We start from the raw sequence: 85989 nt of genomic DNA on the forward strand, positions 1-85989 counted from the left end.
CGACGCCGCTGCCGCCGCAGCCGCCCGTGCCCGCCCCCGCCGCGCCTGCGGCGAACGACGCGGCCCCGGCCGCCGCGCCCGCGGCAGCCGCCGAGACCGCGGCACCGGCCACCCCGAAGCAGCCGTTCCTGCGGCGCACGTGGGTCAAGACCACCGGCGCCGCGGTCGCCGCCGTCCTGCTCCTCGGCGGCGGCTTCGGCGCCGGGTGGGCCGTCGCGAGCACGCAGCCGCACTCCGGCCCCGCCGGCTGGAGCCAGAACGGCGACATGCCCGGATTCCCCGGCGACGACTCGGACCGCCAGGGCGGCGGACCGGGCGGCGGGTTCCCCGACGGCGGCCCCGGTGGCGACCGCGGCCAGGGCGGCGACCAGCGCGGCCCGCGCTCGGACTCCGACTCCGGGTCGGGCTCCGACTCCGACTCCGGTTCCGACTCCGCCTCCGGCACGGGTTCCAGCGGCTCCTGACCCGCGCCGATTCCCCCGAAGGAGCCCGACATGGCGACGATCGCACCCGCACCGGCCGCGCAGCCCCGACCGTTCCTGCCGACGGGCGCCCGGCGCGCCGCCGCCTGGAATGCGGGTGCGATCGTCGTCGTCTGGCTGACGAGCCTGTTCGTCGTCGCCCTGTGGGTCTCAGGCGGCGGCGTGGACGCGATGCTCGCCGGCGGCGGCGAGGCGCTCACGGCCGCCGGTCGCCTGTTCGGTCTCGTCGCGGCGAACCTGATGCTGTACCAAGTGCTCCTGATGGCGCGCGTGCCGCTGTTCGAACGCGGCTTCGGCCATGACGCACTGACCCGGGCCCATCGGCTCGCGGGCTTCTGGTCGTTCTGGCTGATGCTCGCCCACATCGTGCTGATCGTCGCGGGGTACGCCGCCGTCGCGCGGCTCAACCCCTTCGTGCAGCTGTGGGAGTTCGTGTGGGACTACCCGGGCGTCCTGCTCGCCGCCGCCGGAACACTGCTGCTCATCGGGGTCACGATCACGTCCATCCGTCGCGCGCGCCGCCGCCTGCGCTATGAGTCGTGGCATCTGCTGCATCTGTACGCGTATGTCGGCGTGGGCATCGCGCTCCCCCACCAGCTGTGGGCAGGCGCGGACTTCACGGCGACGCCGTGGGCGGCTGCTTACTGGTGGGCGCTGTGGGCGCTCGCGGCCGCCGCGGTCGTGGTGTTCCGCCTCGCCCTGCCGCTCGCCCGCTCATGGCGCCACGATCTGCGCGTCGCGGCCGTGACGGAGGACGGCGCGGAGGGCGTGACCGTGCGCGTGCGCGGACGCCGTGCGACGGCGCCCTCGGCGCGCGGGGGGCAGTTCTTCGTGTGGCGATTCGTCGACGGCCCCGGCTGGACGCGCGGCCACCCGTTCTCGCTCTCGGGCGCACCCGGCGACGGCGAGCTGCAGCTCTCGGCGCGCGTCGTCGGCGACGGCAGCGCACGGCTCGCGACGCTCCGCCCCGGCACGCGCGTCCTCGTCGAAGGACCGTACGGGCATCTCACCGGCGGCCAGCGCCGCGGCGCCAAGCTGCTGCTGATGGGCGCCGGCGCGGGCGTCGCGCCGCTCGTGTCGCTGCTCGAGTCCGAGCCGTACGCCGCCGGCGAAGCGACCCTCGTGACGCGCGACTCCACGCCGGGGGCCGCGCTCCGCCGCGACGCCGTGCGGCAGCTCGTCGGCACGCGTGGCGTGCGCCACGTGCCCCTCGACGGGCCGCGCGCGGGCGCCGGAGCGCCGTGGCTGCCGGAATCGCACGCCGCATGGAGCGGCCCGGCGGCGATCCGGTTCCTCGCGCCCGACCTCGACGCGTACGACGTGTTCGTCTGCGGGCCGCCGGCGTGGATGGCCGCGGTCGTCCACGACCTCCGTGCGGCCGGAGTCCCGGCCGCCCGCATCCACACCGAATCGTTCGACCTGTGAGACATCGTCCGACCCGCGCGAGAAGAGACCAGGAGCCTGCGATGAAGAAGATCGTCTACGCCGTGCTCGCCACGGTCAGCGGCCTGGTGCTGCTGTTCAGCTACCGCACGTCCCACGTCGAGCAGATGACGCCCGTCGCGGCCGACACGTCATCGTCCGGTTCCGCGAGCACGGGCACCTCGGGTTCGGCGACCCCCGGGGCGACCGACTCGGGCAGCACGGATTCGGGCACGACCGACTCGGGCGCCGCGGACTCGGGCAGCACGGGTTCGGGCGCCACCGGCTCCGGTGCCGCCGATGCCGGCTCGGGTGCGGCATCCGCGTCTTCTTCGGGACTGGTCGACGGCACCTACACCGGCAGCGCGGCCGACACGCGCTTCGGGCCGGTGCAGGTGCAGATCACGGTGTCGGGCGGAGCGATCACCGACGTGCAGGTGCCCGAGTACCCGTCGACGAATCCGCGCGATCGCCAGATCAACACGCGGGCGCTGCCCACGCTGATCGCCGAGACGACGCAGGCCCAGTCCGCCGACATCGACATGGTCTCGGGCGCGACATACACCAGCGAGGGCTATCTCACGTCTCTGCAGAGTGCGCTGGACCAGGCCCGCTCATGAGCCGGCCACCCCGCCTCGTCGAGGTCGCCGAGATCATGGGCACGGCGATCAGCATCCATGTGGTCGGCGATCCGGACCGCACGGCGTTCGAGGCCGCCGTGGCCGCGTGCTTCGATGAGCTGCGATTCGTCGACCGGGTGTTCTCGCCGTACCGGGACGACTCCGACGTGCTGCGGATCGCGCGCGGCGAGCTGGCGATGACGGATGCCTCACCCTGGGTCGCCGAGGTCGCCGAGGCGTGTGCGCGGGCCGAGGCCGACACCGGCGGGCTTTTCACCGCCTGGTGGGCGGGGGTGTTCGACCCGACGGGATTCGTCAAAGGCTGGTCGGTCGAGCGCGCGGCGCACCGGCACCTCGCACCCCTGCTCACGGAGCGCGGGGTTCTCGCGGCGGGGATCAACGCGGGCGGCGACCTTCAGCTGCTCACCGCTCCCGCCGCGGACTGGGTGTGGAACGTCGCCATCGTCGATCCCGCCGACCGCTCGCGCGTGCTCGCCACACTGCCGGTGCGCGACGGCGCCGTCGCCACCTCAGGCACGGCCGAGCGCGGCGCGCACATCGTGGACCCGCGGTCGGGCACGCCGGCGACCGGTGTCGTGTCGGCGACGGTCGCGGTCGCCGGCCTGGCCCACGCCGACGTGTGGGCCACCGCGGCCGTCGTGGCCGGGCCCGACGACCTCTCGTGGATCTCGCGCGCCGGTCGCTCCACCGGCCTGCTCGTCGACGACACCGGCCGCATCCGCCGCTGGCTGGACGGCGTCGAGGTGCAGGTGCGCGCGAGCATCGCCGGCTGACTCAGGCGGTGCGCCATCGCGCCTCCTCCACATCGGAGCCGGCAGACGGGCTGTCCACGGTTCGGGGATCAGCCCGGCCATAGGCGCGATGCGACGCCTAGTTTCAACGCATGCGCTCACCTTCGCTGCGACACGTCGTCCACCTTCGACTCACACTCGGCGACCATGATCCCGCCGTCTGGCGCGAGGTCGCAGTCGACCGGGAGGCCACGCTCGGCGAGCTGCACCAGCTGGTCGTCGCCGTTCTGGGCGGCCCTCGGTGCGACCGTCACGTCTTCACGGCGGGCGTCGCCGGCCCGTCGCGAACGCACCCGACAAGGCGCTGGGGAGACCGGTGGACGATGATCGACCTCCGGGACCCCACGGTGATCGACGATCGGACCGCGCGGATCGGAGTGACGCTCGAGCGCAACGGCGCATTGGTCCTCCGCCATACGTGCACAGGCGGCTGGGCGGTACTCATCACACCGGGAATCGATGACGTCGTACCGGCGACCGAGCCGCCGTGCCGTGTGCTCGCGGGCGGAGGCCGCGCGCCGCTGCCGTGTTCGAAAGGCGACTATGAGCACGCGGTGATCGTGGCTGCGCTCGGTAACCCCGCTCACCCCGACCATGAGGCGTTCCGCGATCACGCCGCGTGGCTGAGGGGGCCGTGGGCCGATGCGGGATCAGACTCGTCGGACGGTGAGGATGGGTCGGACGACGGGTGCGGCCCTTGGCCGGCCGACGTCGAGGTCTCTGCCTCCGGGCCATCGGGTCCGACGCTCCCCTTCGTGGTGCGGCTCCCCTCCTCCGCACAGGCGGGCGCCCGAAGGCGCGTCGCCCTCGCGGGACTCGGCCTGCCGAGTGTGGTGACATCGGCCGAGACGGAGGACTTCGTGCGCGTGTTCCGCTGGTTCCTTCTGCATGCCGGGGCTGATGGCATTCCGCTGCAGGCGGGCGCGATCGAGCCGTCCTTCCTGACGGATGCGGCCGCCGTCCTCGATGTCGACGAAACCCGGCTGCACGAGGTGCTCGTCGCCGCGAAACGCTTGCAGCTCGTGTACTCACGGCGGGGCCGGCTGCGCGCGAAGAAGCAGCTCCTCGTGTCGGCAGCCACGGCGCCCACCCTCTGGTCTTCGCTCGCGAAGGCTCTGCGAGACGAGCGGACGACGTCGGGCGCTGCTCGCGACCTCCTGCTCCTGTCGATCGCGGACGGCAGCTTCGGATCCGATACCGGCATGCGTGAGATCGCCCACGCGTATGCGTTGATCTCGGCCGTGTCCGCCGCGACGCGGCCCCCGTACTGGCACGAGGACCGGTACACCGACTGCGCCTCACGGTGCGAGTGCGCGGCGTCGGGCACCGGCTCGTGGCACGATCTCGTCACGGAGTCGGTGCGGCGAGCGTCCGACGCAGCGCGTGCGGACGGCGCTGAGCCGGTGCTGTCGAGTCTCGACCACTACGAGAGCGGGGTTCCGCAGGACTGGCTGGACGGCTACGACGTGCGGTGGGGTCCCCTGGACCCGCGGCCGGCGAAGGCCGATCCTGTCGACCGGCACCAGGCCGATCTGGCCCGGCTCCTCGACGAGGTCAGCCCGATGATCGAGGTCCTCGTCGCGTTCGGACTGACGCAGCAGAGCGACGGGTCGTGGATCATCCCGCCGACCCTGCGCGAGTTCGCGCGCGCGACGCTCGCAGCGTCGCTCGGTGATCCGAGAACTGATGGTACGGCTATGTACGATTACGTACAATCGGATACATGGTGACGATCAGCGCAAGCACCGCCCGACAGACACTCCCGGCCCAGCTTGATCGCGTCGCACATGGCGAAGAGGTCGCGATCACCCGCCATGGACGCGTGGTCGCGGTGCTCGTCAACCCGGACGCGCTGCGCGCACGACGAGCACCGCGCGCGTGGGAACGCGCTGACGAACTCGGATCCCGGCTGGACGCCGCACGCACGGAAGAACTGCGCACGGCCGCCATCGACTCCTCGCGATCTGAAGCGCTCATCGACGAGGTGCGCGCTTCGAGGTCGGGTCGGTGACGGCCGCCACCGCGTTCGACGCAGATGTGCTGATCTATGCGGCGAGCGATGGCCATCCGCTGGGTCGTCCCGTGCTGCGCCTGCTGCTCGATGAGAAAGCTGCTCGCGTCGGCTCGGTGCTGCTGCTCACTGAGGTGCTGGCGAAGCCTCTCCGCGACGATCCGGGCTCCGACGAGGTCGCCGCACTGCTCAGCGTGCTCAGCCGGCTGGATCTGCGTCCACTCGACGAGCCGACCGCGCGGCTGGCGCTCGTCCTGGCGACGGAGCATGGCCTGCGAGCTGCCGATGCCGCGCATCTCGCGACAGCGATCGCCGCGGGCGCCGACAGATTCGTGACGAACAATCGGAAGGACTTTCCGCCTTCGATCTCCGAGATCGAGATCGTGTACCCCGTGGACCTCGATCCGCGCGGCTGACTCAGGCGGTGCGGAGGATCTTCACCATCGCCTTGCCGCGCGCCAGTTCGTCGACGAGCTTGTCCATGTAGCGGATCTTCTGCATGAGCGGATCCTCGATCTGCTCCACGCGCATGCCGCAGATCACCCCGGTGATGAGCGACGCGTTCGGGTTGAGCTCGGCGTCGTCGAAGAAGTCCTCGAGCGTCGTCTGCTCGTCGAGGTGCTGTTTCAGGTCGGCGTCGTCGAAGCCGGTGAGCCACTCGATCACCTCGTCCAGCTCGGCGGTCGTGCGCCCCTTCTTCTCCACCTTCGTGACGTACAGCGGGTACACGGACGCGAACGGCAGCGAGTAGATCCGGTGCATGTCCTCAGGGTAGCTCCGGGTGCCGGCATCCGGTCACGGGACGATCGCCGCGGCGTTTGCCCCACGCGATGCGCGACCGCGCGGCGTTGTCGAGCGGGGCCGCCACGAGCTGCAGCATCGTCGCCTCGGGCGTCTGCACCGGGAAGCCGCTGCCGAACACCCAGCCACCGGGCTCTTCGCCCCATGTGTCGCCCACGAACGTCGGGCCGTTCACATGCCACAGGTCCAGCAGGACGTGCCCGGGCAGCTTGTCAGCATCCATTCCGGACCAGTCCGACAGTATCGACCCGGTGCGCGCTAGGCTGACCCGCACCGTCGGCGCGGCCGGCGGCAGATCGGAGTCGAAGCTGATGACCGGAGCCGTACCCGCGACCGGGAACGACGTCACCACCCTCACGTCCGACGCCGGCCGCTGCGTGCCGCTGTGGGCATGCGGACTCATCGGCCTCGGCGCCTTCCTCGTCGGACTGCTCCCCTGGCTCGCCACCGGCATGAGGCTGCCGCTGCAGAACCTGTGGGCGGCCTCTCCGGGCCCCGACGCGATGCCGGTCGCGCTGCTGCCGTTCAGTCAGTACTACCTGACCGACCTGTTCGCGCTGATCGTGGTGGGCTCCGTGGTCGCGGGAATCGTCGCGCGGGCGCTGCGGCCACGACTCGCGCGCGGCGGTATCGCCGTGCTCGGCGGCGCGGTGCTGCTGGCCCAGATCGTGGCGATCGCCCAGTCCGCCGCCCTCGTGAGCGCCGGGCTGCAGCAGCGGTCCGAGTCCGCGCTGTACCTCGGCGCCCTCGTCGCGGTGTGCGTCCTGTCGCTCCTGCTCGGTGCGGGAGCGCTGGCGCTCATCGCTCTCGCGCCCCGCGGCGGCGCGCTCATCGGGCTGACGATCGGAGCCCTCGCGGCCACGTCGTGGCTGGGCGGCTTCCTCCGGCCGCTCCTGCTCACGGGGCCGGACTGGCTGATCGGCATCGCGTCCGCACTCCAGTGGGTGGCGCCCGTGCTCGTCGGGGTGTCGATCGCGTGGGCAGGCGTGAACACCGTGGGCCGCGTGCTGGCCGCGGTCGTGAGCCTTGTGCTGCTGTGGATCGTCCCGGCGGGGATGACGGGCGTCTCGGCAGCGGCCGGCTCGCGCGTACTCGCACACGACGTGCGCGGCATGATCGACTACGCCGTCGGCGTGTTCCAGATGGCGCTGTTCATGCCCGAGCTCGCGCTGCGCCCGATCCTCGTCGCGATCGTGGTCGCCGCCCTCGGCCTGCTGCTGCGGTGGGCGGTGACCCGGTCACACCGCTCGACCGAGCCCGAGCCCGTGCCCTCGTCCGAGCCCGATCACACGCCCACGCCGACCGGCGAGCCGACGATCTGACGCACCCGCGCCGCACGACAGGCAGCGTCGGCCGCCCATGACAGGATGCCTGCATGCCTGATGCCCTCACGCCCGCCCAGCTCGATCGCGCCGTGGGCGCCGTCCTGGCATCGGCCGCCGGCGACGCACTCGGCTCGCAGTACGAGTTCGGCCCGTCGCTCCCTGACGACACGCCGGTGGTCTTCGGCCGCGGGCACTTCGGCCACGAGGTCGGCGAGTGGACCGACGACACGAGCATGGCCGTTCCCCTCCTCGAAGCCCTGTCGCGGCACGAGGCGCTCGAAGATCCGGCCACCCTCTCGGGAGTCGTCGCCCGCTGGCTGGACTGGTCGAAGACCTCGCTCGACGTGGGCGCGCAGACCCGCCACGTGTTCGGGCTGCTCGCCGGGCAGACGTCGGCGGATGCCGCGACCTCCGCCGCGCGCGCCGTCCACGAGGCCACCGGCCGCAGCGGCGGCAACGGCTCGCTGATGCGCACCGGCCCGGTCGCGCTCGGGTATGTCGGGCGATCCCCCGCCGAACTGGCCGCCGCCGCGGGACGCGTCGCGCGCCTGACGCACTGGGAGGACGACAACCTGGACGCCTGCGCGCTGTGGTGCCTCGCGATCCGGCACGCGATCCTCACGGGTGAGCCGGACGTCCGCGCCGGGCTGGAGCGGATCCCCACCGAGCGGCGGGCCCGCTGGGCGCAGCTCATCGACGAGGCACTGGTGCCGGGTCGTCATCCCCGCGACTTCGCGCAGGGCAACGGCTGGGTGGTGCTCGCCTTCCAGGCGGCGCTGTGCGCGGTCGCCGGCGCCGCATCGCTGGTCGACGCCCTCGAACGCGCCGTGCGCGGCGGCCTGGACACCGACACCGTCGCCGCGATCGCGGGAGCCCTCGCCGGTGCGGTGTGGGGTGCGTCGGCGCTCCCCGAGGACTGGCGTGCGATCCTGCACGGCTGGCCGGGGATCGGCGCCGACGAGCTCGAGCGCCTGGCCCGCGCCGCCGTCACGGTGTCCGTGCCGTGAGGAGCATGCCTGCCGCGACCCTCGACACGTCGGCGTTGACGGGGCCGGTCGATCGGGACGCCCTCGCCGCATACCGCGAGACCCTGCCCGCCGAGATCCGGGGAACCCTGCGCGCGATCTGGTGGCCCGCCGTCACGCTGACCGCGTCGTCGCTGTTCCTCGCCGGGATCTTCGCGTGGCTGCTGCTGGGCACCGGCGAGGTGTCGACCGACGATGCCGTCGTCGCGGCCGGCGCGCTGGTCGTCGCCGTCGGGGTGATCGTCGTGACGGGCAGCACCGTCGCCGCGGATCTGCGTCGCCGCAGCGGTCGGCGTCAGTACCGGCTGTCACGCTTCGCCGCGGCCAACCGGCTGACCTACGCCCCCGTCGACCGCGACCTCGACCTGCCGGAGATGATCTTCGACGCCCGCGACGGGCAGGTGGCCTGGGACGTGGTGAGGGATGCCGGCGGCCTCGCCGTCGGCAACCAGACGTTCACGACCGGCAGTGGCAAGGACCGCCGCACCCATCGCTGGGGGTTCGCGTCGGTGCGCCTGGGCACCACCCTGCCGCATCTCGTGCTCGACGCGACGAGCAATGACTCGCTGCGGGTCTCGAACCTCCCGGTGTCGCTCGACGCTGCCCAGCGCGTGAGCCTGGAAGGCGACTTCGACAGTCACTTCTCGCTGTATGCGCCGGTCGGCTATGAACGCGACGCCCTGTATCTGTTCACGCCCGACGTGATGGCCCGGTTCATCGACCACGCAGCGGCCCTCGACGTCGAGATCGTCGACGACCGGCTGCTGCTGTACGCGCGCCGCGATCTGTCGACCCTCGACCCCGAGGTGTGGGAGTGGCTGTTCGCGACGCTCGAGGCCCTCACCACGCAGGTCGCGCAGTGGCAGCGCTGGCGCGACGACCGGCTCGGCGAGACGCATGTGGTGCGCGATGCGACGGACTCCGCCCGCATCGTCCGCCCACCGCGTGGCGTCGCGGCGCCCGGTCGCCGTCTCACCGAGCGGGTGCACTGGATCTGGCTGGTGCTGGGGCTGGCCCTCGCGGGGTTCGGGCTGTTCTCGCTGCTCGACGACGCCTTCGGGCTCATCCCCTGACACGACGAGTCGTTACGGCTGCACGTCGTCGTGCGTGACGATGCGACTGAGTTCGACGCCTCCGCCCGGCAGGACCCAGTAGTGGATGCGGCGCGCCTGCGCCGTCCTCTGCTCGATGTACGCCCGCCAGCACTTGGCGCCGTCGCTCGCGCGCACAGTGGGCGGGTCGCCGGCGCCGTCGCCGGTGCGCAGCAGGTGCGCCTCCCGGCCCGGGATCTCACGGATGCGGCCGGTCGCGGCATCCACCGCGGCTCTCATCGCCTTGTCGAACTGGCCGTCGTCCAGCGCAGTGAGCGAGTCCGCGAACCGGGGCCCGACGACGTAGTCGCCGAGCGGTCGGTCGGCGCGCTCGGCGGGTTCGACGCGGTCGACCCAGGCGAAGTAGATCTCGTGGCGCACCCACGCCTCGTCGGTGCTCCAGCGGCTGCGGCGGGCCGCACGGTCGTCGGAGGGGGTCGGCGGGACCGCCACAGCCTTGCGAGCCGAGCGCAGCGCCTGCGTGCTGGCGCGCTGCTGCTCCTTGAGCTCGCGCACCCGCAGCTCCAGCTCGGCGCGGCCGACCAGCGCATCCTTCAGCCGGGCCTCGGCCGCCGTGGCGCGCGCACGCAGGCGGTTCGCGGCGGAATCGTCCGCGCCCGCCTCGGCGAGGCGCGCCTTGAGCACCGAGATCTCGGCGCGCGCGGTGTCGAGCGCCCGCTGCGTCGAGCGCAGGGCCGACCCGTGTGCCCCCGGGCGCTCGGCGGCCGCCACGTGCTCGTCGGCCGATTCGACGGCCGCCCCGGAGTGCGGCATCGCGGGCCGCATCCCGGGACCGGGAACCGGACGGGACGTTGCGGTGGCTGCCCCCGCCCCGGGCGCCGCTCCGGCCGCGGTCTCGGCGGCCGGCGCCGCGGCGGCCTCACCCTCCGGTGCAGAAGGCTCCGGCGGCACGGCCTCCGCCGCCACGACCTCCCGTGCCGCAGCGGCGGGCACCGCCCCCGGGACCGGGGCGCGCCGCTCCAGGGCCGCGAGCTCGCCGTGCGTGTCGGCGTCCTCCGGCGGCAGCGCCCGGCCGGCTTCGAGCCACGGACGCCCGCCGGTCGTCAACGCGAGCGGCGCCACGATCGGCTCGTCGTCATCGACGTCGTACAGGCTCAGGTGGATGGTGCCGTCCGAGAGGTGCAGCACGCGCACGGCGACGACGTCCCCTTCGGCCAGCAGCAGGTCCACGGTGTCGAGCGGGTTCTTCGAGACGTCGTCGCGGCGCACCGTGAACTCCACGGCGGGGTGCAGCAGCACGGTCGCGCGCGCCGCGGTGACCTTCGTGACGAACGCGAGGGTCACGCTGTGGTGCGGGAACGCCGCCATCAGCGCGGCAAGCTCGGGCTCGGGCTCGGTGACCAGCAGCCGGTGATCGTCGAGATCGAGCATGCCGGCGACGCGCTGGCCGCGGTGCAGCACCCAGTCCAACGGGAACGGCGGATACGTCAGTTCGCGCGAGATCGTCGCGGGGCCGTGGCCGTCGGTGGCGACGAGGGCGCGCTCGTCTCCGGCGAACCCCTGCACGACACCGGTCACCGCGACCCGGCGCGACGCCGGTTTGCGGGCGAACAGCTGCGCGGCGTTCGCGTGGGTGAGCACGTCGCCGACGAGCGCCGTGGCGGCACGCGGACCCGGAAAGCGCAGCGGCGAGCGCCGCCAGTCCGGGTCGGCGCCGAAGTCGACGGGGTAGGAGCGCCCCGCTCCGCCGTACACCTGCGCGCGGTCGGGAAGGTGCGCCGCGAGGGTGCGGGTGAGGTCGCCGGTGTGGATCAGCACGAGGTCGGCCACGCCGAGGGTGCCCGACTCCACGTCGTGCACGTCGATCACGAACCCGTCGGTCGCGGGATCGGTCGACAGCACGACGAGCGGCTTGTCCCTCGCGCCGAGGATGCGGCCGGCCAGGGCGGCGGCCTCTGCGGTGGTGCGAACGTGCTCGGCCACGCGCCCTCCTCGGCGTCCCAGGGATTCCGAACCTACCGGTCCCGCCGACGGCCGCGGGTCAGCGACCTGCCGCCGGGAGCAGCGGTCTCAGCGCCTCGCCGAGCACGCCCGACAGATCGGCGCTGATCGCCGCGGTGAGGTGATGCGAGTCGCGGTACACGAGGGTGTTGCCGAGGATCGGCGGGCACCGCTCGGCATCGCACAGGTAGCCGTTCAGGTCCAGCAGCGGGATGCCGCGCGCCGCGGTCGCGCGGACCTCCGCGGCCCGCGCGTCACCCGCGAGAGCGACCGACCGCGGCTGCCCGCACGCATCGGCGTCCGAGAGGTGCGCCGACAGGCACGGCGCCGGATCCTCGCGCAGATCCGGAGTGTCGGCGATCACCGCGGTCGGCGCGTGCAGGGCGTCGAGGGTGCGTCCGTAGGCGGCATCCCAGGCCTTCTCGTCGTCGGCGACGCCCGGCGCGACCTCGGCGCCGGTGTAGGTGGCCATCACCACCAGCGCGGGCGGGTCGGCGTTGAGGTGCTCGATCACGGCGTCCCGCCACTGCGCGCACTGCGGGTACGGCGCGCCGCGGCGCAGGGTCTCGATGTCGGCGGCCGGGCACGAGCTCTTGGTCTGCACCTCGATCGAGTACCCGGCGGCCTTCGCGAACCGCTGCAGCGCGGGGAACCACTGCGCCGCGTGCGAGTCGCCGAACAGCACGATACGCGGTGCGCCGGGGTCGCCGTAGCGGCAGCCGCGGGCGTCGGTGGCGGCGATGCCGCGCATGCAGCCGTCGTCGTACACCGCCGGAAGGCTCTCGCGCGCATCGCGCAGGTCGGGCGCCAGGTTGTCGGGCACGAAGTCGGTGCCGCTGGGCAGCTGGGTGATGACGGTGCCCGATGCGGCGCGCTCGTCGTGCAGCGTGCGCGTGTCGACGACGGCGTAGGCGGCGCTCGCGACGCCCAGGCAGGCGAGCGAGCCGGCCACCGCGCCGACGAGCGTGACCCGCGCCCGGCGTCGCGTGAGCACCGGTGCCCGTCGCACCGGATCCTCGACGCCGCGGTACAGCAGCCAGGCCGCCGGCACGCACGCCAGCGCGATGAGCAGCGTCGCCCACAGCGGCACCGGCCCCGGCACGAGGGCGCCCGGCAGCACGAGCGCCGGCCAGTGGAGCAGGTACAGCGAGTACGAGATCGTGCCGATCAGCACCATGCCCTTCGTCGACAGCATGCGTGTGGGCCCGCGGCGGGTCGCGCCGGCCGCGATGACGGCCGCCGTGCCCAGCACCGGCAGGGCAGCGGCCACACCCGGGAACGTCGTCTCCGACGAGAAGAGCAGAATGGATGCCGCCACCCCCGCGATCCCCGTCCATCCGACGATCGGCGCCCATCTCTCGCCCATGATGCGTCGCCGCTGCTGCAGCAGCACGGCGGTGAGGCCCCCGACGCCGAGCTCCCATGCGCGCGCCGGCAGCGAGAAGAACGCCCATGGCTGCGCCGTGAACGTGAGCCACACGCAGGCGGCGAACGATGCCGCGACGATCCCGATCAGCACGCCGAGCAGCGCGCGTCGCGACCGCACCGCGACCCAGATGAGGGCCAGCAGCGCCGGCCACACCAGGTAGAACTGCTCCTCGACGCCGAGCGACCAGTAGTGCTGGAAGAGCGAAGGATTGGAGGATTCGGCCAGGTAGTCCGAGTCGGCGAGCGCGAAGAAGTAGTTCGGCACGTACAGCGCCGTCGCGACGGCGGCGGCCCACACGTCCTTCATGAGCAGCGGCGGGTACCAGATGATCGCGGCCGCCACGGTGAGCAGCAGCACGACGAACGCAGCGGGCAGGATGCGGCGGGCCCGGCGCGCGTAGAACTGGCCGAACCTCACCCGGCCGTGCGCGCGGAGCTGCTCCAGCAGGTGCGAGGTGATGAGGAAGCCCGAGATCACGAAGAAGACGTCGACGCCGACGTAGCCGCCGGGGAGGAACGGCACACCCGCGTGATAGAGCAGGACGGACCCGACCGCGATCGCACGCAGTCCCTGGATATCGGCGCGAAAACCCGAGTGGTCGGGCTGGGCGCGGGCTCGGTCCACCACCCGAGCGACTCTAGGCGCGGTCGTCCGGGGCGGACACCCCCTTGACGGACGGCACGGCCGTCACGTATCCGGGTCTAGGCCGAACGCAGCCAGAGCACCGCGATGAGGGCGGCGAGCGCGATGAGCACCAGCACGGCGACCGCGATACCGGCCCACCCCATCGCGGCGAACACGAACCCGAGCGCCCACCCGAACAGGCTCGACCCGGCGTAGTACCCCAGGTAGTACAGCGACGACGCCTGGGCCCGCGCGTCGGCGACGCTGGCGACCGGGGCCCAGCCCGAAGCGACGGCATGTGCCGCGAAGAATCCCGCCGTGAACACCAGCAGCCCCACGAGGATCACCGGCACCGACGGCGGCAGCGTGAGGGCCGCACCGGCCGACATCACGACGATCGACGCCACGAGCACCGGGAATCGCCCGAACCGCGTCGCCAGCGCGCCGGCCACCGGCGAGGCCACCGTTCCGGCCAGGTACGCGAGGAACAGCAGGCTGACGGCCCAGTGCGGCATCGAGTACGGCGGCGCGGTCAACGCGAAGCCGAGGTAGTTGTAGAGCGCGACGAACCCGCCCATGAGCAGGAACCCCTGCGCGTACAGCGCGAGCTGCCGCCGCGACCGCAGGTTCTCGGCCAGGCGGTGCGCGAGCGAGGGCCCCCGGTGCGGGCGGTGCCGCAGCGCCACGAACCCGCGCGCCCGCGGCACGAGCACGAGGAAGGCGACAGCCGACAGCGCGCACACCACCGCGACCGCGAGCACACCTGCCTCCCAGCCCGCGACATCCCCGATCGGACCCGCGATCAGTCGTCCTGCCAGCCCGCCGATCGTCGTGCCCGCGATGTAGCTGCCCGCCGCGGCGGCGGTGTGGGCGGGATCCACTTCTTCGCTGAGGTACGCGAGCGCGATCGCGGGCACCGCACCGAGCCCGACGCCCTCGAGCAGGCGCAGCACCAGCAGCGCGCCGATGTCGGGGCTGAACGGCGCGAGCAGCCCGAACACCGTCGCGACGAGGATGCCGGCGGCCATCGCCGGCACGCGGCCCACCCGATCGGCGACCGCCGACCACGGGATCACTGTCGCCGCCAGCCCGAGCGTCGTCATCGAGACGGCGAGCGCCGCCGTCGCGGGCGGCACGGCGAACTCCTGCGCGATCAGCGGCAGCACCGCCTGCGGCGAGTACAGCTGCGCGAACGTCGCGATGCCGGCGAAGAACAGCCCCGCGATGAGTCGCCGGTACGCCCGGTCGCCGGGCAGATGCCCTGTGAACGTGACGGCCGACATCGCCTTCGAGCGTACGCCCGCGCAAGCCCGGGCGCGTCGCGACTAGAGTCGTGGAGGCCGCGCGGGTCGCGGCATCCACCCCTCTTCCCCCTCTGCGGCGCATCGGCGCGCACCCGACAGGAGTCCCCGTGTCCGCCGCCACCGCCGAACCCGCCGACCGCTACCGCATCACCCCGACCGTGCTCCAGGCGCTGCGCAGCCCGCGGCTGCTGACGCGCGAGGTGCTCGCGGGCCTGGTCACCGCGCTCGCGCTGATCCCCGAGGCGATCGCGTTCTCGGTCGTCGCCGGCGTCGACCCGCGGGTCGGCCTGTTCTCGTCGTTCGTGCTCGCCGTGGTGATCGCCTTCACCGGCGGGCGCCCGGCGATGATCACGGCGGCCGCGGGCGCCGTGGCCCTCGTCATCGCGCCCGTCGCGCGCGAGTACGGCTCGGACTACCTCATCGTGACGATCGCCCTGGCGGGCCTCATCCAGGTGCTGTTCGCCGTTCTCGGCGTCGCGCGCCTGCTGCGCTTCATCCCTCGCAGCGTCATGGTCGGGTTCGTCAACGCGCTGGCGATCCTCATCTTCCTGTCGCAGGTGCCGCAGCTGATCGACGTGCCGTGGGCGGTGTACGTGCTGGTCGCGGCGGGCCTGGGCATCCTGTTCGTGTGGCCGCACATCACCCGGGCCGTCCCCGCACCGCTCATCGCGATCGTGCTGCTGACGACAGCCGTCGTCGTGTTCGGGCTGTCGGTGCCGAACGTGGCCGATCAGGGCGAACTGCCCCGGAGCCTGCCCGAGCTGCTCCTCCCGCAGGTGCCCCTGACCTGGGAGACGCTGCAGATCGTCGCCCCGTTCGCGTTCGCCGCCGCGCTCGTGGGTCTGCTGGAGTCGCTCATGACCGCCAAGCTCGTGGACGACCTCACCGACACGCACTCGCGCAAGACCCGCGAGGCGTGGGGCCTCGGCGTCGCCAACGTCGTGTCGGCGTTCTTCGGCGGCACCGGCGGGTGCGCGATGATCGGCCAGACGATGATCAACGTCAAGACCTCGGGCGGCCGCACGCGCATCTCGACGTTCCTCGCCGGCGTCTGGGTGCTGGTGCTCGTCGTGGCCCTCGGCGACATCGTGGGGCTCATCCCGATGGCGGCGCTCGTGGCCGTCATGATCGTGGTGTCGGCGATGACCTTCGACTGGCACAGCATCCGCCCGTCGACGCTGCGTCGCATGCCGCTCAGCGAGACGGCCGTCATGCTCGTCACCGTCGTCGCGACGGTGTGGACCCACAACCTCGCCGTGGGCGTGATCCTCGGGGTGCTGGCCGCGATGGTGCTGTTCGCCCGGCGGGTCGCACACTTCACGACAGTGACCCGAACGCTCGACGGCGACACCGCCCGCTACCGCGTCGACGGCGAGCTGTTCTTCGCGTCGAGCAACGACCTCACCACACAGTTCGCCTACGCGGCCGACCCGGCGCACGTCGTGATCGACCTCTCACGCACACACGTGTGGGACGCCTCGACTGTCGCTGCCCTCGACGCGATCGTCACGAAGTACGCGCAGCGCGGCATCGCTGTCGAGCTCGAGGGCATGTCGGATGCCGCAGCAGCGTTCCATGGGCGACTGAGTGGCGAGCTCGGCTCGGCCTGAACGCCAGAACTCACAGCGCGCTCCCAGTCTCGCGGGACCAAAACCACCCGGGCATCCGTTCTTCTTCATGACGCCGCAGCCAGCCGCGTCGAACCAGGAGGAATCGTGAGCAACGACTACCGCAAGACCCCCGAGGCCCTCAGCCGCCTCACCCCCGCGCAGTATCGCGTGACGCAGGACGACGGCACCGAGCCGGCGTTCCGCAACGAGTACTGGAACAACCACGAGGCCGGCATCTACGTCGACGTCGTTTCGGGTCAGCCCCTCTTCTCGTCTGCCGACAAGTACGACAGCGGAACCGGATGGCCGAGCTTCACCCGCCCCATCGAGCCCGACGCGGTGACCACCAAGAAGGACCGGTCCTTGTTCATGCCCCGCACCGAGGTGCGCTCGGCGGGCGCCGACAGTCACCTCGGTCACGTCTTCCCGGACGGCCCACGGGATGCCGGAGGCCTGAGATACTGCATGAACTCGGCCGCACTGCGCTTCGTGCCCGTCGCATCGCTCGACGACGAGGGCTACGGCGACTACCTCGACCGCTTCGACACACTCAGCGACCCGAATCCCGAGAACCAGGAGAACGCATCATGACCAGCGGACCCTTCGACACCGGAGAGATCACCCGCACCCCCGGCACCGAGACGGCTGTCCTCGCCGGCGGCTGTTTCTGGGGCATGGAGGACCTCATCCGTCGCCAGCCCGGCGTGAAGTCGACCCGCGTCGGCTACACCGGCGGCGAGAACGCCCACGCGACGTACCAGCGCCACCCCGGCCACGCCGAGGCTGTCGAGATCGTCTTCGACCCCGCCGAGACGTCTTATCGCGACATCCTGGCGTTCTTCTTCCAGATCCACGACCCGTCGACGAAGAACCGTCAGGGCAACGACATCGGCACGAGCTACCGCTCGGCGATCTTCCCGCTCTCCCCCGAGCAGGCCGAGGTCGCCCGCGACACCATCGCCGACGTCGACGCCTCAGGGCTGTGGCCCGGCAAGGCCGTCACCACGATCGAGTCCGAGGGCCCGTTCTGGGAGGCCGAGCCGGAGCACCAGGACTACCTGATCCGCTACCCCAACGGGTACACGTGCCACTTCCCGCGCGCCGGCTGGGTCCTGCCCAAGCGCGCCGACGCGACGGCGTAGCACCGGACGACGAGAGGATGCCGCGGCCCGCCGGGTCGCGGCATCCTCTCGTTCCGGGCACGACGCGCAGGCGCCCGTCCAGCTCGCTGTGATACGGTTGCGGTCGCCCGATCGGGCCGCCGCGTCGATCTCCTCTGCCTCATTGCGGAGACCAGAGCGCTCGACGCCTCACCGCCACCGCGGTCGCATCCTTCCTCCGACTCCCGCGAACGACCACGTCCTCGTCTCGTCCGCGCACCCACACGTTTTGACACTCATTCACCCTGCATCCGTATCCCTTCATCCTCCGCTCGACTGGCGCCAGGCCGACCACGACGTCTTCGTCGCCACGTCGGCCGGCGAGTACGCCGGCTTCGTCCACATCGTCGCCGGCGGCTTCGAGGCGCACAGTGCCCGCGGCGAGCGCCTCGGCGTGTTCGCCGACCGCACCGCCGCCGCGCACGCCGTGGCGGCATCCATCACCCGCACTCCGCGCTCCCGTACGCGCGGTGTGCCCCACCTGCGCCCGCTCCGCACACGTCGGAGCGGCACCCCGGGCCGCACACGCGGTCCACAGAACAAAAGGAAAGACACGATGGCCACTGGCACCGTGAAATGGTTCAACTCCGAGAAGGGCTACGGCTTCATCGCACCCGATGACGGCTCGGCCGATCTCTTCGCACACTTCAGCGCGATCACCGGCAGCGGCTTCAAGGAGCTGCGCGAGGACCAGAAGGTGGAATTCGACGCCGAGCAGGGCCCCAAGGGCATGCAGGCGGCCAACATCCGCCCGCTCTGATCTCCCGTCGGCCGGGGCGCCACTGTGCCCCGGCCGACGATCACCTGGCAAGGTCCGGTGTATTCCGGCCGCGACATACCGGTGCACGTAGCCTGGCACCAGCGATCGGCATCCGCCCTTGGCTTTCACGGCCAACGCGGTCCCGATCGAATCCACAGGTGCACCCATCTCTTCCACCGCCCTCGAGCCTCGGCTCGGCCCCGTCCGTCAGACCTACGCCGGGACGACGGAGTTCCCGCCCCTCACCCGCGCCTACACCGACGTCGCGCAGGTCATCCGCGAGACGGGCCTGATGCGCCGCGCACCGTGGTTCTATGCGGTCGTCGGCCTCGCCATCGCCCTGGCCTTCGGCGGAGCGATCACCGGCTTCGTCCTTCTCGGCCACAGCTGGTTCCAGCTGCTCATCGCCGCCGCCCTCGGCGTGCTGTTCACCCAGGTCGCCTTCCTCTCGCACGAGGCGGCGCACCGGCAGATCCTCACGTCGGGACCGGCGAACGACAGGCTCGCACGACTGCTCGGCAACGGCGTCGTCGGCATGAGCTACTCGTGGTGGGCGAACAAGCACACGCGTCACCACGCCAATCCGAACCGCGTAGGCAAGGACCCCGATATCGAGGTCGACACGATCTCGTTCCTCGACGTCGACGCCGCGCAGGCGCGCGGGCTGCAGCGCCTCATCACCCGACGTCAGGGCTGGCTGTTCTTCCCGCTGCTCACGCTCGAAGGCCTCAACCTGCACTTCCTCGCCTTCCGGCACCTGTTCGGCCGCGCACCGGTGAAGGGCCGCTTCGTCGAGCTGGGGCTGCTCGCCGCACGGTTCGCCCTGGTGTGGACGCCCGTCTTCGTGTTCCTCCCGCTCGGGATGGCCTTCGCCTTCCTGGGGGTGCAGCTGGCCGTCTTCGGCGTGTACATGGGTGCGTCCTTCGCCCCCAACCACAAGGGGATGGCCGTCATCGCCCCCGACGCCAAGCTCGACTTCTTCAGCAAGCAGGTGCGGACCTCGCGCAACATCTCCGGCGGCTGGTGGGCGACCTGGCTCATGGGCGGCCTGAACTACCAGATCGAGCACCACCTGTTCCCGAGCATGGCGCGCCCGCACCTCGCCCGCGCGCGTGCGATCGTGATCGACCATTGCCGCACGCTGGAAGTCCCCTACGCCGAGACGTCGCTGTGGCGCTCGTACGGCATCGTCATCGACTACCTCAACCGGGTGGGCCTCGCGGCGCGAGATCCGTTCGACTGCCCGGTCGTGGCCACCTACCGGAAGGCCTGAACCGGTCGGGCGCGGCATCCGCGATCCTCAGTTGATGATCGTGCTGAAGGCGAGCACGATGATCAGCGCGTTGAGGAAGAAGCTGGTCGTGGTGTGCCACACCACGCTCCAGCGCATGCGCGTGGTCATGACCTGGACGTCCGAGACCGAGAAGTTCGTGGCGTTGGTGAACGCGAAGTAGACGAAGTCGGCCAGGCGCGGGGTGCCGCTGCCGGGGAAGACCAGCGGCGGCACGACCGCCCGCCGGTAGCGGCGCTCGTAGATGCGGGCGAACCCCCAGTGGTACAGCGCCCACGACAGCAGCATCGCGAACACGGCCACCGGCTCCACCCACCCGGCCCAGTCGGGGTCGTCGCGCAGCAGCAGGATCTCGGTGGCCGCGATGATGCCGACGAGGCTCGCGAGGAACGTCGCGCTCACCGTGACGGCGTTGACGACGGGATGCAGATCGACCCGTGCGACCCAGCGCGGCGCCGCGTCGTGCGGCCGTCGGACGGTCACCGCCACCGCGATCACCGAGGCGAGCCAGTACAGCGCGCCCAGCGCGGACCACCCCGCGAGGGCGAGGACGGTCCCGGCATCGTCGTCGGCGAAGAAGACCACCAGGCCGAGCCAGATGAGGGCGAGCTGCACCAGCAGGTCCACGACCCGCACGATCACCGCCCAGACCACATGCACCCCCGCTCCGAGCTCCTGGCTGACACCGTAGCGGGTCGGGTGTCTCCGGTGCGGGCGCTACTCCCCCGGACGCCGCAGGAATCCCGAGAACAGCGTGTGCAGCAGCGGCAGGATGGACAGGATCATCAGCACGGTGCCGATCGTGAGGTCCTGCGAGCGCAGCACGGCGCCGCTGATCAGCAGGCCCGCGAACAGCACGGCCGACACCGCTCGGCGGCCCATGCGCTCGAGCTTGCGCAGCTTCTGGTCGAGTTTGGGCACGTCGGCGACGAGCTTGCCGTCGACGATCTGCGACACCATCTCGTCGAGCCGCTTCGGCAGCCGCGCCACGACCCCGGCGACCGACACGGCCTCGCGCGCGAAGCCCTGCACGACGTTGCCGCTCTGATCCCGCAGCAGCTGGTCGGCGTACGGCTCGACGGCGTCCCACACGTTGAACGCCGGGTCGAGGGCGCTGCACACGCCGCTGGTGAGCGAGATGGCCCGCACGATGAGCAGGAAGTTCTCGGGCAGCTGGAACGGCAGCGATCGCACCACATCGCCGAACTCGGTGGCGAACGCCTGGAACTCGCGCGGATCGACCTTCTGCAGCTCGGCGAACCCCATGCCGCCGAACCGGGCGAACAGCGCCGTCATCGCCCGCTCGAGCTCGCCGGTATCGGCTGAGGGCAGCAGGGCGCCGACGTCGCGGATGCTCGCGACCATCCTCTTGCTGTCGCGCGCGGCGACCGCGATGATCAGCTGCTGCAGGCCGGTGCGCAGCGTCGCCGGCACCTCGCCCATCATCCCGAAGTCGACGAACGTCAGCGTCCACGGGCGGGCGCCGGGCGTCGCATCAGGGCCGGCGGGCGTGACGAAGATGTTGCCCGGATGCGGGTCGGCGTGGAAGTACCCGTCGATGAAGAGCTGGTCGAACATGACGTTCGCGAACTCTTTCGCGACCGCGGCCGGGTCGATGCCCGCCGCCCGCAGCCCGTCGACGTCGGTGATCTTGATCGCGGTGACATCGGCGAGCACCAGCACGCGCCGCGTGGTCCGCTCCCAGGCCACCTCGGGCACCGTGACGCGCTCGTCGCCCGCGAAGTTCTCGGCGAAGCGCGCCGCGTTGCGCGCCTCGAGCAGGTAGTCGATCTCGTCCCGGCTCGTGCTCGCGAACTCCTCGACCAGCGCGGGCAGATCGACGTGGTCGTGGATGACGCGGACGCGGCTGAGCCACGTCGCGACCCGCCGCAGCGCCGCGAGGTCGACGTCGACGATCGCGTCGATGCCCGGCCGCTGCACCTTCACGACGACGTCTGTGAAGCCGGTGTCGGCGGCATCCTGCGGGTTCAGTCGGGCGCGGTGGGCCTGACCGAGGGATGCCGCGGCCACCGGAACCTCGTCGACCCCCGCGAACGCCTGCTCGAGCGGGACCCCGAGCTCGGCCTCGGCGAGCGCGCGGATCGCGGGGAACGCCACCGGCGGCACCTCGTCCTGCAGGCCCTCCAGCTCGGTGGTGATCTCGGGCGGCAGCACGTCCAGCCGCGACGACAGGAACTGGCCGACCTTGATCATGAGTCCGCCGAGCGACACCGCGAGGACGTGGAAGTTCTTGGCGATGTGCTCCAGGCGCTTCGGCCGGTTGCGCGCCGCGAGGGCGCTCAGCCCGAAGCGCGGGAGGACGAGCTCGAACCACCACGCCTGCACCATGTAGCGCGAGGCGAACCGCAGGATCCGCCGATAGCGGGCGCGCGTGCCACCGGCGTCTGCCATCGGTCTCCTGTCAGTCCTGAGCGAGAATGGAGTAGAGCCTACGCCGCGCCTCGTCGAGCACGTCGACGGCCTGTGCGACCTGCTCCGGTGTACCGCCGCGGGCGACCTGCGCGGCTGCCTGCGCGAGCTTGGCGCCCGCCTTCGGCAGCGCGGTGGCGCGTCCGGCCTCAGCCGTGCCGAACGCCTCCCACGGTGCGGTGCGGTCCTCGCCCGCGGCGACCTCGGCGCGGCCCGCATCGGTCAGCGCATAGGTCTTCTTGCCACCTGACTCCTCCGCGACCACGAGACCCTCGTCGGCCAGCAGCTGCAGCGTGGGATAGACCGAGCCGGGGCTCGGCTTCCAGGCGCCGCCGCTGCGCTCCTCGATCTCGTGGATGATCTGGTAGCCGTGCATGGGCTGCTCGGCGAGCACCGCGAGCACGGCCGCCCGCACGTCGCCGCGGCCCACGCGGGGCGAGAAGCGCTGCTCGAAGGCCTCGCGCAGCTGGTCCATCGCCTCGAAGAGCCCGCCGGGCAGACTCTGCCCCGCCTGGTTCCGGTGACGGGGCCCGAATCCTGGATACGTACCGCTCATGACGACCTCCTGACGAGTGCCTGCCGATACCCCGACGATACATAGCGATATATCGGCAGACAAGGCTCCGGTCAGATTTGGTTGCCTGAGGCAATTATCGGCGTAGACTCGGATCATGGATGCCGCACCCCGCGCCGACCTGCTCGCTTCGCTGACGCGCCTCATGTCGCGCTGGTCGTCGAGCACGGTGCAGGCGCGCATCGCAAGCGGCGTGGGAGTGGCCCTCGACCCCACCGAGATCCGTGCGATCTACACGCTCGGACTCCACGGCGGCGCCGCGCGCCCGAGCGCGCTCGCCGACGAGCTCAACGTCACGCGCCCCACGATGTCGAAGCTCATCACGCGACTCCTCGCCGACGATCTGGTCACTCGCGCCGCACACCCCGACGACGGACGGGCGACCACCGTGGCCTTCACCGCGCGCGGCGAGGACGCGTACCGCCGGCTGGTCACGGCGGGGCACGTCATGGTCGACCACGTGCTCGACGACTGGACCCCGGCCGAGGTCGACGCCTTCGGCGCGCTGCTGCGCCGCTTCGTCGACGGACTCCTCACCGAGTCCCCCGGCCCCGAGACTCCCGCGGATCCCGCGCGAGAAGACCCCGCCGCACACCCGCGGCCCACCGCGACGGCGACCCCGTCGCCGTCAGAAGGAGACTGAAATGCCCCGCACGTACGTCGTGACAGGTTCCGCGTCCGGCATCGGAGCCGCCACCGCCGCGCTGCTGCGCAGCCGTGGCGAGAACGTCGTCGGCATCGACCTGCAGGCTGCCGAGATCGAAGCCGACCTGTCCACCCCCGAAGGGCGGGCGGATGCCGCGGCCCAGGCGATCGCGAAGACCGGCGGCGTGATCGACGGCGTGATCGCGTGCGCCGGCATCTCGGCGCCGATCGGCAAGACGATGTCGATCAACTTCTTCGGCGTGGCCGAGCTGCTGACCGGCCTGCTGCCGGCACTGCGCGCGTCCGAGGCGCCCCGCGCGGCCGTCGTGTCGTCCATGGCCTCGCTGCAGCCCGTCGACACCGCGCTCGTCGAGGCGGCGCTGTCGGGCGACGAGCCGGCGGCCGTCGCCCGCGGCGAGGAGCTCGCCGCCCAGGGACCCGAGGTCGGCTACCTCAACTACCCGTCCTCCAAGCGCGCGCTGTCGCGGTGGGTGCGCCGCGCCTCGATCTCGACGGACTGGGCCGGTTCCGGCATCCCCCTCAACGCCGTCGCCCCCGGCACCGTCATCACCCCGATGACCGCCGGTCTTCTCGCCACGCCCGAGGGCGCGGCCATGGTCGACGCCGCCGTGCCGATGCCGCTCAACCACCACCAGCCCGCGTCGTCGATCGCCGAGCTGCTGGTGTGGCTGACGAGCCCGGCGAACACGCACATGGCGGGCCAGACGATCTACTGCGACGGCGGCGCCGACGCCACGCTGCGCGGCGACGACATCTGGTCGTGGAACGACCCGGTGTGATCGGCGCCCTGCGCCGAGACGAGTGGATGCCGCGGCCACGGGCCGCGGCATCCCTCTTCGTCATTCCGGGGAGGGTCGGCCGTAGGCCTCCAGCAGCCGCAGCCACACCTCGCTGATCGTCGGGTACGACGGCACCGCGTGCCACAGCCGTTCGATCGGCACCTCACCGACGATCGCGATCGTGGCCGAGTGCAGCAGCTCCCCGACGTCCTGCCCGACGAAGGTGGCGCCCACGAGCACGTGACGCTGCTCGTCGATGATCGCGCGCGCCTGCCCGGTGTAGTGGTCGGCGACCTCGCTCGCCCCCGAGACCCAGTACAGGTCGTAGTCGACGACGCGGACGTCGAGCCCGGCCTTCGTGGCCGATGCCTCGGTGTGCCCGACCGCGGCGACCTCGGGATCGGTGAACACGACCTGCGGCACCGCCGCGTGGTCGGCGGTCGCCACGTGGGCGCCCCACGGCCGGTCGTCGACGGCCCGCCCGCGCGCCCGGGCGGCGATCACGTCCCCGGCGGCCCGGCCCTGGTACTTGCCCTGATGCGTGAGCAGCGCACGGTGGTTGACGTCGCCGACGGCGTAGAGCCAGTCCACGCCGCGGACCCGCAGCGTGTCGTCGACGTCCAGCCACGACCCCGGCGCGAGCCCGACGACGTCGAGTCCGATGTCGTCGGTGCGCGGCACGCGCCCTGTCGCGACGAGCACCTCGGCGGCGCGCACCTCGGAGCCGTCCGAGAGCGTCAGCACGACGTCGCCGCCGGCGTCACGCTCGGCACGCTCGACCTCGACGCCGGTGCGGACGTCGGCGCCGGCATCCCGCAGCGCCTTCGTGACGGCCTCGCCCGCGAACGGCTCGGTGCCCCGCAGCAGGCCGGAGCGCGCGATGACCGTCACCGGGATGCCGAAGCCTGTGAACAGGGTCGCCATCTCGCTGCCGACGACCCCGCCGCCGAGGATCGCCAGGGATGCCGGTACCTCGCGCACGCCCGTCGCGTCGCGGCTCGTCCACGGCTGCACGTCGCGCAGCCCCGGGATGTCGGGAAGGAGCGCGGCCGACCCTGTCGACACCACGACGGCGTGACGGGCGGCGAGCACGGTCTCGGCGCCGTCGGCGCCGGTCACGGTGACCTCGCGCTCGCTCGTCAGGCGCCCGTGGCCGCGGACCAGGTCGATTCCCGCGCCCTGCAGCCAGGTCACCTGCGAGGTGTCGTCCCAGTCGTGCACGAACTCGTCGCGCCGCGCCAGCACGGCCGCGACGTCCAGCTCGCCGGTCACGGCCGCCGCCGCGCCCTTGACGTCGCGCGCCGCCCGCAGCGCGGCCGCGGGCCGCAGCATCGCCTTCGAGGGGATGCACGCCCAGTACGAGCACTCCCCGCCCACGAGCTCGCTCTCGACGAGCACCGTCGAGAGCCCGCCTTGCACGGCGCGGTCCGCCACGTTCTCGCCCACCGGCCCGCCGCCGATCACGATCAGGTCGTATTCCCGAACAGTCATGCGCCCCAACGTATCGGCGCGCGCCGACAGCGGGCGACCCCCTTGCGCGATCCGCCGCGGCATCCGTTCCTTCTCTGGCTTCCCCCATCGTGCGCGATCCGAAAACCGGAGATTCGCGCGTTCTCCGGAGATTCCCACGTCGCAGACTCCGGAATACCCGCGATCGTCCGATATTCGGATCGGCGGAGAGCGGATGCCGGCGGCCGGCGCAAGGTGCTGTCTCAACGTCGGAGGGGTGTGGTTATCTGGGAACCCCGCTGGCACTCCGGCCGAAAGGGCAGCATGGCGATCGAATTCCGCGCGGTCTCGAAGAGGTATCCGGATGGCACCGTCGCCGTCGATGACTTCAGCGTGCTCATGCCCGCACACAAGACGACGGTGCTCGTCGGGTCGTCCGGCAGCGGCAAGACCACACTGCTGCGCATGATCAACCGCCTCGTCGAGCCGTCGAGCGGCGTGATCACGATCGACGACGAGCCGATCTCCGAGCGCGACGCGGTGAAGCTGCGGCGCGGGATCGGGTACGTGCTGCAGAACGCGGGGCTCCTCCCCCACTTCTCGGTCGTCGACAACATCGCGACGGTGCCGGTGCTCAACGGCGTGCCCCGCGCGCAGGCCCGCGCGCAGGCGCTGGAGCTCATGGACGTGGTCGGCCTCGAGCGGGGGCTCGCCAAGCGGTATCCGAGCCAGCTGTCGGGCGGTCAGCAGCAGCGCGTCGGCGTCGCGCGCGCCCTCGCCACCGACCCCAACATCCTGCTGATGGACGAGCCCTTCGGCGCCGTCGACCCGATCGTGCGGCGCGAGCTGCAGGCCGAGATCATCCGGCTGCAGCGCGAGCTCGCCAAGACGATCGTGTTCGTGACGCACGACATCGACGAGGCGTTCCTGCTGGGCGATCAGGTCGTGATCCTCGAGAAGGGCGCCCGCATCGCGCAGATCGGCACGCCCGACGAGATCATCGAGCACCCGGCGAGCGCGTTCGTCGCCGACTTCATCGGGGTCGAGCGCGGCACCCGGGCGCTGCGCGCCAGGCAGACCGACCGCGGCACCGTGCTCATCGACGCCGCCGGCCGGGCGCAGGGCGTGCTCGTGGAGGACTCGCCGTGAGCTGGGTGCTCGACAACCTCGACCTGATCTGGGCGCTCACCGTCGCGCACCTGCGTCAGAGCGCGATCTCGGTCGTCGTCGCCTTCGTCGTGGCGATCCCCGTCGGCTGGCTGGCGTTCCGGTACACCAAGCTGCGCGGCACCGTGCTGACGGTCGTGGGGCTCCTATACACGATCCCGTCGTTCGCGCTCTTCCCACTGCTGACGGTGTTCTTCGGCATCCCGCTGCTGTCCGACGCGACCCTCATCGTCGCGCTGGCGATCTACGGGGTCGCGATCATGACGCGGTCGGTGACCGACGGCCTCGCCTCCGTCGACGAGGTCACCCGCTCGGCGGCCGTCGCCGTCGGCTTCGGCGCGTGGCGCCGGTTCTGGACCGTGGACTTCCCCCTCGCCGGGCCCGTGATCCTCGCCGGCCTGCGGGTCACGGCCATGTCGACGATCTCGCTCGCGACCATCGGCACGCTCATCGGGGTGCAGAACCTCGGGTACCTGTTCACGAACGGCTCGCAGCGGCGGATCGTGGCGGAGGTGTTCGCGGGCGTCGTGGCCGTCGTCGTGATCGCGGTGCTGATAGACCTCGCGCTGCTGCTGCTCGGGCGACTGCTCATGCCGTGGACCCGGCGCACATCGCCGCCGCGGTGGGATCGCATCAGGTGGGCGGTGCCCACATGAACCTCCTCCTCGACGCGTTCGCGTGGATCTTCTCGCCCGACCGGCTCACCGGATCCCTCACCCTGCCGATGGCGATCGCCCAGCATCTCGCCTTCACGTTCGGCTCCGTCGCGATCGCGGCGGTCATCGCGATCCCGGTCGGCTGGCTCATCGGCCATACCGGGCGCGGGCGCGAGATCGCGGTGATCCTGTCGGGTGCGGCCCGTGCGCTCCCCGCCCTCGGCCTGGTCATCCTGCTCGTCATGCTGGCCGGCGTGACCCTCAAGACCGAGGCCGCCGTCACCGTCTTCGTGATCCTCGCGATCCCCTCGATCCTCGCCGGCGCATACGCCGGCATCGAGGCGATCGACCGCTCTGTGATCGACGCCGGACGCGCGATGGGAATGACCGAGTGGCAGATCCTGTTCCGGATCGAGATGCCTCTGGGTCTCTCGCTCCTCATCGGCGGACTCCGCTCCGCGACGCTGCAGGTGGTCGCCACCGTGACCATCGCGGCCTACGTCGGCCTGGGCGGACTCGGATTCTTCATGATCCAGGGGCTCAACTCCCGCAACTTCACCGAGATCCTCGGGGCGTCGATCGTCGTCGTGGCGCTCGCCCTCGTGCTCGACGGGCTCTTCGCCCTGCTCGCGCGGTTCGCCGTGCCGCGCACCACCGGTCCCCGCACCCGCCTCTCCCGCGCCGAGGCCGCTCCGCTCCCGGTCGCGCAGGCGTCTCACTGATCCCCCACCACCACATCGGAGGTACGACAATGTCCACCGCACGAACCCGCCTCGCGCTCGCCCTCGCGGGCACCGCCGTCGCGGCGCTCGCCCTCGCCGGATGCGCCTCGAACGACCCGCTCACCGGCGACAGCACCGACGCCGGCGGCGCCACCGAATCGTCGACGATCGTCATCGGGTCCCAGCAGTACTACTCGAACGAGATCATCGCCGAGATCTACGCCCAGGCCCTCGAAGGCGCCGGCTTCACCGTCGAGCGCAACTTCAACATCGGTCAGCGCGACCTGTACATGCCGTCGATCGAGGACGGGTCGATCGATCTGTTCCCCGAGTACACCGGCAACCTGCTGCAGTTCTTCGAGCCCGACACGACGGCGACTCAGTCCGACGACGTGTACGCGGCGCTGAAGGACGCGCTGCCCGACGGCCTCACGGTGCTGGACCAGTCGCCGGCGACCGACCAGGACTCGTACAACGTGACGGCAGCCTTCGCCGAGGAGCACAACCTGACCTCGATCGCAGACCTTGCGAACGTGGACGGGCTCGTGCTGGGCGGCGCCCCGGAGCTCGAGACGCGCCCGTACGGCCCGACCGGCCTCAAGGACGTCTACGGCGTCACTGTCTCGTTCTCGGCGACGGCCGACACCACCGTGGACGAGCTCGTGGCGGGCAGCATCCAGGTGGCCGACGTCTACAGCGCCGACCCGCAGATCCAGACGAAGGACCTGGTGACGCTCGAAGACCCGAAGTCGCTCTTCCTCGCCTCGCACGTGGTGCCCGTGGTGAACGCCGATATCGCCGACGAGATCGCCGACGTCATCAACCCGGTGAGCGCGAAGCTCACCCCCGAGGGCCTCATCGCCATGAACGTCGAGTCGACGCAGGACGAGCGTTCGGCCGACGACATCGCCAAGGACTGGCTGGCCGCCAACGGCTTCAGCTGATCCGTCGCGAGAGGGGCACGACGACGCCGCGCGTCGTCGTGCCCCTCTCTCGCGGATGCCGGAGACGCGACGCCCGCCGTTCGCTAGGTTGATCAGCGAGTCGTTCCCCCGTCGAAGGCGCCCATGACCGATCCGAACGTCCCTCACGACGAGGCGCTCGCGCGCACCGACTCCGACCTGGGCTACTACTCGCCTCCGCCGCCGGGCGTCGCGGCGCCGCCCGTCGCCCGTCCGTACGAGTACGTCTCGGCCGCGCTTCGGCCCGCTCTCCCCGCTTCACCTCCGCCGTACCCGGGAACGGCCGGGGCGTACGCGGCGCCCGCACTGCCCCCGGCGTACGCGGCATCTCCGGGTGGGCCTTCACCAACCTCCCCACCTCCGGCGTATGCAACGACGCCGGCGTACCCCGCGGCGCCCGGCTCCGGCCGCGATCAGCGGCCGAAGGGCGTGGCGGTCACCGGGTTCGTGCTCGCGCTCGTCGGCTTCGTCCTGGCGTTCGCTCCGGCCACAGCCGGCTTCGCGCTCCTGGTGATGCTGGCTGCGTGCGTCGTTTCGATCGTCGCGCTCGCGAGCGCGCGACGCGGCGGCAAGGGCTTCGCCGGAACCGGCTTGGCACTGTCGATCCTCGGCGGTCTGATCGCCCTCGTCGTGATGCTCCTGCAGGCGTTCGGCGCCTTCGGCTCGTCGAGCGACTACGACACCTCGGAACCGTACGTGCAGCCGTATGTGGAGGACGAGGAGTACGAAGACCCTCTGGCCGGGGACTTCGCGGCGCCCGGCACCGACGGCATTTCCGATGGCGACGTGGCCCTCGCCACTCCCGTCGCGCTCACCGTGGCCGAGACCGCGTTCGGTGCAGAGGCGAGCGGCAGCGGGACGTGGATCGTCGTGATCCTCGACAACCCGAACGCCGACCACATCTTCGCGGGCGTCGACATCGGCGTGCGCGCCGTCGACGCGAGCGGTGCCGAGCTCGCCACGGCATCCGAGCACGTGAACGCGCTCCAGGGGCGGTCCGCACTCGTGCTGCACAACGTCATGACCGGCACGACCCCCGTCTCCGCGATCGAGGTGACGGTGCCCGAAGCGGCGACGGCGACCGTCTCGCCGTCCGTCGAGACCGGCTCGTTCACGGTGACCGACACGCGGATCTCCGCCGGCGACGACGGCACCCGGGTGTCGGGGTACGTCACCGGGCACTTCGCGAGCGACCTCTGGTTCGCGCACGTCGCGGTCGTCGCCCGTGATTCCGGAGGGCGGATCGTCGGGGGCGAGCTGACCTCGCTCGGCAGGGTCGCCACCGACGGATCGCCGACGTACTTCAGCTCGTGGTTCGTCCCGCCGCTCGCCGCCGACGCGACGGTGGAGACCTACCCCACTCCCTGACCCGGATCTAGGCTGGAGCCGTGCCGTTCGGTCAGGTGATGATGGTGGGGTTCCTCACCCTGCTCTTCGCGCTGCCGGTGTACTTCCTCTGGTTCGCCTTCGACTCCTACCGGCGACGTCGGCGCGGAGAGGCGCCCACGTACTCGTCAGGCGGGGTGGCCGCGATCGACATGGTCTTCCAGCCGACGGCAGAGGATGCCCGGGTGGTGTGGGAGGCCGAGCAGGTCATGCCCGCTCCGGCCCCCACCCCGGGCGACGGGCCGGGAGTGATCGACGGCAACAGGATCGTGATCGAGACCGGACTGCGCCACGCCCCCTGACAGGTCCCAGCGGGTTCAGCAGGTTCAGCGACGGCGCATCCGGCGGACGAGCGCCGAGAGAAGCCGCCATCCCACGAGCGCGATCAGCAGCGTGACCGACGCGACGATGATGAACGGCAGCGCGGTGCCCTGACCGGATACTGCACGCAGCAGCATCCCTCCGATGACCGTGGCCGCCCACACGCCGAGGCCCGTGCGCACCGGGGCCGCGGGCGCCCGCCACGCGAGCGTCACGAGCCAGCCGGCGGCGAGTCCCGCCAGGAACGGCCACGCGGTCTGCCAGAGTCCCGACCAGACGTCGGAGTCATGGCTCGCACGGCCGGTCGCCGCGAAGGCGATCACCAGCACGACGTCGAGCACGAGGGCGAGCACGATCGCCGCGGCCGTCGGGCGCTGCCGCGTCGCCTCCGCCTGCCCGGTCATGCGTGCACCTCCGTGGCGGTGGCGAGGGGCTGCAATCCCGGGGTGAGCGCTTCGCGCTCGTCGAACACGAAGCACTCGCCGTTCCAGTGGGCACCGCCGACCTGCTCGAAGTAGCCGAGGATGCCGCCGTCGAGCTGGAACGCCTCGACGCCGATCTCGCGCAGATAGATGGCTGCCTTCTCACAGCGGATGCCGCCGGTGCAGTAGCTCACCACGGTCTTTCCTTCGAGATCGGATGCCGCGGCCGCCGCCGCATCCGGGAACTGGGTGAACCGCTCGATGCGCCAGTCGAGCGCGCCGTCGAAGGCGCCGTAGTCGACCTCGAAGGCGTTGCGCGTGTCGAGCAGCACGACCTCGCGACCGTGGTCGTCGGCGCCGTCGTCGAGCCAGCGTCGCAGGGTGACGGCGTCGACGGCAGGAGCCCGGCCGGCCTCGGGGCGGATCGTGGGGTGGTCCATGCGGATGATCTCGCGCTTGACCTTGACGAGCATGCGGCCGAACGGCTGCCCCGGCGACCAGCTCTCCTTGGTCGTGAGCGCCTCGAACCGGGCGTCGCGGCGCAGCTCGGCGACGAAGCTGCGGACGGACTCGGCGTCGCCGGCCAGGAAGAGGTTGATCCCCTCTTCGGCGAGCAGGATCGTGCCCTTGAGCCCGGCCGCGACCGCACGCTCGCGCAGCGCCGGCTTCAGCGCGGCGACGTCGTCGAGGCGCGTGAAGAGGTACGCCGAGATGTTGAGAACGGATGCCACACCTCCAGCCTAGGCACCCCCTGTGGCGCCGTCCTCCACCGATTGCCGCACCCATGCGGAACGCTGACGCCCCGCAGGTCCCTCGTCAAGGGGGTCGCGGGCCCGCCGCGCACGCGGGAGCCTGGTGGCGCCGTCGAACGCGGCGGCTGGAGGCACGAATGACCGATCCCACGATCCCCGAACCGCTGCCGGGCCAGGTTCCGCCTGGGGAGCGCCCGCCCGGACCGGGACAGCCCGCCCCGGACGAGCCGTTCCCGGCCTCGCCTGACGAGCCGCCGTCGCCGTGGCCGGACGAACCGCTCGCTCCCAACCCGGAGGAGCCGATGTTCCCGGGCACCGAGCCCGAGACGCCGTTCCCCTGACGCAGGGCTGACCCGCGGCCCTCAGGCGGGTCGCACGCGTTCGGCGAGCAGTCGCTCGGCCACGCTCCAGATGCGGGCGCCATCGGCCGGGTCGGTGATCCGCCGGTACGGGCGCTGTCGGGCCGCGGGCCCGCCGAAGTGGAGGAGCCCCGACGGCCCGAAGAGGTCCGGCGCCGCCGGAGCGGCCGGCTCGACAGCCGCGAGCAGCGCCGACTCCGCTGCCCGGCCGGGCGAGTTGCCCACGAACCGCGCGATGCCGTGCTGCGCACCACCCTTCGCCCGCGCGCGCATCGCCGGAGCGATTCCCGTGTCCGGCACGACGCCGGGGTGGCTGAGCTGCACGGTGACGCCCCACCCGGCGGCGGCAGAGCGCCTCGCCAGTTCGCAGCCGAACAGGCCGAGTGCGACCTTCGATGCCCCGTAGGCACGCAGCGGGCGGTAGCGACGTGTGGACTGCAGGTCGTCCCACTCCACGCGCGCCACCGCAGCGGCGAGGCTGCACTGCACGACGACGCGAGTCTGCCGCTCCCGCAGCAGCGGCAGCAGGGCCGTGACCAGCGCGAAGTGCCCGAGGAAGTTCGTCTGGAAGTGCAGCTCGAACCCGTCGTCGGTGACGTGCCGCTCCGCGTCGCCGAGCAGCACGATGCCCGCGTTGAGGACGAGGAGGTCGATGGGCGCATGCTCTGACAGCAGCGCGACGGCGAGCGCCGCGACGGAGTCCAGGTGCGCCAGGTCGAGGTCCCGCAGCGTCAGCCGTGCGTCCGGGTGGGTCTGTCGGATCCGTGAGGCCGCCCGCTCGCCCTTGGCCGGGTTGCGCACCGGCAGCACGACGTCCGCGCCGGCTCCCGCGAGGCCCCGGGCGATCTCGACGCCCACGCCGTCGCTCGCCCCGGTGACCACGGCGGTGCGTCCCCGCAGGTCGGGCAACGTGATGGGCATGGCTCTCCGTTCGGCGTGCGCTCCGTCAGAGAGGAGGGGCGGCCGAGGCCGCAGATACACGCCGCGCCAGGGACCCTCCCGCCGAGGCTACTCGCCGTGCCCGGAATCGGAGGCTCGCCGCGTCACGCCGTCGACGGATGCCGCACCCGGCCCCGTCCCGGGGCCTCCGTCGCGGTGCACGCGGTCAGGGCAGCGGCAGCGGCGGAACCGCCGCCTCGATCGCGCGTCCCGCCTCGAACAGCGCCTCCTCGCCGAACATGGGCCCGATGAGCTGCACGCCGGTCGGCGTCCCGTCGTCGCCGAGTCCGGTCGGCAGCGCGAGCGCGGGCAGCCCCAGGAAGTTCGCGGCGACGGTGAGCCACAGGTCCCGCCACGCGCGGTCGGCGGCCTCCTGCCCGCCGAGGTCGTAATCGGGCTCCCGCATGCGGGAGGCCGACACAGGTCCGAGGATCACCGGGACCTCGGCCTGCAGGCGACGCCAGTCCGCGGCGACGACCGCGCGCTGCGCCCACGCCTCGGCATACTCGCGCGCGGTCTCGTACGGCCGTGCCGCCGCGGTGCTGTCGCGCAGGAACGCCGTCGCCGACCGCCCGAGCGGCATGCCGAGGTCGGCGGGGTCGAGCGACATGAGCATGTCGGTGCACGACAGCCGCCGCCACAGCACGGCCGTCTCTTCCAGGCGGGGCGCCTCGACGTCGACGACCTCCCACCCGGCGCGGGTGAGGGATGCCGCAGCCCGCTCGATCCCGGCCGCCACCTGCGGGTCCACGCCGTCGCCGAACGAGCGCACAACCCCGATCCGGCGGGGCAGGCCGCGCAGCCGCGGGGCGTCGAGCGACACCGGGTCGTCGGCATCCACGCCCTGCATCACGTCCAGCGCGAGCGCCACGTCGTCCACAGTGCGCGCCATCGGGCCGTTCACCGAGAACTCCTGCAGGGTCTGCGCGACCGGATACCCCGTGACGGCGGCCCGGGGAACCCGGCCGCGCGAGGGCCGCAGCCCGACGACGCCCGCGGCGTACGCGGGGAGCCGCAGCGAGCCGCCGAAGTCGTTGCCGAGCCCCACCGAGCTCATGCCGGTCGCCACCGACACGGCATCGCCGCTGCTGGAGCCCCCGGCACTGCGGCTGCGGTCCCAGGGGTTGAGGGTGCGGCCGAACAGGTCGTTGTCGGTGTCCCACCGCATGCCGAAGTCGGGCATGTTGCCGCGCGCGATCGGCACCGCGCCGGCGTCCCGCATGCGCCGGACGACTGTCGCGTCGCGGGCCGCGACGACCTCGGCCATCCCGCGCCAGCCGTTGGTCGTGGCCGACCACGTGAGGTCGATGTTCTCTTTCACCGACATCGGCACTCCGGCGAGGGGTCCGAGCTCCCTGCCTGCGGCGAGCGCGGAATCGATTGTGGATGCCGCCTCCCGCGCCCGATCGGCGAACACGACGGTCAGGGCGTTCACGCCGGGGTTCACACGCGCGATGCGGTCGAGGTGGGCCTCGATGACCTCCCGTGCGCTGAGCTCACGGCGCCGGACGGCCGCGGCGATGTCGCGGGCGGACGCGGTGGCGGGGAGGGCGGCATCCGTCGAGGTCATCGCACCATCCCACCACGCCGCGCCGTCGCGCGGCAGTGCGCGGTGTCGCAGCCGCCCGCTAGCGTGTGCCCATGGAGTCCCCCCGCCCCGACGCCGACAGCGTATTCCTCTCGGACCTGCACCGGCTGGTGCGCCGGCTCATCGAGCAGCCCGACGATCGCGAGGCGGTCGAGACGCCTCTGGGGGCACTGGTGCGCGACCACCTCGGCGTGGACGCACGGACCGTGCCGGTCACGATCGAGAAGGTCAGTCCGCACCGCCTGGCCGACGCCGACATCGCCCTCGAGCTGCTCGCCGCTGACGACCCGGACGCCCGCCTCACAGGCGTCAGCGGCGGCGCCGAACGCCACCACGAAGACACGCAGAACCTCCTCGCGAGCCGCTACGCCACCTTCGCGCCCGGGCCGGTCGAGTATGTGACCACCGTCACCGGTCCGCAGTCCACGCGGCAGACCGTCGCGTTCGGGCTGCGGCTGTTCCGGTTCGAGGGCGCCCCGGTGGCCGTGCTGGTGCGCAACGCCTCGCCGATGCACGGGCGCGAGACGGTGGGCGTCGACGTGCTCGCGACCGACAGCGCCGTCGCCACGCGCCTCATCGAGCGGCTGCACACCGAGATGAACGAGCACAGCGTGATTCGCGGCAACGTGGTCAGCTTCGCCGCCGACGAGTACGGCCGCGGCCTCGGGGCGCTCACCTTCCTGGAGCGCCCGGCGGTGGGCGGTGACGACATCGTGCTCCCCGATGGCACGCTCGACCGCATCCGGGGTCACGTCATCGGCATCGGCGACCATGCCGAGCGGCTGCGGGCCTACGGCCAGCACCTCAAGCGTGGCGTGCTGCTCTACGGCCCGCCTGGCACCGGCAAGACGCTCACCGTCGAGCACCTGCTCACCGCGACCCCGGGCCGTACAGCGATCCTGCTGCAGGGCGGCAGCCTGCGGTTCGTGGCCGAGGCGGCGCGACTCGCCCGCGCGATGACCCCGGCGATGCTCGTGTTCGAGGACGTCGACCTCGTCGCGATGGAACGGGGCATGTTCGGCGGCCCTCAGCCGCTCCTCTTCGAGATCCTCGACGCGCTCGACGGCGTGGGCGCCGACGCCGACATCGCCTTCCTGTTGACCACCAACCGGGCCGACATCCTGGAGCCTGCGCTCGCGCAGCGCCCGGGGCGCGTCGACCTCGCGGTCGAGATCCCGCTCCCCGACGCCGACGCTCGGCGAGCCTTGCTGGAGCTCTACGCTCGCGACACCGCGCTCTCGGCCCAGGCGCTCGCCGCGGCGGCCGAGCGCGCCGAGCGCACCACCGCATCGTTCGCGAAGGAGCTCGTCCGCCGCGCGGCCCTGCGTGCGACGCTCGCCGGCCATGAGCTCGGCGACGACGACCTCGTCGACGCCCTCGACGAGATGCAGCACGCGGCCGCCGACATCACCCGCGCGCTGGTGGGCGCGGCGCCCGATTCCGCCGCGGGGTCGCAGCCGCACTCCCACTAGGATCATGCGCATGGCATCAGGCAACAACAAGCAGGAACCCGAGCTCCACGGCGGAGTCCTCTCCGGCAACGGCAGCCCGGCCCTGTGGGGCACCCTCGTCGGCCTCATCGTGTTCGCGTTCGTCGCGGTGCCGATCTCGGCGGCCGTGCGCTTCGCGACGCACCCGATGACGCAGCAGCTGTTCGGCGGGCGCCTGTCCGACGCGACGCAGGGCGGCTACGTCGCATTCTGGTGGATCGTCGCGATCTTCCTGTTCGCGCTCCCGTTCCTCGTCGGCTGGGGCGTCGCCAAGCTCTCGGGCAAGACGCTCGGGATCATCGCCGCGGTCATCGGCCTGTTCTTCATCGTCACCCTCGTGATGGGTCAGCTCTTCGTCTTCTGATCCCGCCTCCCCGGGCGCCGCAACGGCCGCGGCCGCCGGCATCCGGGGATAATGGGTGCATGGGGACCGGTTACAGCGCGATCTCCAGCTATTCGCGCGTAGAGATCATGCGGCTGCTGCAGGAGCGACCGCAGCGGGCGATCCCCGAGCTCGTCGAGGCGACAGGCCTTCACGCCAACACGGTGCGCGAGCACGTGCAGCGACTCATCGATGCCGGCTACGTGATCGCCGAGACCGAGCGCCGCACCACCCGCGGGCGTCCGCGCGTGCTGTACTCGGCCGCCACCGGTGACGACGACGCGTCCAGCCCGGTCGCGATGCGCCGCGCCGAGGCCGCCGCCCGCCGCGGCGACCTGCTGCGCCGGCTGTACGGGACGGATGCGGCCTCCGGCCCCGAACCCCTCAGCACCGAGGCGCTCCACCAGCTCGACGCGCTCGTCGACGATCTGGGCGACGCCGGCTTCGACCCGGTCGTGGACGAGCGCGAGCTCACCGTGGACCTCACGCCGTGCCCCCACGCCCCGTCGGGCACGCAGCGCGGCGTTCTGTGCGGCGTGCACGTCGGGCTCATGGACAGCGTGCTCGCCCAGGCCGGCGGCCCGCTCCGCGTCGAGGGCATCGCGGCGTCGTGCGATCCGACGCAGTGCGTCGTGCAGCTGACGGCCGGCTGACCCCGACGACTGCCGACCGCATCACGCGGTCACGCGGTCCGGGCGCGCATACACGTTCATCGACGCACCGCGCACAAAGCCCACGAGCGTGAGGCCCGACTCCGCGGCGAGCTCCACTGCGAGCGAGGACGGCGCCGACACCGCAGAGAGGATCGGGATGCCGGCCATGACGGCCTTCTGCGCGAGCTCGAAGCTCGCGCGCCCCGACACCTGCAGCACGGTTCCCGCCAGTGGCAGGCGGCCGTCGAGCACGGCCCATCCGACGACCTTGTCGACCGCGTTGTGGCGGCCGACGTCCTCCCGCAGCACCAGCAGCTCCCCCGTCGCTGCGTCGAAGAGCGCTGCCGCGTGTAGCCCGCCTGTCTTGTCGAACGCGGACTGACCGGCGCGCAGCCGCTCGGGAAGCTCCGCGAGCAGCGCGGCCTCGACGGTGACGGCATCCACCGACACGTCGTGGCGCGATCGCTTCTCGATCGCCTCGATCGACGCGGCTCCGCATACGCCGCACGCGCTCGTCGTGGCGAACGCGCGGGCGAGTTCGCGAGCCCTCGCGTCGAGGCCGGGCGCCAGCGCGATGTCGAGCACGTTGTAGGTGTTCTCGGTCGGCGCCGGGGCGAGTGCGAGCGCCGGCGTACCGAGCATGGTCAGCGGCACGGCGGCCGCACCGCCGTCCGACGCGGTGCCCGGGCCGCCGCAGTGGATCGCGGCGCGCACGTCTCCGTCCGACGCGATGACGCCCTCCGAGACCAGGAGGCCGGCGGCGAGCTCCAGGTCGTGCCCGGGCGTGCGCATCGTGACGGTGAACGCCTCGCCCGCGATGCGGATCTCGAGCGGCTCCTCGACCGCGACGGTGTCGGCGCGGCGCCGAACGGCCGCCGCGCCGTCGCTCAGCGCGATGCGAGTGACCGGCGTGCGGGTGGTGACGCGGCCCATGTCAGCCGCCGATGGCGTTCATGCCGCGCGCCGGCTGCAGGAACGACGGGTCGTTGATCGCGTGGCCCGGGAGTTTGCCGTGGACGCATGCCCGCAGCATCCCGTCGATCGTCGCGTCGACACGCTCAGCGGCCGGTGCCTGAGCCTGTCGCAGGGCGGGCAGCAGGTCGTACTCGGTGGTCGAGAACAGGCAGTTGCGCAGCTGCCCGTCGGCGGTCAGGCGCAGCCTGTCGCAGTCGCCGCAGAACGGGGCGGTCACCGACGCGATGACACCCACGGTGCGGGGGCCGCCGTCGAGCGTCCAGCGCGCCGCGGGCGCCCCGCCCCGCCCCGGAACCGGGCTGAGCGTCCAGCGGCGGCCGAGCGTCTGCAGGATCTCGTCCTGCGTGACCATGCGCGAGCGGTCCCAGGTGTGGCCGGCGTCCAGCGGCATCTGCTCGATGAACCGCATCTGCGCGTCGTGCGCGACGGCGAACTCGACCAGGTCGACGAGCTCGTCGTCGTTGACGCCGCGCATCGCCACCGCGTTCAGCTTCAGCGGACGAAGAGGGGATGCCGCGGCCGCCGCGATGCCGTCCAGCACATCCTCCAGCCGGTCGCGGCGGGTGAGCTCGTGGAAGCGGTCGCGGCGGAGGGTGTCGATCGAGATGTTGAGGCGGTTCAGGCCCGCGTCGACGAGTGCGGGCAGCAGTTCGCGCAACCGGATCCCGTTGGTGGTCATCGCGATGTCTGCCGGGCGCCCGTCGGGTCCTGTGATCGCCGCGAGCCGGCGCACCACCTCGACGATGTCGGTGCGCAGCAGCGGTTCGCCGCCGGTCAGCCGGAACGTGGAGATGCCGTCCGCGGCGGCGACGCGGGCGACACGCTCGATCTCGTCGAGGGTCAGGATGCTCGTCTTGGCGAGCCACTCGTTGCCCTGCTCGGGCATGCAGTACGTGCAGCGCAGCGAGCACCGGTCGGTGAGCGAGATCCGCAGGTCGCGGTGCACCCGGCCGTGGGTGTCGACGAGCGGGGCGCCGATACCGGCGGGGGCGTCTGCCGTGGCAGCGGCAGCCGGCATCCGCTTTCCGAGCGTGACGGGGATCGCGCTCACGCGCGCCGCCCCGATCGCCTCGTCCGCACCGCCATGGTTCGAGGGTAGCCGCGCGGCGCGCGGGCTGGCGCGACGAGGCGGATTATTCACGGCGGGGCAGCGCGCGAACCCGCTCCAGGACTGGGATGGTGGTGGCGCACGGACCGCTCGATCCGAGGGGTCCCGTGTGGTCTGACCACATGCTACGGTGGTCGCAACCAGTCCGGAACCGAACGGAATCCCACCATGGATCTGCTGGACCCTCTGCTGCTGGCTCGCTGGCAGTTCGGCCTCACGACGCTGTACCACTTCCTGTTCGTGCCCCTCACGCTCGGCATGGCGCTGACCGTCGCGATCTTCCAGACCGCATGGTTCCGCACCGGCAACCTGAAGTGGCTGCACCTCACGCGCTTCTTCGGCAAGGTGTTCCTCATCAACTTCGCCATGGGCGTGGTCACGGGCATCGTGCAGGAGTTCCAGTTCGGCATGAACTGGTCGGCCTACTCGCGCTTCGTGGGCGACGTGTTCGGCGCCCCGCTCGCGTTCGAGGGCCTGATGGCGTTCTTCTTCGAGGCCACCTTCATCGGCCTGTGGATCTTCGGGTGGGACAAACTGCCTCGCGCGCTGCACCTCGCGAGCATCTGGATCGCGACCATCGGCGCCTGGTTCTCGGCGTACTTCATCCTCGCCGCCAACGCGTTCATGCAGAACCCACGCGGCTACCAGATGGCCGCCGACGGCTCCCGCGCCGAGATGACCGACTTCTGGGCGGTGCTCACCAACCCGGTGGCGCTGGCCGCACTCCCCCACACACTGTTCGCCGCGTTTATGATGACCGCCGGTGTCATCGTGTCGATCTCGGCCTGGCACCTGCTGCGCAAGCAGAACGTCGAGATGATGCGCTCGTCGCTGCGGTTCGGGCTGTGGGGCCTCATCGCCGCGTTCGCCGGGGTCGCAGTCTCGGGCGACCAGCTCAGCCTCGTCATGGTGGCCACGCAGCCGATGAAGATGGCGGCCGCCGAGGCGACGTTCAACACCGTGTGCGGCGCGGACGCCTCGTTCTCGATCTTCACCCTCGGCACCCCCGACGGCACCAGCGAGCTGTTCTCGATCCGCGTGCCCTATCTGCTCTCGCTGCTGTCGACGCACTCGTTCGACGGCTGCGTCGAGGGCATCAACGACCTCAACCACCTCTACACGACAGAGATGTTCCCGCAGTTCGCCGACCAGGTGGACGGCAACTTCGCCCCCATCCTGTGGGTCACCTACTGGGCGTTCCGCTGGATGATCGGCCTGGGCGGCGTCGCCGCGCTCGTCGCGGTCGTGGGCCTGTGGCTCACGCGCAAGAAGGCCAAGCGCGAGGTCCCCGCGTGGGCCTGGCGCCTGGCGATCTGGGCCTGGCCGGCATCGCTGCTCGCGATCCTCGTGGGCTGGATCTTCACCGAGATGGGCCGCCAGCCCTGGATCGTGTTCGGCCTCATGCTGACCGAGGACGGCGTCTCGCCGTCGGTGCCGGGCTGGACGGTGCTCATCTCGCTCACCGCCTTCACGGCGATCTACGCGGCCCTCGCGATCGTCGAGATCGGCCTCATCATGAAGACCTCGAAGAAGGGTCCGGAACCGCTGCCGGATCCGGATGCCCCGGACCGGGGCGAGCACGAGGTCACGACCCCGACGACGGTCTACTAAGGGCTTCAGGAGCACATCATGGATCTCGCGTACCTCTGGTTCTGGATCGTCGGCTTCCTGTTCGTCGGCTACTTCGTGCTCGACGGCTTCGACTTCGGCGTGGGCATGTCGCTGCCCTTCCTCGGCAAGAACGACGTCAGCCGCCGTCAGGTCATCAACACCATCGGCCCGGTGTGGGACCTCAACGAGACCTGGGTCATCGTCGCCGGAGCCTGCCTGTTCGCCGCGTTCCCGGAGTGGTACGCGACGCTGTTCAGCGGGTTCTACCTCGCGCTGCTGCTGATCCTCCTCGCCCTCATCCTGCGCGGCGTCTCGTTCGAGTACCGCCACCAGCGGGACTCGCTGCGGTGGAAGCGCGGCTTCGACACGATGATCGTCGTCGGCTCGGCCGTGCCCGCGTTCCTGTGGGGTGTGGCGGTGGCCAACATCGTGCAGGGCGTGCCGATCGACGCCTCGCACGAGTTCACGGGATCGCTGCTGACGCTCCTGAACCCGTACGGGCTGCTGGGCGGACTCACGACGCTGCTGCTGTTCTTCACCCACGGCGTGTACTTCGTCGCGCTCAAGACCGACGGCCAGGTCGCCGTCGACGCGCGCCGGCTCGCCTCACGCTCGGGGCTCATCACGATCGTCGTCGCGGCGGCGTTCCTGGTGTGGACGGTCGTCATGGCCTTCACGCAGGGCCGCGACCTCGCGGTCGTGACAGCGGTGCTGGCCGTGGTCGCCGCCGTGCTGCTCATCGCCTCGTGGATCTCGAACGCGCGCAGCCGCGAGGGCTGGGCCTTCGGATTCGGCGCCGTGACGATCGTGACGGCCGTGCTCGCGGTGTGGTTCGCGCTGTTCCCCTACGTCATGCCGTCGACGACCGATCCGGCGTACAGCCTCACGATCGAGAACGCGTCGAGCACCGACTACACGCTGACGATCATGTCGTGGGCGGCGCTCATCTTCCTGCCTCTCGTGCTGGCGTACCAGGGCTGGACGTACTGGGTGTTCCGCAAGCGCGTGACGCGCTCGCACATCGAGGCCGCCGCCGCGGCGCCCGCTCACTGAGGGAGTGCGACTGTCGTTGAGCGCACGAGGCAGCACGGCTGAGCCCCGCGTCCGCACGAGCGTGCCGCGGGGCAAGGCCGAGGCGCCCCAAGCGCCGGTGGACCCGCGTCTGCTGCGCTACGCGCAGGCCTCGCGCGGCTTCTTCGTCGCGATCGCGCTCATCGCGCTCGCGCAGACCGCCGTGGTCGTGGCGTTCGCCTGGCTGCTCACGCGCGCGATCACCTCGGCGATCGACGGGATGCCGCTGCCCGAACTCGCGCCGACCCTCGGGGGGCTCGCTGGCGTCGTCGCGCTGCGCGCGGTGCTGCTGTGGGCCCGCGAGGCCGTCGCGACCCGTGCCGCCGCCCGCGTGCAGACCCAGTTGCGGACGGCCCTCATGGCGGCGGTCACAGAGCTCGGACCGGAGAGGCTCGCCGGCCGCAGCTCGGCGGCCCTCGCCGTCACGGCGGGACGAGGGCTCGATGCGCTCGAGGCCTACTTCGGCCGCTACCTGCCGCAGCTCGTGCAGACTGTCGTGGCCACGCCGCTGATCCTCGTCGTGATGTGGTGGCAGGACTGGATCTCGGGCCTGACGGTGCTGCTGACGCTCCCCCTCATCCCGATCTTCATGGTGCTGATCGGCCTGGCGACGCGGTCCGTGCAGCAGCGCCAGTGGAAGACGCTGCAGCAGCTGGCCGCCCGTTTCAGCGACACCGTGCAGGGGCTGTCGACGCTCAGGGTGTTCGGCCGTCAGCACCGGGCCGCGGCATCCGTCGAACGCGTCACCGACGAGTACCGGCGCGAGACGATGCGCGTGCTGCGGGTGTCGTTCCTGTCGGGGTTCGCGCTGGAGTTCCTGGCGTCGATCTCGGTGGCGATCGTCGCCGTGTCGATCGGCTTCCGGCTCATCGACGGCGCGCTCACGCTCGCGGTCGGCCTGTTCGTGCTGCTGCTCGCCCCCGAGGCGTACCTGCCGCTGCGCCAGGTGGGCGTGCAGTTCCATGCGGCCGCGGAGGGCGTTGCAGCGACCGAGGACGTGTTCGCCGTGCTGGACGCGGCGCGTGCTTCGACAGGCGCAGCGACCGTGGCCGCGGCTGCGCCGCACGAACCGGTCCCTGAGCCTGTCGAAGGGGCATCGCTGGTGGTGCGCGATCTGCGGGTGCGCCGCGGCGAAGGGATGCTGCCTCCCGTCGCGTTCTCGGCGGCACCGCGTACCGTGACGCTGCTGGAGGGCCCGAGCGGCGCCGGCAAGTCGAGCGTGTTCGCGGCGCTGCGCGGCTCGGCCGAGTTCGAGGGCGCCGTGCAGTTCGACGGCGCCGATGTGCGCACGCTGCCGTCCTCGGCGTGGCTTGCCTGGGCGGGTCAGCAGCCGGGCCTGCTCGCCGGCAGCATCGGCGACAACGTCGCGCTCGGCGACGCCTCCCCTGACGCCGGCCTGGTGCGCCGTGCGCTCGACCTGGCGTGCGCGGAGACGCTCGACCCCGCCTCCGAGCTCGGCGTGCAGGGCGCAGGGCTCTCGGGCGGACAGGCGCAGCGCGTCGCCGTGGCCCGCGCGTTCTATCGGCATCTGCGCGCACTCGCCCCGGTGATCGCGCTGGACGAGCCCAGTTCGGCTCTCGACCCCGAGACCGAGGCGCGGCTGTGGCGCGGCATCCGCTCGCTCGCGGACGATGGCGCGACGGTTCTGCTCATCTCGCACCGCACGTCGGCGCGCGCGATCGCCGACGACGTCGTACGGCTCGACGCGGCGGAGGTGCGCGCATGACCACCCCCACCCACCCTCGCGAGACCGCATCGGTGCGCCGAGACCTCGAACGACAGGTGCAGTCTCGGCGCGCCGATGACGTCTCACGCAGAAACGCGGTGCGGAGCAACGCGGTGCTGCGCGGCGCGATGCCGCCCGCGCGACGATTCTGGTGGGCGCTGGCCGCCGGCTTCGCGTCCGAGGCCTCGGCGGTCGCCCTGCTCGCGGTGAGCGCGTGGCTCATCGTCCGGGCCGCCGAGCAGCCGCCCGTGCTGTACCTCTCGGCCGCCGTCGTCGGCGTGCGGTTCTTCGCGATCTCGCGGGCGGCCTTCCGCTACCTCGAGCGGCTGACCGGCCACGACGCCGCGCTGCGGCAGCTGGCGTCGACGCGCTCCGACCTCGTGCGCCGGCTCATCCCGCTCGCGCCCGACGGGCTCACCCGCACCCGGCGCGGTTCGGTGCTGGGCGCACTCGTGGACGACGTCGACGAACTGCAGAACCTGCCGCTGCGCGTCGTGCAGCCGCTGGCGTCGTCGGCGCTCGTGGCCCTCGGCGCGGTCGTGCTGGTGGCGTTCGTGTGGTGGCCGGCCGCTCTCACGCTCCTCGCCTGCCTCGTGATCGCCGCCGCGGTCGCGACCCTGTGGGGCTGGATGTCGGGCGCACGCGCCGAGCGCGCGATCGCGCCGCTGCGCGCCGGCCTCGCCGATGCCGTGGTCGATCACCTGGGAGGCCTCGACGTGCTCGTGGCCTACGGCGCCGAGCAGCAGAGCCGCGATCGCATCGCCCGCGCCGACGCGGCGCTGCGGCGAGCGCTCGTGCGGCGTGCCGGCGCCCAGGCGGCGACCGCAGCCCTGGTGTCGCTGCTGGCGGGCGCCGCGTCGGTCGCCGCCGTGCTCGTCGCGGCCCCGGGTGCAGGTTCCGGGGCGCTCACCGGCCCCGGCCTCGCGGTCGTGGTGCTCGTGCCGATGGCCGTGTTCGAGGTGTTCTCGTCGGTGCCGCTCGCGGCGTCGGCATGGCGCCAGGTGCGCTCGTCGGCGGAACGGATCGCGGATGCCGTCCCGTCGGCGCCGCCGGCCGAGCTGACGCCCGAGACCCGGCCGGCCACGGGCGACGCGCCGCCGCTCGGCGACGGCATCCGTCTGGGCGGGGCGGACGTACGGTGGCCCGGCACGTCCGCCGCGGCCCTGCACGACGTCGATCTCGCCGTGCGACCCGGCGAGCGCGTGCTCGTGATCGGATCCAGCGGGGCGGGCAAGACCACCCTGGCCCATGCGCTGGTGCGCTTCCTCGAGACCGAGGGCGCGTACGATCTGGGCGGCGGGTCGGTGCACGACCTCTCGCCCGACGACGTGCGACTCACCGTCGGGCTGTGCGAGCAGCATCCGATGCTCTTCGACGAGGACATCCGCCAGAACCTGCTGTTCGCGCGCGACACGTCCACCGACGCCGACCTCGAAGCGGTGCTGCGACGCGTCGGCCTCGACGAGTGGGTACGCAGCCGCGGCGGGCTCGACGCGCGCGTCGGAGAGCGCGGCGCCCTGGTGTCGGGCGGCCAGGCGCAGCGGCTCGCCCTCGCCCGCGCACTGCTGCGGGGCTTCCCGGTGCTCGTGCTCGACGAGCCGACGGCGGGCGTCGACCCCGACGCGTCGGATCGGCTGCTGACCGACCTGCTCGGCGCCGTGCCCGACGATCGCGCCGTCGTGCTGATCTCGCACGTCACGGTGCCCGACCACCTCGTCGACCGCGTCGTGCGCCTCGAGGGCGGGCGGGTCGTCGCGGCCGGCTAGCGGTCTCCCCGATGTCGCCGGGGAGTGCCAGGCTGGCGTGATGACGGACTTCCCGCACGCCTGCTCGAGATCGGCGCGACGCCCGTGAAGGCGGAAGACCCCGACGGTCATCTGATCCAGGTCGTGCAGCACGCCCCGGCCTAGGCTCGGACCGTGACCGACGGCATCCGCAATCCGTTCGAAGGGCTCGACGCGCAGCTGAAGCGCGCCGAGCGTTTCCGCGACAGCGTCGATCCGGTGGCGGCCGTGGCCGCGTACCGCACGTTCACCGACTTCCTCCGGCCGCGCCTGCCCGAGCTGCGGGCGGCCGCGGGTCTGCCCGCAGAGGCGGGCACGCGCGCCGACGGCCGGGCGATCGCCGCACGCGACGGCGCCCGCGTCGATCCCGCCGCGCTGAACCTCTACACGTTCTGGAACTCCCCGATCGAGACCGCGCCACCGCTCGTGCGGGCGTGCACCGCCGAGCTGACCCGCCTGCACGCCGAGCTGCCCACTCGGCTGACGGTGCTCGACGGCGCCTCCGCGCGCGAGCTGGTCGACATCCCGGATGCGGTCGCCCAGGCCCTCGAGAAGGAGCATCCCGCCCACTTCTCGGATTTCGTGCGCGTCAGCGTGCTCGACCGGCTCGGCGGCATCTGGGTCGACGCCACGTGCTGGGCGCCCGCGCCGCTGCCGTCTGCGGTCGCACCGCTGCTCACGGCGGGCGCGCTCTACCCGCGGTGGACCCGGCGCCAGATCGGCAACTGGTTCATCGCCGCCGTGCCCGGCACACCGCTGATCCGCCTGCAACGGCTCGCACTGCAGGCGTGGTGGGAGTCCCGCGGCGGCATCCCGGACTACTTCCTGTACCACCGCATCTTCGAGGTGCTCTCCGACCTCGTGCCCGAGTTCCGCGGGCAGTGGGATGCGGTGCCGACCCTGTCGGCGGCGGGGAGCCATCTGCTGCAGCTGGGCATGATGCAGCCGTGGGACGCCGAGGCCGTGCGCTTCGTCGCGGGCGCGTCGATCGTGCAGAAGCTCAGCTACAAGTACGACGCCGTGCCGGCGGGCTCGGTGCTCGACCGGCTGGTGTCGGGTCGGGCCCTGCTCTCACACTGACGTCGGTCGCGCCGGGGCCGGCGTCCGTCTCACATCGGCGGCGTCGGCGGCCTCGGCGACGGCGGTGATGCGCCGCGCCATGCCGGCGAAGATGAATCCGTGGAAGGGCAGGACGCCGAGCCAGTAGAGGCGCCCGGCGAGCCCGCGGGGGAAGAAGACGGCACGCTGGTCGTAGCGGGACCCGCCGCGCTCCGTGTCGGTGCGGGAGCGCAGCTCGAGCCACGCGAGACCCGGCACCTTCATCTCGGCACGGAGCCGCAGCATCCGGCCGGGTTCCATGGCCTCGACACGCCAGAAGTCCAGTGCGTCGCCGACGGCGAGACTCCCCCGGCTGCGCCGCCCGCGCGCCAGCCCGATGCCGCCGACCAGCCGGTCCATCCAGCCGCGGACCGCCCACAGCAGCGGGGACGAGTACCAGCCGTTCTCTCCGCCGATGCCCACGATCACCCGCCATAGCGCCTCGGGCGAGGCCGGCGTGTGGGCCTGACGGACATCGGTGAACACGACGCGTCCCGCCCAGTCCGGATCGTTCGGCAGCGGATCGCTCGGTGCTCCCAGCACCTGCGCGTCCTGCCAGCTGGTCTCGATCGCATCGGCCTCCACGCGCCGCAGCGCCAGCCGCACGGCGGTGCGGTACGGGAGCAGCCCGTCCTCGGGCGGCGGGATGAGCGCGTCGACGTCGTGGTCCTTCATGACGCACTCGTTCTGCAGGGACTCCACGAGCGGACGCGCGAGCGCGCGGGGAATCGGCGTCACGAGGGCCACCCAGTGCGAGGCGAGTCGCGGGGTGAGCACCGGCAGCGCGGCGATCGGCCGCTGCGGCAGTCCCGCCTCGACGGCGTAGCCGTTCATCATCTGGCCGTACCGCAGCACGTCCGGCCCGCCGATGTCGACGGCCCGGTTCACGTCGGCCGGAACCCGCGCCGCGCCCAGCAGGTAGTGCAGCACGTCCGCCGATGTAGCCCGTCGCGCCCAGCACGAGGGCGCGCGGGGCGCCGCCGTCGGGGCGGGGACGGGCTGCGAGTGCCGGCTCACGACCGGTCGGTGCCGAGACGTCCTCCACAGTGGCAGACTACGTCGCCGGCCGATCCGGCGCAGGACCGCCGCGTCAGAGACGCTTGGCGAAGACCGCGGTGCCCTCGGGCGACGGCAGTGCCTCGAAGCCCACACGCGGGTAGAACCTGATGGCGCCCTCGTTCTCGGACGCGGCGACCAGGTGCAGCCCGGGAACGCCGGCCTCGCGCAGCGCCTGCTCGAGCGTCTGGATGAGCTCGCGACCGAGCCCCTGCCCCTGCGTCTCGGGCAGCAGGTCGATGTGCAGGTGCGCCGGGTACTCGTCGCCGAACGGCTGCGACCCGCCGTGCCGCGCGTACGCGTAGCGCACGATGCCGTCCTGACGCGACGCGCTCACCGGCTGCGGGTCACCTTCGGGGCGCGGCCAGCGGTCGTGGAACCGCGGCCACCACTCGTGCTCGAACCAGTCCTCGAACGCCGCGGAGTCGGGGGCGCCGACGATGTACCCGACGACGCGTTCGTCGTCCGACTCGACGACGAACGCGAACTCGGGGTGCCGCGCGGCGTAGGGCAGCACGAAGATCTCGCCCCACAGGTCGTCGTCCTCGAGGACGCCGGTGGCGTCGACGCCGGCGTCGGCGGTCTTGAGGCAGATGTCGGAGAGCGCGGGCTCGTCACCGGGACGGAAGGGGCGGATGCGGGTCACTCCGCGAGTCTAGGGCCGTGCCGACGCCGCGGACCGACCTGGTTGCGGTGTCACGACGCGCCGACGCGCCGACGTCGATGCCGCGTGTCGCGCGCCATGACGCCGCGCGCACTCACGCGGTGAGGAAGCGGACCGCCGCCGGATCGATCGCGAGGGTGAGCGCCGAGCCCGGCTCGAGTCCTGCGGCACGGCTCGCGGGCAGGTCGACCGCGACATCGGGGTCGGCCGTGCGCACCCGCACGCCGGCAGGTGTCTGCTCCAGGCGCACGATCCGCGCCTCCCACTCCCCCGGGCCGCTCGGCGGGCGATCGACGATGCGCACGTCGCCCGGCTGGAACACGGCTGCCGACCCGCCGGTCGGGTGAGGAATGGATGCCGCCAGCACGAGCCCGCCGGCACGCCAGTGCCCGGCATCCACACGCCCGACGACGCGGTTGAGCCCCGCGACCGCCGCGGCGAAACGGGTCGCGGGGGCGGCCAGCACGTCGCGGACCGGGCCGGACTGCGTGATCCGCCCGTCTTCGAGCACGACCAGCCGCGAAGCCAGCGCGACCGCGTCGACCGCGTCGTGGGTCGCGACGATCGCCGTCGTGCGGGTCTCGGCGAGCTGGCGGTGCAGCAGCGCGCGCACGTCGCCCGCGGTCTCGGTGTCGAGCGAGGTGAGGGGCTCGTCGAGAAGGATCACGGCGGGCGCCGTCGCGAGCGCGCGTGCGAGTGCGACGCGCTGCTGCTGGCCCCCCGACAGCTTCGCGGGACGCCGCCCGCCATGATCGTCCAGTCCGACGCGCCGCAGCCATTCGGCCGCCTCGGCGTCGACCGCCGTCCGGCTCGCCCGCCCGCCCGCCCCGCGCACGCGCAGGCCGAAGGCGACGTTCTCGTGCGCGGTGAGATGCGGGAACAGGCGCGGGTCCTGACCGAGCAGCACGATGCCGCGGGCGGCGGGCGGCGTGCGGCGGCGCGGGTCGGCGTCGAGGGTGCGTCCGCGCACCCGCACCACGCCCTCGTCGAACGGCGCGAGGCCGGCGAGCACCGCGAGCAACGTGGACTTGCCGGCGCCGCTCGGCCCCATGAGCGCCACGACCCCACCCGGCGGCACCTGCAGCGTCGCATCGAGCACGAACCTGCCGCGGTGCACCACGACGCGCGCGTCGAGGCCCGCCGACGCGACCGGCGTGACGGCATCCGCTGCCCTCATCGCGGGGTCTCCGCCCGCCAGGCACGCACCAGCAGCAGCACGCCGACCGCCGTCACCAGCAGCAGCAGCGACAGCGCGACGGCCGTGCCCTGCGACACTCCCGCGCCGTTGAACGCGGTGTAGATCGCGAGCGGCATCGTCTGCGTGACGCCAGGCGCATTGCCCGCGAACAGCGCCGTCGCCCCGAACTCGCCGATCGCCCGCGCGAAGCACAGCACGATGCCGGCCACGAGGCCAGGGGCTGCGAGCGGCAGCGTCACGCGGGCCAGGATCGTCCATCGTCCGGCCCCGAGGCCCGCGGCCGCCTGCTCGTAGCCGGTGCCGGTGGCGCGCAGCGACCCTTCGAGCGCGAGCACGAGGAACGGCAGCGCGACGAACGTCTGCGCCAGCACGACCGCCGTCGTGGTGAAGGGGATGCGGATGCCCCACTCGGCGAGAACGCCGCCCAGCCAGCTGGTCCGGCCGAACAGGAACAGCATCGCCACGCCGCCCACCATGGGCGGCAGCACGAGCGGCACCGTCACGAGGGCGCGCAGCGCGCCCGCGGTCCGCACACTGCTGCGCGCGATGAGGAGCGCGAGCGGCACGCCGAGCACGACGCAGACCACCGTCGCGATCGCCCCCGTGAGCAGCGACAGCCCGAGCGCCGCGAGCGCCTGCGGCGAGGTGACGTCGCTCCACAGCGTCGACCACTCCACGCGCAGCACCAGGGCGCCGAGCGGCAGGATCAGCAGCGCGAGGCCGAGCACTGCAGGCACGGCGAGCACGCGGGGCACGAACCCCGCCCGCTCGGTGCGTGCGACGGCGTCGGTCACGGCGCGGCGAAGCCGAACGACGCGAGCACCTCCTGGCCCTTGCCGCCGAGCACGAAGGCCACGAACGCGTCGGCGGCGTCGGAGTTCGCCGAGCCGCTCAGCGCTGCGATCGGGTAGTGGTTGACGACCGCATCGGCGCCGTCGACCTCGACGGTGTCGATGTCGACGGTGGTGGCGGCATCCGTCACGTACACGAGCCCGGCGTCGGCCTCACCCGCGGCGACCTTCGTGAGCACCGCCGTCACGTTCTGCTCGTAGCTGTCGACGTCGGCGGTGACGCCGGCGTTCGAAAGCAGGGTGGTGGATGCCGCACCGCACGGCACCTCGGCGGCGCAGAGCACGATGATCAGCTCGGGGTCGGCCAGATCGTCGAGTCCCGTCACCCCACCGGGGTTGCCGGCCGGGACGACGAGCACGAGCGTGTTGCTCGCGAACAGCTCGGGTCCGCTCGCCAGGCCGGCGTCGACGACCTTCTGCATGTTCTTCTCGTCGGCTGACGCGAAGACGTCCGCGGGCGCGCCCTCGATGATCTGCGTGGCCAGCGTCGACGACCCGTCATACGTGATCGGCTGCACGTCGAGCGAGGGATGCTGCTGCTCGAAGTCGGTGGCGAGCTCGTCGAATGCGCCCTTGAGCGAGGCCGCGGCGTACACCGTGAGCTCGCCGGTCAGCTCGGGGCCTGCGGACCCGGTCGGAGCGGCCGACGTGGCCGCCGGGTCCTGGTCGCCGGCGGCGGTCGCGCACCCGGTCAGGCCGAGCGCGAGCGCGGCGAGGACGAGGGCTGTGCGGGCGGGGGCAGAACGGCGCATGTCAGCCTTTCGGGGTCTCGACGATGACGGTGGTGGCCTTGACGACGGCGACCGCGAGCGAGCCGGGCTCGAGCCCGAGCTCGCGCACCGCCTCGGACGACATGAGCGAGACGACGCGGTGCGGACCGGACTGGATGTCGACCTGCGCCATCACGCCGTCGGCCTGCACGCGGGTCACGAGCCCGACGAACCGGTTCCGCGCGCTGGAGAGCACGTCCGCCGGGTCGGTGGGCGTCTCGGCCAGCTCGACCGCACGGGCAGCGAGCGCGTCGCCCGGGATCTCGATCGGCGAGGCGCCGGTCGTCGGCAGGGTGCCGGCATCCACCCATCGACGCACCGTGTCGTCGCTCACCCCGAGCAGCCGGGCGGCCTCCAGGATCTTGTAGCTCGTCACCTCTCTCACATTACAACCGCAACTGCGGCTCTTCTGCCTTGTTTTTCCCGTATGTGAGGAACACTCGTACCGCCGCCCCCGATCCCTCTGCTCAGAATTCCGTCTGCGGCTGCCCGCCACGGCCCACGCGCCGCCGAATCCCGCGGCGCTGCCCGCCACACCGTCGCGTGCAGACGGAATGACGAACCGGGACGGGACCGGACCAGGCAGCGGGCGGCCCGGCTAGCCTGAGGGAATGGCCTTCAACCCGCTCGTGGAGCCGGTCGCCACGCTCGGCGACGCCGAGCAGACCCGTACGGCCCGCCACCGCGTGCTCGCCGGTTTCGGCGAGGTCGCCCAGCGTCGCCTCGCGGCCGCGCACATCGCGATCGTCGGCGCCGGCGGCCTCGGCTCCCCCGCGGTGCTGGCGCTGGCGGCGGCGGGCGTCGGCACCCTGACCGTGATCGACGACGACGAGGTCGAGGCATCCAATCTGCAGCGCCAGGTGATGCACCGGGTGAGCGATGTCGGCGCCCCCAAGGTCGACTCCGCGGTGCGCATCGCCGCGGAGCTCTCGCCGAACACCGTGGTTCGACCGGTGCGCGCCCTGCTGACCGCCGACAACGCGTGCGCGCTGCTGGCCGGGGCCGACGTCGTGATCGACGGCACCGACACGTTCCCGACGCGCGAGCTCGTCGCCGCGGCCTGCGAAGAGCTCGGCGTGCCGCTCGTGTGGGGCGTCGTGCAGGAGTTCCACGCGCAGGCGACGGTGTTCTGGTCGGCGCCGCCCGCCGGCACCGCGCCGATCCGGCTCGCGGATCTGTACCCGCCGGATGCCGCCACCGACGCCCCCTCGTGCGCACAGGTCGGCGTGCTCGGCGCGCTGTGCCTGCAGGTGGGGTCGCTGCTCGCGACCGAGGCCATCAAGCTCGTCACGGGGATCGGCGAGCCGCTGTACGGACGCGTGCTCGTGATCGACGCCCTGCGCGGACGCACCGCCGAGGTGCCGCTGCGCCCGGCTGCCTCACCCGCTGCCGCCGCGCCCGCTCCCGCCGTCGCTGCGGCGGTGCCGCAGCTGACGCCCGACCAGGCGCTCGCGGCGCAGCGCGACGGCGCCGTGCTGCTGGACGTGCGCGAACCCGCCGAGACCGCCCGCGGGGTGATCCCGGGTTCCGTGCTCGTGCCGCTCGGCGAAGTGCTCGCCGCCCCGGCACGCGTCGAGGCCGCCCGAGTGGTCGTGGTGTGCCAGGTGGGCGTGCGCGCGCAGCGCGCGGCCCGCGCCCTGCGCGAGGCGGGGATCGACGCCGCCGTCCTGGCAGGCGGCCTGGACGCGTGGACGCTCGCGACGGCTCCCGCGGGCGAGGCACTCCTGAGCCGGCGGAGCGCGTCGTCGTGAGCGGGCTGCGCACGGTCGAGGAGCACCTCGCCGACGTCCTGGCCGCCGTCTCGCCGCTCGGCGCCGAGCACGTCGCACTGGCCGAGGCGTACGGCCGCACGCTGCGGGAACCCGTGCGCGCGGCCGTCGACATCCCGGTGTTCGACAACTCCGCCATGGACGGCTTCGCCGTGCGCTTCGCGGATGTGATGGACGCCGCCGACGCCGCCCCGGCGGTGCTCCGCGTCGTCGCCGATCTGCCGGCCGGGACGAGCAGCGACCCCGCACTCGCCCCGGGCGAGGCCGCCCGCATCATGACCGGATCGCCTGTCCCCGCCGACGCGGACACGATCGTGCCGTTCGAAGACACCGCGGGCGGGCTCGAGGACTCCCTCGGCGAGGTGCGCGTGCTGCGCGCGCCGCGCGCGGCCGGCGCGCACGTCCGACGCTCCGGCGAGGATGCCCGGGTCGGCGCGGAGGTGCTGCCGGCGGGGGTCCTGCTCGGTCCGCTGCAGGCCGCCGCGGCCGCCGCGGCGGGTGTCGCCGAGGTCGTCGTGGCGCGGCATCCCCGGGTCGCCGTGATCTCGACCGGCAGCGAACTGGTCGCGCCCGGACAGCCGCTGCGCCGCGGGCAGATCCCGGAGTCCAACAGCATCCTGCTGGCGGGGCTCGCCGCCGACGCGGGCGCGACGGTGATGCGGCGCGACAGTGTGCCCGACGAGCCGGCGCTGCTGGACGCGCTGCTCACCGAGGTCACCGCACCAGATGCCCCCGGCGGGCCCGCCGACGTCGTGGTGTTCTCGGGCGGCGTCAGCGCCGGCGCCTACGAGGTCGTCAAGACCACGCTCGCGCGCACGATGGCGTTCACCAAGCTCGCCATGCAGCCGGGCAAGCCGCAGGGCTTCGGCCGCCTGCCCTCCGGCGCGCTGCTGTTCGGCCTGCCCGGCAACCCGGTCAGCGCCGCCGTGTCGTTCGAGGTGTTCGTCCGGCCGGCGCTGCTGCACCTGCAGGGACGCACGGCCGACGACCGGCGCGTGCTGTCGCTCCCTGCGGCGGCCGGCTGGCGCACTCCCCCGGGCAGGCGCCAGTACCTTCCGGTCGTCATCGACACCGCCGATCCGCGCGCGTGGCGCGTGCGGCCCGCGACCTCCGGCGGCTCGCACCTGGCCGGCGGCCTCGGGCGTGCCGAGGCGTACGCCGTGGTGCCGGCCGACGTCGAGGCCGTGGCCGAGGGCGAGCTCGTCGATGTCATGCTGATCTCATGACCGCCGACCAGTCGACGCACCCGGAACCGCCCAGCTCGCCCGGCACCGGGCCGATGTTCACCCACCTCGACGCGGCAGGGCACGCGCGCATGGTCGACGTGACGCTCAAGCAGCCGACCGTCCGCTCGGCCACGGCGCGCGGGTTCGTCCGCTGCGCCCCGCACGTGGTGGCCGCCCTGCGCGACGGCGCGGTGCCCAAGGGCGACGTGCTCGCGGTCGCGCGCATCGCGGGCATCCAGGGCGCCAAGCGCACCCCCGAACTGCTGCCTCTCGCTCACGTCATCGGCGTGCACGGCGCCGCGGTCGACCTCACGATCGCCGACGACGGGGTGAAGGTGGAGGCGACGGTCCACACGGCCGACCGCACCGGGGTCGAGATGGAGGCGCTCACCGCCGTCTCGGTCGCGGCCCTCGCCGTGGTCGACATGGTGAAGGGGCTCGACAAGGGCACGTCGATCGACGACGTGCGCATCATCGCGAAGACCGGCGGCAAGAGCGGCGACTGGCTGCGCCCGGGCGAGGGGGACCAGCGGCCGTGACCCGGCTCGGCGCGATCCTGCTCGCCGGCGGCCGCGCGACTCGCGTCGACGGCGCCGCGAAGCCGTTGTTCGACGTCGGCGGGCAGACGCTGCTCGCCTCCGCCGCGCAGGCGGCGGCCGACGCCGGCGCGCGACCCGTCACGGTCGTGGCGCCCGTCCTCGATGAGACCCTCGGGGTCGCCTGGGTCCGCGAAGACCCGCCGTTCTCGGGCCCCGCGGCCGCGACGGTCGCCGCGCTCGCCTCGTGGCCGGCGACGGACGACCCCGAGTGGACGCTGCTGCTGGCCTGCGACCTCCCGTCCGTCGGCGCCGCGGTGCGCCGGCTCGTGGACGACATCGTGCTGCTCCCCTCCGACGCCGACGGACTCTGCCTCGGCGACGCCTCGAGCCGCCCGCAGTGGCTCATCGGCGTGTACCGCACGCACGCGCTGCGGCAGGCCGCATCCACTCTTCCGAACGGCGGGCGGGATGCCTCGATGCGGGCGCTGGTCGACGACCTGGCCATCACCGTCGTGACCGCGCCCGGCGACCTGACCCGCGACGTCGACACGTGGCAGGATCTGGAAGAGGCCCGCGCACGCACCGCGACCGCGCACCCGTACGCCGCCAGTGAGGAGCCGTCATGAGCGAGCAGTCCCGCCCCCTTCCGCCCGAAGCCCTCGACGACTGGGCCGCCGCGCTGCGCGAGCGACTCGGCCTCGCGCCCGACGACGTGCCCGTCGCGGCGGTGCTCGAGCTCACCAAGGTGGTCGCGAACCATGTCGCGCGCCCGGCCGCACCGCTCGGCGCCTTCGCCGCAGGACTTGCCGCCGGTCGCGCTGGCAGCGACCCGGCAGAGGTGCTGGCGGCGCTGCGCGAGGTCGCCGACCTCGCCGAGGGCTGGGAGCAGCAGTAGTGGCCGTCGTCCGCTACTTCGCCGCCGCGCAGGAGGCGACGGGGCTCGACACCGAGCGCCGGGGCGAGACGACCCTCGGCGCGCTGCGCGCCGCCGTGTCGGCCGCGCACCCGGGGCTCGGCGGCATCCTCCCCCGCTGCGCCGTCCTCGTCGGCGGCTCGCGCGTCGCCGACGACACGACGCTCGGCGCGGACGACCTGGTGGACGTACTGCCCCCGTTCGCCGGCGGCTGAGCCGGAAGGACGCGAGGCGTCAGCCGCCCAGGCCCAGCCAGGTGGCGGTGCCGTCGGACTCGAGCTGCCGCTTCCAGACCGGCAGGCCGGTCTTGATGGTCTCGATGAGGGTGCGGCACACCTCGAACGCCTCGGCCCGGTGAGCCGAGGCGACGGCGATCACGACCGCCGCGTCGCCGACGGCGAGCGTGCCCACCCGGTGCGACACGGCCACGAGCGCGTCCGACGCGCCCACCGCCTCTGCGGCGAGCCGCTCCAGCGCGGCCGGCGCGTCAGGATGCGCCGAGTACTCCAGTGCGACGACGGCCTCTGCGGCGTCGGGGTCGTGGTCGCGCACGCGCCCGACGAACGTCGTGACGGCGCCCATGCGCGGGTCGTCGACGGCGCGCAGGTGGGCCTCGAGGTCGAGCGGCTCGGAGCTGATCGCGGCCAGCCGCACGGCGCCGGTGCCCGTTCCGATCCCGGTCATCGGTGGTCTCCGCCGTGGAGCTGGTCGAGCACGTGCCGCGCGACCGACAGCACCACCGGCATCCCCGAGGCGACCCCGGCGGGCGAACCGGGCAGGTTCACCACGAGCACGCCGTGCGGGTCGACGACGCCGGCGATGCCGCGCGTGAGCATGCCCGCCGGCTTCTCGGCCGCACCGCGGCGGCGCAGCTCTTCGGCGATGCCCGGCACCTCGCGGGTCACCACGCGCGCGGTGCCTTCGGGCGTCTGATCCCGCGGCGCGACACCGGTGCCGCCCGTGGTGATCACGAGTCCGACGCCGGCGACCACCAGCGCGGTGAGCGCGCGCTCGACGCTGTCCGCCCCGTCCGGCACGATCACCGCGTCGTCGCACGAGAATCCGGCCTCGCGCAGTGCGGCGACGGCGACGGGTCCGCTGGTGTCCTCGCGGGTGCCCTGGGTCGCCCGGTCCGACACTGTCACGACGGCGGCTCGGGTCATGCCTCCAGCCTAGAGCGCGACGATCCGCACCGGCACCGCGCGGAAGCCCGCGGTCGGCGCCACCTCGCGCACCGGCTCGCCGGCGAGCTCGATCCGCCCCTCCGCGACTGCGCCGCGGTGGCGGCCACGCGTCAGCCCTTCGACGGCCGCGCGTCGCGCAGCATGCCGGCGACGACGAGCGCGCCGGCTGCCACGAGGATCAACAGCCACAGCCCGAGCGCGTACGAGTTGGTCTCGGCGTTGTAGGTCGCGCCCATGACCAGCGGTGGGAAGTACCCGCCCAGGCCTCCCGCCGCGGCGACGACGCCGGTGACCGCGCCCGCCTTGTCGGGCGGCGTCGAGGGGCCGACCCACGCGAACACCGCGCCCATGCCGAGTCCCATCGCCGCCGCCATGAGCAGGAACACCGTGCCGGTGAGCACGCCCTCGGGCGGCTGCTGGCCGACGACGTACGCCGCGGCGACGATGCCGGCGAGCGAGATCAGCGTGATCACCTTGGGTCCGAACCGGTCGGCCAGCACACCGCCGATCGGGCGGGCGATCACGGCGGCCGCCGCGAACAGGGCCGTCCTGGTGCCTGCGCCGACGGCATCCACCTCTCCGGGATAGATGGTCGTGAGGTACTTCGGCAGGAAGGTCGAGAAGGCGACGAAGCCACCGAACACGATCGCGTACAGGAACGACATCTCCCACGTGATCGGCAGCTTCAGCGCGCCGATCACCTTCGGCACGAGCTTCTGATGACTGGCCTTCCAGGCCGGCGATTCGCGCATCACCAGCCAGACGACGACCGCCATCGCCACCATGATCCCGGCGATCAGCAGATGCGTGGGCAGGTATCCGATGCTCTGCGCGAGGCGCGGCGTCGCGAAGGCCGACACCGCGGTGCCGATCATGCCCATGCCGAACACGCCGGTCGCGAAGCCGCGGCGGGCGGGGGTGAACCACGCGCTCGAGAACGGGATGCCGGCCGCGAAGATCGTGCCGGGGATGCCGAGCAGGAATGCCGCCACCAGCAGCAGCGGATAGCTCGCGATCGAGCCCGCGAGCGCCACGAGCAGCACCGCCGGCACCCCCGCCAGCAGCACCAGCGTGAAGACGCGGCGACCGCCGAACCGGTCGGTGAGCGCCCCCACCGGCACCCGGCCCAGTGCGCCCACGAGCACCGGCATGGCGAGCATGACCGAGATCTGCCCCTGGTCCAGCGACATCTCGTCGGCGTAGATGCCCTGCAGCGGAGAGATCGCCATCCACGCCCAGAATCCGACGGTCGAGGCGAGCGTCGCGAGGATGACCTGACCCAGTCCGCCCTTCAGCGAGGGCTGGGTCTCGGTGCCGACAGTCGTGCTCATGTGGGTTCTCCCGTCGTCACGCACGAACGTATCGGCGCGCCTGCCGGGGGCGCAATGGCCGCCTCGGACGGTCGGGACGGGTGGATGCCGCTCACCCGGCGTGCGTGCGCCGCTCCAGGCGCACCACCACCGATTTCGACGTCGGGGTCCTCGACACGTCGGCCACCGAGTCCAGGGGCACGAGCACGTTCGTCTCGGGGTAGTACGCGGCCGCGTTCCCGCGCGGAGTCGAGTACGCCACGATGCGGAACGCCTCGGCGCACCGCTCCTCGACGCCGCCGTCGCGCCCGGTCCACTCCGACACCAGGTCGACGACATCGCCCTCCGCGAAGCCCAGCGCGTCGATGTCGAGTGCGTTGACGAGCACGACGCGGCGCCCGCCGTGAATGCCGCGGTAGCGGTCGTCCTTGCCGTAGATCGTGGTGTTGTACTGGTCGTGGGACCGCAGGGTCTGCAGCAGCAGTCGTCCGGGCGGGATCACCGGATACTCCAGCGGGTTCACCGTGAAGCGGGCGCGCTCGTCGGCGGTGGCGAAGCGCCGTGCGTCGCGCGGCCCGTTCGGCAGGTGCAGCGTGCGCCCCTTGTCGATGCGCGCCTCGAAGTCGTCGAAACCGGGCACCACGCGCTCGATGTGCGTGCGGATGAGCGCGTAGTCGGCCTCCAGCGCGGCCCAGTCCGCCTGCGGCGCGTTGGGTCGACGGGTGCCCTGGCCCTCGGCATCCATTCCTCCCTCGAACACGAGGGCGCACAGCCGGGCGACGATCGCGACCTCGCTGAGCAGCGCCTCGGACGGCGGGGCGAGCCGGCCGCGCGAGGCGTGGACGGCGCCCATCGAGTCCTCGACGGTGACGCGCTGCTCGCGCAGGGTGCCGTCGACCCCGGCGCGGCGGTCGCGATCCGTGCGGCCGAGCGTGGGCAGGATGAGCGCGCGGCGCCCGGTGACGACGTGCGAGCGGTTGAGCTTGGTCGACACGTGCACGGTGAGGCCGATCCCGGCCATCCCCGCCTCGACGACGGCGGTGTCGGGCGTGGCCGACACGAAGTTGCCGCCCATCCCGACGAAGACCCGCACGCGCCCGTCGCGCATCGCGCGGATCGCCTCGACAGTGTCGAAGCCGTGCGGACGGGGCGCCGCGAATGCGAACTCGCGGTCCAGGGCGGAGAGGAAGACCTCGGACGGCTTCTCATAGATGCCGACCGTGCGGTCGCCCTGCACGTTGGAGTGTCCGCGGACCGGGCACACACCAGCGCCCGGTCGCCCGATGTTGCCCTGCAGCAGCAGGACGTTCACGATGTCGCGCAGCGTCGGCACCGAATGCTTGTGCTGCGTGAGGCCCATCGCCCAGCACACGATCGTCGCCTTCGAGGTGCGCACCGCCTCGCCCACGTGGCGCAGCGCATCTTCGGGGATGCCGGTGGCGGCGACGAGGTCGGGCCACGCGGCATCCCGCATCGCCCGGCGGTACGCGTCGAAGCCGCTCGTGTGTGCCGCGATGAACGCGTGGTCGAGCACACTGCCGTCCCGCTCCTCGGCTTCCAGCAGGTGCTTGCCGATCGCCTGGAACAGCGCCTGGTCGCCGCCCAGCCGGATCTGCACGAAGCCGTCGGCGAGCTGTGTGCCGCCGAACGCGACCCCGCGGACGGTCTGCGGGTTCTCGAAGCGCAGCAGCCCCGCCTCGGGAAGCGGGTTCACGGCGATGATCGTGGCGCCGCGCTGCTTGGCCTTCTCGAGCGCCGACAGCATGCGCGGATGGTTGGTGCCCGGGTTCTGCCCCGCGACGATCAGCAGGTCGGCCTCGTGGATGTCGTCGATCGACACGGTGCCCTTGCCGATGCCGATCGTCTCGGTCAAGGCCGAGCCCGACGACTCATGACACATGTTGGAGCAGTCCGGCAGGTTGTTCGTGCCGAGGCCCCGAACCAGCAGCTGATACAGGAACGCCGCCTCGTTCGACGTGCGGCCGGAGGTGTAGAAGACGGCCTCGTCAGGGTCGTCCAGGCTGCGCAGCTCGTCGGCGACGAGCCGCAGCGCGTCGTCCCACGAGATCGGGCGGTAGTGGGTCGCCCCTTCGTCTCGCAGCATCGGATGCGTCAGGCGCCCCTGCTGCCCCAGCCACCAGTCATCGTGCGCGCGCAGCTGGTCGATCGTGTGGGCGGCGAAGAACTCCGGGCCGACGCGGCGCAGCGTCGCCTCTTCGGCGACGGCCTTGGCGCCGTTCTCGCAGAACTCCGCGATGTGCCGCTTGTCCTCCTCGGGCCACGCGCAGCCGGGGCAGTCGAACCCGTCCTTCTGGTTGACGCGCAGCAGTGTCTGCACCGAGCGCGTCGCGCCCATCTGCTCGTTCGCGACCTGCAGCGCGTGCAGCACGGCGGGCACGCCCACCGCGACCTTCTGGGGTCGCGTCACGCGCACGAGGGATTCGTCGATGTCGGCTGCCGGGGGCTTCGTCGCCATCCCCCCAGGCTATGCCTCCTCCGCCCCCTGCTCCCGCGGTCCGGTGTGGACGGGTCAGGCGTCCGAGAGGTCGGGCGGCGACGGTGAGGGGCGGAGGTCAGCGGTCGCGGTCAGGGGGCGAGCAGACCGGCGACCGTGGCGGCATCCATCTGCTCGCGCTCGAGCACGGCCTCGGCGGACCTCCGCACGTCGGGGTGCGGATCGCCGTCGAGGATGAGGGCGACCAGCGCCACCATCCCGGCGTTCTGGTCACGGGCGATCTCGGCGAACCGGCGCTCTGCGTCGGGTGACTGCGCGTCGACGAGGCCCTGTTCGGCCGACCACGTCGGCATGCCAGGCATCTGGGCGTGGTCGGAGCCGTGCCCGCCGCACGGGCCGTCGGTGGGCGCTTCGAGCGGACGCGCCGGCGCCCACGTGACGTACCACGCACGAAGGTCGTCGAGCTCGGCGAGATCCGCGGCGACCAGGCTCTTCGCGAACGCCTGGGCGTCCGCGGCGATGCCGTCCTTGCGCAGCAGCGTCCGGGCGAGCTCCTCCTCCTTGACGCGGTAGTAGATCATGGCCTCGACGTAGCAGTAGTCGTCGGCGGTCACGGTGTCGTCGATCTGGTGCGCGGAAGCGATCCCCACGGCTTCTCCACCCGGCCCGTCCGTCGACGCGCGCGTGCTCGGCACGGCCTCGGCGGGCGACGACTCGCCCACCGGCACGCCGAGCACCGCGAGCGTCGCACCGACCGCGGCGGCCACGATGGCGGCCGCGAGCACGGCGACGGTCTTCGGTCTGCGCACGCGAAGGCCTTCCGGGATCGAGGGGGCCGATCCGCTTTCGAGAAGGGTCTCAGCGCTTGCCGGTGCCGAAGATCCCGCGGATCACTCCCCCGAGGATAGTCTGCGTCGACTTGGAGTTGAGGATCTGTTCGATGGGGGACTTCTGTGAAGTGCGCGACGTGCGCGTGGTCCCCGCGGTCTTCTTGAGCAGCCGCTCGTACTCCTGCTGGGCCTTCTTCTCGGCCGCCGCCTGCTGCTTGTCGGCCGTCGCCTGCTGCTTGTCGATGGCGGCCTTCTGCTTGGCGTACTCCGCGTCGGCCTTGGCCTTCGCGAGCGCCGCATCCTCCGCCGCGGCGGCGTCGTCGGCGGCCTTCATCTTGGCTGCCAGGATCTCGCGCGCCGACTCGCGGTCGATCGCGGTGCCGTACTTCGCCAGCAGCGGCGACGCCTTCACGGCGGCCTCGATGGCCGGGTCGGGCGTCGGCGACATGAGTCCCTGCGGCGCCCGCAGCCGGGTCCAGGCGACCGGGGTCGGTGCGCCCTTCTCGCTCATCACCGTGACGATCGCCTCGCCCGTGCCGAGCTCCTGCAGCACGCGCTCCAGGTCGTAGCCCGACTTCGGGTAGGTGCCGACTGTCGCCCGCAGCGCCTTGGCATCGTCGGGCGTGAACGCGCGCAGCGCGTGCTGCACGCGCGAGCCGAGCTGGGCGAGGACGTCCGAGGGCACGTCCTTCGGGGTCTGCGTGACGAAGAAGACGCCGACGCCCTTCGAGCGGATGAGTCGGACGGTCTGCGTGATCGCGGCGAGGAAGTCCTTCGACGCGTCCTTGAACAGCAGGTGCGCCTCGTCGAAGAAGAACACCAGCTTCGGCTTGTCGGCATCCCCCACCTCCGGGAGGATCTCGAACAGCTCGGCGAGCAGGTACATCAGGAACGTCGAGAACAGCGCCGGCTTGTCGATGACCCCGGGAACCTCGAGCAGGCTGATGAGTCCGCGCCCGTCGGGGGCCGTGCGCAGGAAGTCCGTCACGGCGAACTCCGGCTCGCCGAAGAACACGTCGGCGCCGGCATCGGCGAAGGTGATGAGCTCGCGCAGGATCACCCCGGCCGTGGCCGCCGACAGGCCGCCCAGCTCCTTGAGCTCGGCCTTGCCCTCGTCGCTCGTGAGGTGCGTGAGCACGGCACGCAGGTCCGACAGGTCGACGAGCGCGAGGCCGTTGGCGTCGGCGTAGTGGAAGACCAGGCCGAGGCTCGACTCCTGCGTCGCGTTCAGCCCGAGCACCTTGCTCAGCAGCAGCGGCCCGAAACCCGACACCGTCGCGCGGACCGGCACGCCCTTGCCGACGCCGCCCAGCGCGAAGTACTCGGTGACCGACGCCTCGGGCTTCCAGTCCTGCCCGATCGCCCGCGTGCGCGCGAGCAGCTTGTCGCTCTGCTCCCCCGGCGTCGCGACGCCCGACAGATCGCCCTTGATGTCGGCCGCGAACACCGGCACGCCCTTCGCCGCGAGCTGTTCCGCCAGTCCCTGCAGCGTGCGGGTCTTGCCGGTTCCGGTGGCACCGGCGACGAGTCCGTGGCGATTCATCATCGCCAGGGGGATGCGGATCTGCGCCTCGGCCACCGGCTCGCCGTTGACCAGGGCCCCGAGGTCGAGCGTCGCCGCCTCGAACGCGTAGCCCTTGACGACCGCGGCGACCTCGCCCGCGTCGAGCGGCGCGCCATCGACCGGCTCGGTCTGTTGCTCGTTCTGCTTCTCCACGACAGGTGTTCCGGCCGGCACCGGCGCCTCTGGGGCCTCCTGTCCCGGCGAAGACACCTGCTCTGAGGCGGGTGCGGGAGCCGCGCCCTCGGGCGAGGGAGTGGATGCCGCGGCCCCGGCTCCCCCGGCGACCCGGGCCTTGGCGGCCTCCGCCTCGGCCGCGGCGAGCGCGGCCCTGGCCTGCGCTGCCTTCAGCTGCGCCTCGGCGGCGTCGGCCTCGGCACGCAGCCGTGCCAGCTCGGCCTCGGCGGCCGCGACGGCCGGGTCGGATGCGGTGGGCTCGGACGCGGGCGCGGCGGTCATGGGCTCAGCCTAGCCAGGGGCCCCGGGAGGCGGCATCCGCTCTCTCCCGGGTCAGCGGGACGGCGAAGACGGCGGCGACCAGCAGCGCCGCGGCCGCACCGATAAGCGCGCCGCCGACGGTGTCGGACAGCCAGTGGGCGTGCAGGTACGTGCGGCTGAACGCCATGAGCAGCACCCACGCCGCGCCGACGACGGCGACCCACACGCGCGGGAGGATCACGAAAGCGGCGACCGCGATCGTGGCGGCGTTCGCGACATGGCCGGACGGATACGAGCCGTAGTCCGAGACCACCAGGATGTCTTCGGGGCGCACGCGGCCGAACGCGTGCTTGAGGACCTGCACGAATGCGGCCGAGGCGGCCTCTGCCGCCAGGAAGTAGGCCGCCGCCCACGGCCGGCGCAGCACCACGAGCCCGATCGCCCCGCCGATCGGCACCGCCAGCACGCCGACCCAGCCGCCGCCGATCCAGTTCATGACGCGGGAGAAGCCGGCGAGGGCGGGATGCCACCACTGGGCGACGAGCGCGTTCCACCAGTCGTCGATCGGCAGCGGCTCGGGGCCTCGACTCAGGATCCACCAGCCGAGGGCGACCGAGGCAGCCGCGAGCAGCACGCCCGCGACGAGCTGGGCGACGACGGTCGACGCCACGCGCGGCGCGGCATCCCTCCGTCCCAGGTCGGTCATCGCCCCATTCTGCCTGTCCCGACCGGGCGCGACACCGAGCGAATCGCCCACGCTGCGCGTCGCGGTCCGACAGGATGGCGGGATGACCGCTGTCGTCGACGTGGTGCGCACCGTGATCGCGCCGCTCACCCGCACCCGCGTGTTCCGACGGTTCATCGGACCGGTGCTCCTGCCGCCGGTGGAGCGGTTCGTCGCGGGGGTCTCGCACGGACGCGTGCAGCTGAGCGCGCTGCTCGTGCCCTCGCTCGTGCTGCACACCGTCGGCGCGCGCTCGGGAGAACCGCGCGAGGTGCCTCTGATGTACACCCCCGATGGTCACGGGCGCGCGATCGTCGCCGGCACGAACTTCGCCGGTTCCCGCCATCCCGCCTGGACGGCGAACCTGCTCGCCCGCCCGGATGCCGCGATCACCGTGCGCGGACGCCGCATGCCGGTGCATGCGACGATGGTGCCGGACGCCGAGCGCGACGCCGCGTGGGCCCGCATCGAGGCGCAGTGGCCCGGTTACCGCGACTACGAGCGCGAGTCGGGACGCACCGTGCGCCTGTTCCGCCTGCAGCCGGTCGAAAGGACCGAGTGATGCCCTTCATCGATGTCGTCCGGGAGTTCGCCGCGCCGCTCTCGCGCACCGGATGGTTCCGCCGCTTCGCGACCAGCGTGCTGCCGCCCCTGGAGCGGCTCGTGTCGCGCCTCACGGGCGGGCGCGTGCAGCTGACCGCGTTCCTGGTGCCCTCGCTCGTCCTGCACACGATCGGCGCCAAGTCGGGTGAGCCGCGCGACGCACCGCTCATGTACACCGCCGACGGCGGCGGCCGTGCTCTGGTGGCCGGGACGAACTGGGCGGGCGCGCGGCATCCCGCGTGGACGGCGAACCTGCTCGCCCACCCGGACGTCGAGATCACCGTGCGCGGCCGGCGCATGGCCGTCCGCGCGACGCTCGTGCCGGACGAGGAGCGCGACGCCGCCTGGGCGCTCATGGAGGCGCAGTGGCCGGACTACCGCCAGTACGAGCGCGACGCCGGCCGCACCGCGCGCATCTTCGTCCTGCAGCCGGTGCGCCGGCCGCTGTCGACAGACAGCCCGCGCTGAGGCGTGCTCAGGGCGCCAGGCGCTCGACCGACCGCGGTCGCACGACGAGCCACAGCGACAGCAGGCCGATGATCGAGCAGCCGACCATGACCGAGGCCATCGTGGTCGCCGTGATGCCGGCATCCCGGGCGATCCAGCCGACGAGCGGCGACACGAGCCCCGCCACACCGAAGTTCGTCGCGCCGATGATCGACTGCGCGGTGCCCGCCGCCTTGCCGTGACGGTCGAGCGCGAGCACCTGCACGCACGGGAACGTGAAGCCGCACGCCGCGATGAAGACCCACAGCGGCACGACGGTGCCCCACAGGCCGAGTCCCAGCTGATCGGTGACGACGATGGCGGATCCCGCCAGCACGAGCACCGCGGTCGACCAGGCCATCACCCACTGAGGGCCGAACCGGGCCGCCAGCCGCGATGCGGTCTGGACGCCCACGACGACGCCGAGGGAGTTGACGGCGAACAGGATGCCGTACTGCTGCGCGTCGAAGCCGTAGGTCTGCTGGAACAGGAACGACGAGCTCGACAGGTACGAGAACATGCCCGAGAAGGTCATGCCGCCGATGATGAGCACACCGATGAAGACGCGGTCGCTGAACACGCTCCGGTACCGCTGCCAGACCGTGGTGGTGCCGCGTTCGCTGCGGCGGGCCTTGGGCAGCGTCTCGGGCAGGAAGATGATCGCCGAGACCAGCATGATCGCGCCGTACGCCGCGAGCACCACGAAGATGCCGCGCCATGGCATGACCGCGAGCAGCGCCGAGCCCACGAGCGGTGCGAGCACCGGCGCGACGCCCGACACGAGTGCGAGGCGCGAGAGCATCACGACGAGGCGTCGGCCGCCGAACAGGTCGCGCACGATGGCCGCGGCGACGACACCGCCGGCGGCGGCGCCCGCGCCCTGCAGCACGCGCGCGACCGAGAGCAGCTCGAGCGTCGGGGCGAGGGCGGCCGCCGTGCTCGCGAGCACGTGCAGCGCGGTGACGCTCAGCAGCGGCACGCGCCGGCCGACCTTGTCGCTCAGCGGTCCGACGATGAGCTGGCCCAGCGCGAAGCCGATCATCGTGCCGGTGAGCGTCAGCTGGATGAGCGCCGCCGTCGTCTGGAAGTCCTCCTCCAGCACCGGGAACGCCGGGAGATAGAGGTCGATCGTGAACGGGCCGAGGGCCGTGAGCGCGCCGAGCAGCACGATGTAGAGCACCCGGCGGCGGTGCGGGATCGAGTCGCCGGGGTGCAGGACGATCGGCGCGGTGGCCGGGTTGCTGCCCAGCGTGCGGATGGCGCCGGTGTCGGGGCGAGGCGCCGGCTGCGGCCGCGGCTCGTCGGGGTGGTTTTCGGGTCTCTGAACAGGAACGGAAGCGGTATCGAGCAACGGCGTATTTCGTTTCGGCGCGGGAATCAGGCGACAGGAGAAGTCGAATCGATTCGAGAGTCCAGGATAGCGGATGCCTCGACCCGGCCTGCAAGCGCGCTCGCTGTCGGCTCGCTCCCAGCCGACGCTTGCATGCGGCCGCATAGGATGAAGGCAGTCCAGCACCCCTCCCCGCGGGCCCCGCGCCCGGCGGCCGAGCCGAGATCGAGCACATGACCCCGACCCCGACCCCCGCCGACAAGCGCACGAGCGGCAACCCGGCCACTCAGGCCCAGATCAATCTCAGCGTCAAGCAGCAGCGCGAGCAGAAGCGGCAGGAGAAGCTGGCCGAGTACCAGAAGCAGCTCGCCAAGCGCCGCCGCAGCAAGCTCGTGTGGTGGATCGTCGGCTCCGCGGCCGCGGTCGCCGTCGTCGCCGCGATCGTGGCATCCTTCGTCTTCGCCCCCGCTCCCGCGCCGACGTACGCCCGCGGGGACGGCGACGGCAGCGCGATCGAGGGCGTCGAGACGTTCGACAACACCGCGACCCACGTCGAAGGCGCCGTCGACTACCCGCAGACCCCGCCTGCCGGCGGCGATCACAACGCGATCTGGCTCAACTGCGGCATCTACACCGAGCCCGTCCCCAACGAGAACGCCGTCCACGACCTCGAGCACGGCGCCGTGTGGATCACGTACGACCCCGCGCAGGTGTCGGAGGGCGACATCGCGAAGCTCGAGGCGCTCATGCCGTCGACGTTCGCCACCATGTCGCCGTACGACGGCATGGACACGCCCATCGCGGTGAGCGCCTGGAACGCACAGCTCAAGGTCGACTCGGCCGACGACGCACGCATCAAGGAGTTCATCACCGCGTACTGGCACTCCACCAACGCTCCCGAGCCGAGCGCGATGTGCACCGGCGGGCTCGACGCCCCCGGCAAGAAGTAGGCGCCGCGATGTCGGACGCGCCGTCAGCAGGACGCACGCAGCGATGGATCGTCATCGTCGTCGCGCTCGTGCTGATCGGCGCGCTCGGCTTCGCCGTCGGCCGCTTCACGATGTTCGGCACGCAGTCCGCCGCGTCCACCCCGGGCACGACCTCGCCCGAGGCGGGCTTCTCGCGCGACATGCAGGTGCACCACGCGCAGGCGATCGAGCTCGCGATGGAGATCTACCGCAAGACCGACGACGAAGAGCTCCGGGCCCTCTCGTACGACATCGCCACGTCGCAGGCCGCGCAGCGCGGTGAGATGTTCGACTGGCTCGTGCGGTGGGGTCTGCCCCAGGCCGGCGGTCCGATGATGCAATGGATGGATGCCGCCACCGCCGGCCACCAGCACGGTCAGGCGTCGTCCGAGCCGATGACCGACGCCCAAGCGCGCGAGGCGATGGGCATGGCCTCGGCCGACGAGATCGCGGCCCTCCAGGCGGCGACCGGCACGGCGGCGGACTGCCAGTTCCTGACGCTCATGATCCGCCACCACGAGGGCGCGATCCCGATGGCGGATGCCCTGCTCGAGCTGGGCAGCGATCCGCGCGCGCTCGAGGTCGCGCAGGCGATGAAGACCGGCCAGACGGCCGAGATCGACGCCATGCATGCGGTCCAGGACCGGTTGGGGTGCTCCGGCTGAGCCGGATCGTTACAGTGGTCGCGTGAGCGCCGACCCGTCCGTGACCGCCGTGGAGCCCCGCCGGCGACGTCCCGTGATCGTCACGATCGCCGTCGTGCTGGTGTACCTGAGCGCGTTCGCGAACGTCGCGCTGGGCGTGCTGGTGCTGCTCAGCCGCTACGAGGTCGCTTCGCCCGACGTGCTGCGCGTGTCGCTGCTCGGCGCGGCGGTCATCCTGTTCGGCCTGCTGCTGATCGGCATGGCCTCCGGTCTCGCCCGCGGCAGCCGGCTGTCGCGGTTGTTCGCGACGATCTACCTCGGCGTGCTCGTCGTGCTGAGCGTGCTCACGATCACGACCACGGACGGGTGGGACTGGGGCTCGATGATCGACCTCGCGATCGAGGCCATGATCCTGGTCGCGTTGTGGGCGCCGCCCGGCTCGCGACACTTCGCGCGCTCCACGATCGACGCGGGGCCGGACCCCGCGGCCTCGGGCTGATCACACCGCGGCGAGCGCCTTCGCCACGTACCGGCGGTGGAAGAACCGCACGATCTCGATCGCGCCGATCGTGAGCGCCGTCACGACCACGATGAGCCACGCGGCCTCCTCGCCGGGGTCGACGAGCTGGAAGAACTCGGTCAGGAACGGGATCGTGAACACGCCGACGAGGCCGATGAACATCGCACCGATGATGAGCCCCTTGAGGCGCGTGATCGGCCGTGACAGCACAGTGAGCACCCAGATGCCGACGATCGCGAGGATGATCGTCGAGCCGGTGCGCAGCTCCGGCTGACCGATGCCGATCGCCGTGGCGGCCAGCGAGTAGAGCGTGAGCGAGATCGCGATGATCGCCCCCGCGGGGATCGCGAAGCTCAGCGAGCGCCGCAGGAACCCGGGCACGTACCGCTGCGTGTTCGGCAGCAGCGCCAGGAAGAAGGCCGGGATGCCGATGGTCAGGCCGTCGGTGATCGACAGCTGCCGCGGCAGGAACGGGAACGGCAGCACCAGCACGCCGAACAGCACCGCGAGGCCCGTCGCATAGGCGGTCTTCGTGAAGAACAGCATCGAGACGCGCTCGATGTTCGCGATGACCTGCCGCCCCTCGGCGACCACCTCAGGCAGGTGCGAGAAGCGGCCGTCGAGCAGCACGATGCGGGCGACCGCCTTGGTGGCGGCGGCCCCCGAGTTCATCGCGATGCCGAGGTCGGCCGTCTTGATGGCGAGGGCGTCGTTCACCCCGTCACCGGTCATCGCGACCGTGTGGCCGCGCTGCTGCAGGGCGATGACCATGCGCTTCTTCTGCTCGGGCGTGACCCGCCCGAACACGAGGTTGTGCTCGAGCACCTCGCCGAGCTCGGCATCGTCGTCCGGCAGACGGCGTGCGTCGAAGCCCTCGGCCACGTCGACGCCCACGCTGCGGGCGATCGCCGCGACCGTGCGCGGGTTGTCGCCCGAGATGACGCGCACGCCGACGCCCTGCGCGGCGAAGTACTCCAGGGTCTGCGCGGCGTCGGGCCGCACCTGCTCCTGGAAGGTCACCACCGCCACCGCCCGGAGCGCTGGGGGCAGCCGCTCGTCCTCGACCTCTGCCGGGTCGATCGCCGTGTCGGCGTGGCCGAGCACCAGCGTGCGACGACCGGTCGAGGCGAGCTCGGTGACCACCCGGCCGAGCTCGGAGGACGGCTCGGTGGCGGCATCCCCGAACACCATCTCGGGGGCGCCCAGCACCCACGCGCCGGCGGGGCCGGCGGCGAACGAGACAGCGCTCCACTTCCGGGCGGACGAGAACGGGATGTAGGCCGCGGCGGCGAGCAGCTCGGCGACGGGGAACGGCTCGCGCAGGCAGCGCGCGGTGGCGTTGGCGTCCGGCGCGGCACCGAACCAGCCCAGCACGGCTCCTTGCTCGGGCGCCCCACCGCCGAGAGGCTGCAGCGCGTCGAACGCGATCTCGCCGGCCGTCAGCGTGCCGGTCTTGTCGAGGCAGATCACGTCGACACGGGCGAGCCCCTCGACGGCAGGCAGTTCGTTGACCAGCACCTGCTTGGACGCGAGCTTGGCGGCCGCGACGGCGAACGCGATCGACGTCATGAGCACGAGTCCGAGCGGGATCATCGCGGTGATCGCCGCGATCGAGTTGACGATCGCCTGCACCCAGTCGCCGCTCTCGAACGCCGCCGCCCACCCGCCGAACACCATCATCTGGGCGTTGCACACCAGCAGGCCGACAGGCCCGATGATCCAGCTCATCCACTTCAGCACCCGGTTGACCGAGTTGCGCACCTCGGACGCCACCAGCGAGAAGCGCTTCGCCTCGCCGGCGAACCGGTTCGCGTAAGAGTCCGCGCCGACCCGCGTGACCCGCGCCGCACCTTCGCCGGCCACCACGATCGATCCCGACAGCGCTTCGTCCCCCGGCTGCTTGTCGACCGCGTCGGACTCGCCGGTCAGCATCGACTCGTCGATCTGCAGGCTGCGGCTCTCGATGACGTCGGCATCCGCCGGCACCTGATCGCCCGCCCGCAGCACGAGCACATCGTCCATGACGACGTCGTCCGGTGCGATCTCGGCCTCGTGTCCCTCGCGGCGCACGCGGGCGCGCGGCGCGTTCAGCAGGGCGAGCCGGTCCAGCGCCGCCTTGGCGCGGAACTCCTGCACGCACCCGATGATCGAGTTGGCGAACGCCGCGATGCCGAAGAGGGCGTCCTGCCACCGGCCCAGAAGGAACAGCACGAAGAAGCACGCGAACACGATGCCGTTGAACAGCGTGAAGACGTTCGCCCGGACGATGTTCCAGACGCTGCGGCTCGTGTCGGCGGTGTGTGCGTTGGTCCGCCCGGCGGCCACCCGCTCCGCGACGTCGGCCGCGCTCAGTCCGGGATCGAGGGCCGGTGCGGCCGGGGCGTCTGCGGAGGCGTCCATGCGATCAGGTTAGCGACCCGTGTCCACGGAGAAGCGGATGCCTCGACCGACGCGCATCGTCGGCCGAGGCATCCGCTTTCCGTACCGTCAGCCCTTCGTCGCACCCGCCATCAGGCCGCGGACGAAGAACCGCTGCAGCGCGAGGAACACGATCATCGGCACCACCAGCACGAGGAACGCCCCCGCCGACACCAGGTACCAGCGGTCGCCCCACGAGCCCGACAACGAGTTGAGCGTCTGTGTCATCGGCAACGACGACGTCGGCGCGAAGATCGTCGCCACCAGCAGGTCGTTCCACACCCAGACGAACTCGAAGATCGCGAACGACGCGAGGATCGGCATCGACAGGGGCAGGATGATGCGGAAGAAGATCTGCCCGTGTCCGGCGCCGTCCACCCGTGCCGCCTCGATGACGTCCGACGGGATCTCTGCCATGAAGTTGTGCAGCAGGAAGATCGACAACGGCAGCCCGAACATCACGTGGGCGATCCACATGGTCGCGAAGCTGTGGTCGATCTCACGCAGCTCCAGCCCCGGGAAGATGCCGACCCCGGCGATCTCGAGGCCGCGCGAGAACAGGCTGAGCAGCGGCACCAGAGCCATCTGGATCGGCACGATCTGCAACGCGAAGATCGCGACGAACAGGAACCCGCGGCCCTTGAAGTCCATCCACGCGAACGCGTACGCGCCGAGTGCGGCGAGCGAGATCACGAACACCGTCACCGGGATGGTGATGGCCAGCGAGTTGAGGAACGACTGACCGAGGGTCAGCGCCGTGCCGCCCGAGGTCAGGGCCTCCTGGTAGTTGCCCAGCGTGAAGTCCGGGTTGGTGAACACCGTCCACCAGCCTGTCGACGCCGAGTCCGCGCCAGGGCGGAACGAGGTGATGAGCAGGCCGAGGGTCGGGATCGTCCACAGGAACGCGATCAGGATCGCGATCACCGTGGCTACGGGCGAGGTCAGCCGCTTCTGCGCCTGGGCCTCGTTGCGGCGCGTCTCACGGGCGACCCTGCGCGCGGCGCCGCGGTCGAACTTCGGCGTCGCGGCGGTGTCGACGGCGGCCATCACCGCACCTCCCTCTGCTTGCGCAGCTGTATGACGTTGTAGACGATGAGCGGCGCGACGAACACGAAGATCAGCACGGCCAGCGCGGCCGCGTGCCCGTAGCTCTGGAACCGCTGCTGCTGGTTGACCATCTCGAAGCCGAGCACTGTCGAGTTCGACCGGCCGCCGGTCATCACCGCGACGATGTCGTACAGCTTGAGCGCGGCGATCGTGATCGTGGTGAGCACCACGACGATCGACGTGCGGATGCCCGGCACCGTCACGTTGATGAACCGCTGCCAGGCCGTCGTGCCGTCCAGCTGCGCGGCCTCCATCTGCTCGACGGGCACGGCCTTGATCGCCGCCGAGAGGATGACCATCGCGAAGCCCGTCTGCGCCCACACGAACGCGATGAGCAGGCAGAATGTGTTGACGAGGGGCCAGGTGTCGAGCCAGCGCACGGGTTCACCGCCGAAGGCGACGACGATCGCGTTGAGCAGGCCGATCTGGTCGCCCTGCCGGTAGTCGTACACGAACTTCCAGATGAGGCTGATGCTCACCGGGGCGATCGCGAACGGCATGAACACGAGCACCTTGAGCAGCCGCTCGCCGCGCGCCCGCTCCATGAACGCCGCGTAGGCGAGACCGACGACCGTCGCGAAGATCGGCACGAACACCGCCCAGATGAGGGTGTTGATGATCGACCAGAAGCCCTGCGGGTTGGTGAACGCCCAGACGTAGTTGTCCATGCCGACGAAGTTGTCGCCGGTCTTGTCGTAGAACGACTGGATGATCGTCGAGATCGCCGGGTAGATGAGCCCGACGAGCAGCATGATGAGCGCCGGCGCGAGGAACAGCGTCAGCTGGTACAGGTAGCCGGCCCCCTGGCGCGCCCGGTAGTCGACGTAGAAGAGCAGGCCGCCTGCGATGAGCGCGATGATCACGACGTAGATCACGGCGTTCTGGTAGGGGCGGAGCATCATGAACGCGAGGAGCGGGATCGCGAAGCTCGTGACCAGCCGCAGCCAGAAGTAGCCGGTGCCGTGCCGCGGCGCGTACTCGATGAGCAGCAGCAGGATCCCGACGACGGCCGCGAAGATCACCAGGACGAGCGGGATCTGCACGATCGGACCCATCTCGCCGATCCAGCGGAAGAACGAGTTGAACGAGAACCCGAGCGAGACCGGCTTGGCGTCGGGCTGCGGCCCGCCGACGAGGATGAAGATCACCAGCGCGACGATGAGGATCGCGCCGATGGCGACGACGATGCGGGTCGTCGTCTGCGAGGGCTGTTTCGACGGCGGATGCGGCGGTGGCGCCTGAGTCTGCTGCGTCGGCGTGGTTGCGGTGTGCGACATGTGTGACCCTTCCCCCGTCATCGTCGACGGATGCCGTCACCTCGGCCCGGGCCCACGCGTGAGCGCCGACCCGGGCCGAGATGGAGTGAATCAGTCCTGGTAACCGGCCTGGATGTCGCTCAGGACCTGCGTCGTCGGCTTGCCGTCGATCCAGTCGACCATGCCGCGCCAGAACGAGCCCGAGCCGACGCTGGCCGGCATCATGTCGGACGCGTCGAATCCGAACGTGGTGTCGGGATCCTGGATCAGCGTCATCGCCTCGGTCAGGAACTCGCTCGAGGCCAAGGACGGGTCGGCTCCGGTGTTGGCCGAGATCGCACCGCCCAGCTTGACGCGGGTGTCGGCGAACTCCGGCGTCGACATGAACTCGAGCACCTTCTGCGTGTTCGCGTCATCCGAGAACGCGGTGACGAACTCGCCGCCGCCCGACACCGAGACGTCGCCCTCCTTCTCGCCCGGCATGACGAACGCGTAGACGTCGCCGTCGGGGGCGATGGTCGGGGTCGCGCCATCGGCCGTCTTGACCGTGAGCAGGTTCGCGGTGAGGAACGTGGCCTGGTGGGTCAGCGCGCAGGAACCGTCCGCGATCTTCGCCGCCACATCGCCGAACGCCGTCGAGTTGATGCTCTTGACGTCGCCGAAGCCCGCGTTGACGTACTGCGGGTTCAGCAGGATCTCTCCCGCCGAGTCGAACGCAGAAGCGATGGCGGGGTCGGTGAAGGGCACGTCGCCGGCAGCCCAGCTGTTGTAGGTGTCGACACCGGCCTGACGCAGGACGAGGTCTTCGATCCAGTCCGTCCCCGGCCAGCCCGAGGCGTCACCCGACGAGAACCCTGCGCACCACGGCGGCGCGCCCGTCTTCTCCTGGATGGTCTGGGTGAGGGTCAGCAGTTCGTCCCACGTCTTGGGAACCTCGACGCCCCACTCCTGGAAGCTCTTCGGCGAGTAGTAGATGTAGCCCTTGACGTTCGCGAGCATGGGCGCCGAGTAGAACGTGCCGTCGACGCTGCCGTACTCCTTCCAGGCCGGGGCCCAGTACTTGTCGACGTTGGCCTCGACTTCTTTGGTGCCTTCCTTGACCTCGCCGGTGCCGACCAGCGACGCGAGCAGACCCGGCTGCGGGACGATGGCGATGTCGGGCGCAGATCCGCCCGCGACCTTGGTGACGATGTTGCCCTCGAAGCCCTTGTCGCCCGTGTAGACGACCTTGACCCCGGTGTCTTTGGTGAACTGATCGAACGACTTCTGCAGGTTGTCCGCCTCGGAGCCGGTGATGCCGCCGGAGATCTGGACGGTCTTGCTCTCGCCCGAATCGCCGCTGTCGCCTCCTTCGGCACACCCGGCGAGGGTCACAGCCGCGATGGCCGTGAGCCCCAGCGCGATGTAGCCGTGCCGGCGTGATCGCAGTGCAGTCATGTTCGCTGCCTCCTCCTTGAGTCCGCGGGCCGCACCTCAGTGCCCCCGCACGTGAGAGATCGGGAACCGATTCCATGCTCACGCTAGGGGATGCCGCAGGAGCGCACAATGACCGCGGGTCACAACTCGGTAAACAGCGCCTCACGGGTGGCGGGCTCGCGGTGTTCGCGGCATGATGAACGCTGGAACCGGTTCCAGATTCGACGACACCGGGGTCGTCGGAATGCGAGGAGGACCCGATGGCGGGCATCGCCGACGTGGCACGCGCAGCAGGGGTGTCGAAGTCGACGGCCTCGCGCGCGCTGACCGGCGGCGGGTACGTCTCGCAGTCCACGCGGGAGCGGGTGAGGGATGCCGCCGCCGCCCTCGGCTACGTCCCCACCACGAGCGCGGTCAGCCTCGTGACCGGCCGGACGCAGACGGTGGGCGTGGTCATGCCGTCACTGGACCGCTGGTTCTTCGCGCAGGTGCTGGAGGGCGTGCAGGACGCGCTGCTCGAGCGCCGCTACGACCTCGCCCTCTACGGCGCCCCGCCGGAGTCCGCGGCCCGCCGCGAGATGTTCGAGCACTTCCTCGCGCGCAAGAGGTTCGACGGGCTCATCGCGATCGGGATCGAGCCGAACGCGCGGGAGCTGGAGCGCCTGGTGGCGTTCGGCAAGCCCGTGGTGAGCGTCGGCGGGTACGACGTCGGCACCAACGCGGTCTCCATCGATGACGAGGCGGCGGCCCGCATCGCGACCGACCACCTGATCGGTCTGGGCCACCGCGACATCGTGTTCCTCGGCGGCGACCCGGACGGGCGCCGCACGAGCTTCGGCGACGGGCGCCGGCTCGACGGGTATCTGTCGGCGATGCGGGATGCCGGGCTCGAGGCATCCGCCCGCCACGTGCAGTCCGAGGTCGCGATGCCGGGCGGGTACAGCGCGGCCGTCGACCTGCTCGGCGACCGCCGGACCCGGCCGACGGGGATCGTCGGAGTGTGCGACGAGGTCGCCGTCGGCGCCGTCATCGCGGCGCGGCGCCTCGGCATCCGTGTACCCGAGCGGCTCAGCGTCGTCGGCATCGACGACCACGCGTACGCCGACATGTTCTCGCTGACGACGCTGCAGCAGCGCCCGCACCAGCAGGGTCGCGCGGCCGCGGAGCTGCTGCTGCGGCAGATCGACCAGCCGGGATCGCCCATCCACCGGCTGTACGAGCCGTCCCCGCTCGTGGTCCGCAACTCCACCGCGCCGGTCGACGACGACGCGTCGGCCATCATCGGCGTCGGCCGCTGAACCGGGTCAGAGCAGCCCCAGCTCGCGGAAGGTCGCGCCCTGCCAGGCCACGGCCTCGGCGGCATCCGCCACACCGTCGACGACGCGGAACGTCTCGGCGCCGCGTCGCTCGGACCGCACGAGACGAGGATCGACGGGGATCGGCGCCGGGCCGTCGACGACGGCCTCGAGCACCCGGGTGAACGCGCCGGTGCGCGCGAGCGGCGCGACGAGGTCGGCGCCGTCGCGGATGTGCGCGACCAGGTCGTCCAGCAGCGCGACGCGCGCGAACTCGTACGTTCGCGGCAGCCGTCGCCCGTCGCGGAAGACGTGCAGCGTGTCGAGCGTGTAGTGGTAGACGAGATGGCCTCGCGTGCCGCGCACGAGCACGTACGGCTCGGTGCGGCGGGGCGCCGTCACGGCCAGCCCGGCGGCCAGCCGCGCACCGCCGCGCAGCGTCACGACGAGCGACGACGTGTCGTCGGTGGCGATGTCGTTCGCCCGCCGCAGGTCGGCGTCGACATCGACGACGTCGTCCGGCGACACGGCGCCGGCGATCGCGAATGCCGTCGCCACCGCATGCGCGAGCGGATTGGTCACGACGCCGTCGGCGACCAGCCGCCCGTCGATCACGCGGTGCCCGGCCCACGGCGCGCGGCGCCAGTACTCCTCGGAGCGCGACCACAGTCCGACGGCGCCGTAGTGCACCACCTCGCCGATAGTCCCGGATGACGCCAGCTCGGCGGCCGCCGGCACCCCCGCGCTGCCGAGCGACTGGAAGCCGACCTGCACGGCCCGGGAGGCGGCATCCACTGCTCTCTGCAGCTCGTGATGATCGGCGACCGACGGGACCGGTGGCTTCTCGAGCAGTACGTGGGCGCCGCGCGCCAGCGCCTGCCGCGCGAGCTCGGTGTGGGTGGGGATCGGGGTGCTGAGGATCGCGATGTCGAGGTCGACGCCGGCGATCATGGCGGCCGCGTCGTCGAAGACGCGCGTCGTGGCCGGCACCTCGCCGCCGCCGCGCGGATCGGCCACCGCCACCAGGTCGAGCTGGGCGGCGCGGGACAGCGTCGCCTCGACGTGCGAACGGCCGTGCCCGTGGACGCCGGCGATGCCGACGCGCAGGCGTTCCGTCACAGTCCTGCCTCGGCCTTCAGGCGCGGGAGGGCCGCCTCGACGGCGGCGGCATCCGCGAGCTCCTCGTCGAGGACGTACGCGGTCAGCTCGAGGTCGAGCTCCCCACCCTCGGGCAGGGTCCGCGGCTCGTCCCACGCGACCGACGGCCCCGCGCCCAGGTACTCGGCGAAGCGGACGAACCACGGCATGCGCTCGGCCCCCTGCGTCAGCACCACCGTCGTGCCGCGGTCGGGGAACGTGAAGGCCAGCCAGTCGGTCGCCGCGCCGTGCACGTCGCGCTCGGTGTCGCCGGCGGGGCTGAACACGCGGGCGATCTCGGGCGCGAACCGCCAGAAGATGCCGCCGTAGCCCGCGCCCTCGCGGCCGTTGGTGGCCGGCGAACCGAAAGTGATGGCGTCCAGCGTGGCCTTGAGGTGGCTGCGCCACCGCAGCGCCCAGCCGTTCGCGAGCTCGGCCGAGCGCAGCTCGCGCACCTCGACCAGCTGCGTCGTGCCTCGCTCGTCGACCCAGCTGAGGCGCTCATCCAGCACGTGCCCGTCGATGTGCAGCCGGTCGCGGCGCTGGCGGCCGTGGTTGGGCACCATGATCGAGCCCTCGCCGCGCACGTAGGTGCGTCCGCCCCAGTACGACATGCCGTTGACATCGGCGATCGCGAGGCTGACGCCCAGGTGGTGCGGGTGGTCGGTGGGCTCGGTGACCGTCAGCGGCGTGCCGGTGCGAGAGATGACCGCGTCGAGATACGGCCGCGGCGACAGCACCGAGTCGACGCTGGTGCCCTCTTCGTACTGGGCGACGACCGTCGACCCGAGCCGCAGCACCGGGCGGGCGGGACCGACCCAGCCGCTCGCGTGCGAGGCGGGGCCGGAGCTGCGCCGCGGCACCAGGACGGGACGGTAGAACAGGGGGTGGTCGGCGCTCTCGCCGTCCAGTGCTTGACGCATGCGATTCCAGGCCTGCCGCCCGATCTCGATCCGCGGGACCGACATGGTCGTCAGCGGAGGGGCGGCGAAACGGGACTGCGGGATGTCGTCGATCCCGACGATGGACAGTTGTTCGGGCACCTCGACCCCGACCTCGCGCAGACGCGACATCAGGCCGAGGGCGACGAGGTCGTTGAAGGCGATGGCCGCGGTGGCGCCGGTCTCGAGCACCGCGTCCGCGGCGTCGTAGCCGGATTCCATGCTCGAACCGGCCGGGATGGTGAGGAACTCCAGGTCGGGGTACTCGCGCGAGAGCTCGCCGAGGCCCTGCGCGCGCAGCTCGTTCGCGTAGCTCAGCGGCGGGCCGGCGACGTACGCGATGCGGCGGTGGCCGAAGCCGCGCAGGTGCGTGCCGAGCTCTTTGACGGCCGTGGCGTAGTCGACCGACAGCTGCGCGGCGGGGCTGTCGTCCACGCGGCGGTTCACCACGACGACCGGGGTCGTGCGCTGGATGAGCTCGCGCAGCTCGGCGTCGGGCATGCGCGGCGAGACGAGCACCAGCGCGTCGCACTTGCTGCGCGCCTCGCTCGCGATCTCGGCCTCGACGCCCACCGCCTCGGCGCTGTCGGCGACGAGCACCCGGTAGCCGTCGCGGGCGGCGGCGACCGTCAGCCCCTTGAGCACGCCCTGGAACAGCGGGTTCTCGAGGTCGGGCACGAGCAGCGCGATCGTGTGGCTGCTCCCCCGCACCAGGCTCCGCGCCGCCTCGCTGGGCGAGTAGTTCAGCGCGGCGACCGCGCGGTTGACCTTCGCGACGATCGCGGGGTCGACGGTGGCGACGCCGTTGAGGACGCGCGACACCGACGCCTGCGACACACCGGCGTACTGTGCGACCTGCGCCATCGTGATGGGGCGCGACGTGACCTCGGTCAACGCGGATCCTCTCTTTCATCAATCATGGGCGTGCGCGAGCACGGTGGGGCGCATCCGCGCCGGATGGTGGATGCTGCACCCACGGCCGCCGGCTCCGCCGCGGCGCAGTCGTGGCCCTGCAGCGGCGGGCCGAAGCGGTGCCGCCCGGGACCGGACCCCTCATCACTTCGGTCCGGCCCCGTGCGGTCTGAGGGCGATGGGCTGCGCCCGGGGGGAAGGCGCAGCCCTTCGCCGGCTAGATCGCCGCGTCGTCCAGCGCGCGCTGCAGCTCCTTGATGAAGCTCTTCGCGGCGTCGGCCGGCGTCAGCTCGCCGAACAGCACCTTCTGGGTGTGCTGATCGATGATCGTCTCGATCGCGCCGCCGCCCGGCGGGGTCGCCGGCGGGGCGTCGCCCACGCGCGGTGCGATCTCGTCCAGGAACGCCACGACCTCCTGGTCGACCTCGCCGAGCTTGGGCGTGATGTACTCGCGGATCTTGTCGTTCGCGGGGACGCCGCGCTCGGCCAGCAGCAGGTCGGCCGCCTCTTCGCTGTTGGACAGGAAGTCGAGGAACAGCGCCACTTCGGCCGGGTGCTCGCTCTTCGCCGACGCCGACCAGAACATCGACGGCTTGTAGTACGCCGCCTGGCCCTCGCCCTCGTCGGTGGTCGGGACCATGAGCGGCACGAGCGTCTGACCGCTGGCCGACCGCAGCGCAGCCACCTGGTTGGACCACCACGGGCCGAACGCGGACTGGTTGGTGGCCGTGAACGACTCGGCGAGGCCCGCCGACTCGCGCTCGATCGTGGCGGAGGGGTCGGGCGTGCCGCCGGCCTCGGTCACGTCGAGCAGATTCTGCCACCATGCCGCGAGGGTCTTCTCGGTCGCCGTCACCTCGGGCGATCCGTCATCGGCGTACAGCGATTCGCCGTGCTGGCGCAGCCAGTTGTTGAGGCCGCCGTCCTCGAAGCCCCACGACTGCGAGCCGACGACCGTGCCCCCGCTCTTCGTCGTGACCTCCTCGGCGATCTCGTTGAGGTCGTCCCACGACCACGTCTCGTCGTCCGGGAGCTCGATGCCGAGGCTGTCGAGCACGTCGGTGTTCGCCATGTAGGTGTAGGTGTTGATGCCGACCGGGATGCCGTACTGGGTGCCGTCGAGCGCGCCTGTCCCCAGCACGGAGTCGGGGAAGTCGCCCGTCGGCAGCTGGTCGCCGAGCGTGCCGAGGTCGAGCAGCACGCCGTTGGCCGCGTACGTCGACAGCTGCTTCTCGTCCATCTGGATGATGTCGGGCGCGTCGCCGGCGGCGACGGTGGTCGCGAGCTTGTCCCAGTAGCCGGCCCAGTCGGTGTACTGCGGCTCGATCGTGATGTTGTCGTGCTCGGCCTCGAAGGCGTCGATCAGCTGCTGCGTGATCTCGTGGCGGACGTCGTTGCCCCACCACGTGAAGGTGAGGGTGACGGGCTCGTCCGACAGCGTCGGCCCGGTGGCCGGGTCCTCGGTGGGAGTCCCGCTTGCGCACGCGGTCAGCGCGAGCGTCGTCGCTGCGCCGAACGCGGCGAACTGCGCCCAGCGGGCTGCGGTTCGGTTGCGTCGCATGTCTTGCATCCTTTCGACCGGAGTCGGTGTGTGGGGGTGGTGCGTGTGATGAGGACGGACCGTGCGGTCCGCGAACTGCGTGTGCGGCATCCAGTGCCTCTGGATGTCACTTGATCCCGGTCGTCGCGATTCCCTTGATGAGGAACTTCTGGCCGAACAGGAAGATCAGGAAGATCGGGACGAGCGAGACGACGCTCATCGCGAACATCTGCGCGTAGTTGGTGACGCTCTGGGCGTCCTCGAACGAGCGCAGGGCGAGCGGGACGGTGTACAGCTCGGGCTTGGTGAGGAACACGAGCTGCGAGAAGAAGTCGTTCCACGTCCAGATGAAGGTGAAGATCGCGGTGGTCGCGAGCGCCGGCGTCATGAGCGGCAGGATCACCTGCAGGAAGATGCGCGGGTGACCGGCGCCGTCGATCCGCGCCGCCTCGTCGAGCTCCTTCGGGATGCCACGGATGAACTGCACCATCAGGAACACGAAGAACGCGTCCACCGCGAGCATCTTCGGCACGATCAGCGGCAGGAACGTGTTCACCCAGCCCAGCTGCGAGAACAGGATGTACTGCGGCACGATGATCACGTGGATGGGGAGCATGATGCTCAGCAGCATGATGCCGAACCACAGCCGCTTTGCGGTGAACTCCAGCCGCGCGAACGCGTAGGCGGCCATCGAGCACGAGATGAGGTTGCCGACGATGCAGCCGACGACGATCACCGCCGAGTTCCACAGGTAGACGTTGAACGGGTACTGCAGCGCGTTCCAGCCGTCGGTGTAGTTCGAGATCTCGAAGCTGTCGAAGATGATGCCCGGTTCGCGGAAGATCTCGTCGTTGGGCCGCAGGGAGCTGACGACCATCCAGATCACCGGATAGAGCATGAGCGCCGCGAGGGCGATCAGCAGCGTGTGGCGGATGATGCTCGTCACGGGCTTGCGGAACGGGTTCGGCTGGCGCCTGGCCGGCGGGCGCCCCGTGACGACGGTCTCGGTGGGCAGGGCCACGATGGGCTCGGGATCAATTTTCGTCATCGTAGAACACCCAGAACTTGGAGGACCAGAAGGCGAGCACCGTGAGCAGCGCCGTGATGATGAGCAGGAGCCAGGCCATCGCCGAGGCGTAGCCCATGTTGAAGTTCGCGAACCCCTGCTGGTACAGGTACAGCGTGTAGAAGAGCGTCGAGTCGACGGGACCGCCGGTGCCGCCCGAAACGATGTAGGCCTGTGTGAACGACTGGAACGTGCCGATGAGCTGCAGCACCGCGTTGAAGAAGATGATCGGCGTGAGCAGCGGGATCGTGATGCGGAACAGCTGCTGTCGCTTGTTCGCGCCGTCGACGGCGGCCGCCTCGTAGTACATCGACGGGATCTGACGCAGGCCCGCGAGGAAGATGATCATCGGCGAGCCGAACGTCCACACGTGCAGGATCATGAGGGTGCCCAGTGCCGTGTCGGGGCTGGAGATCCACCCCTGCCCCTCGATGCCGAACCACGAGAGCACCTGGTTGATGAGGCCGTCGACACCGAAGATCTGACGCCACAGCATCGCGATCGCGACGCTCGCGCCGAGGAGCGACGGCAGGTAGAAGGCCGAGCGGTAGAAGGCCAGTCCGCGCAGCCCCCGGTCCAGGATGATCGCGAGGAACAGCGCCACCGCGAGCTGCAGCGGCACCGAGACCAGCACGTAGGTGAAGGTGACCTGGAGCGCCGTGTGCAGCCGCTCGTCCTCCCACATCCGCACGTAGTTGTCGAGGCCGTTGAACTTGGGCGGGCTCAGCAGGTTGTAGCGCGTGAACGAGAGGCCCAGCGAGGCGAGCATCGGCCCGATGGTCACGAGGGCCAGGCCCACGAACCACGGCGCGAGGAACAGGTAGGCGGCCTTGTTCTGCTTCTTGCCGGCCGCCTTGGCGCCCTTGAGGCGGGTGAGCTCGCCGAGCGCGCTCATGTCGCGGCCCCGTGCGGCCTGGTATCGGGACGGTGCGTCATCGTCACCGTGTCCTCCGGATTCATCGTCGTCGAAGAGTCGAGAATGCGCTTTCTGGAATGCGCTTTCTCATTCTTGTCAGAGTGGATGCCGGAACGCAAGCTTTTCCGGAAAATCGCGGCGATCTGCTCCCCTGAACTCCGAGATAGGGCTTACTCGAAGCACGCTCACCGGCGTCGATGCCGACGGCTTCCGGGCATGACGAAGGCCCCGGGTGCGAGCACCCGGGGCCTTCGTGGAAGGAACGAGATTACTTGAGGGTAACCGTCGCGCCGGCCTCTTCGAGGGCGGCCTTGGCCTTGTCGGCCGCGTCCTTGTTGACGCCCTCGAGGACGGCCTTGGGAGCGCCGTCGACGACAGCCTTGGCCTCGCCGAGGCCCAGCGAGGTGAGCTCGCGGACCGTCTTGATGACCTGGATCTTCTTGTCGCCGGCAGCCTCGAGGATGACGTCGAACGAGTCCTTCTCCTCCTCGGCCTCGGCCGCGGCACCCGCGCCGCCGGCGCCGGCAACGGCGACGGGAGCAGCAGCGGTGACCTCGAACTTCTCCTCGAACGCCTTCACGAACTCGCTGAGCTCGACAAGGGTCAGACCAGCGAACTGCTCGAGCAGCTCCTCAGTGGTGAGCTTCGCCATGATGTATCTCCTAGATAAATGGGGTTTGTGTGGGGAAGACGTACGGGTCGCTCACGCGGCCTCGGCGGTCTCCAGCTTTTCGCGAAGCGCGTCGATGGTGGCGGCAGCCTTGCCCATCGTCGCCTTCATCATGCCCGCGGCCTTCGCCAGCAGAACCTCACGGCTCTCCAGCGAGGCGTACTTGTTGACCTCGTCGGCGCTGAGGGCGTTGCCCTCGAAAACGCCACCCTTGATCACGAGAAGCGGGTTGGCCTTGGCGAAGTCACGCAGGGCCTTCGCGGTGGCGACGAAGTCGCCGTGCACGAACGCGATGGCCGAGGGGCCCTTGAGGTCCTCGTCCAGCGCCGTGATCCCCGCGTTGTTGGCGGCGATCTTGGTCAGCGTGTTCTTCACCACGGCGTATTCCGCGTCCTGACGGATGCTGTTGCGCAGCTGCTTGAGCTGGGCAACCGTCAGACCGCGGTACTCGGTAAGCAGGACGGCGTTCGAGTTCTCGAAGTTCTTCGTGAGCTCGGCGACCGATGCATCCTTCTGCGCCATGGTCACTCCTTGTGTGGATGAGACGCTCCGCGATGGCGGGGCGTCGGCCGCAGACTCCCGGTCATCGACTCTCGGCAGGCAAAAGAAAAAGCTCCGGCGCAAGCGCACGGAGCTTCGGAAGAATCATCGTGACACCTGCGCGGGCCCCTGCTGATGCAGTGCTTCGATCCCGTGCGCTCTCACGCACGACGATGACCGGCGGTCTTCGGCTTCCTCAAGGGTACGTGATGCCTTCCCGTCCGCCAAATCGGCGGCATGCGTCCGCTTCCCGCCCCCGCCCTCGTTCCCGTCCCCGCCCCGTTCCCGTTCCCGTTCCCGCCTGCCGGTCGACAACGCGGTTTCTCGCCGAGTAACCCCGTAGGCGCCGGGGACGACATGGTTTCTCGGCGACAAACCGCGCTGTCGACACGGGCGACACAGCGTCAGGGCAATGTGATGCCGAAGGATGACAGCCGTGCCGCGAGCGCCTGCGGAGTGCGGACGTGCTTCTCCTCCGCGCGGACCAACGGCTTTCTCGTTGTTCCGCGGATCCAGTCCTCGCGGCGCTTCTCGTCCAGGATCACCTGCTCGACGGTCCGCCCTGTCCGCATCGCGTCGTCGAGGTACTTTCCGGCTCCGTCGACCTCGAGGAACGTGGCGATGTCCTCGATCTCGATGTCGACGCGCAAGAGCCTTCCGTCCGGCCCGCGCACCTCGACCTGGGGCCGAAGCCGCCGGAAACCCAGCCGGTGCAGATGCCCGCGCCCCGCGCTCTCGGCAGGTGACTCTGCTCGACCGTCCGCGAGAGCGAGAACTTCCGCCGCCATCCTCACGCCGCGACGCCCGACACTGTGTGCCAGTCGTGTGAGCATCTCGTCTCGCCACTCCCGCGCAGCCGTCTCGTCGTACGTGCCGCCGTCGAAGGCGACGAGCCGAAGCGCCGCGTCCGCTGCGGCGAGCGCGGCAGCGAACGAGAGGGTGCACGCCAGGTCAAGGACCGTGCGCTCGAGCGTCGTGACGCGGATCCCCTCCCGCACCGCCACGTCCTCCTCGGAGAGCGCGTCGCCGTGGCGGCGCATCCCGAGCCGGCTGGAGATGTGCTTGCCGTCTGGCACCGTGACATGGACGACCTCAAGCGCGCAGCGGTAGAGCGGGAGTCCCCACACCACAGCGGCAGACTCGTAGGACGCGACCGAGTCGCCGCCTCGCATCTCTGCGAAAGCTGCAGCGACCTGGATGCTGTGTCTCGACTCCGGCCACAACGGATCCCAGTCGGCGTCCTGCACGTACTGGTTGCGTTGCAGCCGACGCAGTCGCCCGTCCGAGACGGCTCGCGCGATCTCACGTTCCCGCCACTGGCCCCGGTCGAGCGCTTCCCGCGTCAGGAGCACACCGCGCGCCTGCGCGAAGCTGATGTGGTGCGGCATCACAGGATGCTGACACGCCGGCTCCGGCGCGTTGGGCATCGGCGGGCGAAAGTGGAATCGTCGCACACGACCGCATCCGTGCGCCCGCTGGGGAGGAGGCCGCGAGCCCCGTCGACGTCCCGCGGGGACTCGACCCCGCGAGCCTCTGGTCAACCACGCACCTGATCCCCAGTCGACGACGCGGTTTCTCGCCGAGCAACCCCGTCGTCTTCGTCGATACCGTGGTTGCTCGGCGAGAAACCGGGTTGTGGGCAGAAAGTCGACGGCACGAGGACGACCGGCCCGCACACCCGCGTGGCGCCGCCTCCGTGGCGACGCGGCGTGTGGCGTACGGTGCGCGGCGTGTGGCGTACGGTGCCCGGCGTGTGGCGTATGGTGCCCGGCGTGTGGCGTACGGCGCGCAGCTCGGGCGCGGCGTGCGGGGGGCGGGGCGCGCGGCGTGCGGCGCCGCGCACCGCGGGCACGCGCGTCGTGGCCACGGATGTCCGCACGGCGGCGTAGCCTCGAAAGGTGACCCCGATGCCCGCAGCCGTGCCCGCCTTCGCGGCG

85 protein-coding genes and 2 pseudogenes are annotated in these 85989 nt (G+C 71.8%); 45 read left to right on the plus strand and 42 right to left on the minus strand.

The features are described 5' to 3' along the window. The 8 genes and pseudogenes from ABEA46_RS12645 to ABEA46_RS12680 all read left to right on the plus strand — a co-directional run. Positions 1 to 464, plus strand: a 464-nt coding sequence (locus ABEA46_RS12645) for a hypothetical protein (RefSeq protein ID WP_345544911.1), incomplete at its 5' end; no start/stop codon positions are given. Positions 465 to 494: 30 nt separating this feature from the next. Beyond that, on the plus strand, positions 495 to 1907 hold the full coding sequence (locus ABEA46_RS12650; RefSeq protein WP_345544912.1) for a ferredoxin reductase family protein: 1413 nt from the start codon (positions 495 to 497) through the stop codon (positions 1905 to 1907). A 41-nt stretch (positions 1908 to 1948) separates the two neighbouring features. Further along, positions 1949 to 2524 (plus strand): FMN-binding protein, encoded by a 576-nt coding sequence (locus ABEA46_RS12655; RefSeq protein ID WP_345544913.1) that lies wholly within the window; start codon positions 1949 to 1951, stop codon positions 2522 to 2524. Further along, positions 2521 to 3318, plus strand: coding sequence for an FAD:protein FMN transferase (locus tag ABEA46_RS12660; protein ID WP_345544914.1), 798 nt, complete (start codon positions 2521 to 2523; stop codon positions 3316 to 3318). Before ABEA46_RS12655 ends, ABEA46_RS12660 begins: the two co-directional genes overlap by 4 nt. 110 nt (positions 3319 to 3428) lie before the next feature. Beyond that, a pseudogene (locus tag ABEA46_RS20395) lies at positions 3429 to 3893 on the plus strand (IS1096 element passenger TnpR family protein); the annotation flags it as partial. Positions 3894 to 4091: 198 nt separating this feature from the next. Next, positions 4092 to 5066 (plus strand): hypothetical protein, encoded by a 975-nt coding sequence (locus tag ABEA46_RS12670; RefSeq protein ID WP_345544916.1) that lies wholly within the window; start codon positions 4092 to 4094, stop codon positions 5064 to 5066. Continuing rightward, complete coding sequence (locus ABEA46_RS12675) at positions 5060 to 5347, plus strand: type II toxin-antitoxin system Phd/YefM family antitoxin (RefSeq protein ID WP_345544917.1); 288 nt, start codon at positions 5060 to 5062, stop codon at positions 5345 to 5347. Before ABEA46_RS12670 ends, ABEA46_RS12675 begins: the two co-directional genes overlap by 7 nt. Beyond that, complete coding sequence (locus ABEA46_RS12680) at positions 5344 to 5763, plus strand: type II toxin-antitoxin system VapC family toxin (RefSeq protein WP_345544918.1); 420 nt, start codon at positions 5344 to 5346, stop codon at positions 5761 to 5763. Before ABEA46_RS12675 ends, ABEA46_RS12680 begins: the two co-directional genes overlap by 4 nt. A gap of 1 nt (position 5764) precedes the next feature. Here the strand turns inward: ABEA46_RS12680 and ABEA46_RS12685 are convergent, their stop codons facing one another. Together ABEA46_RS12685 and ABEA46_RS12690 are read right to left on the minus strand one after the other, a co-directional pair. Next, positions 5765 to 6109: a DUF2200 domain-containing protein gene (locus ABEA46_RS12685; RefSeq protein WP_345544919.1), complete on the minus strand. Its 345-nt coding sequence runs from the start codon at positions 6107 to 6109 to the stop codon at positions 5765 to 5767. Between the two features lie 4 nt (positions 6110 to 6113). Then, positions 6114 to 6371 carry a hypothetical protein gene (locus tag ABEA46_RS12690; RefSeq protein ID WP_345544920.1) on the minus strand — a complete coding sequence of 86 codons (258 nt, stop codon included), beginning with the start codon at positions 6369 to 6371 and terminating at the stop codon, positions 6114 to 6116. Between the two features lie 28 nt (positions 6372 to 6399). Between ABEA46_RS12690 and ABEA46_RS12695 the strand changes: the two genes are divergently transcribed. From ABEA46_RS12695 to ABEA46_RS12705, 3 genes are read left to right on the plus strand one after another with little or no spacing between them, the layout of a single operon-like run. After that, a complete protein-coding gene (locus ABEA46_RS12695) occupies positions 6400 to 7470 on the plus strand; it encodes a hypothetical protein (protein WP_345544921.1) in 1071 nt (356 codons plus the stop codon). Positions 7471 to 7523: 53 nt separating this feature from the next. Further along, complete coding sequence (locus ABEA46_RS12700; RefSeq protein ID WP_345544922.1) at positions 7524 to 8480, plus strand: ADP-ribosylglycohydrolase family protein; 957 nt, start codon at positions 7524 to 7526, stop codon at positions 8478 to 8480. 5 nt (positions 8481 to 8485) lie between these two features. Beyond that, complete coding sequence (locus tag ABEA46_RS12705; RefSeq protein WP_345544923.1) at positions 8486 to 9571, plus strand: hypothetical protein; 1086 nt, start codon at positions 8486 to 8488, stop codon at positions 9569 to 9571. A 12-nt stretch (positions 9572 to 9583) separates the two neighbouring features. Here the strand turns inward: ABEA46_RS12705 and ABEA46_RS12710 are convergent, their stop codons facing one another. The 3 genes from ABEA46_RS12710 to ABEA46_RS12720 all read right to left on the minus strand — a co-directional run bounded on the left by ABEA46_RS12710 (position 9584) and on the right by ABEA46_RS12720 (position 14887). Then, on the minus strand, positions 9584 to 11533 hold the full coding sequence (locus ABEA46_RS12710; RefSeq protein ID WP_345544924.1) for a hypothetical protein: 1950 nt from the start codon (positions 11531 to 11533) through the stop codon (positions 9584 to 9586). 58 nt (positions 11534 to 11591) lie between these two features. Further along, the gene (locus ABEA46_RS12715) at positions 11592 to 13607 is read right to left on the minus strand and encodes an acyltransferase family protein (protein ID WP_345544925.1); all 2016 of its coding nucleotides are present in this window, start codon (positions 13605 to 13607) and stop codon (positions 11592 to 11594) included. Between the two features lie 74 nt (positions 13608 to 13681). After that, positions 13682 to 14887 (minus strand): MFS transporter, encoded by a 1206-nt coding sequence (locus ABEA46_RS12720; RefSeq protein ID WP_345544926.1) that lies wholly within the window; start codon positions 14885 to 14887, stop codon positions 13682 to 13684. A gap of 128 nt (positions 14888 to 15015) precedes the next feature. Here ABEA46_RS12720 and ABEA46_RS12725 point away from each other — a divergent pair, with 128 nt between their 5' ends. The 5 genes from ABEA46_RS12725 (at position 15016) to ABEA46_RS12745 (ending at position 19711) form a co-directional block, all read left to right on the plus strand. After that, positions 15016 to 16518 (plus strand): SulP family inorganic anion transporter, encoded by a 1503-nt coding sequence (locus tag ABEA46_RS12725; RefSeq protein WP_345544927.1) that lies wholly within the window; start codon positions 15016 to 15018, stop codon positions 16516 to 16518. Positions 16519 to 16623: 105 nt separating this feature from the next. Then, the gene (msrB, locus tag ABEA46_RS12730) at positions 16624 to 17109 is read left to right on the plus strand and encodes a peptide-methionine (R)-S-oxide reductase MsrB (protein ID WP_345544928.1); all 486 of its coding nucleotides are present in this window, start codon (positions 16624 to 16626) and stop codon (positions 17107 to 17109) included. Continuing rightward, positions 17106 to 17660 (plus strand): peptide-methionine (S)-S-oxide reductase MsrA, encoded by a 555-nt coding sequence (gene msrA, locus ABEA46_RS12735; RefSeq protein WP_345544929.1) that lies wholly within the window; start codon positions 17106 to 17108, stop codon positions 17658 to 17660. Before msrB ends, msrA begins: the two co-directional genes overlap by 4 nt. 574 nt (positions 17661 to 18234) lie before the next feature. Then, positions 18235 to 18438: a cold-shock protein gene (locus ABEA46_RS12740; RefSeq protein WP_345545731.1), complete on the plus strand. Its 204-nt coding sequence runs from the start codon at positions 18235 to 18237 to the stop codon at positions 18436 to 18438. A gap of 145 nt (positions 18439 to 18583) precedes the next feature. Continuing rightward, entirely contained in the window at positions 18584 to 19711 is a 1128-nt protein-coding gene (locus ABEA46_RS12745) for a fatty acid desaturase family protein (RefSeq protein ID WP_425563196.1), read from the plus strand. A gap of 27 nt (positions 19712 to 19738) precedes the next feature. On the opposite strand, the gene ABEA46_RS12750 is transcribed toward ABEA46_RS12745, so the two are convergent. From ABEA46_RS12750 to ABEA46_RS12760, 3 genes are read right to left on the minus strand one after another with little or no spacing between them, the layout of a single operon-like run. After that, positions 19739 to 20389: a DUF1345 domain-containing protein gene (locus ABEA46_RS12750; protein WP_345544930.1), complete on the minus strand. Its 651-nt coding sequence runs from the start codon at positions 20387 to 20389 to the stop codon at positions 19739 to 19741. Positions 20390 to 20446: 57 nt separating this feature from the next. After that, a complete protein-coding gene (locus ABEA46_RS12755; protein ID WP_345544931.1) occupies positions 20447 to 22141 on the minus strand; it encodes an ABC1 kinase family protein in 1695 nt (564 codons plus the stop codon). Positions 22142 to 22151: 10 nt separating this feature from the next. Next, the gene (locus ABEA46_RS12760) at positions 22152 to 22715 is read right to left on the minus strand and encodes a PadR family transcriptional regulator (protein WP_345544932.1); all 564 of its coding nucleotides are present in this window, start codon (positions 22713 to 22715) and stop codon (positions 22152 to 22154) included. Between the two features lie 115 nt (positions 22716 to 22830). Between ABEA46_RS12760 and ABEA46_RS12765 the strand changes: the two genes are divergently transcribed. Next, entirely contained in the window at positions 22831 to 23376 is a 546-nt protein-coding gene (locus ABEA46_RS12765) for a MarR family winged helix-turn-helix transcriptional regulator (RefSeq protein ID WP_345544933.1), read from the plus strand. 1 nt (position 23377) lies between these two features. Next, positions 23378 to 24178, plus strand: a complete 801-nt coding sequence (locus ABEA46_RS12770; RefSeq protein ID WP_345544934.1) for an SDR family oxidoreductase — start codon at positions 23378 to 23380, stop codon at positions 24176 to 24178. Positions 24179 to 24238: 60 nt separating this feature from the next. Here the strand turns inward: ABEA46_RS12770 and ABEA46_RS12775 are convergent, their stop codons facing one another. Continuing rightward, a complete protein-coding gene (locus ABEA46_RS12775) occupies positions 24239 to 25669 on the minus strand; it encodes a dihydrolipoyl dehydrogenase family protein (RefSeq protein WP_345544935.1) in 1431 nt (476 codons plus the stop codon). Between the two features lie 282 nt (positions 25670 to 25951). Here ABEA46_RS12775 and ABEA46_RS12780 point away from each other — a divergent pair, with 282 nt between their 5' ends. The 6 genes from ABEA46_RS12780 to ABEA46_RS12805 all read left to right on the plus strand — a co-directional run bounded on the left by ABEA46_RS12780 (position 25952) and on the right by ABEA46_RS12805 (position 30822). Then, positions 25952 to 26776: an ABC transporter ATP-binding protein gene (locus tag ABEA46_RS12780; RefSeq protein ID WP_345544936.1), complete on the plus strand. Its 825-nt coding sequence runs from the start codon at positions 25952 to 25954 to the stop codon at positions 26774 to 26776. After that, entirely contained in the window at positions 26773 to 27450 is a 678-nt protein-coding gene (locus ABEA46_RS12785; protein WP_345544937.1) for an ABC transporter permease, read from the plus strand. The genes ABEA46_RS12780 and ABEA46_RS12785 overlap by 4 nt, the downstream gene beginning before the upstream one ends. Continuing rightward, complete coding sequence (locus tag ABEA46_RS12790) at positions 27447 to 28172, plus strand: ABC transporter permease (RefSeq protein ID WP_345544938.1); 726 nt, start codon at positions 27447 to 27449, stop codon at positions 28170 to 28172. Before ABEA46_RS12785 ends, ABEA46_RS12790 begins: the two co-directional genes overlap by 4 nt. 29 nt (positions 28173 to 28201) lie before the next feature. Next, positions 28202 to 29116, plus strand: coding sequence for a glycine betaine ABC transporter substrate-binding protein (locus tag ABEA46_RS12795; RefSeq protein ID WP_345544939.1), 915 nt, complete (start codon positions 28202 to 28204; stop codon positions 29114 to 29116). A 123-nt stretch (positions 29117 to 29239) separates the two neighbouring features. Beyond that, complete coding sequence (locus ABEA46_RS12800; protein WP_345544940.1) at positions 29240 to 30502, plus strand: DUF308 domain-containing protein; 1263 nt, start codon at positions 29240 to 29242, stop codon at positions 30500 to 30502. A 20-nt stretch (positions 30503 to 30522) separates the two neighbouring features. Continuing rightward, positions 30523 to 30822, plus strand: a complete 300-nt coding sequence (locus tag ABEA46_RS12805; RefSeq protein WP_345544941.1) for a hypothetical protein — start codon at positions 30523 to 30525, stop codon at positions 30820 to 30822. Positions 30823 to 30846: 24 nt separating this feature from the next. Here ABEA46_RS12805 and ABEA46_RS12810 read toward each other — a convergent pair whose 3' ends face one another. Then, entirely contained in the window at positions 30847 to 31245 is a 399-nt protein-coding gene (locus tag ABEA46_RS12810) for a DUF3054 domain-containing protein (protein ID WP_345544942.1), read from the minus strand. Further along, positions 31242 to 31994, minus strand: a complete 753-nt coding sequence (locus ABEA46_RS12815) for a sulfurtransferase (RefSeq protein WP_345544943.1) — start codon at positions 31992 to 31994, stop codon at positions 31242 to 31244. Before ABEA46_RS12815 ends, ABEA46_RS12810 begins: the two co-directional genes overlap by 4 nt. Positions 31995 to 32152: 158 nt before the next feature. On the opposite strand from ABEA46_RS12815, the gene ABEA46_RS12820 reads away from it, so the two are divergent. Next, positions 32153 to 32356, plus strand: coding sequence for a hypothetical protein (locus tag ABEA46_RS12820; protein ID WP_345544944.1), 204 nt, complete (start codon positions 32153 to 32155; stop codon positions 32354 to 32356). A gap of 21 nt (positions 32357 to 32377) precedes the next feature. Here ABEA46_RS12820 and ABEA46_RS12825 read toward each other — a convergent pair whose 3' ends face one another. Further along, complete coding sequence (locus ABEA46_RS12825) at positions 32378 to 33295, minus strand: SDR family oxidoreductase (protein WP_345544945.1); 918 nt, start codon at positions 33293 to 33295, stop codon at positions 32378 to 32380. 184 nt (positions 33296 to 33479) lie between these two features. Then, on the minus strand, positions 33480 to 34883 hold the full coding sequence (locus ABEA46_RS12830) for an amidase (RefSeq protein ID WP_345544946.1): 1404 nt from the start codon (positions 34881 to 34883) through the stop codon (positions 33480 to 33482). 71 nt (positions 34884 to 34954) lie between these two features. Between ABEA46_RS12830 and ABEA46_RS12835 the strand changes: the two genes are divergently transcribed. From ABEA46_RS12835 to ABEA46_RS12845, 3 genes are read left to right on the plus strand one after another with little or no spacing between them, the layout of a single operon-like run. Then, complete coding sequence (locus ABEA46_RS12835; protein WP_345544947.1) at positions 34955 to 36373, plus strand: AAA family ATPase; 1419 nt, start codon at positions 34955 to 34957, stop codon at positions 36371 to 36373. A gap of 10 nt (positions 36374 to 36383) precedes the next feature. Next, positions 36384 to 36755, plus strand: coding sequence for a hypothetical protein (locus ABEA46_RS12840; protein WP_345544948.1), 372 nt, complete (start codon positions 36384 to 36386; stop codon positions 36753 to 36755). A gap of 59 nt (positions 36756 to 36814) precedes the next feature. Continuing rightward, positions 36815 to 37426 (plus strand): helix-turn-helix domain-containing protein, encoded by a 612-nt coding sequence (locus ABEA46_RS12845; RefSeq protein WP_345544949.1) that lies wholly within the window; start codon positions 36815 to 36817, stop codon positions 37424 to 37426. Between the two features lie 21 nt (positions 37427 to 37447). On the opposite strand, the gene fdhD is transcribed toward ABEA46_RS12845, so the two are convergent. After that, positions 37448 to 38359: a formate dehydrogenase accessory sulfurtransferase FdhD gene (gene fdhD, locus ABEA46_RS12850; RefSeq protein ID WP_345544950.1), complete on the minus strand. Its 912-nt coding sequence runs from the start codon at positions 38357 to 38359 to the stop codon at positions 37448 to 37450. 1 nt (position 38360) lies between these two features. Continuing rightward, on the minus strand, positions 38361 to 39419 hold the full coding sequence (moaA, locus tag ABEA46_RS12855) for a GTP 3',8-cyclase MoaA (protein WP_425563197.1): 1059 nt from the start codon (positions 39417 to 39419) through the stop codon (positions 38361 to 38363). A 258-nt stretch (positions 39420 to 39677) separates the two neighbouring features. Between moaA and ABEA46_RS12860 the strand changes: the two genes are divergently transcribed. The 5 genes from ABEA46_RS12860 (at position 39678) to ABEA46_RS12880 (ending at position 46781) form a co-directional block, all read left to right on the plus strand. Beyond that, positions 39678 to 41120: a cytochrome ubiquinol oxidase subunit I gene (locus ABEA46_RS12860; RefSeq protein WP_345544952.1), complete on the plus strand. Its 1443-nt coding sequence runs from the start codon at positions 39678 to 39680 to the stop codon at positions 41118 to 41120. 18 nt (positions 41121 to 41138) lie between these two features. Continuing rightward, on the plus strand, positions 41139 to 42173 hold the full coding sequence (gene cydB, locus ABEA46_RS12865) for a cytochrome d ubiquinol oxidase subunit II (protein WP_345544953.1): 1035 nt from the start codon (positions 41139 to 41141) through the stop codon (positions 42171 to 42173). 61 nt (positions 42174 to 42234) lie between these two features. Next, positions 42235 to 43917: a thiol reductant ABC exporter subunit CydD gene (cydD, locus tag ABEA46_RS12870; protein ID WP_345545735.1), complete on the plus strand. Its 1683-nt coding sequence runs from the start codon at positions 42235 to 42237 to the stop codon at positions 43915 to 43917. Beyond that, entirely contained in the window at positions 43914 to 45683 is a 1770-nt protein-coding gene (cydC, locus tag ABEA46_RS12875; protein WP_345544954.1) for a thiol reductant ABC exporter subunit CydC, read from the plus strand. Before cydD ends, cydC begins: the two co-directional genes overlap by 4 nt. A 153-nt stretch (positions 45684 to 45836) precedes the next feature. Next, positions 45837 to 46781, plus strand: a complete 945-nt coding sequence (locus tag ABEA46_RS12880) for a capsular polysaccharide synthesis protein (protein ID WP_345544955.1) — start codon at positions 45837 to 45839, stop codon at positions 46779 to 46781. Here ABEA46_RS12880 and ABEA46_RS12885 read toward each other — a convergent pair. The 6 genes and pseudogenes from ABEA46_RS12885 to ABEA46_RS12910 form a co-directional block, all read right to left on the minus strand. Next, positions 46773 to 47732, minus strand: a pseudogene (locus tag ABEA46_RS12885) (SDR family oxidoreductase); the annotation flags it as partial. The gene ABEA46_RS12880 and the pseudogene ABEA46_RS12885 overlap by 9 nt on opposite strands. A 157-nt stretch (positions 47733 to 47889) precedes the next feature. Further along, the gene (locus ABEA46_RS12890; RefSeq protein ID WP_345544956.1) at positions 47890 to 48501 is read right to left on the minus strand and encodes a GNAT family N-acetyltransferase; all 612 of its coding nucleotides are present in this window, start codon (positions 48499 to 48501) and stop codon (positions 47890 to 47892) included. 112 nt (positions 48502 to 48613) lie between these two features. Next, positions 48614 to 49696, minus strand: a complete 1083-nt coding sequence (locus ABEA46_RS12895; protein ID WP_345544957.1) for a sulfate/molybdate ABC transporter ATP-binding protein — start codon at positions 49694 to 49696, stop codon at positions 48614 to 48616. Next, positions 49693 to 50511, minus strand: a complete 819-nt coding sequence (locus ABEA46_RS12900) for an ABC transporter permease (RefSeq protein WP_345544958.1) — start codon at positions 50509 to 50511, stop codon at positions 49693 to 49695. Before ABEA46_RS12900 ends, ABEA46_RS12895 begins: the two co-directional genes overlap by 4 nt. After that, on the minus strand, positions 50508 to 51320 hold the full coding sequence (modA, locus tag ABEA46_RS12905; protein WP_345544959.1) for a molybdate ABC transporter substrate-binding protein: 813 nt from the start codon (positions 51318 to 51320) through the stop codon (positions 50508 to 50510). Before modA ends, ABEA46_RS12900 begins: the two co-directional genes overlap by 4 nt. A 1-nt stretch (position 51321) precedes the next feature. After that, positions 51322 to 51714 carry a TOBE domain-containing protein gene (locus ABEA46_RS12910; RefSeq protein WP_345544960.1) on the minus strand — a complete coding sequence of 131 codons (393 nt, stop codon included), beginning with the start codon at positions 51712 to 51714 and terminating at the stop codon, positions 51322 to 51324. A gap of 235 nt (positions 51715 to 51949) precedes the next feature. Here ABEA46_RS12910 and ABEA46_RS12915 point away from each other — a divergent pair, with 235 nt between their 5' ends. From ABEA46_RS12915 to ABEA46_RS12940, 6 genes are read left to right on the plus strand one after another with little or no spacing between them, the layout of a single operon-like run. After that, a complete protein-coding gene (locus ABEA46_RS12915) occupies positions 51950 to 53089 on the plus strand; it encodes a ThiF family adenylyltransferase (RefSeq protein WP_345544961.1) in 1140 nt (379 codons plus the stop codon). Continuing rightward, positions 53086 to 54333, plus strand: a complete 1248-nt coding sequence (locus ABEA46_RS12920) for a molybdopterin molybdotransferase MoeA (RefSeq protein ID WP_345544962.1) — start codon at positions 53086 to 53088, stop codon at positions 54331 to 54333. The genes ABEA46_RS12915 and ABEA46_RS12920 overlap by 4 nt, the downstream gene beginning before the upstream one ends. Continuing rightward, a complete protein-coding gene (gene moaC, locus ABEA46_RS12925) occupies positions 54330 to 54872 on the plus strand; it encodes a cyclic pyranopterin monophosphate synthase MoaC (protein ID WP_345544963.1) in 543 nt (180 codons plus the stop codon). The genes ABEA46_RS12920 and moaC overlap by 4 nt, the downstream gene beginning before the upstream one ends. Beyond that, the gene (gene mobA, locus ABEA46_RS12930) at positions 54869 to 55498 is read left to right on the plus strand and encodes a molybdenum cofactor guanylyltransferase (RefSeq protein WP_345544964.1); all 630 of its coding nucleotides are present in this window, start codon (positions 54869 to 54871) and stop codon (positions 55496 to 55498) included. Before moaC ends, mobA begins: the two co-directional genes overlap by 4 nt. After that, the gene (locus tag ABEA46_RS12935; RefSeq protein WP_345544965.1) at positions 55495 to 55767 is read left to right on the plus strand and encodes a DUF6457 domain-containing protein; all 273 of its coding nucleotides are present in this window, start codon (positions 55495 to 55497) and stop codon (positions 55765 to 55767) included. Before mobA ends, ABEA46_RS12935 begins: the two co-directional genes overlap by 4 nt. Beyond that, complete coding sequence (locus ABEA46_RS12940; protein ID WP_345544966.1) at positions 55767 to 56000, plus strand: MoaD/ThiS family protein; 234 nt, start codon at positions 55767 to 55769, stop codon at positions 55998 to 56000. Before ABEA46_RS12935 ends, ABEA46_RS12940 begins: the two co-directional genes overlap by 1 nt. Positions 56001 to 56019: 19 nt before the next feature. Here ABEA46_RS12940 and ABEA46_RS12945 read toward each other — a convergent pair whose 3' ends face one another. The 7 genes from ABEA46_RS12945 to ABEA46_RS12975 form a co-directional block, all read right to left on the minus strand. After that, positions 56020 to 56469, minus strand: coding sequence for a molybdenum cofactor biosynthesis protein MoaE (locus ABEA46_RS12945; protein WP_345544967.1), 450 nt, complete (start codon positions 56467 to 56469; stop codon positions 56020 to 56022). Beyond that, positions 56466 to 56948 carry a MogA/MoaB family molybdenum cofactor biosynthesis protein gene (locus ABEA46_RS12950; RefSeq protein WP_345544968.1) on the minus strand — a complete coding sequence of 161 codons (483 nt, stop codon included), beginning with the start codon at positions 56946 to 56948 and terminating at the stop codon, positions 56466 to 56468. Before ABEA46_RS12950 ends, ABEA46_RS12945 begins: the two co-directional genes overlap by 4 nt. 131 nt (positions 56949 to 57079) lie before the next feature. Further along, positions 57080 to 58300, minus strand: coding sequence for an MFS transporter (locus tag ABEA46_RS12955; protein WP_345544969.1), 1221 nt, complete (start codon positions 58298 to 58300; stop codon positions 57080 to 57082). A 91-nt stretch (positions 58301 to 58391) separates the two neighbouring features. After that, the gene (locus ABEA46_RS12960; protein ID WP_345544970.1) at positions 58392 to 60755 is read right to left on the minus strand and encodes an FdhF/YdeP family oxidoreductase; all 2364 of its coding nucleotides are present in this window, start codon (positions 60753 to 60755) and stop codon (positions 58392 to 58394) included. 110 nt (positions 60756 to 60865) lie between these two features. Continuing rightward, positions 60866 to 61543: a DUF305 domain-containing protein gene (locus ABEA46_RS12965; RefSeq protein WP_345544971.1), complete on the minus strand. Its 678-nt coding sequence runs from the start codon at positions 61541 to 61543 to the stop codon at positions 60866 to 60868. 49 nt (positions 61544 to 61592) lie between these two features. Further along, positions 61593 to 63584 (minus strand): helicase HerA-like domain-containing protein, encoded by a 1992-nt coding sequence (locus ABEA46_RS12970; protein ID WP_345544972.1) that lies wholly within the window; start codon positions 63582 to 63584, stop codon positions 61593 to 61595. Positions 63585 to 63588: 4 nt separating this feature from the next. Beyond that, on the minus strand, positions 63589 to 64269 hold the full coding sequence (locus ABEA46_RS12975; protein ID WP_345544973.1) for a phosphatase PAP2 family protein: 681 nt from the start codon (positions 64267 to 64269) through the stop codon (positions 63589 to 63591). An 82-nt stretch (positions 64270 to 64351) separates the two neighbouring features. Between ABEA46_RS12975 and ABEA46_RS12980 the strand changes: the two genes are divergently transcribed. After that, positions 64352 to 64849 carry a nitroreductase family deazaflavin-dependent oxidoreductase gene (locus tag ABEA46_RS12980; RefSeq protein ID WP_345544974.1) on the plus strand — a complete coding sequence of 166 codons (498 nt, stop codon included), beginning with the start codon at positions 64352 to 64354 and terminating at the stop codon, positions 64847 to 64849. Then, the gene (locus ABEA46_RS12985; RefSeq protein WP_345544975.1) at positions 64849 to 65358 is read left to right on the plus strand and encodes a nitroreductase family deazaflavin-dependent oxidoreductase; all 510 of its coding nucleotides are present in this window, start codon (positions 64849 to 64851) and stop codon (positions 65356 to 65358) included. The genes ABEA46_RS12980 and ABEA46_RS12985 overlap by 1 nt, the downstream gene beginning before the upstream one ends. 7 nt (positions 65359 to 65365) lie before the next feature. On the opposite strand, the gene ABEA46_RS12990 is transcribed toward ABEA46_RS12985, so the two are convergent. Beyond that, positions 65366 to 66727, minus strand: a complete 1362-nt coding sequence (locus ABEA46_RS12990; protein WP_345544976.1) for a multidrug effflux MFS transporter — start codon at positions 66725 to 66727, stop codon at positions 65366 to 65368. 212 nt (positions 66728 to 66939) lie between these two features. Between ABEA46_RS12990 and ABEA46_RS12995 the strand changes: the two genes are divergently transcribed. From ABEA46_RS12995 to ABEA46_RS13005, 3 genes are read left to right on the plus strand one after another with little or no spacing between them, the layout of a single operon-like run. After that, positions 66940 to 67656: a thioredoxin-like domain-containing protein gene (locus ABEA46_RS12995; protein WP_345544977.1), complete on the plus strand. Its 717-nt coding sequence runs from the start codon at positions 66940 to 66942 to the stop codon at positions 67654 to 67656. Between the two features lie 8 nt (positions 67657 to 67664). Beyond that, on the plus strand, positions 67665 to 68339 hold the full coding sequence (locus ABEA46_RS13000) for a DUF305 domain-containing protein (RefSeq protein WP_345544978.1): 675 nt from the start codon (positions 67665 to 67667) through the stop codon (positions 68337 to 68339). Positions 68340 to 68361: 22 nt separating this feature from the next. Then, positions 68362 to 68817: a hypothetical protein gene (locus ABEA46_RS13005; RefSeq protein ID WP_345544979.1), complete on the plus strand. Its 456-nt coding sequence runs from the start codon at positions 68362 to 68364 to the stop codon at positions 68815 to 68817. Here ABEA46_RS13005 and ABEA46_RS13010 read toward each other — a convergent pair whose 3' ends face one another. The 4 genes from ABEA46_RS13010 to ABEA46_RS13025 all read right to left on the minus strand — a co-directional run bounded on the left by ABEA46_RS13010 (position 68818) and on the right by ABEA46_RS13025 (position 75056). Continuing rightward, positions 68818 to 71238, minus strand: coding sequence for an HAD-IC family P-type ATPase (locus tag ABEA46_RS13010; RefSeq protein ID WP_345544980.1), 2421 nt, complete (start codon positions 71236 to 71238; stop codon positions 68818 to 68820). It abuts the gene before it with no gap. An 87-nt stretch (positions 71239 to 71325) separates the two neighbouring features. Beyond that, positions 71326 to 72303 carry a carbohydrate ABC transporter permease gene (locus tag ABEA46_RS13015; RefSeq protein ID WP_345544981.1) on the minus strand — a complete coding sequence of 326 codons (978 nt, stop codon included), beginning with the start codon at positions 72301 to 72303 and terminating at the stop codon, positions 71326 to 71328. Next, a complete protein-coding gene (locus ABEA46_RS13020) occupies positions 72303 to 73640 on the minus strand; it encodes a carbohydrate ABC transporter permease (protein WP_345544982.1) in 1338 nt (445 codons plus the stop codon). The genes ABEA46_RS13015 and ABEA46_RS13020 overlap by 1 nt, the downstream gene beginning before the upstream one ends. 90 nt (positions 73641 to 73730) lie before the next feature. Next, positions 73731 to 75056: an ABC transporter substrate-binding protein gene (locus ABEA46_RS13025; RefSeq protein ID WP_345544983.1), complete on the minus strand. Its 1326-nt coding sequence runs from the start codon at positions 75054 to 75056 to the stop codon at positions 73731 to 73733. 239 nt (positions 75057 to 75295) lie between these two features. Between ABEA46_RS13025 and ABEA46_RS13030 the strand changes: the two genes are divergently transcribed. Continuing rightward, entirely contained in the window at positions 75296 to 76333 is a 1038-nt protein-coding gene (locus ABEA46_RS13030) for a LacI family DNA-binding transcriptional regulator (protein WP_345544984.1), read from the plus strand. 6 nt (positions 76334 to 76339) lie between these two features. Here the strand turns inward: ABEA46_RS13030 and ABEA46_RS13035 are convergent, their stop codons facing one another. From ABEA46_RS13035 to ABEA46_RS13075, 9 genes are all read right to left on the minus strand, one after another. Then, complete coding sequence (locus tag ABEA46_RS13035) at positions 76340 to 77449, minus strand: Gfo/Idh/MocA family protein (protein ID WP_345544985.1); 1110 nt, start codon at positions 77447 to 77449, stop codon at positions 76340 to 76342. Then, positions 77446 to 79302, minus strand: a complete 1857-nt coding sequence (locus ABEA46_RS13040; protein WP_345544986.1) for a DUF6807 family protein — start codon at positions 79300 to 79302, stop codon at positions 77446 to 77448. Before ABEA46_RS13040 ends, ABEA46_RS13035 begins: the two co-directional genes overlap by 4 nt. Positions 79303 to 79537: 235 nt before the next feature. Then, positions 79538 to 80881, minus strand: a complete 1344-nt coding sequence (locus ABEA46_RS13045) for an ABC transporter substrate-binding protein (protein ID WP_345544987.1) — start codon at positions 80879 to 80881, stop codon at positions 79538 to 79540. A gap of 106 nt (positions 80882 to 80987) precedes the next feature. Further along, positions 80988 to 81908 (minus strand): carbohydrate ABC transporter permease, encoded by a 921-nt coding sequence (locus ABEA46_RS13050; RefSeq protein WP_345544988.1) that lies wholly within the window; start codon positions 81906 to 81908, stop codon positions 80988 to 80990. Further along, positions 81895 to 82821, minus strand: a complete 927-nt coding sequence (locus ABEA46_RS13055) for a carbohydrate ABC transporter permease (RefSeq protein ID WP_345544989.1) — start codon at positions 82819 to 82821, stop codon at positions 81895 to 81897. Before ABEA46_RS13055 ends, ABEA46_RS13050 begins: the two co-directional genes overlap by 14 nt. A 289-nt stretch (positions 82822 to 83110) precedes the next feature. Further along, a complete protein-coding gene (gene rplL, locus ABEA46_RS13060) occupies positions 83111 to 83494 on the minus strand; it encodes a 50S ribosomal protein L7/L12 (protein ID WP_345544990.1) in 384 nt (127 codons plus the stop codon). A 51-nt stretch (positions 83495 to 83545) separates the two neighbouring features. Beyond that, positions 83546 to 84034 carry a 50S ribosomal protein L10 gene (rplJ, locus tag ABEA46_RS13065; protein WP_191169867.1) on the minus strand — a complete coding sequence of 163 codons (489 nt, stop codon included), beginning with the start codon at positions 84032 to 84034 and terminating at the stop codon, positions 83546 to 83548. 422 nt (positions 84035 to 84456) lie between these two features. Then, a complete protein-coding gene (locus ABEA46_RS13070) occupies positions 84457 to 85299 on the minus strand; it encodes a hypothetical protein (RefSeq protein WP_345544991.1) in 843 nt (280 codons plus the stop codon). A gap of 290 nt (positions 85300 to 85589) precedes the next feature. Continuing rightward, a partial coding sequence (locus ABEA46_RS13075; protein ID WP_345544992.1) for a hypothetical protein occupies positions 85590 to 85989 on the minus strand: 400 nt, incomplete at its 5' end.

This window comes from Microbacterium jejuense, from assembly GCF_039544225.1.
Lineage (GTDB): Bacteria > Actinomycetota > Actinomycetes > Actinomycetales > Microbacteriaceae > Microbacterium > Microbacterium jejuense.

What these genes read in the sequence shown, in the direction of transcription:
- ABEA46_RS12650 (WP_345544912.1), top strand. Translation starts at nt 495, where the DNA reads ATGGCGACGATCGCACCCGCACCGGCCGCGCAGCCCCGACCGTTCCTG.
- ABEA46_RS12655 (WP_345544913.1), top strand. Translation starts at nt 1,949, where the DNA reads ATGAAGAAGATCGTCTACGCCGTGCTCGCCACGGTCAGCGGCCTGGTG.
- ABEA46_RS12660 (WP_345544914.1), top strand. Translation starts at nt 2,521, where the DNA reads ATGAGCCGGCCACCCCGCCTCGTCGAGGTCGCCGAGATCATGGGCACG.
- ABEA46_RS12675 (WP_345544917.1), top strand. Translation starts at nt 5,060, where the DNA reads ATGGTGACGATCAGCGCAAGCACCGCCCGACAGACACTCCCGGCCCAG.
- ABEA46_RS12685 (WP_345544919.1), bottom strand. Translation starts at nt 6,109, where the DNA reads ATGCACCGGATCTACTCGCTGCCGTTCGCGTCCGTGTACCCGCTGTAC.
- ABEA46_RS12690 (WP_345544920.1), bottom strand. Translation starts at nt 6,371, where the DNA reads ATGGATGCTGACAAGCTGCCCGGGCACGTCCTGCTGGACCTGTGGCAT.
- ABEA46_RS12700 (WP_345544922.1), top strand. Translation starts at nt 7,524, where the DNA reads ATGCCTGATGCCCTCACGCCCGCCCAGCTCGATCGCGCCGTGGGCGCC.
- ABEA46_RS12705 (WP_345544923.1), top strand. Translation starts at nt 8,486, where the DNA reads ATGCCTGCCGCGACCCTCGACACGTCGGCGTTGACGGGGCCGGTCGAT.
- ABEA46_RS12720 (WP_345544926.1), bottom strand. Translation starts at nt 14,887, where the DNA reads ATGTCGGCCGTCACGTTCACAGGGCATCTGCCCGGCGACCGGGCGTAC.
- msrA (WP_345544929.1), top strand. Translation starts at nt 17,106, where the DNA reads ATGACCAGCGGACCCTTCGACACCGGAGAGATCACCCGCACCCCCGGC.
- ABEA46_RS12740 (WP_345545731.1), top strand. Translation starts at nt 18,235, where the DNA reads ATGGCCACTGGCACCGTGAAATGGTTCAACTCCGAGAAGGGCTACGGC.
- ABEA46_RS12755 (WP_345544931.1), bottom strand. Translation starts at nt 22,141, where the DNA reads ATGGCAGACGCCGGTGGCACGCGCGCCCGCTATCGGCGGATCCTGCGG.
- ABEA46_RS12760 (WP_345544932.1), bottom strand. Translation starts at nt 22,715, where the DNA reads ATGAGCGGTACGTATCCAGGATTCGGGCCCCGTCACCGGAACCAGGCG.
- ABEA46_RS12765 (WP_345544933.1), top strand. Translation starts at nt 22,831, where the DNA reads ATGGATGCCGCACCCCGCGCCGACCTGCTCGCTTCGCTGACGCGCCTC.
- ABEA46_RS12770 (WP_345544934.1), top strand. Translation starts at nt 23,378, where the DNA reads ATGCCCCGCACGTACGTCGTGACAGGTTCCGCGTCCGGCATCGGAGCC.
- ABEA46_RS12775 (WP_345544935.1), bottom strand. Translation starts at nt 25,669, where the DNA reads ATGACTGTTCGGGAATACGACCTGATCGTGATCGGCGGCGGGCCGGTG.
- ABEA46_RS12780 (WP_345544936.1), top strand. Translation starts at nt 25,952, where the DNA reads ATGGCGATCGAATTCCGCGCGGTCTCGAAGAGGTATCCGGATGGCACC.
- ABEA46_RS12790 (WP_345544938.1), top strand. Translation starts at nt 27,447, where the DNA reads ATGAACCTCCTCCTCGACGCGTTCGCGTGGATCTTCTCGCCCGACCGG.
- ABEA46_RS12795 (WP_345544939.1), top strand. Translation starts at nt 28,202, where the DNA reads ATGTCCACCGCACGAACCCGCCTCGCGCTCGCCCTCGCGGGCACCGCC.
- ABEA46_RS12800 (WP_345544940.1), top strand. Translation starts at nt 29,240, where the DNA reads ATGACCGATCCGAACGTCCCTCACGACGAGGCGCTCGCGCGCACCGAC.
- ABEA46_RS12810 (WP_345544942.1), bottom strand. Translation starts at nt 31,245, where the DNA reads ATGACCGGGCAGGCGGAGGCGACGCGGCAGCGCCCGACGGCCGCGGCG.
- ABEA46_RS12820 (WP_345544944.1), top strand. Translation starts at nt 32,153, where the DNA reads ATGACCGATCCCACGATCCCCGAACCGCTGCCGGGCCAGGTTCCGCCT.
- ABEA46_RS12825 (WP_345544945.1), bottom strand. Translation starts at nt 33,295, where the DNA reads ATGCCCATCACGTTGCCCGACCTGCGGGGACGCACCGCCGTGGTCACC.
- ABEA46_RS12830 (WP_345544946.1), bottom strand. Translation starts at nt 34,883, where the DNA reads ATGACCTCGACGGATGCCGCCCTCCCCGCCACCGCGTCCGCCCGCGAC.
- ABEA46_RS12835 (WP_345544947.1), top strand. Translation starts at nt 34,955, where the DNA reads ATGGAGTCCCCCCGCCCCGACGCCGACAGCGTATTCCTCTCGGACCTG.
- ABEA46_RS12840 (WP_345544948.1), top strand. Translation starts at nt 36,384, where the DNA reads ATGGCATCAGGCAACAACAAGCAGGAACCCGAGCTCCACGGCGGAGTC.
- ABEA46_RS12845 (WP_345544949.1), top strand. Translation starts at nt 36,815, where the DNA reads ATGGGGACCGGTTACAGCGCGATCTCCAGCTATTCGCGCGTAGAGATC.
- fdhD (WP_345544950.1), bottom strand. Translation starts at nt 38,359, where the DNA reads ATGGGCCGCGTCACCACCCGCACGCCGGTCACTCGCATCGCGCTGAGC.
- moaA (WP_425563197.1), bottom strand. Translation starts at nt 39,419, where the DNA reads ATGCCGGCTGCCGCTGCCACGGCAGACGCCCCCGCCGGTATCGGCGCC.
- ABEA46_RS12860 (WP_345544952.1), top strand. Translation starts at nt 39,678, where the DNA reads ATGGATCTGCTGGACCCTCTGCTGCTGGCTCGCTGGCAGTTCGGCCTC.
- cydB (WP_345544953.1), top strand. Translation starts at nt 41,139, where the DNA reads ATGGATCTCGCGTACCTCTGGTTCTGGATCGTCGGCTTCCTGTTCGTC.
- cydC (WP_345544954.1), top strand. Translation starts at nt 43,914, where the DNA reads ATGACCACCCCCACCCACCCTCGCGAGACCGCATCGGTGCGCCGAGAC.
- ABEA46_RS12895 (WP_345544957.1), bottom strand. Translation starts at nt 49,696, where the DNA reads ATGAGGGCAGCGGATGCCGTCACGCCGGTCGCGTCGGCGGGCCTCGAC.
- modA (WP_345544959.1), bottom strand. Translation starts at nt 51,320, where the DNA reads ATGCGCCGTTCTGCCCCCGCCCGCACAGCCCTCGTCCTCGCCGCGCTC.
- ABEA46_RS12915 (WP_345544961.1), top strand. Translation starts at nt 51,950, where the DNA reads ATGGCCTTCAACCCGCTCGTGGAGCCGGTCGCCACGCTCGGCGACGCC.
- moaC (WP_345544963.1), top strand. Translation starts at nt 54,330, where the DNA reads ATGACCGCCGACCAGTCGACGCACCCGGAACCGCCCAGCTCGCCCGGC.
- ABEA46_RS12935 (WP_345544965.1), top strand. Translation starts at nt 55,495, where the DNA reads ATGAGCGAGCAGTCCCGCCCCCTTCCGCCCGAAGCCCTCGACGACTGG.
- ABEA46_RS12945 (WP_345544967.1), bottom strand. Translation starts at nt 56,469, where the DNA reads ATGACCGGGATCGGAACGGGCACCGGCGCCGTGCGGCTGGCCGCGATC.
- ABEA46_RS12950 (WP_345544968.1), bottom strand. Translation starts at nt 56,948, where the DNA reads ATGACCCGAGCCGCCGTCGTGACAGTGTCGGACCGGGCGACCCAGGGC.
- ABEA46_RS12955 (WP_345544969.1), bottom strand. Translation starts at nt 58,300, where the DNA reads ATGAGCACGACTGTCGGCACCGAGACCCAGCCCTCGCTGAAGGGCGGA.
- ABEA46_RS12960 (WP_345544970.1), bottom strand. Translation starts at nt 60,755, where the DNA reads ATGGCGACGAAGCCCCCGGCAGCCGACATCGACGAATCCCTCGTGCGC.
- ABEA46_RS12970 (WP_345544972.1), bottom strand. Translation starts at nt 63,584, where the DNA reads ATGACCGCCGCGCCCGCGTCCGAGCCCACCGCATCCGACCCGGCCGTC.
- ABEA46_RS12975 (WP_345544973.1), bottom strand. Translation starts at nt 64,269, where the DNA reads ATGACCGACCTGGGACGGAGGGATGCCGCGCCGCGCGTGGCGTCGACC.
- ABEA46_RS12980 (WP_345544974.1), top strand. Translation starts at nt 64,352, where the DNA reads ATGACCGCTGTCGTCGACGTGGTGCGCACCGTGATCGCGCCGCTCACC.
- ABEA46_RS12985 (WP_345544975.1), top strand. Translation starts at nt 64,849, where the DNA reads ATGCCCTTCATCGATGTCGTCCGGGAGTTCGCCGCGCCGCTCTCGCGC.
- ABEA46_RS12995 (WP_345544977.1), top strand. Translation starts at nt 66,940, where the DNA reads ATGACCCCGACCCCGACCCCCGCCGACAAGCGCACGAGCGGCAACCCG.
- ABEA46_RS13000 (WP_345544978.1), top strand. Translation starts at nt 67,665, where the DNA reads ATGTCGGACGCGCCGTCAGCAGGACGCACGCAGCGATGGATCGTCATC.
- ABEA46_RS13010 (WP_345544980.1), bottom strand. Translation starts at nt 71,238, where the DNA reads ATGGACGCCTCCGCAGACGCCCCGGCCGCACCGGCCCTCGATCCCGGA.
- ABEA46_RS13015 (WP_345544981.1), bottom strand. Translation starts at nt 72,303, where the DNA reads ATGGCCGCCGTCGACACCGCCGCGACGCCGAAGTTCGACCGCGGCGCC.
- ABEA46_RS13020 (WP_345544982.1), bottom strand. Translation starts at nt 73,640, where the DNA reads ATGTCGCACACCGCAACCACGCCGACGCAGCAGACTCAGGCGCCACCG.
- ABEA46_RS13025 (WP_345544983.1), bottom strand. Translation starts at nt 75,056, where the DNA reads ATGACTGCACTGCGATCACGCCGGCACGGCTACATCGCGCTGGGGCTC.
- ABEA46_RS13030 (WP_345544984.1), top strand. Translation starts at nt 75,296, where the DNA reads ATGGCGGGCATCGCCGACGTGGCACGCGCAGCAGGGGTGTCGAAGTCG.
- ABEA46_RS13045 (WP_345544987.1), bottom strand. Translation starts at nt 80,881, where the DNA reads ATGCGACGCAACCGAACCGCAGCCCGCTGGGCGCAGTTCGCCGCGTTC.
- ABEA46_RS13050 (WP_345544988.1), bottom strand. Translation starts at nt 81,908, where the DNA reads ATGACGAAAATTGATCCCGAGCCCATCGTGGCCCTGCCCACCGAGACC.
- ABEA46_RS13055 (WP_345544989.1), bottom strand. Translation starts at nt 82,821, where the DNA reads ATGAGCGCGCTCGGCGAGCTCACCCGCCTCAAGGGCGCCAAGGCGGCC.
- rplL (WP_345544990.1), bottom strand. Translation starts at nt 83,494, where the DNA reads ATGGCGAAGCTCACCACTGAGGAGCTGCTCGAGCAGTTCGCTGGTCTG.
- rplJ (WP_191169867.1), bottom strand. Translation starts at nt 84,034, where the DNA reads ATGGCGCAGAAGGATGCATCGGTCGCCGAGCTCACGAAGAACTTCGAG.